This is a genomic window from Polaribacter sp. R2A056_3_33, assembly GCF_019278485.1.
Taxonomy (GTDB): domain Bacteria; phylum Bacteroidota; class Bacteroidia; order Flavobacteriales; family Flavobacteriaceae; genus Polaribacter.
On sequence record NZ_CP058984.1, the window covers coordinates 2,479,875 to 2,595,217 of the forward strand.

Sequence of the window (115,343 nt, forward strand, 5' to 3'; positions counted from 1 at the left end):
CGATGCAGTAATTACGTGCTGTTAAAAATACAAAGCCATTAATATTAGGATGCTTTTCTACTTGTTTACGTTTCTGCCAGAGTTTTAACATTATTTCTTGAATTGCATCTTCTGCATTAGCAGAACCAAGCATACGGGCAACCATAGGAAATAAACGTTCCGATAATGAAAATACTTTATGTTTAAAATCTATCTTGTTCATTCTTTTTATATAACGAGGAAACTTATGATTTTATAACAAAGAATGTTGTTTTTATTTTAAATTTGAAGAAAATTACTGGAAACAAGTACGTAAATATATAATTTCTTTAAAACATTAATATGATTATTCAAGAATTAAAAACCAAATTAAAATCAAACCCAACATCAATTAACTTTGCAGACACCATGCAAGTGATTGAAGATAATTTCAACTTTACGCCAACTACTTTTATAAACGGAGACATTAAAAATAATGCAGGCGAGAATTCTGGTTCTTGTAAATTATTTGCTTTTGCTGTTGCTCAAAAATTAACAAAAGAAGAAACCTTATTTTGTTTTGGAGAACATTATAAAAATGTTTTAGATGATGAAAATGGAGATTCTCATCAGAATATTAGAAACTTCATGAAAACAGGTTTCGATGGTTTGTCTTTTGAAGGTGTCGCTTTAGAATTGAAATAAGCTTTTTTTTAGATTTCGAATGTCATTTCGAAATGAGTTTTTCAACGATTGAGAAATCTCATATTAAAAAGCTATTTATTGTAGTTACTTTGTTTTAAAAAATAAAAACTACTATTTTTAGAGAATGCAAAGCCTTTTATCAGAAATAAAACAATGTACCATTTGTGAACCTAATCTAGATTTGGGAGCAAACCCGGTTGTTAGTGCTCACAAAAATTCTAAAATTGTTATTGTTGGGCAAGCTCCAGGAACAAAGGTTCATAAATCCGGAATTCCTTGGGACGATGCAAGTGGAAAACAATTAAGAAAATGGTTGAATGTTTCTGATGAGGAATTTTATGATGTAGAAAAATTTGCCATTGTACCAATGAGTTTTTGTTATCCGGGAAAAGGAAAAAGTGGAGATAAACCACCACGTAAAGAATGTGCACCAAAATGGCATCAACAATTATTTGAGTTAATGCCAAATCTAGAACTGATTATTTTAATAGGAATGTATGCACAGAACTATTATTTAAAAGACAAAGCTAAACGTACGCTCACAGAAACGGTAGATAATTATCCGGAGTATTTGCCTAAATATTTTACATTGCCACATCCGTCTCCCAGAAATCGGTTTTGGTTGACTAAAAATCCATGGTTTGAGAAAAATGTAATTCCGGAATTAGAAAATAGGGTTCAAAACATCATTAGGAGAAAATGAAAGAGAAAGTCTTGTTTTTCGATTTTCAATCTTTTGATATAAAGTATTAAAAAACTTTTGTCTTTCTACAGAGGCATCACCAGAAAGGTTGTTAGAAAACTCTATTTGCGTTTTAAAATGTTGTTCAATCTGGTTTGTTGTATTTTCATCACTTATTCTAAAATAACTTAAATTAGTATAGGGCACAAAAATCTTTTTTTGAGTTTCAGATTTCATAATTACCGTATTTAATAGTGGAACTAAATTGTTGTGGTATAATTGGTAACTACTTTCACTATGGTTTCTTTTTTGATTTTTTGCTTGTTCTTCAATTACCTTTAATGAATCTACCAAACTATCAGCAATCATTATTGACTCTGGTTTTGTGGTGAGACCTATGTCAAAAAAATATTGAATTTGATTTAAAATATTATCTATCGTAGAATCACTCCATATTTCTGTTAATGATATTTTATTGTATCCTTTTAAAAAAGTCTTGTGTTTTTTCAAAATTTCAGAAGAGGGCGTAAATTCCGAAAAAGGCATTTTTTTAATATTAGAATCTTTAGTAGATATATTAATTAAAGCAAATATTCTAAACATAGAAAAAAAACCACTGCCCGCATGATACAGAGGGTAGTCTTTAAGAGAGTTTATTAATAGTGCTTTTCTCGACTCTTGTAATTTTTGAATTTCATTAGATGATTTATCTAAAAAAGTTTGTAAAAAGTCATCTTCAATTATATGATGAGTTTTCTCTACAATAATCCTTTTACTATTGTTGGTAGATAATAATAAGGTGTTTAAATCTATATTGTAATGATTTGCAAGTTTTAACGTTTCAGCTAAATTTAATGCTGTTTTTCTGTTAACCCTTCTATATGCAGCATCATAACTTAAATCTAAAACCTCTGCAATTTTATCTATAAAAGAAACGTTTTTAGGGAGTTTCTGTTTAATGTAATTAAATAATTCTTCTTCTGAGCTTTTCATTTAGGCCTTTTTTTTCGTACTTAAAAATCACAAAAAAAACATTTATTTTTTGTGAAATACACAATTTTAAAACTAATGTTTTCTTTACTTTTGTGTACTAAATTTGAAAAGGTTGGGGGACCTTAATAATTTATTTGAACCTCCTCACTTTTATAGTGAGGAGTTCTTTTTTTTTGAAAAATAAATGTACTGCTTTTTATTGATGTTTACCAACTTCAAAACCATGTTTTCCTAAATATTGATCTCCGCTATCAATTGCATCTTTTTCTAAGGTTGTTCCCATGGAATCATTCCAACGATTTAAGTATCCAAAAAGGGAAATTACACCTAACATTTCTACAATTTCACCTTCATCCCAATACTTATATAATTCATTTTTAATTTTTGCGTCAACAGCATTAGGTACCATAGAAGCAGCTAAAGAAAAATCTAATGCAGCGCGTTCAGCATCAGAAAAAGCAGGGTGTGTTTTGTATTCCCAAATATTATCTAATTGCTCTTGTTCTGCTCCGTAACGTTCTGCAGCTCTAATGGCGTGGGCTTGGCAATATCTACAACCGGTAGCATTACTAGAAACCCAAGCAACCATTCTTTTTAATGCAGATGTTAACCTGCCTTCATTTGCCATAACGGCTTTATTTAAGTTGATGAAAGCTTTTGAAATTGCAGGTCTTCGCTGCATTGTTAAAACAGAATTTGGGCAAAAACCTAAGGTCTCATTAAAGAATAGGGCTAATTCTTTTGTTTCTATATCGTGTTCTGCAGATAATGGGGTTACTAATGGCATATTTATGATTTTAAATTTATTTATGGAATTCTATTTTTATAACTTTACGATAAATATAACTGTAAAAAAATGGAAATAAAACTGCATTCTTATAATCTTCAATTAAAACACACTTTTACAATCTCTAGAGAGTCTCATGACTTTCAACCAAGTTTAGTTGTAGAGTTAATTTCAGATGGATTTTCTGGTTTTGGTGAAGCAACTTCAAACCCTTATTATAATATTACTGTCGAAAACATGATGGCTACTATTCAACAAAACTTACCTTTTATTAAGTCTTTGTCGGGAGAGGAACCTGCTAATTTTTGGCAAAAACTACAACCGTTATTTGCTGAAAATATGTTTGCTTTATGTGCTTTAGATATTGCTTTTAATGACTTAAATGCACGTAAAAAAGGAAAAAAACTATATGATGTTTGGGGGTTAAATACCGATAAAAACCCAATGACAGATTATACTATTGGTATCGATTCTGTTGAAAAAATGTTAGCGAAGATGAAAGAACTTCCTTGGCCAATTTATAAAATAAAATTAGGGACTAAAAATGATATTGAAATAGTAACTGAATTAAGAAAACATTCTGATGCAATTTTCAGAATTGACGCCAATTGTGGGTGGACTGCAGATCAAGCAATAGAGAATTCTTTTAAATTAAAAGAATTAGGTGTAGAGTTTTTAGAGCAACCTTTAAAAGCAGATGATATTGAAGGCGCTAAAAAATTATTCGAAAATTCTGCTTTGCCAATAATAGCAGATGAAAGTTGTATTGTAGAGAGTGATGTAGAAAAATGTTTTGGTTTATTTCATGGTGTAAACGTAAAGTTAACAAAATGTGGAGGTTTAACACCTGGTAAAAGAATGTTGGAAAAAGCCAAAGAATTAGGTTTAAAAACAATGGTTGGTTGCATGACAGAATCTACCGTAGGTATTTCTGCAATTGCACATTTATTACCTCTTTTAGATTATGTAGATATGGATGGTGGTTTGTTATTGAAAAAAGACATTGCTAATGGAATTACTATAGATAATGGGGTAATTTCTTATGCTGATGAAAATGGAACCGGAGCTTCATTGTTATAAATATGCAATTAGAAAAAGTACCAACTACAACAGCTTTTTTAAGCGGAAAAGAATATTTGTATTTTAGTGGAACTTCTTATTTAGGAGCTGCGGCTTTACCCGAGTTTCAAGAATTACTTTTTAAAGCTATTCAAAAATGGGGAGTTTCTTACGGAAGCTCTAGAAGTGCAAATATAAAATTAGCTATTTATCAAAGAGGTGAAACTTACTTGGCTAATTTTTTGCAAACAGAAGCTGCTGTAACAGTTTCATCAGGAACTTTAGCAGGTCAATTTGCTATAAAAATATTAGACACGTTTGTAGATGCTTTTTATTTTATGCCAAAAACGCATCCGGCAATTTTGCCGGAAAATGCGTTGCCTGTTTTTAATGATTCGGAATTAAATCCATCTTTAAAAATAATCAAAAATAAAAAAATAAGTATTGTTTTAGACGGAATTGCTGCATTTGAAACAACACCGTTTTCTTTTGATTTTTTAAATGAAATAGACATTTCTAACACCATTTATCTACTGATTGATGAATCTCATAGTTTGGGTGTTTTAGGAGAAAATGGAAACGGAATTTCTAATTTAGTGCCAAAAAGAAAAAATATAAAAGTGATTATTAGTTCTTCTTTAGGAAAATCTTTTGGTGTTAATGGAGGTATAATTGCAGGAGATTTAAGTTTTATCAATCTTATCAAAAAAGACAATCTTTTTATTGGTTGCGCGGGTATGAGTCCTGCTTTTTTAGAGGTTTTTGTAAATACTCAACAAATTTATAAAAAGCAATTGGTAAAACTGAAAAGTAATATGGAGTATGTATATCATCAGTTAAAAGATAATAAAGCAATTACTATTGATAAAACGTATCCTGTTTTCTTTCATTCTGATGAACAAATAGAACAAATTCTGTTTGATAAAGACATTCTGATTACCTCTTTTTATTACGCAACAAGTGCTAAAAAGTTTAATAGAATTGTTTTAAATGCGAATCATACTAAAGTGCAATTAGATGTTTTAATCGACTCAATTAATAACTAATATAAATTTTACAAATGAAAAAAATATACCTTTTACTACTATTAATTAGTGCTGTTGCTTGTAAAGAAGACCTAAAAATTATAGATAAACCTATAGATTTTGGAGAGTTAAGGGAACAATTAACGTTAGAATATTTAGAATCTCATTATGGTATTGTTCAAGATTCTCCAATAATTACTCCTAAGATGGTAGTAATACATTGGACTGCGATACCAACATTAGAAAAGTCTTTTGGAGCATTTGTAAATACAAAAATAGGAAGTCACAGAACAAAAATTAATACTGCTAGTCAGTTAAATGTTTCTTCTCAGTTTTTAGTTGATTTAGACGGTACAATTTATAGATTAATGCCAGAAAATTTTATGGCAAGGCATGTAATTGGTTTAAATCATTGTGCTATTGGAATAGAAAATGTTGGTGGTACAGAATCTACACCTTTAACCGAAAAACAATTGGAAGCGAATATCTGGCTTGTTACTTATTTAAAAAATAAATACGAGATAGATTACGTAATTGGTCATTATGAATATACTAATTTTGAAAATCATGATTTATGGTTAGAAAAAGACAATGGCTATAGAACATTAAAAACAGATCCAGGAAAAGACTTTTTAATGAAAATTAAAAGTGCTACTAAAGAATTAGGATTTAAAGAAGTTCCGGTGAAAGAATAATATTTTTTTTAAAAAAATATAGAATAAGAAAAGCATCAGAAATTATTTCTGATGCTTTTCTTTTGATCTAATAAATTATAGTTGATTATTCAGCTACATTCCACCAAAGAGGTGTTGTTAATCTAACATTTGCAGTATTATCTGGCATGTTTTCGTAATTTCTATCTTCTTCATTGTATTCATATACCATTGCCTGAATCCAATCATTTTCTCCAGGGAAAATAGCTAAATTTACATTTATTGGTCTTTCTAAACCAGGATAAATTGTATTGCTATAATCCATTCTTCTCATGTCTACCCAAGTCTCAGGGTCAAAAAGTAATGTAATGTATTTCTGAATCATAATATGAGATAATGTAATACCAGCTTCTCCTACTTCTGCATCCATTTTAGCTAAATAAGCTGCTGTTTCAGTTCCTGTTGCTTCCGCTTTTTCAAAATCTGCCTGAATTCCTGCTTTTAAAGCAGTATAAGCACCAGAGTTATCTCCTTTTCTTAATCTAGCTTCTGCTTCTATGTATTTTACCTCGCTATATGTCATTAAGTAAGTTGGAGCAGTAGGGCTGGTGTAAAAACCACCATTTCCAACAGAATAATTATCACCACCATCTGTATTATTAGGTAAAGGACCTTCTCCTGTTCTAACACCTTGGTATCCGCCATTTACTGCTTCTGGTATAATAATTTTAAGACGAGGATCCTCATAAGGAGTATCTAAGTCTAATGAGTTTTTTAATAATTCTACAAAAAAGTGAGAAAAATAATCTACTCTAGAGCTTCCGTAACCTCCTGTTGCATAAGGTTGGCGATCATTTTCTGCTTCTCCACCACCATAAGATCTAAATGCATTGTCTGCATTAGATTGTAAAGCTTTAGAACATGCTTCTATAATTGCATCTGCATCGTAAGCCATATCACCAGAACTTTTCTTAGATAAATGGTTTAAATAACGAGCCTTTAAAGCATAAGCTAATCTTGTCCATTGTTCTTTATTTCCATTATAAAAAACATCACCTCCGTTAGCATTTAATTCAATGTTACTTGGTTGGTTAATTTGTGCAATTGCTTCATCTAACATTTCTATGATTCCTTGATACACTGCTTTTTGAGTTTCAAATTCCGGAGTTAAGTTTAAAGAAGATACTCCATCATAAGTTTCTGTAAAAACAATGTCACCATATTGATCTGTTGTTGTACCAAAACCATAAGCTCGTAAGATTTTACCAACTGCTATAAAGTTTGGAGAGTTATGTTTTTCTCCTAAAACAATTAAATCTGCAGTGTTAGGTAAGGAATATACGTATGCATTTTGCCATAAAAAATAGCTACCTGTAGTTAAAAAGCTACTCCAAGTTTCTGAATAATAGTTGGCAACATTTTGCGCTCCATGTTGTGTAATTCCCAATACCTCTCTACTACCTCTATAGATAACACCTGTAAACATGTTTTCTATGGCACCTTTTATACGGTATTGAGGTTCTAATGATTGTGTTGTTGGTGCAGTTACAGAACTATTTACATCGAAATAATCTTCTGAACATGATAAAAACACGATACTAACTAATAGTATAAAAGTTGTATATTTTAAATATTTCATTTTTTATATTTTAAAAAGTTAATTTAAGACCAAGATCAAAACCTTTAGTATTTGGGGTACCAAGATTATCTACTCCAACAGAACCTGCTCCAGGAACTCCTCCTCCAAATGCATTTATTTCTGGATCTACACCACTATAATTAGTAATTGTTAAAAGGTTTCTACCTGTTAAAGAAAACTCTAAATTAGAGATTGGCAAACGGTCTAATAATTTTTTACTTAACTTATAATTTAAACTAACATATCTTAAACGTGTATAAGAACCATCTTCAACAAAGTTTTCTGAGTTTAAAGCATAATAATTTTGATAGTATTCTTGGTTCTTTGTTACTGAAATATCATTTGCAGTTCCATCTGCTTTTATACCAGGAATAATTGTTGTAGTACCTCTATCTAAAGTAGATGTTCCTACACCATAATAAGCCAATGCAGATGCAGTAGCATTGTACACAGTATTACCTTCTACAATGTCTAATAAAAATGATAAACCAAAGTTTTTATATCTTAAAGTACTTGAAATACCTAATGTAAAATCTGGTTGTCTATCAACATCAGCATAAGTTTCATCTGTTAATGTTGGGTATCCGTCGGTTCCTATTAAAACTTCTCCATTTTCATTTTTAATAGCTCTTTTACCCCTAAGTGAAAATAATGAAGCATCTAAAACACCTGCTCCTGCAGCAGAGTTTAAAAAAGTCCAAGAATCAGATAAATACACCTCATTTAGTTCTCCTGGTAAGTCAATAACTGTGGTTACATTGCTTCCAAAGTTAAAATTCATATCCCATTGAAATTCAGATGTGTTTGGCATTAATTTAACAGATAATAATGCTTCTATACCTTTGTTTTCTATTTCTCCACCATTTAAGGTTGCGTAAAAAGTACCTGCTGTTGGAGGAACACGTATATCTGATAATATTTGATTATCTGAAATACTCTTATAATACGTTGCATTAAAACTTAACCTATTGTTTAAGAAGCTAGAATCGAAACCAAACTCCCAACTATTGGTAAATTCTGGTTCTAAAGCTGCGTTACCAACATCTACTCCGTTGTATGCATAACCTGTACTACCAAGTCCATTAATTTGAGTTACCAAGTAACTTTCTAATTGACCAATTGGTGCATCTTTACCTACTTGAGCCCAAGTACTTCTTAATTTTAAATAATTTAATCCATTACCTTCAGATTTAATATCAAATAAATCTGTAAGAACAGCAGATCCTCCTACGGAAGGGTAAAAGAAAGATCTACTCTTTGACGGTAGTGTAGAAGACCAGTCATTTCTACCAGTAACATTTAAAAATAATGCATCTTTATATCCTAATTTTATTTCTCCGAAAACACCCACATTTCTTTTTCTAGCAATACGCTCTAATATGGTTTGATTTTCTGTTGAAACATTACTGATATTATAAATACCTGGAGCTAAAAAACCATTACCAGTTAAGTAGTCTGTTTTTACATTACTATCTTCTATAGTATTACCGGCTAATAAGTTCAATTCAAATTTTTCTGATAATTTTTTAGTATAAGTAGCTATAAAATTTGAAGTGTATTTTTTATACAATCTTTCGTATTGAGAGATATAACCTTCATCTCTAGATTCGTTTAAAGAACCATTTGCGGTTATTCTTCTACTATGTTGATCGTAAATATCTGCACCAAACTTATAGGATAGATTTAAATTTTCATTAATAGCATAATCTAATCCAATAGAACCAATAAATCTATTTAATTCATTTGTATTAGGGCTGTTATCTAAACTCCAATATACATTGTCAGTTTGTTGACCTGTATAAAAACCCTTTTGAGCTCCGTCTAGATCTGTATAATCATTAATATTTACATTAGAAGGATAATTTAATAAACTAGTAATACTACCACCAGTTGCATTTCCTTGTAGGGTACTTTTAATATTTGTTCTAACGTAATTACCTAAAACAGATAAAGTAAGTTTTTCTGAAATTTTCGAATTTTGATTAATTCTAAAAGTAGTTTTATTGTAAGAAGTAGATGGTATAATTCCTTGATTATCTAAATTCCCTATAGAAAAATACGTATTTCCTTTAGCATTACCACCTGTATAACTTGCAAAGTAGTTTTGCGAAATTCCCGTTTTATAAAAGTCTTTTATATGGTTATATGTTTTTGTACCAGGCGATATTGCCTCTCCCCAAGAAAGTGGACTTTCTAAATTATAATTAATACTTCCATCGGTCTGAACAATTTGTTCACCTTGACCATACATTTGTTGAATGTCTGGGGTTCCCATAACATTGTCTACAGAAAGAGATGAAGAAAGAAAAACTTTACTCATACCTTCTTTTCCTCTTTTGGTAGTAATAATAACAGCTCCTTCTGCGGCTTGTATACCATATAAAGCAGCAGCGGCAGGCCCTTTAAGAACCGTAATGCTTTCAATATCTTCTGGGTTTAAATCAGATGCTCTATTTGTACTTGCAACTTCAGAACTAGAATCGGTAGAATTGTCTATCGGTAATCCATCAACAATCATTAGTGGTTGGTTATTTCCTGTTATAGAAGTACCTCCACGAATCATAATTACAGCAGAAGACCCAGGTGCACCACCAGAACTAGTAACTGTAACACCAGAAACTTTTCCTTGTAAAGAGTTTACCATATTACTTTGGTTTCCTTCTAAAAGTTCTTCAGATTTTAATGCTTGCGCGGCAAAACCTAAAGATTTTTTTTGTCTTTTAACACCGAAAGAAGTTACTACTACCTCATTTAATATATTAGTGTCTTCTTCTAATACAACGTTTAATGTAGCAGAGTTTACTTGAACTTCTTTTCTTTTAAAACCTAAAGAAGTAAAAACAATTGTTTCTCCTTTTTTTGCTGTAATAGAATACATTCCATTAAAATCGGTACTTGTACCTATTTTAGTGCCTTTAATTAACACACTTACTCCTGGTAATTCTCCCGTGTTATCTGTTACTTTTCCTTTGACATTAATTTCTTGAGATTGAATATTTAATGTAACCATAAAGATAAGTGAAACTGTAAAAAAAAGTTTTTTTATCATAAAAATGTTTTGTTGGTTAATATTTTGATAAAATTAGCTAAAAAAAAGATAATTCTCTTAAAAAAATTAATAAAACAGCAAGAAAAAACAAAAAACAGCATTAAGTGTGCAAAAAATCATAAAAAATTGAGAATCTTCTAAAAAGATACCTAAAATTAAGTGTTATTAAAAATTGCATAAAGACTATACTTATTAAAAGAAACATTCTATTTATTTTAACCATTAACTACTGTGTGTTTTCTTATTTTTGTAAGAATAAGCACAAATTACTATTTCAACTTTTAAAAATCTATACTAAAATTATTTAATATGACTACAAATATTGTAAGAACTACCTGGAAAGAAAACATGCAATTTGAATCTGATAATCCGAGTGGGTTAAATTTAACAATGGATGCTGGCGAAGAAAGTGGAGGAGAGGGAAAAGGGTACAGACCGAAAGCCTTAATGTTAGCCTCTTTAGCTGGTTGTTCTGGTTTAGATGTAGTTTCATTATTAACAAAAATGCGTGCAGAAGTTGCAGAATTTAAAATTGATATAACAGCAGAGTTAACAGATGAGCATCCAAAGTTTTATAATAAAGTAAAAGTAGATTATCATTTTACTGATATAGATTTAAAGCCAGAAAAAATTCAGAAAGCAGTTAACTTATCGGTAACAAAATATTGTGGTGTTATGGAGATGTTTCGTCAATTTGCTGAGGTAGAAATTGAAATTCATTTACATAAAATTGAGAACTAAGCGATAAATTAGCTATGAGATGGACGTTAAAACCAAAAGCGGATAAAGTAAAGGTAGAAAAATTAGCAAAAGAATTGCAGGTAGATAAAACTATAGCTGAAATTCTATGTCAAAGAAATATTGAAACTTTTGAGGATGCTAAAAATTATTTTCGTCCAAGTTTAGATGAAATTCATGATCCTTTTTTAATGAAAGACATGGATCTCGCAGTTACTAGAATTGAAAAAGCAATTGCTAATAATGAAAATATTTTAGTTTTTGGTGATTATGATGTAGACGGAACTACAGCAGTTTCTTTAGTTGCATCTTATTTAAAAACGATTCATCCAAATATTGCCACTTATATACCTGATAGGTATGCCGAAGGTTATGGCGTTTCCTATATGGGAATTGATTTTGCGCATGACAATGATTTTTCTTTAATTATTGCCTTAGATTGCGGAATAAAAGCTATTGATAAAGTTGCCTACGCAACCGAAAAAAATGTAGATTTTATTATTTGCGATCACCATAAACCTGGAGATGAAATTCCGAAAGCAGTAGCTGTTTTAAATGCAAAAAGAGAAGATTGTACCTATCCTTTCGATGAGCTTTGCGGGTGTGGAGTTGGGTTTAAATTGATTCAGGCTTTAGGTAGTTCTAGAGGTCAAACAATAGAAGATTTTATTCCATACTTAGATTTGGTTGCTACGGCAATTGCTGCAGATATTGTACCTATGAATGGCGAAAATAGAGTTTTGGCGTATCATGGTTTACATGTAATTAATCAAAGTCCGAGAAACGGAATAAAGGCAATTATTCATCAAACGAAAAAAACAGAACTTACCATTACCGATGTTGTATTTACTATTGCACCAAGAATAAATGCTGCAGGTAGAATGAAACATGGTAATTATGCAGTAGAATTATTAACGGAAATGGATTTTGACTTGGCAGTGGAGTTTGCTGCTGCTATAGAAATTTTTAATGCTGATAGAAAAGATTTAGATAAGAAAATTACAGATCAAGCTTTAATACAGATTATTGATAATGAGGAAGAAGACCGTTTTACATCGGTAGTTTTTCAAGAAGATTGGCATAAAGGTGTTATTGGTATTGTTGCTTCTCGTTTAATAGAAAAGTATTACAGACCCACCTTAGTTTTTACCAAAAGTGGCGATAAATTAGCGGCTTCCGCACGTTCTGTAAAAGGTTTTGATGTTTATAATGCATTGCATGCTTGTGAAGAGTTTATAGAACAATTTGGGGGACATAAATATGCAGCGGGTTTAACTTTAGCACCAGAAAACTACGAGAATTTTAAAAATAAGTTTGAAGAAGTTGTAAAAGCTACAATTGATAAAGAGTTGTTAACTCCTGAGATTTCTATAGATGCAGAAATAGATTTGTTAGAAATTACACCTAAGTTTTTTAGAATCATTCAGCAAATGGCCCCTTTTGGTCCTATGAATATGCGACCGACTTTTAAAACAAGTTGCGTAAGAGATAATGGTTACGGAAAACAGGTTGGTGCAGATAAAACGCACTTAAAACTCAATGTTTTTCAAGGTGATAATAAAAGAACTTTTAATTCAATTGGTTTTGGTTTGGGTGATAAAATGGAATTTGTTCAGAATGATTTCGATATTGTTTATGGCTTAGATGAAAATGTATGGAATGGTAATAAATCGATACAATTGTTATTGAAGGATTTGAAGTAAGATAAATGGAAGAGATAAAAAAATATTCAACCGAACAGTTTGTAATTTTTTCAACGAATGAATTACAACAGATTAACGATATCCAATTATTAATTTTAAAAGGTCATATTTTAGTTGAATATAGCTTAAATTGTTATTTAGAATCTATTTCTATTAATAAAAATTCTGATTTCTTTAAAAAGGACAAGATGAATTTTTCAACAAAATTAAAAGTCTTAAAACATTTTACAGTTTTTGGAAGAGATGCTGATATAGTTGATGAATTAATAATGCTTAATAGTATAAGAAATGAAATTGCACATAGTTTAAATTATAATGAAAATTTATTAAAAAAATTATTTTCAGAAATAAGAAAAAAATCTCCAGAAGGTATTTTGTCAAATCCTAATTCAAAGATTAAGGAAAAAATTATTGCTTCTATAGCTTTTATAAACGGAGCTCTTTTTGGAGCTTATAAATTTAATACAGACAAAAAAGATATAGAAGAATTTATAAGAATAAAAAAAAGGTAAGCAAACAATTTTAGCCCTGATTGACCGTTTGTTTGAGTTCTTTTTAAGGAACGAAAAAAAGTGAGTAGTGAAAGCAGGAAGTGTAGCTTTTAAATATTCATTTCAATAAAAAACCCACTCCTAAATTAGAAGTGGGAAAATTGCTATGAAAAAGAAAATGATAAGAAAGTATCTTACCATAATCATTAAGACGATTCTTTTTATTAAAACTTACACTTTATTTTAAAATAATTGAAATTAATTTTCCATAGACATCAAAACCATCCTCAATTCCATAAAAGAAAAAGATTTGTCTACTTTTTCTTTTAGGTCTGTTAAGCTTTTAAACTCGGTGTCTTCTATGGCATTAACCATTTTCTTGTATTTCTTAATATCTATCAATTCTAAAATATCAATATCACCAGAGGGAATATAACTCGCCAAATGGCTTTCTACAGTTCCAGAAGTTAGACTTCTTTCTTTAGCAATATCTTTTATTGAAAGCCCAGATTTAAACAACTCAAAAGTAATTTGTTTGGTAGGTTTCTTATCTTCTTTTTTTTGTTCGTTTAATTTATTGATTCCGTTTTTTCTACAATAATCTTCTATGGCTTCTAAAATTTGTTCACCATATTTTTTTACACGAGTTTTTCCCATTCCAACAGTGCTTAGCAAAGCTTTTTCTGTTCTTGGTAAGTCATCGCACATGGCGTATAAAGTTTCTTGTGTAAATATTTGAAAATGTGGAATTCCTAGATCTTTTGAAATTTCATCTCTTAATTCACGTAATTTTAAGGCTAAAATAGGGTCGCGTTTAGAGGCTACTGTTTTCTTTTTAGCGGGTGATGATTTTTGTAAAACGGCATTTGCTCTTACTTTTAAATAGTCTTGTACTTTAAAACCATTATTTATTTTTTGAAGCGCAAACAATTTTTCTAATAGCTTTTCTTGTAAGCTATCAAATTGTTTGGTAAAATCACTTTTTACTGTTTTATTATCTGTTGAAAACTGAATTGCATTTAAAGGTTTTAGAATATTTCCTTTTGTTTGTGTTACAAAATAATCAACGGCTTTGGTAAAGCGTTCTTGAGTTTGAGAACTATTTTCTGGTAGTATATTGTCTTCACAAATTTGCGCTAATTGATTTTTAAATCCGTTAGAAACTTTCATTAAAGCTACAACACCATCATCTTTTATAGTTTGTAAATGATCTATAACATCTCCTTTGATACTTGTATGATTCTTGTAAAAAATATCTATCAATCTAGAAACGGGATATAAAAATGGCTGGTAATCGAATAACTCAGAAATTAAATTCAGCTGAAAGTGTTTTTCAGATTCGTTCAAAACACGTTCATCTGGGTGATTTTCTTCTACACTTTCATTAAAAATACTAACCGTTCTGTCATTAATAATTGCACTGCTGGTAATTGGTGTTTTTAAAACCAAACCCTCTAAAGAAGTACACCTACTTAAGGCAACATACGTTTGTCCGTGTGCAAAAGAAGCTTCTGCATCTATAATGGCTTTTTCGAAGGTTAAACCCTGACTTTTATGAATGGTAATTGCCCAAGCCAATCGCAAAGGAATTTGAGAAAAAGAACCAATTACATCTTCTTTAATTTCTTTAGTTTCGTCGTTTATAGAATAATTTACATTATCCCAAGTTTCTCTTTCCGTAACAATCTCATCAATTTCATTGGGACATTGTACCGTTACATTTTGTAACGAAATATCGGTTATAATTCCTATTTTTCCGTTGTAATACCTTTTTTCTGGTGATGAATCATTTTTGATAAACATTACCTGTGCTCCCATTTTCAATTCTAACTTTTCATCATTAGGGAAAGCATTATCATTGAATTTACCAGAAACATCAGCTTTAAAAAAGTAACTTTTGGTATTGAGTTTATTTAATTCTGAACTATTAATTAAATTGGCTCTGTTATTATGAGTTGTTAAGGTAATGTAACCGTCATCTTTAGTAGGAGAGAAGGTAGGGTCGTAATTTCTATTTAAAATTTCAGCAGATTTTTCTGATAAAGTATCGGTTCTAATTTCATTTAAGATGGTAATAAAATCTTCATTTTTCTGACGATAAATATGTTTCAATTCTATGGAAACAACATCGGCTTCTTGATACGCTTTAGAGCTAAAAAAGTAAACGGTATTGTAATGTTGCTGCAATAAACTCCATTCATTTGGCCTTACAACGGGTGCTAATTGTTGTAAATCTCCAATCATTAAAACTTGTGCACCTCCAAAAACTTTGTTTCTGTTTTTATAACGACGCATTACTTGATCTATTCCGTCTAGCAAATCGGCACGAACCATAGAAATTTCATCAATAATTATTAAATCTAACGATTTGATGATATCTATTTTAGTTTTAGAAAACTTACGTTGCTGGTTTGTATTTGCAATCTGATCTGGTAAGATAGGACCAAAAGGCATTTGAAAAAAAGAATGAATCGTTACTCCTTTTGCATTAATTGCTGCAACACCAGTTGGTGCAACAATAACCATTCTTTTTAAAGATTCCTTTTTAATTTGATGTAAAAAAGTAGTTTTTCCTGTACCTGCTTTTCCGGTGATAAAAAGATTTCTATCTGTTTTATCTATAAATTGTAAGGCAAGTTCTAATTCAGGATTTTTTGACATTTTTACTTTTTTTTGCAAGGTAATAAATAGCCGTTAAAACAAATTAAACGATTTCAATTTATTTGTATGAACTAAGTAGATTTTATATGTTGTTCTTTTTTTAAAGAAGTTTTTTAATAATATTAAAATATTTAAAAGGGATGTATTTTAAAGGTAAATCTATCCATGTTGGGTTAGTAACAACGGCTCTTTTATGGCTAAAAGCAAAAAAACTATTTTGTCCGTGATAATTTCCTAATCCACTATTTCCTACACCTCCAAAAGGTAAATTGTGGTTGCTTACATGCATTAACGTATCATTAATACAAGCTCCACCAGATGAGGTTTTTGCTAAAATATCTTTCGAATTTTTATTTTTTCCAAAATAATAGAAAGCCAAAGGTTTTTCATTTTTATTGATGTAATCTATAGTTTCATCAATATGATTAAAACTCATTACAGGTAATATTGGTCCGAATATTTCTGCTTGCATGATTTTAAAATCAGGTTGAACGTTATCAATAATAGTAGGTGCAATAAACTTCTCTTTCATATCGATTTCTCCACCTGTATGTATCGTTCCTTCGTTTAATAGACCACTCAAACGTTCTACTGCATCTTCATTTACAATACGTGGATAAAAACGACTTTGTTTAATATTATCACCGTACATCAACTTGATGTTTTCTGCAATTTTGTCTAATAATTCAGTTTTAATAGATTCATGGGCAAAAAGATAATCTGGAGCAATACATGTTTGTCCGGCATTAATTAATTTACCCCAAATAATACGCTTTGCAGCAATATCAATATTGGCATCTGCATCTACAATACACGGACTTTTTCCTCCTAATTCTAAAACTACAGGTGTTAGATTTTCTGCGGCAGCTTTCATAACTACTTTACCAACTTTAGGACTTCCTGTAAAGAAAATGATATCGAAACGTTGTGCAAAAAGTATCGTGTTGGTTTCTTTTCCTCCATGAACAACACTTATGTAATTAGAATCAAAGTGTTCTGAAATCATTTCTTCCATTACCTTGGCAACAGTTGGTGTATCTGGAGATGGTTTTAATACGCTACAGCAACCTGCAGAAATTGCGCCAACTAAAGTATTTATAAGTAGTTGAAAAGGATAATTCCAAGGAGCAACAATTAATGCTGTACCTAAAGGTTCGTAAATAATTTTACTAGAAGCAGGAATTAAATGAAGTGGAGAAGTAACTCTTTTGGGAGCTGCCCATTTTTTTATATGTTTAATATGGTTGTCAATTTCACCGATAACAATACTTATTTCTGTTAAATATGCTTCTTCTGGTGATTTGTGTAAATCTTGCCACAAAGCAGTTTCAATCTTTTGTTGATATTGAAGAATGGCTTTTTTTAACGTTTTTAATTGTGTTAATCGAAAGCTAATATTTTTTGTTTTATGTGTGTCAAAAAATGACTTGTGTGCTGCTATGTTTTTTAGAATTATTTCTTTTGATGTTTCTTTCATGGTAATATATCTAATTACTGTTTGTTGAAATATTTAAGAATTGTAAAAGCATTCTTTATCACTAAATTTAATAGAAATTAGTGGATTATAACTTTTAAATGCTACTATTATTTTTGTCGTGATGTAATTTTATTTATTACAGCAAAAATTGAGTTATACTACTTAAACTTTATAAGATGAAAAACTATAGATTCCTTGTTGTTCCTAAATCTCTCTGTGTGTAATATTGTCATTATATAAGAATTTTTTAGTAAGTCTAGCCCTGATTGAGCGGTCTGTTTGAGCTCTTTTTGGAAGAATGACAAAAAAGCGAGTAGCGAAAGCAGGAAATAGCTTCAAATAAAAAACCTTTCTGATTTCTCAAAAAGGTTTTCAATATCTAAAAAGCCAAATTACTCGACTTTATTTTATCTTGTTTCAAAAAGAAACTACATTTCTAATGCTTTTGCTGGATTGTTGTCCATTAATAACTCAACTGGGTTTTCTAAAGCCTCTTTAACAGCCACTAAGAAACCAACAGATTCTCTACCATCTACAATTCTATGATCGTAAGATAAAGCAACGTACATAATTGGCTGAATTACAATTCCGCCATTAACTGCCATTGGTCTGTTTACAATGTTGTGCATTCCTAAAATTCCACTCTGAGGAGGATTTAAAATAGGAGTAGATAGCATAGAACCAAATACACCACCATTGGTAATTGTAAAAGTTCCACCAGTCATTTCATCAATAGTAATTTGACCGTCTCTAGCTCTAATTGCCAAACGTTTTACTTCAGATTCTACACCTCTAAAAGATAAATTTTCTGCATTTCTAATTACTGGAACCATTAAACCTTTTGGTCCAGAAACAGCGATAGAAATATCTTGAAAATCATTTTTAATTTGGTAATCTCCATCAATCATAGAGTTTACATCTGGAAATAATTTTAAAGCTCTAACAACCGCTAAAGTAAAGAAAGACATAAAGCCTAATCCTACGCCGTGTCTCGCTTTAAAAGCTTCTTTATATTCTGTTCGTAAGTCAAAAATTGGTTGCATGTTTACTTCGTTAAAAGTAGTTAACATAGCCGTTTCGCTTTTTACAGCTACTAAACGTTCTGCAACTTTTCTACGTAACATAGACATTTTCTTGCGTTCTGTACCTCTAGAACCACTTGCTGGTTGCGTTCCCATAGAAGGTACTGCTTTTACAGCATCGTCTTTGGTAATTCTACCGTCTTTTCCACTACCTTTTACAGCAGAAGGAGCAATTCCTTTTTCTGCTAAAACTTTTTTAGCTGCAGGAGAAGCTGTTCCGGTTGCGTAAGTAGCAGCTTTAGGAGCTTCTTTTACTTCAACTTTCTTTTCTTCTTTAGGCGCTTCTGTTTTTGCAGGAGCATCACCTTCTGGTTTTGCTGCGCTTGTATCAATTAAACAAACTACTGCACCAACAGCAACTGCATCACCTTCTTCTGCTTTTAAAGTGATAATTCCGCTTTCTTCAGCAGGCAATTCTAAGGTTGCTTTGTCAGAATCTACTTCTGCAATTGGTTGATCTTTTTCAACATAATCACCATCTTCAACTAACCAAGTTGCAATTTCTACTTCTGTAATTGATTCTCCTGGAGAAGGAACTTTCATTTCTAAAACACTCATGCTTTCTTAATTTATTAATACCAAAATTAATACGGTACTCTATTTAATTATTTTATATTTTCTTTTAACTATTTTGGCGTTTTAACAGGCTTTCCATTATATCTTTTTTACTTCTGTTCTCGATACAAATTTGCAAAAGAGCAAATTGACTCGAACTGACAGTAAAAAAGGATGTCATTTCAATCCTTAACGCGACTTACTCTGTATCAAAAACACTGTCTATAACAGCTTTATGACGTTTTTTAAATCTTGTACTAGAACCAGCTGCAGGTACTGCGTAGTATTTACGAGAACGAACTGTTAGTTTAACTAACTCCATGCGTTCTAACATATAACTCCAAGCTCCCATGTTTCTTGGTTCTTCTTGTGCCCAAATGTATTCTTCTACATTAGGGTATCTATCTATTACTTTCTGTATTTTTTCTAAATGTAAAGGGAATAATTGCTCTATTCTTACCAAAGCAATATCATCTCTTTTTAAATTTTCTCTTTCTTCAAGTAAATCATAATAGAATTTACCCATACAGAAAACTATTTTCTTTACTTTTTTAGGAGCTAGTGTGTCGTCTATAACTTCTTGAAATTCACTAGTAGCTAAATCTTGAATCGTATTAACTGCTTTCGGATGACGTAATAAACTTTTAGGTGTAAATACAATTAAAGGTTTTCTATACGTACGTTTCATTTGTCTACGTAACAAATGATAAAAGTTAGAAGGTGTTGTACAATTTGCAACCGTCATATTATCTATGGCACATAATTGTAAGTAACGTTCTATTCTTGCAGATGAATGCTCAGAACCTTGCCCTTCATAACCGTGAGGTAATAATACTACAATTCCGTTTTGTAACTTCCATTTATCTTCTGCTGCAGAAATATACTGGTCAAACATAATTTGTGCACCGTTAGAGAAATCTCCAAACTGTGCCTCCCAAATTGTTAATGTATTTGGGTTTGCCATGGCGTAACCATAATCAAAACCAAGTACACCGTATTCAGACAATAACGAATTGTAGATCGTCATTTGTCCTTTATTATTAGGGTTTGTATTTAGTAAGTTGATACGTTCTTCTGTAACCTCATCACGCAAGATAGCATGTCTGTGAGAAAATGTACCTCTTTCTACATCTTGTCCAGAAATACGAATGTTATATCCTTCTTCCATTAAACTTCCGTAGGCCAACGTTTCTGCCATTCCCCAGTCTAAGTTATTCGTTTCAAAAGTCATTTTAGCTCTACCAGCTAAAATACGTTCTGCTTTTCTAACAAAGTTAGCTCCTTCAGGAACTGTAGAAACTACTTTTGCAATACCTTTTAATTTATCTTCATCATATTTTGTGTCGTTGGTAAGCAACATTGCATCTAAATCTTCACGCTCGTATCCTTCCCAAGTAGATTGCATAAATTCTCTTACAATCGATTTTTCCACTTTTTTGGCTTCATCAAATTCTCTTTCAAGCATTTCTTTGAATTCCGTAGTAATTTCTTTTAAATAAGAACCATCTATAGAACCCTCTGCAAGTAATTGTGCAGCATAAATATCTTTAGGATTTTTATGCTTAGAGATTGCTTTATATAGTGTAGGTTGTGTAAAACGAGGTTCATCACCTTCATTATGCCCATATTTTCTATAGCCTAATAAATCGATGAAAATATCTTGTTTAAACTTCATTCTAAATTCTAACGCCATTTCCATAGCGTGACAAACAGCTTCTGTATCGTCTGCATTTACATGCAATACTGGCGATAAAGTTACTTTTGCTACATCTGTACAGTACGTACTAGAACGTGCATCTAAATAATTAGTTGTAAAACCAATTTGATTATTTACGACAATGTGAATTGTACCACCTGTTTTATAACCATTCAATTTTGCCATCTGAGTTACCTCATATGCAATACCTTGACCTGCAATTGCAGCATCTCCGTGAATTATAATTGGTAATATTTTGCTAGCATCACCATTATATTTTCTATCTATTTTAGCTCTTGTAATTCCTTCTGTTACTGCAGCTACAGTTTCTAAGTGAGAAGGATTTGGAACTAAATTCATTTTTATTTCGTTACCATCTCTAAAAGTTTTACTTAACGTTAAACCTAAATGGTACTTTACATCTCCATCGATGTCTTCATCTTCGAAATCTTTCCCCTCAAATTCACTAAATAAATCTCTAACAGGTTTTTTAAAGATGTTAACCAACGTATTTAAACGCCCTCTGTGAGCCATTCCTAAAACACATTCTTTAACTCCGTATTTTTCTGCGGCATCTCTTAAAATAACGCTCATACCTGGAATTAAGGTTTCTCCACCTTCTAAAGAAAAACGTTTCTGACCAACGTATTTAGTCTGCAAGAAACTCTCAAAAGTTACTGCTTGGTTTAGTTTTCCTAAAATATATTTTTTAGCCTCTATAGAGTAGTTTGGGTGGTTGTCGTTTTTATTAAAACGTTCATGCCACCATTTTAATTTTTCTGGGTTACGCATATACATGTATTCTACACCAATAGAATCACAGTAAATACGTTGTAAGTTTTTTATAATCTCAGAAAGTTTTGCTTTTCCTAAGCCTAAAACTTCACCTGCAGAAAATTCTTTGTCTAAATCGATTTCGGAAAGGCCAAAGTTTTCAAGATCTAAAGTAGGGTAATACTGTCTTCTATCTCTAACCGGGTTTGTTTTTGTAAATAAATGACCACGTGTTCTATAGCCATTAATTAAATCGACAACAAAAAATTCTTTACGAACTTCTTGAGGTATTTCTGATGAAACTTCTTCTTCTTTTAAAGAATAATTTTCATTTGCTAAATCATATCCCTGAAAGAAGCTTCTCCAGCTTGGTTCTACGGCATCTGGGTTTATCAAATACTTATCATATAAATCAGCTATAAAGCCTGTGTGTGCTGCGTTTAAAAACGAAAATTTATCCATATTATAGTTTCTACTTTTTTAAAGTATGTAATGCAGAATCAAAAATACAAATTTTGTAGTAAACCCGTATTATTTATTGATAATAATACAAAATACTTTTTTTTGTATTTTTTTAATCTTTTTTTTAAAATTGTTTGGTGAAGTTAAAAAAGGATGTATATTTGCACTCGCAAAACACATTTATGTGTCGCAAACTCCTTCTTAGCTCAGTTGGTTAGAGCATCTGACTGTTAATCAGAGGGTCCAAGGTTCGAGTCCTTGAGAGGGAGCAAAAAAGTCTTATCTTTATTGATAAGGCTTTTTTTTTTGTTATAAACTTTTTTAGATTTCGTTTCAGTGAATCTAGGGGTAAAGGGATTATGTCTAATAGTTGTAGGGTTTAATAATTCGCTATAATTATTAAGATGGCTACAATTTTTGGTGACTATGCGTTCATTTTAGTATAGCTGAATAAATAGAGGAAGTAGTTAAGTATTGTGTGTAAATATTAGAAAGTTTAAATTATGATGTTGTAGTTTTTTTAGTAGGCAGAAAATACTTTCTTTTTAGTGTAAAAAAATATGAAGAAACATTTGTGCAACTAATAAAAAGATTTATATTTGCACTCGCAAAACACATTTATGTGTCGCAAACTCCTTCTTAGCTCAGTTGGTTAGAGCATCTGACTGTTAATCAGAGGGTCCAAGGTTCGAGTCCTTGAGAGGGAGCAAAAAAAGTCTTATCTTTATTGATAAGGCTTTTTTTTATGCTTATATTTTTATTGATTTTAGACCGTTGTGGAGTGGTTGATTGTGTTAATTAATTTTATTTGAAGTGCAAAATACGCCGTTAAAAATTTATACGCAAACTAAAACAAAAGGGTGAATCTGACAGGTAGTTTTTGGAATTTTGAAAAAGGGGTCGAAAAAGAATAGGTAAACAGTTGATTTGTGTAGTTTATGTTGATGCTTACTTCTGTTTTTTTTTATAATGAATATCGCGTGAAGGATAGTAGTGAAAAGCCCGCAGTGAGGTACGATCGAGGACTTGTAATGGATAGCCTGACCATTTTAAAGCTAAATGTTTGTTGTTATAGATGATGTTCTTTTAAAAATGGGCACGCCCAAAATATTGTTACTATTTTAAAGTAAGAAAAAAACTCATCAATTAAATTATTGATGAGTTTTGATATATACTCGTTACAATTCCGAAAATACGGAATCATTAGAGTTGATAGTTTGGATAAATTACATAGCAACTAAATCGCCAGTAACATCTTTAGAAGGTAATTCTGTTTTACCCATTAAAAATAAATCTACTTGTCTTGCTGCTTCTCTTCCTTCAGAAATTGCCCAAACAATTAAAGACTGTCCGCGACGCATATCTCCTGCTGTAAAGATATTTTTTACATTGGTTTGATATTTACCGTATTCTGCTTTGTAGTTAGAACGAGCATCTGTCTTAAGGCCTAATTTATCTGCTAAAGTGCTTTCTGGGCCTGTAAATCCTAATGCTAGTAAAGCTAAGTCGCAAGGCCATGTTTTTTCTGTACCTGCAATCTCTATTAGCTGAGGTCTTTGACCTGGTACCATTTTCCATTCTACATTAACTGTTTTTAAAGCAGTTAATTTTCCGTCTGAATCTTTAATAAACTCTTTGGTGTTGATCAACCAATTACGCTCTGCACCTTCTTTGTGCGAGGAAGAAGTTTTTAATTGTAAAGGCCAAAAAGGCCAAGGAGTTGTTGGTGAACGGTGTCCTGGGGGTTTTGGCATAATTTCAAAGTTTACCACAGATTTTGCTCCGTGTCTGTTTGAAGTCCCAATACAATCAGATCCTGTATCTCCACCACCAATTACAATTACATCTTTATCTGTAGCTAGTATTTGGTCTTTTACTTCCTTACCAAATACAACTTTTGTTTGTTGTGTTAAGAAATCCATTGCTTGTACTACACCATCGGCATCAATACCAGGAGTTGGTAAGCTACGTCTTTCTGTTGCACCGCCACATAATACAATACTGTCAAAAGCTTTTAAATCTTTTACACTATAGTTAACGCCAACGTTTACATTTGTTTTAAATATAATTCCTTCTGCTTCTAAAATAGCAACTCTTCTATCGATAATTCCTTTTTCTAATTTAAAATTAGGAATTCCGTAACGTAGTAAACCACCAACTTCATCATCTCTTTCAAAAACAGTTACTGTATGACCGGCTCTATTTAATTGTTGTGCTGCTGCTAATCCTGCAGGACCAGAACCAACAATTGCAATTGTTTTTCCTGTTCTGTTTTTGGGAGGTTGAGGTTTTATCCATCCTTCTTTAAAGGCGCGTTCTACAATGTTTTTTTCAATATTTTCAATAGAAACTGGGTCTTCAATAATACCTAGCACACATGATTGTTCGCATGGAGCAGGGCATAAGCGACCTGTGAATTCTGGAAAATTGTTTGTAGAATGTAGTATCCATGATGCTTTTTTCCATTCACCTTGGTGTACCATATGATTGAAATCTGGAATTAGATTTCCTAATGGACAACCACTATGGCAAAAAGGAATACCACAATCCATACAACGTGATCCTTGTTTTGTTATTTCTTCTTCAGAAAGAGGAACTGTAAATTCTTTATAATTTTTTACACGATCTTTTACAGCAGTGTATGTTTCATCCTGTCTTTCAAATTCTTTAAATCCTGTTATTTTTCCCATGACATTATGCTATTGTTAGTTCTTCGAACATTGGTTCTTCTGTTTCTATACGTTTTAAGGCTTTCTTGTATTCAGTTGGCATTACTTTTACAAAGTTTTTTAAACTTGTGTCCCAATCTGCTAACAATTCTGCACCTTTTTTACTGTCTGTATATAAAACATGTTTTTCTATTGTTGCTTTTAATTCGGCAGCAACTTCTTCAGAGATTTCTTCGAACTCAATAGTTTCTGTATTACAAAGTCCGTTTATAAATGTATTGTTAGGGTCATATACATAAGCGATACCACCACTCATACCTGCAGCAAAATTTCTACCTGTTTTACCTAAAACAACTACTTTACCACCGGTCATGTATTCACAACAGTGATCTCCAACTCCTTCTACAACTGCTGTTGCACCAGAGTTACGAACTGCAAAACGTTCTCCTGCAATTCCGTTTATATACGCTTCACCGGCTACGGCCCCAAACATACAAACGTTACCAACAATAATATTGTTTTCTGCTAAAAAGTCTGCTTTTGCTGGTTTCTTAATAATTAATTTGGCTCCAGATAAACCTTTACCTAGATAATCATTAGTGTTACCATCTAAGATAAATGTTAATCCATGAGCACCAAATGCTCCAAAACTTTGACCTGCAGATCCTGTAAAGTTGATGTTTAACGTGTCTTCTGGTAAACCTAAGTGACCATAGATTTTAGAGATTTCATGACTTACAATGGCTCCAACAGTACGATTTGTATTTTTAATTGGATATGCTAAATTCATTTTTTCTTTTCTATATAAAGCTCTGTGAGAATCTTTTAATATAGTAAAGTCTAAAACTCCTTCTAAGTTGTGGTCTTGCTTTTCAGTATTCTTAACAATCATGCTTCTATAAGCAGTTGGTCTGTGTAAAATACTAGATAAATCTAAACCTTTTGCTTTATAGTGATTTATTGCTTTGTTTGCGTTAATTTTATGAGTCTGGCCCACCATTTCATCTAGTGTTCTAAAACCTAGTTGCGCCATAATTGCTCTTAATTCTTCTGCAATATAGAAGAAGAAGTTAATTACGTGTTCTGGTGTTCCTTTAAAGTTTTTACGTAACTCTTTATCTTGAGTAGCAATACCAACCGGACAAGTGTTTAAGTGACATTTACGCATCATGATACAACCTGAAGCAACTAAAGGAGCGGTTGCAAAACCAAACTCTTCAGCACCTAGTAAAGCTGCAATAGCAACATCACGACCTGTTTTTAATTGTCCGTCACATTCTACAACAATTCTACTTCTTAAATCATTAAGAACTAAAGTTTGTTGTGCTTCAGCTAAACCAAGTTCCCAAGGTAAACCAGCGTGTTTTAATGAGGTAAGAGGAGATGCTCCGGTACCACCATCGTAACCAGCAATTAGTACAACATCTGCTTTTGCTTTGGCAACACCTGCAGCAATAGTACCAACACCAACTTCAGAAACTAACTTTACGTTAATTCTAGCGTCTCTGTTTGCGTTCTTTAAATCGTAGATTAATTGTGCTAAATCTTCAATAGAATAAATATCGTGGTGTGGAGGAGGAGAAATCAATCCAACAAAAGGAGTTGAGTTTCTTGCAGCTGCAATCCAAGGTAAAACTTTGGCTCCGGGTAATTGACCACCTTCACCAGGTTTGGCTCCTTGAGCCATTTTAATTTGTATTTCTTTTGCGCTTGATAGGTAATGAGAAGTTACTCCAAATCTACCAGAAGCTACTTGCTTAATGGCAGAGTTTCTGCTGTCTCCATTAATATCCTTTTGAAAACGTTTTCTGTCTTCACCACCTTCACCAGAATTAGATTTCCCTCCAATTCTATTCATGGCAATCGCTAAATTTTCATGTGCTTCTCTAGAGATAGATCCATAAGACATGGCACCCGTTTTAAAACGTTTTACAATGTCTGTCCAAGGTTCTACTTCTTCTAATGGAATAGGGTCTAAGTTATCGAACTGAAACAAACCACGAATTGTCATTAAACTTTCTGACTGTTCGTTGATTGTTTTGGCGTATACATCATAACTCGCTTGATCACTTAAACGTACAGCTTGCTGTAATTTTGCAACTGTTGTTGGATTAAATAAGTGGCGTTCACCATTTCTTCTCCATCTGTAATCTCCACCAACATTTAAGCCTAAGTTTTTGTCAATTTGATTGTCTGGATATGCTTGTTTATAGCGTTGATCAATTTCTTTTTCAACTTCATATAAACCAATACCTTCAATTCTTGAGGCTGTATAAGGGAAGTATTTTTCTACAAATTGCGAGTTAAAACCTACAATTTCGAAAATTTGAGAACCTCTATAAGAATGTAGTGTAGAGATTCCAATTTTGTTCATTACTTTTAAAATTCCTTTACCAATCGCTTGGTTGAAATTATCTACAGCTTTTTGCTCGTCCATACCAGTTATGAAGCCTTCTTTAACTTGCATTCTGATAATTTCATTAACCATATATGGGTTTACAGCACTAGCGCCATAACCAAATAAAGTTGCAAAATGATGTGGTTCACGTGGTTCTGCAGATTCAATAATAATATCGAAATAAGAACGCTTACGTAAACGGTTTAATTGATGATTTACAAAAGAACATGCTAATAAAGCAGGAATAGGAGCAAACTCTTGGTTTACACCACGGTCAGATAATATAATGATGTTATTTTTTTCTTCAATTGCTTTTTCAACCTGAATAACAATTGCGTCTAAAGCATCCTCAAGTCCGTTTAATCCTTGTGCTTTTGGATATAAAATTTCAATAGTTTTTGCTTTGAAACTTTCAATATCTATATTTCTTATTTTTTCTAAATCGGCATTAGAAATAACAGGGTTCTGAATTCTTAATTTTCTACACTGTCTGTTTGTAATGCTGAAAATATTTCTATCTTTTCCTAAATTTAAACTAATATCAGTTACAATTTCTTCACGAATACCATCTAAAGGTGGGTTGGTAACTTGTGCGAAAAGTTGTTTAAAGTAGTTTGAGATTAATTGGGGTCTGTCTGATAAAACGGCTAAAGGTGTATCAATTCCCATTGATCCTAAAGCTTCTTTACCAACAATTGCCATTGGTGTAATTACTTCTTGAATATCTTCAAAAGTATAATTAAATAAACGTTGACGCGTTTTTACATCAATGGTTTCAATTGGGCAAGTTTCACCATTATAAGGAACATCTTTTAAGTGTAAACGAGATTTGTCTAGCCATTCTTGATATGGTCTTTCAGAAACAATTTTACTTTTTATTTCTTCATCCTGAATAATTCTACCTTCATTCATGTCTACCAAGAACATTTTTCCTGGTTCCAATCTTCCGTGTTCTTTTACATCTTCAGGGGCAACATCTACAACGCCAATTTCTGATGACATAATTAAGCTACCACTTTTTGTAACCGTATATCTAGATGGTCTTAAACCATTTCTATCTAATAAGGCTCCAATATAATCTCCATCTGTAAAAGGTACAGAAGCAGGTCCATCCCAAGGCTCCATAATACAGCCGTTGTATTCGTAAAAAGCTTTACGCTCTTTAGACATGGTTTTATGTTTTTCCCAAGCTTCTGGAATCATCATCATCATAATTTCTGGTAATGAACGACCGGTGTGAGTTAATAGCTCAACAACCATATCCATAGAAGCAGAATCTGATTTTCCTGGTAATATAATTGGGAATAATTTGTCTATTTGTGGTCCAAAAACATCACTTTTCATGATTTCTTCTCGAACTCTCATTCTACTAACGTTACCACGTAAAGTGTTAATTTCACCGTTCTGACACATGTGTCTAAATGGTTGTGCTAACTCCCAAGTTGGCATTGTATTGGTAGAAAAACGTTGGTGTACTAATGCCAAACGTGTTACTAAATCTATTTCTTGTAAATCTTTATAGTAAGGTCCAATATCTTCTGGCATAATAATACCTTTGTAGATAATTGTAGTGATAGATAAACTTGGAATATAAAAATATTTGCTTTCAGAAATTTTAGATTTTCTGATGGTGTGTTCTGCTATTTTTCTAGCAGCATATAATTTAGCTTTAAAGGTAGCTTCATCAATTTCATCTGTTTTACCTATAAATAATTGTTCAATATTAGGTTCTGATGCTAAAGCAATTTCTCCTAATTGAGAAGGGTCTACAGGAACTTCTCTCCATCCTAAAATGGCAAGTCCTTGTTGTTTTATTTCTTTTTCAAATGTGGTTTTACAGAAATTATATTGGTTGTCTACTTTTGGAAGAAACACCATTCCAACAGCATATTCGCGTTGTTCGGGTATAGGAAAATTACAGACTCGTTTAAAGTAGTCGTGAGGTATGTCTATTAAAATTCCAGCTCCATCTCCTGTCTTTCCATCTGCACTAACACCTCCTCTATGTTCTAGTTTTACTAGAATTTCTAGGGCGTCATGTATAATTTGATTTGTTTTATCTCCATTCAAATTACAGATAAAACCAGCACCGCAATTTTCGTGTTCAAACTCTGGTAAGTATAATCCTTGTTTCTCCATATTGTGTTCAATTATATATACAAATCTATGTATTTTATTGAAAAGGATTCAGTATTCTCGCTGTTTTAATGTGATTTTTATGATGAAAACAATAAAACCGTGTAAAAAAATTACTTATGACAATCTAAGGGAATTTTATTATCATATTCATAAAATAAGAAAAAAGTCCACAAATTTTTAAATTTGCAGACTTTTAACGTCATTTTAATTAAGTGACTAGTGCTCGTTTAAACGAAAATCAGGGTATGCATCCATACCGTGTTCATGAACATCTAATCCTTCTAATTCTTCTTTTTCACTAACTCTAATTCCCATTGTTTTCTTTAGAGTGTATATAATGATAAACGAAGTTACTAAGCAAAATACTGCATAAGAAGCTACTCCGATTAGTTGGCTAATAAATTGATCTACACCTGCAAGGTTACCAAATAAACCTACTGCTAAGGTTCCCCAAATACCACATATTAAGTGAACAGCAATAGCACCAACTGGGTCATCTAATTTTAATTTATCTATTAGGCTAACCGCAAAAACAATAATTACACCAGCAATAGCGCCAATTAAAATAGCGTCTGTAGGAGACATTTGATCTGCTCCCGCGGTAATACCAACTAATCCTCCTAAAATACCATTTAAGAACATTGTTAAATCTAAATTTTTATACATTATAGTAGAAACGATAGCGGCTACAACTCCACCTGCAGCTGCAGATAAACAGGTAGTTACTAAAGTTAAAGATGTTAATCCAGGATCTGCAGATAAAACAGAACCACCATTAAAACCAAACCATCCTAACCAAAGTATTAAAACACCAGCGGTTGCTAAAGGTATGTTATGACCAGGGATTGCTTGTATTTCTCCTTTTTTGAATTTTCCTATTCTAGCTCCTAATAAGCAAACAGCTACTACAGCTGCCCATCCACCAACGGAGTGTACTAATGTAGATCCTGCAAAATCGTAAAAAGGTGTTGATAATTGATCTAAAAATCCACCACCCCATTTCCAAGAACCTGCAACTGGGTAAACGATACCTACGTATATTACGGCGAATATCATAAATGGAAGTATTTTCATTCTTTCGGCAACAGCACCAGAAACTATGGTTGCAGCAGTTGCAGCAAACATTCCTTGAAATAAGAAATCAGTCCAGTAAGTGTAACCTTCATTGTAAGTAAGGTCTAAAGCGCCTTCTGCTGTTAATGGAGATGATAGTCCAAATCCTGCAAAACCAAAAATTCCAGATGAACCTTCTGCGAAGCCAGGGTACATTAAATTGAAACCTACTAATGCATATAGTAAAAGTCCGGTTGTGATGATGAATATATTTTTAAAAAGAATGTTAAGTGTGTTTTTCTGTCTTGTTAAACCAATTTCTAAAAATGCAAAACCTAAATGCATAAAGAAAACTAGTGCTGTACAGATCATCATCCATACATTGTTAATTGTTAATAATTCCATGTGTTTTTTATTTTGATTTTTTCTTTAAAGTTTCACCACCTTTTTCTCCGGTTCTTATTCTGTATACTTCCGTTACGTCTGATACGAAAATCTTACCATCACCAACATCTCCTGTGGCAGCCGATTTAAGTAAAGCGTCTATGGTTATTTGTTCAAAATCATCATTTACTACTATGGATACGTGTCTACGTTGTATGTCGCTAGTGCTATAGCTTACGCCTCTGTATACGTGTCCTTCTTTTTCGTTTCCTAAACCAGTAACGTCCCAATAAGAAAAGAAATTTACATCTACTGCGTGTAATGCTTCTTTTACAGCGCTGAATTTGGATTTTCTTATAATCGCTTCTATTTTTTTCATGATATAGTTAATTGTTAATTATTTATTTAGTTTATTCTTTTTTGTATGAAAATCACATAACTTACTTTAGCAAGTTATGTGATTTTTTAAGAATAATAATAACTAAACTGTTTTTTTGATATTTTATTTATCGTCAAATTCTCTTTGTCTAACTCCTGGGTATGCGATAGATCCGTGTTCATGAACATCCAATCCTTCGATTTCTACCTCTTTACTTACACGTAATCCCATTGTTGCTTTTAAGATTCCAAGAACAATAAATGATAAACCAATTGCCCAAGCAGCGTATGCTAATACTCCAGTTGCTTGAACTCCTAATTGACCAGCGCCACCACCATTGAATAATCCAATAGCTGTGTCTCCGTCAACTCCCCAAAGACCAATAACTAAAGTTCCCCATGCACCGGCAACACCGTGTACAGAAGCGGCTCCAATAGCATCGTCAATTTTTAATTTCTTTTCTATAAATTCAATTGCAAATACTACAAGAATACCTCCAATTAAACCTGCTAATACAGCACCTCCGGCAGTCATGTTACCACAACCGGCAGTAATGCTAACTAATCCTGCAAGTACACCATTTAAAGTTTGACCTAAGTTTGGTTTACCGTACCAGATCCAAGTAGTTATTAATGCTCCTAATCCACCAGCAGCAGCTGATAAGTTTGTGATTAATACTACGTTTGATGCAGCAATTGAGTCAGCGCCACCCCAAGCTAGTTGAGATCCACCATTAAAACCAAACCATCCAAACCAAAGGATAAATACACCTAAAGTTGCTAATATTTGATTATGACCAGGAATAGGTAATACTTTTCCGTCTACATATTTTCCAATTCTTGGACCTACCATAAAAGCGGCAACTAAAGCAGCCCATCCACCAACAGAGTGTACAATTGAAGAACCTGCAAAATCGATGAATCCCATTTCTGTTAACCATCCGCTACCTTGCCATTGCCATCCTCCAGAAATTGGATAAATAACAGCAGTCATTACAATAGAGAAAATAATGTATGTAGAGTATTTTGTTCTACCTGCAATTGCACCAGAAACTATAGTTGCAGTTGTTGCAGCAAACATAGTTTGGAAAAATAAATCTGCTCCTTCGCCTTGAAATAAACCGCTCCAGAAGAACCATCCGTTAGAAGTGTCTCCGTACATTAAAGAGTATCCTACTAACCAAAATGTTAATGAGCCTACACATATATCTAATAAATTTTTCATTGCAATGTTAACTGCATTCTTAGATCTTGTCATTCCAGATTCTACTAATGTAAATCCTGCTTGCATTAAGAATACTAAGATACCTGCGATAAGCATCCAAAGCATTCCCATGTCTCCATTTATTTGTTCAACAGCTTTTGAAACTTCTGTTGCTGGAGCGTCTTGAAATAATGTTAAAAATAAACTCATATTTATATAGTGTTAGTTAGTGATGTATTTTGATGTTCTTTTCTTAGAAAGAGTATACTGCTGCTAAAGTAGCTCCAGTCATGTTTTTTTCTGATCCTACGAAACCAGGTATAATCATATCGTCTGAAGTGTCATATCTTATTTCTGGAATAATTTTTAAGCTTTCTGTTAAAGATAAGTTTCCTGTTAAAGTAAAAGCAGAAACATTTGTGTCTCCAGCTCCAGAAGTGTAAGTGAAAAATTCAGGTCTTAATCCTAGAGAAAATTTGTCTGAAAATGAGTTTTGTAAATATAGTGCAACACCTTGGTAACCTGCGTCAGCATCACTAGAGTTAGAATATGCAGCATTTAAACCTAAGTAGAATGATTCAGATAAATCAAAACCACCTGTATAGTCTAAGTATAATACGTCTGTAAAACCAAAACCATCAGAACCATAAGCTAAGTTAAAGTATTGACCTTTGTATCCTGTTTGAAATCCTAATTGATATTCGTCAGTTGGGTTAGATCCTGCGACAACTCCATGAGGATTTGTTAAAGCTAGCATAAAAGATAAATCTTCAGAAACAGCGTAATCTGCTTTTATACCTGTGTGAGAAAATGGACCTGCATTAAATAAATAAGATACAGAGTAGTTGAAGTTTCCTGCAGGAGAAATTACTTCGTAACCATAAAAAGTATTAAATTGTCCTAATGTTAGTGTTAATTTATCTGTTGCGTTATAGTAAGCATATAATTGATTGATTGCTCCTTCGTATGCGTTTGCTGCGTTTGCTCTAGGCCCGTAAGCTAAATCAGCAACAACTCCTGCTTTACCTTTTTCATAAGAAAAAATTGTATTTACCATACCTAAACCAAAGCCGTTTGCTGGGACATCAGATAAAACACCGACAGATCCTAAAGAGCCACTTTTAAGATTGCTACTGTGGTATACATCTACTGTACCGCTTAATGTAAAAGTTCCTTTGTCTTCGTTTTCTTGAGCTGTAGTTATTAGGCTAGTAGCTAATAATAATGTGAAAATTACTTTTTTCATAATGTTTGTTCTTTTAGTGTTAAGTGATTTTTATATATTAATTGAACTTGGTCAAAAGTAAATATTAAATTTAAACTGACAAGGGGGTGGTTTTTCAGAATAGGGTGTTTTTGATGTTGTACCCTCAAAAAAATAGGGTTTAAACTGAGATAACTTCATTTTATGGTTTTTGAAGGGTTTGAAATATCGGGTATGTAAAAATGTGTGTCATAATTTTAGGATATCCATAAAAATGTGCCTTTTGTGAAAAAAAATGCAATTATTGTATATTCGCACCTATGAAATATTCATTTTCTTATATAGTTAGGTTACAATTTCTTGGTTTCCGATTTTCAGGATGGCAAAAACAAACAAATGCTAAAACTTTGCACGATATGGTAGATAAAACCTTGTCTTTTGTTTTTGAAGAGATTAATTATAAGACCATTGGGGTAGGTAGGACGGATGCTAAAGTTTCTGCAAATACCTATTATATTCAGATGTTTACAGATAAAATAGTGAAGGAAGATACTTTTATAGCTTCTCTAAATGCTAATTTTTCTCCAGACTTTAGGGCGATTTCTATACAAAAGGTAGCTAGAGGTTTTAATGTAATTAATGCCCCGAAGATTAAAGAGTACCATTATTACTTCTCTTTTGGAGAGAAAAACCATCCTTTTTCTGCGCCTTTTATTGTAAATGTTGATGAAAATCTAGATTTAGAAACGATGCAAGAAGCGGCGAAGTTGTTTGTTGGTGAGCATTATTTTCATAAGTATTGTACAAGGCCTTCAGAAAAAACGATGTTTAAAAGAATAATTGACTCGTGTGAAATTATAGAGAACGATGTTTTAACGGCTAATTTTTTTCCAGAGACGTCTTATATATTTAAGGTGAGAGGTAAAGGTTTTTTGCGTTACCAGATTCGATTAATGATGGCGACGTTGTTTGAGGTTGGAAAAGGAAATTTAGATTTGCAATTTATTGAAGCTTCTTTAAAAGAAGATAATGATAGAAAGTATATGAGAAATAATGCACCTTCCTCTGGTTTGCAATTGTATGATATTGAGTTGGAGTTGTAAAAATGATAGTTTTCTTTTTGTAATTAGCGAAAGTTGTTAAGAGTGAATTTAGAATGACAAGGTTGGTTAACTAAAAAAGACCTGTGAGTGAGGTTTGGGGTTAGTGTAAAATAGTTTTAGATAGGAGGAGGGTTTGATCTGAAGGGTTGAGGCTAAAAGAAAAATCCATCTTAGGAGAAGATGGATTTTTGTACCTTATATATAAGGAGTGATTTAACCTTTGATAATTCCACGAGAAATTACAATTTTCTGAATCTCGGAAGTACCTTCATAAATCTGTGTAATTTTAGCGTCTCGCATTAAACGTTCTACATGGTAGTCTTTTACAAAACCATTTCCTCCGTGTATTTGAACCGCTTCTACGGTGTGTTCCATAGCTACTTTACTGGCGTAGAGTTTTGCCATTGCGCTAGACATGTCGTAGTTATTACCTTGGTCTTTGTCCCAAGCTGCTTTTGTAACCAACATTCTTGCTGCTTCTATTTCTGTGTGCATATCTGCTAATTTAAAAGCAATTGCTTGGTGATTGCAAATTTCAGTACCGAATGCTTTACGTTGTTTAGAGTATTTTAAAGCTAATTCGTACGCGCCAGCTGCAATACCTAAAGCTTGTGCTGCAATACCGATTCTTCCTCCAGAAAGAGTTTTCATAGCAAACTTAAAGCCAAAACCATCTTCTCCAATTCTGTTTTCTTTTGGTACTTTTACATCATTAAATTGTAATGTATGTGTGTCAGAGCCACGGATTCCTAATTTGTCTTCTTTTGGTCCTACGTGAAAACCTTCGGTTCCTTTTTCTACTATAAAAGCATTGATGCCTCTGTGTCCTTTTTCTCTGTCTGTTTGTGCAATTACTAAATACACATCTGCGCGACCACCGCTTGTAATCCAGTTTTTGGTTCCGTTAATGATGTAGTGGTCTCCTTTATCTATTGCAGTTGTTGCTTGAGATGTGGCATCAGATCCTGCTTCTGGTTCGCTTAAGCAAAATGCACCAACAAATTCTCCTGTTGCTAATTTGGTTAAGTATTTTTGTTTTTGCTCTTCATTGGCATATGCTTCTAGTCCGTAACAAACTAAAGAGTTGTTTACAGAAACGATGACAGATGCGGAAGCGTCAATTTTAGAAAGTTCTTCCATAATTAATACGTAAGAAATAGCATCCATGCCGCTTCCTCCGTATTTTGGATCTACCATAATTCCTAGAAAACCAAGATCCCCCATTTTTTTTACCAACTCATTTGGGAATTCTTGTTTATTGTCTCTTTCTATAACGCCTGGTAATAATTCTGTTTGCGCAAAGTCTCTTGCGGCATCTCGAATCATGATGTGTTCTTCTGTTAAGCTAAAATCCATCTGTATGTATATTTGTTATATTCGTAATATTTGATTCCAAAGATATCGATTTCGTAACATATTATCAATATGGTTTTATTATTTTTACAGATATGAATATAGGTGAAGTTTTTATAATAGGATTAATGTCTGGAACGTCTCTAGATGGTATCGATTTGGTGTATGTGAAGTTTGATAAAAATAAGTATCAAGATTTTAGTATTTTATACTCGAAAACTGTTTCGTATTCAGAGAAATGGAAAGCTACTTTACAAGATGCTATTCATTTTTCTTCGGATGATTTAAATATTTTAGATGTCGATTACGGAAAACTACTTGGTAAAGAGATTACTGCTTTTGTTGATGAGTTTCAGATTGAAAAAATCGATTTTATTGCATCTCATGGCCACACGGTTTTGCATCAACCAGAAAATGGAATTACACTTCAGGTGGGAGATGGGCAAACAATTGCAGATGCAACAGGTCAAAAAGTTATTTGTGATTTTAGAACACAAGATGTCAATTTAGGCGGACAAGGAGCGCCTTTGGTGCCAATTGGAGATGAGTTGCTTTTTTCTGATTACGATTATTGTTTAAATCTAGGTGGTTTTTCTAATATTTCCTTTCATGAGAATGGAAAAAGAATTGCGTATGATGTTTGTCCTGTGAATATTGTCCTGAATAAATATGCAAAGGAATTAGGTTTTGAATATGATGATAAAGGGCAAATTGCAGCAAACGGAACTTATTTAATGCAATTAGAGTCTGATTTAAGGTTGTTAGAGTATTATCAGCAAAAACCACCAAAATCTTTGGGTTTAGAATGGGTTCAAAAAGAAATTTTTCCAAGATTAGAATCGGTGAAACGAAAACCAGAAGATTTATTAAGAACATTTACAGATCATGTTGCTTGGGCGTTGGCAGAAGTGTTGCCTAAAAACGCAAGGGTTTTGGTTACTGGTGGCGGTGCTTTTAATGAGTATTTAATAAATAAAGTAAGGGAAGAAAAAGAAATAGATCTTATTGTTCCTGATCAGCAACTTATAAATTTTAAAGAAGCGCTTATTTTTGCTTTTTTAGGTTTGTTAAAAAGTGAAAATAAAGTAAATTGTTTAAGTTCTGTAACGGGTGCAAGCAAAGATCATTCTTCTGGAGAGGTTTTTTATCCGAAGTTATAAAATATGTATTTATAAAAGCGAGTGTTTCAAGTGGTTTTAGAAGTTAATTCTTATTAAAATAAAAAATTTGAGCAATCGTTTTTTTACTGTAAGTTTGTATAGTATCAGTATAATAAGAAATTAATAAAATTTTAAAATGAATCAACTTTAACTTTTCCCCTGAAGGGGATTTTATAGCAAAAATAAAATTGTTTGAAAAAACAAAAAGCAGAGTTCATCTATTTAAAATTTTATAATGAAAGAATTATTAAAAATATACGAAAATAAGCAACCGGAAATCGTTTTTAATTGGAAAGATCCAGAAACGGAAGCAGAAGGTTGGGTGGTTATTAACTCTTTAAGGGGCGGTGCTGCTGGCGGTGGTACAAGAATGCGTAAAGGGTTGAATATGAATGAGGTTTTGTCTCTAGCAAAAACAATGGAGGTAAAATTTACAGTTTCTGGTCCTGCAATTGGGGGAGCGAAATCTGGTATTAATTTTGATCCGAGCGATCCGAGAAAAAGAGGTGTTTTAGAACGTTGGTATAAAGCGGTTACGCCGTTGTTAAAACATTATTACGGAACCGGTGGAGATTTAAATGTTGATGCAGATAAAGATGTGATTCCGATTACAGAAAGTTGTGGTGTTTGGCATCCGCAAGAAGGAATTTTTAACGGACATTTTAAACCAACAGAAGCAGATAAAATAAATAGAATTGGTCAGTTACGTATGGGTGTAATTAAGGTGATTGAAGATAAAGCTTTTTCGCCAGATTTGTCTAGAAAATATACGGTTGCAGATATGTTAACTGGTTATGGAGTAGCAGAAGCAGTGAAACATTATTATGCTATTTATGGAGGAGAAATAGAAGGAAAAAGAGCAATTATTCAAGGGTTTGGAAATGTAGGTGCTGCGGCAGCTTATTATTTAACACAGTTGGGTGCTAAGGTTGTAGGAATTATTGATAGAGATGGAGGGGTTATAAGTGAAGAGGGATTTACGATGCAAGAAATGACTGCTTTGTTTTTGATGAAGAATGGAAATCAGTTAGTTTCTGGTGATATGATTCCTTTTGAAGAGATTAATGAAAAAATATGGAGTTTGCCTGCTGAGATATTTGTGCCAGCTGCAGCTTCGAGATTGGTTTCTCAAGATCAGGTTCAGCGTATGATAGACACAGGGTTAGAAGTGATTTCTCCGGGAGCAAATGTTCCGTTTGCAGACAAAGAAATTTTCTTTGGTCCAATTATGGAGTATACAGATAATCATTTAAGTTTATTGCCAGATTTTATTTCAAATTGTGGTATTGCAAGGGTTTTTGCGTATTTAATGGAAGCAAAAGTGGCTTTACCAATGCAGGATAAAGCAATTTTTAATGATACCTCAAATATTATAAAGAAAGCGTTGCAGAGAACTTTTAAAAGGAGTGCGTCTAAAACAAAAATTTGTTCAACTGCATTTGAAATTGCTTTAAAGCAATTAATTTAAAGTAAATAGTTAGATTTGTATTCTGAAATTCGGTTGTAGATTACAATAAAACGCTGTTGATTGGATGTTTTTATCAAAAGGCATTACAATTAACATGTTAGATGTTAATTGTAGAGTGCGCAGCGGGTTCGTAAATAAAATAATTTAAAGAATGTCATTTTGTATTATGGCATTTTTTTTGATGTAAAATAAAAGCGATTATTTTAAGTTGAAACAATTTAAAAATAGAAAGGTCGTTACTTAAATAGAACTTAAAATAGAATTAAATGTTGTTATTTTTTCAAGAGAATAAAGAAGTTTTAGAAGAGGTTGTTTCAGAAGAAAAAACACTTTCTATCTATAAATTAATTATGGATGGTGGTTTAGGAGGACAAATAATCTTAGCACTACTTTTTGTGTTGTTGGCTATTGCGATGTATATTTATTTTGAAAGATTCTTTGCTATAAAAGCAGCATCAAAAATGGATGAAAATTTTATGAATCAAATTAAGGATTTTGTTTCTAATGGGAAATTAGAGTCTGCAGATGCGCTTTGTAAAAGTAAAAATACACCAACAGCAAGATTAATTGGAAAAGGAATTTCTAGAATAGGAAAGCCTTTAGATGATATTAATACGGCTATTGAAACAGCAGGGAAGTTAGAGGTGTATCAGTTAGAGAAAAATGTAAGTGTTTTGGCAACGATTGCAGGTGCGGCACCAATGATTGGTTTTTTAGGAACTGTAATCGGTATGATTGTTGCGATTCATGAAATTGCAAATGCAGGTGGCCAAATAGATATTAAATTACTTTCCGATGGTTTGTATACTGCAATGACAACTACAGTTGGAGGGTTAATTGTGGGTATTATTGCGTACATAACTTATAATCATTTAGTGGTAAGAACAGATAAGGTAATTTATCAAATGGAAGCAAAATCTGTTGAGTTTTTAGATTTATTAAACGAGCCAGCATAAGTAGTTTTAAATTCAAAGTTTGAAAAATAATATTTTATGAATTTACGCGGAAGAAATAAAGTAGATCCTACATTCAATATGTCATCAATGACAGATATTGTTTTTCTATTGTTGATATTTTTTATGCTTACCTCTACGTTGGTTACTGTAAGTGCCATTGATGTTTTGTTACCAAAGGCAGGAGGGAAGACAGAGAATAATAAATCTGTTGCAGTATCTATCACAAATGAATCGTTGTTTTATATTGATAAAACAAAAGTGAGTTCAGCAAGTTTGGAAAGTGAAATTCTAAAAAGTGTTGGAGCGGATAAAAAGAAGACTATTATTATTAGAGGAGATAAAGATGTGCCTTATAAAAATGTAATGCAGGTAATTGATATTGCGAATAAGAACAAGTTAAAAATGATTTTAGCTGTAAAAGGCAAATAAAATGCAAATACTAAATACAACACATAAACGTAAATCTGCTGTAATTACAGCGGTTATTCTGGTGCTTATTATCTTCGGAATTCTAAATTACGGAATGCGTTATTTAGATCCTCCAGAAGAATATGGTTTGGCTATTAATTTTGGAACTTCAGAAGTTGGAAGTGGAGAACCAGTAGAAGATACAAAGAAAATTTCTGCTCCAGAAGTCGTTGAAGAGGAGGTTGAGGAAAAAGAGGTGGTTGAAGAAGTTGTAAAAGAAACTCCGCAAGAAGTAGTTAAAGAAGATATTATTACAGAAGAGACTTCTAAAGACGTTCCGGTTGTAGAAAAGATAAAAGAAGTAGTAAAAGAGCCTGTAAAAAAGGTTGTAGAAAAAAAGGTAGAAGTTGTAAAGCCGGTAGAAAAGGAAGTCGTAAAAGAAATTCCGAAAGAAAAACCAAAACCATCTAAAGCAACTCAAGATGCGTTAAATAATTTGTTAAATGGAAACTCTTCGGATGGAAAACCACAAGGAGAAGGAGATGATGCAAAGCCAGGTGTAAAAGGAAAAGAAACTGGAGATCCGGCTTCTTCTAAATACTATGGAAATACAGGAAGTGGTGATGGAGGTGATTATAATTTAGCGGGTAGAAGAGCGCTTTCTACACCAAAAGTTCAACCCGATTGTCAGGAAGAAGGGACTGTGGTGGTACAAATTCAAGTTAATAAAAATGGAAAAGTAATTTTTACAAAACCAGGATATAAAGGAAGTACTAATACAGCTCCTTGTCTACTTAAGGCAGCAAAAGAGGCAGCTCTAAGAACTACTTGGAATCCTGATGAAAAAGCACCCGCAAACCAAGTTGGGACAATTATTTATAAGTTTACCTTGTCTAAATAATCACGTATTTTTACAACATGAATTATCAACAAACATTAGATTGGATGTTTGCGCAATTACCTATGTATCAAAAAGAAGGTAAAACGGCATTCAAAAAAGATTTAACCAACACTTTAGCGCTTTCAAAAGAATTGGGTTTTCCAGAAAAAAAGTTTAAATCTATTCATGTTGGTGGTACTAACGGAAAAGGTTCTACAAGTCATATGTTAGCTTCTATTTTACAGGAAGCCGGTTATAAAGTAGGTTTGTATACTTCACCTCACTTAAAAAACTTTACCGAAAGAATTAGAATTAATGGAGTTGAAATTTCAGAAAAGAAAGTTTTATCCTTTATAAAACAACACAAATATTTTTTAGAAACACAAAGATTGTCCTTTTTTGAAATGACGGTAGGTTTGGCTTTTGATTATTTCGCAGAAGAAAAAGTAGACATTGCTATTATAGAAGTTGGTTTAGGAGGGAGATTAGATTCTACAAACATTATTACTCCAGAGGTTTCTGTAATTACGAACATCGGTTTAGATCATACGCAGTTTTTAGGAGAAACATTACCAGAAATTGCTTTTGAAAAAGCAGGTATTATTAAAAATAAGGTTCCGGTTGTAATAGGAGAAGAACAAGAAGCTGTAAAAAGTGTCTTTATCGCGAAAGCGGAAGCGTGCAAAGCGCCTATTTCTTTTGCTTCGGATGATGATAAAAATTACAAGACGGACTTATTGGGCGATTATCAGCAAAAAAATACAAAAACAGCTGTTGCGGCCATTCAAAAATTGACAGGTTTTAAAATATCAACAGAAAATATTGAAAAGGGATTATTGAATGTTGTAAAAAACACCAATTTAAAAGGTAGGTGGCAGATTTTACAAGAGAACCCAAAAGTAATTTGTGATACTGCTCATAATAAAGATGGGTTGCATATTGTGCTCAGTCAATTAAAAAAAGAAACCTTTAATAAGATACATTTTGTTTTAGGAGTAGTTTCAGATAAGAAATTAGAAGAGGTTTTACCACTTTTTCCAGAAGTAGCAGCGTACTATTTTTGTAAGCCAGATATTCCAAGAGGTATGTGTGAAGTTGTTTTGCAAGAACAAGCAAAAGAATTTGGTTTAATTGGAAAAAAATATCCTTCAGTAAAAGTTGCTTTTGAAGATGCGTTACTGAATGCAAATCAGGAAGATATCATTTATGTAGGAGGAAGTACTTTTGTTGTTGCTGAAATTATTTAAATAAAATATCATTTTTTACTTGGTAGAACTAAAATAAGTTTTATATTTGCAACCGCTTAGGGCAATTAGCTCAGTTGGTTCAGAGCATCTCGTTTACACCGAGAGGGTCGGGGGTTCGAATCCCTCATTGCCCACCAAAGCAAAATCCTTCACATTTATGTGAAGGATTTTTTGTTTTTAATAGATTTTTAAATAAAAATAAAATTATTTTTCATTTTGTTTGGTAGATCTAAATAAAGTATTATATTTGCAGCCGCTTAGGGCAATTAGCTCAGTTGGTTCAGAGCATCTCGTTTACACCGAGAGGGTCGGGGGTTCGAATCCCTCATTGCCCACCAAAGCAAAATCCTTCACATTTATGTGAAGGATTTTTTGTTTTTAATGGTTTTTGATAAAGAGTCCAATGATTCTTTTATTATATTTGTTTCTTTATAAAAAATAGCTAAAAGATTTCTTAATGGATATAAAATTGTCAGGAAAAAAGATACTTGTTACAGGAGGTGCTGGTTTTATCGGTTCTAATTTGTGCGAGGCTTTACTTGAAAAGAAGAATACAGTAGTTTGTTTAGATAATTTTTCTACAGGGAAAAGAGAGAATTTAGTTTCGCTTATAGAAAACCCAAATTTCACTTTAGTTGAAGGAGATATTAGAAATTTAGAAGATTGTATGTTGGCAGCTTCTGGTGTAGATTATGTTTTGCATCAAGCAGCTTTAGGTTCAGTTCCTAGATCTATAAAAGATCCTATTACAACAAATGACGTTAATGTTTCTGGTTTTCTAAATATGTTAGTCGCAGCAAGAGATAACAATGTAAAAAGATTTGTGTTTGCAGCAAGTTCTTCTACCTACGGAGATTCAGAATCGTTACCAAAAGTAGAAGATGTTATAGGGAAACCATTATCTCCTTATGCAGTTACCAAATATGTAAATGAATTGTATGCAGATGTTTTTGGTAAAACGTATGGCTTAGAAACAATTGGGTTAAGATATTTTAATGTTTTTGGAAGAAAGCAAGATGCTAACGGAGCGTATGCAGCAGTAATACCTAAGTTTGTAAATCAGTTTATGAGTTTAGAATCTCCTGTTATCAACGGAGATGGTTCTTTTTCTAGAGATTTTACATATATAGACAATGTTATTCAGGCAAACTTATTAAGTTTAGTTGCGGATAAAGAAGCTGCTAATGAAATTTATAATGTTGCCTTTGGAGATAGAAACACTTTAATCGATTTATGTGATTCTTTAAAAGAGTTTTTATCAAATTATAATCCAAAAATTAAGGATGTAGAAGTTGTTTTTGGTCCTAATAGGATTGGAGATATTCCGCATTCTCATGCAGATATATCAAAAGCTAAGAAATTATTAAATTATACCCCAGAGTTCTCTTTAAAAGAAGGATTAAAAGAATCGATAGATTGGTATTGGGAAAACTTAAATAAATGAGTAAAATTAAAATAGGTATTATTGGTTTAGGCTATGTTGGCTTACCATTAGCGAGGCTTTTTGCAACAAAATTTTCTGTTGTTGGTTTTGATATCAATCAAACTAGAATAGAAGAACTTGGGCAAGGAAAAGATGTTACTAGAGAGATTTCTAAAGAACTTTTAGATAAAGTAGTTCTTACCGAAAATAACAATGATGTAGGATTATTTTTTACATCAGAATTAGAAGATTTAAAGGATTGTAATTATTTTGTAGTTACGGTTCCTACGCCAGTAGATAAAAATAACAGACCTGTTTTAACGCCTTTAATAAAAGCGAGTGAAACTGTTGGAAGTGTTATTAAAAAAGGAGATATCGTAATTTATGAATCTACGGTGTATCCTGGTGCAACAGAAGAAGATTGTGTGCCTATTTTAGAAAGAGTTTCTGGTTTAGTGTTTAATAAAGACTTTTTTGTAGGATATTCTCCAGAAAGAATAAATCCGGGTGATAAAAAGCACACAGTAGAAAAAATATTAAAAGTTACTTCTGGCTCTACGAAAGAAGTTGGTGAAAAAGTGAATGATTTATATGCGTCTGTAATTACAGCAGGTACACATTTAGCGCCTTCAATAAAAGTTGCAGAAGCAGCAAAAGTAATCGAAAACTCTCAGAGAGATATTAATATTGCATTTGTAAATGAGTTGGCTAAGATTTTTGGGTTGATGGATATCAATACACAAGATGTTTTAGAAGCTGCAGGAACAAAATGGAACTTTTTACCTTTTAAACCAGGTTTAGTTGGTGGACATTGTATTGGTGTAGATCCTTATTATTTAGCTCAGAAAGCACAAGAATATGGCTATCATCCAGAAATTATTTTAGCAGGTAGAAGGGTCAATGACGGTATGGGTAGATATGTAGCATCGGAAGTTGCTAAGTTGATGATTCAGAGAGATATTGAAGTAAAAGGAGCTGAAGTTTTAGTTTTGGGAATCACTTTTAAAGAGAATTGTCCGGATGTTAGAAACACAAAGGCAGTCGATCTTATTTATGAATTAAAGGATTACGGAGCAAACGTAACTATTTTTGATCCTCATGCAAATTCAACCGAAGTTGAAAGAGAATATCAGTTAGCGTCTAGCATTGTTTTACCAAAAAAGAAATTTGATGCTGTCATTTTAGTTGTGGCACATAAAGAGTTTCTTAGTTTGGATTTTGCAGAACTTAAAAAAGAAAAATCAATTGTATACGATGTAAAGAATTTTTTAGATTCTAAACACGTAGATAAGTCACTATAAAGAAATGAAAAATTTTGCATTAATAGGTGCTGCAGGATATATTGCGCCAAGACATTTAAAAGCGATTAAGGAAACCAATAATCAGCTAATAGCAGCTTTAGATAAGTTTGATAGTGTTGGTGTAATGGATAGTTTTTTTCCGAAAGCAGATTTTTTTGTAGAATTCGAAAGATTTGATCGCCATATAGAAAAGTTAAAAAGAGGTGGTACACATTTAGATTATGTAAGTATTTGTACACCAAATTATTTACATGATTCTCATATTAGAATGGCTTTAAGAAGAGGAGCAGATGCTATTTGTGAAAAACCTTTAGTTTTAAATCCTTGGAATGTTGATGCTTTAAAAGATATCGAAAAAGAGTCTGGGCAAAAAATAAATACAATTTTACAATTAAGATTACATCCAAGTATTATTGCTTTAAAAAACAAAGTAGCGTTAGAAAATAAAGCAGGTAAATACGATGTAGATTTAACATATATTACTTCTAGAGGTAAATGGTATGATATTTCTTGGAAAGGAGATGAAAGTAAATCCGGAGGAATTGCAACAAACATTGGAGTCCATTTTTACGACATGCTTTCATGGATTTTTGGAGAAGTTCAAGAAAATATAGTGCATCTTAGAGAGAAAGATAAATCAGCGGGATATTTAGAGTTTAAAAATGCCAGAGTACGTTGGTTTTTATCAATTAATGAAGAAGATTTACCGCAAGAAATAAAAGAAAAAGGACAAAGAACTTTTAGATCCATCACTATAGATGATCAAGAATTAGAGTTTAGTGCTGGTTTTACAGATTTACATACCAAGAGTTACGAGCAAATATTAAAAGGAAACGGATTTGGATTGAAAGAGTCTGAAGAGTCTATTAAAATTGTTCATAATATTAGAAATACAGCGATTAGTACATTAGGAGAAAAGCACCTGTTTGTTAAGTAAAAAAGGATTTTCTAAATCAAAATCAGTTTATTTACAAGTATATCTAATTAGTCGTTACTAACTGTAAATATGTTTCCTTGAAAATGAAGGGATAACATCAAATTATTTTGAATAAAAATAATGAAAAAAAAGAATCTATTAATTTTCGGAACAAGACCAGAAGCTATTAAAATGGCACCTTTAGTAAATCAGTTTTTAGCTGATAAAAGGTTTGAAACAAAGGTTTGTGTTACAGGTCAACATAGAGAAATGTTAGATCAGGTTTTAAGTTTTTTTGATATTACTCCAGATTTCGATTTGTGTTTAATGAAGCCTAATCAGAATTTATACAACTTAACAGGAGAAGTAATTTCTGGGTTAAAACCAATTTTAGAATCATTTAATCCCGATTATGTTTTTGTGCATGGAGATACTACCACTACGATGGCAGCAAGTATCGCCGGTTTTTATTCCGGAGCAAAGGTTTGTCATGTAGAAGCTGGTTTAAGAACCCATAATATGTTGTCTCCTTTTCCGGAAGAAATGAATCGTCAGGTGGCAAGTAGAGTTGCTACATATCATTTTGCACCTACCATTAAATCAAAAGAAAATCTTTTAGGAGAAAATATATCCGAAGAAAATATTTTAATTACTGGAAACACGGTTATTGATGCTTTGTTAGAAAGTTCTAGTAGAGTAAGTAATTTGGATAATGAGGATGTTAAAGAAATTAAAAGTAAGATTAATTTTGATAAGAAAATCATTTTAGTAACAGGGCATAGAAGAGAAAATCACGGACAAGGATTTATAAATATTTGTGCTGCACTTAAAGAAATCGCACTTAATAATCCAAATGTAGAGGTTGTATATCCGGTTCATTTAAACCCGAATGTATTAAAGCCCGTAAATGAATTGTTAGGCGATGTTAGTAATATTCACTTGGTAAAACCATTATCATATCCATCCTTTGTTTGGTTGATGAATCAATCGTATTTAATAATCACAGATAGTGGAGGTGTTCAAGAAGAAGCACCTAGTTTAGGGAAACCTGTTTTAGTGATGCGAGATACCACAGAAAGACCAGAAGCTGTAGAAGCAGGAACTGTTATTTTAGTGGGTACAGATTGCAATAAGATTGTAAAGGAAACACAAGCGTTGCTAGATGATTCAAAAAAATATCAATCAATGAGTTCTTTACACAATCCGTACGGAGATGGAAAAGCGTGCAAAAGGATTATTGAATTTATTTTAAATTTAGAATAATGAAACAAGTAGAAGTTGTAACAGTAGGTTTAGGTTATATTGGTTTGCCTACATCAGCATTAATAGCACAAAACGGCATTCAAGTTCATGGTGTAGATGTTAATCAGCATGTGGTAGATACAATTAATCAAGGTAAAATACATATCATAGAGCCAAGTTTAGATATTGCTGTAGAAGAAGCTGTAAAAAAAGGTTTTTTAACTGCGGATATAAAACCAGTGGAAGCTGCTACTTATTTAATTGTGGTACCTACTCCTTTTAAAGGAAACCATGAGCCAGATATTTCTTATGTGGAATTGGCAACAAAGAATATTATTCCGTTTTTAAAAGAAGACGATTTATATATTATAGAATCTACTTCGCCAATTGGTACTACAGAAAAAATGAGAAGACTTATTTACGATGTAAGACCAGAGTTAAAAGATAAATTAAACATTGCCTATTGTCCGGAAAGAGTTTTGCCAGGAAATGTAATGCATGAATTGGTTTATAATGATAGAGTTATTGGAGGTGTAGATGAAAAATCTACCCAAAAAGCAATTCGTTTTTACAAACAATTTGTAAAAGGAGCGTTGCATGCTACAAATGCAAGAACGGCAGAAATGTGTAAGTTAACAGAGAATTCCTCTAGAGATGTACAGATTGCATTTGCCAATGAGCTCTCATTAATTTGTGATAAAGCGGATATAAATGTTTGGGAGTTAATTAATTTAGCAAATAAGCATCCAAGAGTTAATATTCTACAACCTGGTTGTGGAGTTGGAGGGCATTGCATTGCTGTAGATCCTTATTTTATTGTCTCAGATTACCCAATGGAATCTAAGATTATAGGTACGGCTCGTGAGGTAAATAATTACAAGTCTTTTTGGTGTGCAGAAAAGATTCAGAATGAGAAATTAAAATTTGAATTAAAGCATGGTAGAAAACCAAGTATTGCCTTAATGGGATTGGCTTTTAAACCAAATATTGATGATTTACGTGAATCTCCAGCAAAATATATTGCCCAAAAAGTTTTACAAAACACAAACAATGAAGAGTACTTTATTGTTGAACCTAATATTACCGAACATAATGTTTATAAAATTACAAATTATAAAGAAGCTTTTAAAAAGGCAGATATTATAGTTTATCTAGTTGCTCATAACGAATTTAAAACATTACCAACAGATAGTGATAAAGTTGTTTTAGATTTTTGTGGAATTATTAAATACTAAGCTCATTAAACTGTGCTAATTATTAAATAATTATTTTGAAGGAGTTTTGTTGGATTTTGTAGAATTTCATTGTTTTTTAAGTCTAAAGAGATTTATGGTTTTTATGATTTTTAAGTAGTATTATTTGCTGTGTTTAGAAAAGGTAAATCTCTTTTTTACTACTAATAAAATATATTTATGTAATTGTTAATTAGGAGTGTAGGTGTTTTTTTGTTTCATTAAAACTAAAGAAACTAAAGAAAAAACTAGTGTATATTAAATTATTAAATAATTAACATATATTTGCTCAAAAAAAAAGAAACTTATGAAAGTTGGGATAACCTTTAGTGCTTTTGATTTATTTCATGCAGGACATGTAAAAATGTTAGAAGATGCAAAAGAACAATGTGATTATTTAATTTGTGGTATACAGACAGATCCTACTTTAGATCGTCCTGAAAAGAATATGCCAGTACAGTCAGTCGTAGAAAGATACATTCAACTAAAAGGGTGTAAATACGTAGATGAGATTGTTCCTTATGCAACAGAACAAGATTTAGAAGATATTTTAAGATCTTTTAAAATAGATGTTAGAGTTATAGGAGATGAGTACGCTAGCAAACAATTTACAGGTAGAAAGTATTGTGAAGAAAAAGGAATCGACTTATACTTCAATAAAAGAGAACACCGTTTTTCTAGTAGTGGACTTCGTAAAGAGGTACAAGAAAAAGAGAATTTAAAAAAGAAAGAGAAATAAGTGTTTTACATATTCTGGTGAAAAGATTTCATTTTTAGAATGATTTAATATTTCGCCAATAATAGCGTGAAAACACCTATTTACCGTGGAATAATTTAATTTATATTTGCAAAATATATGAAAAAACTAATCATAGTATCAGGATATTTTAACCCAATTCATAAAGGACATTTGGAGTATTTTAATAATGCAAAGGCATTGGCAGATGAGTTGTTTGTAATTGTCAATAGTGATCTTCAAAGAGGATTAAAAGGTTCTAAAGAATTTCAAAAAGAAGAAGAGCGTTTATTTATTGTAGAGAACATTAAATCTGTAGATAAAGCGATGATTTCTTTAGATAACGATAGAACTGTTTGTGCTTCTATACGTGCTATTCATGAGAAGTATGGAAAAGAGTATCAAATAGGTTTTGCAAATGGAGGAGATCAAGACAATAACTCTATCCCTGAAGTACCTGTTTGTAAAGAATTAAATATTGACTTGATTGATGGTTTGGGAGATAAAATACAATCATCTTCGTGGTTGTTAAAAAATAATTAGAAAGAAAAACACTTATTTTAAGTGTTTTTTTATGACGATATCTTAAATAAAATTGAATATTAAAAAATAAAAAGAATTATGAATATTGCTGTAGTTGGTTCTGGTTATGTTGGTTTAGTATCTGGTACTTGTTTCGCAGAAATGGGGAACAAAGTTACTTGTGTAGATATAGATCAGAAGAAAATTCAAAAATTAGAGGAAGGAATCATTCCTATTTTTGAACCAGGTTTAGAACAAATGGTTTTAAAGAATGTAAAAAATAAAAATTTATTTTTTACGACGAACCTTGGAGAAGCTATTAGTGATGCAGAAATTGTTTTTATTGCAGTTGGTACGCCAATGGGAGATGATGGTTCTGCAGATTTACAATATGTTTTAGCTGTTGCTAAATCTATTGGTGAAACCATGCAAAAAAGATTAATAGTTGTTGATAAATCTACAGTGCCAATTGGTACAGCAGACAAAGTAAAAGCTACTATTCAGGCAGAGTTAGATAAAAGAGGATCTGATTTAGAGTTTAGCGTAGTATCTAATCCAGAATTTTTAAAAGAAGGAGCAGCTATCGATGATTTTATGAAACCTGATAGAGTAGTTATCGGTGCAGATTCTGACTATGCTTTTGATTTAATGAAGCAATTGTATTCACCTTTCTTTAGAACGCATGATCGTTTTATAACGATGGATATTCGTTCTGCAGAAATGACAAAATATGCTGCAAACACAATGTTGGCTACAAAAATTTCATTTATGAATGAGATTGCTAATATTTGTGAAAGAGTTGGTGCAGACGCAAACATGGTTCGTATAGGTATTGGTTCAGACAAACGTATTGGGTATAGTTTTATATATCCAGGTGCAGGTTATGGTGGTTCTTGTTTTCCTAAAGATGTAAAAGCGTTAAAGAAAATAGCCGAAGAAAACGGATATAAAGCAAACTTAATAGAATCTGTAGAGAATGTAAATGATGCTCAGAAATTAGTAATTGCCAACAAGATTGTAAAACGTTTTGGAGAAGATTTATCAGGTATGACTTTTGGTTTATGGGGATTGGCTTTTAAACCGGGTACAGATGATATGAGGGAAGCACCAGCAATTTATATTGTTAAAGAATTAGAAAAAAGAGGTGCAAAAGTAAAAGCCTATGATCCTAAAGCAATTGAGGAGTCAAAAGAGTTTTACTTAAAAGATGCTAAAAATATAACCTATTGTACTTCTAAATACGAAGTTTTACAAGACTCAGATGCATTAATTTTGTTAACAGAATGGAAAGAATTTCGTTCTCCAGATTTTGTGGAAATTAAGCAACAATTAAAGAATCCGATTATTTTTGATGGTAGAAATCAATACAATGCCTTTAATTTAGAAGAAAAAGGATTTGAGTATTTTCAAATAGGGAAATAAAAAAAGATGAAAAAAGATACTAAAATTTATATTGCAGGCCATAGAGGTATGGTAGGTTCTGCAGTATGGAGAACTTTAGAAAAAAAAGGATACACCAATTTAATAGGAAAATCTAGTAAAGAACTTGATTTAAAAGATCAAGAAGCAGTTCTTGATTTTTATCACACAGAGAAACCAGAAGTTGTGATTGATGCAGCGGCTAAAGTTGGTGGTATTTTAGCGAATAATAATTTTCCATACCAGTTTTTGATGGAGAATATGCAAATTCAAAATAATTTAATTGATAGCGCATTAAAAGTAGGGATTGAAAAATTTATATTTTTAGGTAGTTCTTGTATTTATCCTAAGTTTGCACCGCAACCATTAAAAGAAGAGTATTTGTTAACGGATTCTTTAGAGCCAACAAATGAATGGTATGCAATTGCTAAAATTACTGGTGTAAAAGCATGTCAGGCAATTAGAAAACAATTTCAAAAAGATTATGTAAGCTTAATGCCTACAAATTTATATGGTACACATGATAATTTCGATTTAAAATCTTCTCATGTGTTACCTGCTATGATACGTAAATTTCATGAGGCAAAAATGAATAATAATTCAGATGTTACCTTGTGGGGAAGCGGAACGCCAATGCGTGAGTTTCTGTATGTAGACGATATGGCAGAAGCTGTGGTGTATGCTTTAGAAAATGAATTGCCAGAATACCTATACAATATAGGTACTGGTGAAGATTTGACGATTAAAGAATTGGCAGAAACCATTCAAGAAGTAACAGGGCATGAAGGAACTATTGTTTGGGATGCTGATAAACCAGACGGAACGCCAAGAAAATTGATGGATATTTCTAAAATGCACAACTTAGGTTGGAAGCATCAAATTGATTTAAAACAAGGAATTGAAAAAACCTACACTTGGTTTTTAAAAAATATTGAAAATTTTAAAGAGGTTAAATTGTAAAAGTCGTTTTTCGTCTTTCGTTTGTCGTTTATCGAACAACGAAAATCGAGCAACGAACAACGAACAACGAAAAAAATTATGAATAAAGTAGCATTAATTACAGGAATTACTGGACAAGACGGCTCATATTTAGCTGAGTTATTATTAGAAAAAGGATATATTGTACATGGTATTAAAAGAAGGTCTTCTCTTTTTAATACGAATAGAATTGATCATTTATATCAAGATCCACACGATCCTGATCAAAGGTTAAAATTGCATTATGGAGATTTAACAGACGCAATGAATCTTACGCGTATTATTCAAGAATGTCAACCAGATGAAATTTACAATCTAGGGGCAATGTCTCACGTAGCAGTTTCTTTTGATACTCCAGAATATGTAGGTAATGTTGATGGATTAGGAACTTTAAGAATCTTAGAAGCGGTAAGAATTTTAGGCTTAGAAAAGAAAACAAGAATTTACCAAGCTTCCACTTCAGAATTATATGGAGGTATGCCAGAGAATAAAAATGAAAGAGGTTTCTATGATGAATCTTCTCCATTTTACCCTCGTTCTCCTTATGGAGTAGCAAAAATTTATGGTTTTTGGATTACTAAAAACTATAGAGAAGCCTATAATATGTTTGCTTGTAATGGTATTTTATTTAACCATGAGTCTCCAAGAAGAGGAGAAACTTTTGTAACAAGAAAAATTACCCGTGCGGTTGCAAAAATTGCATTAGGATTACAAGAAAAAGTGTTTTTAGGGAATTTAGAAGCAAAACGTGATTGGGGACATGCAAAAGATTATGTTCGTATGATGTGGATGATTTTACAAGCAGATAAACCAGAAGATTGGGTAATTGCAACAGGTGTTACTACAACTGTAAGAGACTTTGTACGTTTGGCTTTTAGTGAAGTTGGCATAGAAGTAGAATTTAAAGGAGAAGGAGTAGACGAAAAAGCCTATGTTGTAGCTTGTAACCATAAAGATTTTCAAATAGAAATTGGGAAAGAAGTTTTATCTGTAGATCCATCTTACTTCCGTCCAACAGAAGTAGATTTGTTAATTGGTGATCCTTCTAAAGCAAAGAACGAATTAGGTTGGGTACCAGAGCACGATTTAGCCTCTTTAGTAAAAGATATGATGCAAGGTGATGTTGCAATCATGAAAAAAGATGTTGTATTGTTGAAAGCAGGGCATGAAATTTTAAAGCAGGCTGAGTAAAAACAATGAGCTAAACCTCAAATAATCTAACTATAATGTTTTAAAGAAAATTATAGTTAGATTATTTAATTTATTGAATAAGTTATTTTATTTGTCAAAATTAAATATGAATTTTTTTAAAAAAATAGTAAATAAAACATACTTAAAATCTTTAAAATGGGGTACAGGTATTGTTTTATTGACATTTATAAAACAGATATTTCTAATTCCTGTTTTTTTAGTTTTTCTAAGTAAGGAATTATTTGGTTTTTGGTTAGTAGTAAATTCTATAATTCTCGTCATAAGGTCAGTGAGTCTTGGTCAATATAACTATACTTTAAATTTAATAAATATAAAATATCATACGGAGAATAAGGGGTATCTAGATATTCTTTATCAAAAAAGTTTTTCAGCTAATATAATCTTCACTTTTATTCAGGTGCTATTAGGACTGTTCTTTTTTAATGATAATTTGCTTTCTAGTTTGACTCAATTTGATTTAAATTTTATTGAGGTTAATAGTGGAAGTTTAATTTTTATAATGTTAATGTTGGTTAGAATTCCTAATCAGTTTGTTATGTTGTTTTATGTGAGGTTATATGAACCAATAGGAGATATACATAAGTCACTTAAGTATCAAATGTTGAACGTGGGGATAGAAGTGTTTTTTACTCTATTAATTCTGGTATTAACAAGGAATTTATTATATGTTTCTATAGGTTTAGTGATAGTTGTAAATTTATTCAATATTGTTATTATTTCCAAAATCACAAAAGAATTAAACTTGAATTTAAAAATTAGTTTAATCAAGATTAGTGATTTTTTTATAACTATTAAAAATTCATTTCTTTTATCAATTGGATTTGTTATTGAAAAAATATATGAAAATGGATTAAATGCAGTAGTTTCAAAAGCATATTTACCTGAATTTGTTCCATTATTTGGTACTGGTAGAGTTTTATCAAATTCTGCCTTGAAGTTTTCTAATGTAGCTTCTGAACCGTTAATGCCAAATATTCAAAAAAGTTTCGCTTTAAATGATGTAAAGTCGATAAATAACTTTTTTTTTAAGTATTGGAGAATTACAAGTAACTTCTCTATTGTTTTTATTGTCGTATTAATTCCTTTTTTGGAAAAGTTATTTAATATTTGGACCAAAAATAAATTAGAATTTAATTTAATTTTAATAGTATCTCTTTTAGCGTCTATGTTATTACAAAATTATTCTATGATTCTTAATCAATTTATAAGAAGAACTAATAATTCTAAACTGTTAATTTATTATAATTTAATTAAAGTCTCTCTAACCTTATTATGTTTGTTTTTATTTGGAAAAAATTTATTTGTTTGGGGGCTGGGAGTTTCACTTTTAATTGGAGAATTTATATCATGTATTTTTTTAGTACTAAGTTTTAAAAAGAGTTTATTTATTGGAAATATAAAGGAGGTATTTACTTTTTTTTTACTTTTAACAATTATGTCAATAATATTAATAATTTACTCTTTTAATCAAAACTTTTTACTGTTAGTTTTAAGTGCTCTTTTAATTATATTTCTAATGAATTTTAAATTTATAAAAAAAAAATACAATGATTATCTTTAAAGTTGTTTTATTGTTTAATGCCATAGTTAGAAGATGTTTAAATATTTTAACTACTTTTTATTGGAGTTTGTTTTTGAATGAGTTTGGAGCTGGATCTAAAATTTACAAAGGATCATTTTTTAGAATGCCTAAGGATGTTTCAATTGGAAGACAATGCTTAATCCAATTTAATGTTAGATTTGGATCTGAGATACCTAATTCAAAATTAGATATTAAAGATAATGTACAAATTAATTCAGATGTTTTTATTGATTATTCTGGAGGTTTAATAATAGAAAATAACGTTGTGATATCTAAAGGAGGTTATATCTTAACACATTCACATGGTTATGACCCTAAATCTAAACCGGTTAAAAAATCTCTTATTATTAAAAAAGGTGTTTGGATTGGTGCTAACGTTACTATTTGTGAAAATGTTTCAGAAATAGGTGAAAATGCTATTATAGCAACTGGTTCAATATTAACAAAGAATGTACCTAGTAATTCAATTTTTGGAGGTAACCCAGCAAAATTTATAAAGTCTATTTAATACCTTATGTCTGAACTGTTACTTAGTATAATTTGGTTTTCATTTTTATATCTTGGAACCTTTCTTCTTTTTAAGAAGAAAAATTTATTTCACCCAGTTAGGTTTATTTCTTTATTATATATAATTAGAAATGTTTTTTACTTATTAGTTGTATATTTTGATGAAGAAAAGTTTCCTGAAAGAATATTAGTGTTCTTAAAAATGGATTTAAACGCAGCTGTTGTTGAGTATACTTATGTTCAAACTATAGCTTTTATATGTTTAGTAATTGGTATTTCATTTTTTAGAGATAAAAAAACACCCAGTAAGATTAGTAAGTTTTATAATTATTTTGCTGTTGTTAAGACTGCTAATGTTTGTTTTACTCTTGGTCTTTTAGGTTATTTATACTTTTTGATCTCTATTGGAGGTATCAATTTTTTACTTTCAAATTTAACGAATAGAGTCGAGTTACAGAGTGGACAATATTCATTAATTTTTATGAAATTGATGCCTATTGCTGTTATTTTTAGAATTAAAGCTTACTCTTTGAGTCCTAGTAAAAGAAATAGATTGTTTTTTTTAGTGTTTTTTATTATAACAGCATTGGCTTCATCTAGCTTAGGTGGAAGAAAAAATACAATTTTTTTAATATTGATGTGTTTAATTTCTTACCATTTTTTAATTAAAAATTTCACTTTTAAAAACTTAAAACTTACACGGTTATTACCTGTAATCCTTATAGTTAGTTTTTATGTTTTTCTTATCCCCGCTATAAGAGCTCCAGATGGTTTTAACAAGTTGTTAAATGGAGAGATTGATGTGATAGAAGAAGTGGAACTTGGCGATTTAATTAGTAAGTTTTCGTATACATATATAGATATATTTTGTGCGAACCATTATAATAAAGATAATATATGGTATTTTTCAAGCTTGTTAACAATACCTTATAATTTAGATATTTCAAAATCAAATACACTTAGACCCCCTATAGATGAAGGAGTTTATTTTTATAATATTGCTATGCAAAATTCAGAATATGCACCACCTACAACAAGGTCTAAGATGGATTTGGTTTCTTTGCCTATTGAAAACTTTGGTTTTGGTTATGCTAATTTCTTAATTCCAGGTATTATTCTTGCTTTTTTTATGTTAGGTATTGTATATAAATGGGCATATAATTTATTTATAAATTCAGGAAAAAATCCAATAATACTTTTTTTGTATATGGATGTCTTATTTAATTTTAATTTTAGTAGTTTAAGAATTATTAATTTAATTAGTTTATTAATTAATTTATCTGTAGTATTTTTAATTTATAGATTTTTGTTAATAAATAAAAAAGTTTAAAACAAATTATGAAAATCAACCATATTATTTCTTCCATAGATAAATCTTCTGGAGGTCCGGCAAGAAGTGTAACGCATTTGATAGATTCTGTTTTAAGAAATAGTAATGAAATAGAGATTATTTTAAATACATTAGAATCTAATAATCCTATTATTACAAAATTTGATTCAACAAAAGGAAGTTTATATTTTAATAAAAAAGGATTATTAAAGTATTCAAGACCATTGGATGTTAAGTTAATTGATTCAGATTCAGATTTATTCCATGGCCATGGGATTTGGCAGTTACCAGTATATCAAATGGCAAAGATTGCACGTAAATTAAATAAGCCATATATTATAACTCCAAGAGGTATGTTGGAGCCTTGGTCATTAACGCAAGGACAATTAAAAAAGAAAATTGCTTTAAAAACGTTTCAAACTAACGATTTAGAAAAAGCTTCATGTATTCATGCCACTGCTCAGATGGAAGTAGAAAGTATTCGTAATTTAGGTTTTATAAATCCTATTGCTATGATCCCTAACGGAGTTAATATAGATGAGTTTCCTGCTTCTTTTCCTGAAAAATCAAATACTCCAAAGAAGATTCTTTTTCTTTCTAGAATTCATATTAAAAAGGGAATCGAAAATCTAATTGAAGCATGGGGTTTAATAGATAATAATCTAAAAGAAAATTGGAAAATTGAAATAGTTGGTAATGGTGACGAAAACTATATAAAAACATTAAAAGAGAAAATAATCTCTGAAAACTTAACGTTAGAGATTGAAATTAAAAAACCTGTTTTTGGAGCCGATAAAATTAAATTATTTAGAGAAGCAAGTTTATTTGTTTTACCTACTTTTAGTGAGAATTTTGGGATTGTGATTGCAGAAGCCTTAGCGAGTTATACTCCTGTAATAACAACTAAAGGTACTCCTTGGGAAGATTTAAGTAAAAATAACAGTGGTTGGTGGATAGATGTTGGTACAGAGCCGTTAAAAATCGCTTTAGAGGAAGCTTTAAATACAAAGGAAGAAACCTTGTTTAAAATGGGGATAAATGGAAGAGGGTTAATAGAGAATAAGTATTCAATGGATTCTGTAGGTAATCAAATGATAGAATTATATAATTGGATTTTGTTGAAAGAAGATAAACCAAGTTTTGTTGATATAGTTTAAGAATTAAATTTATTATCTAATAAAAAACAATAAAAAATTACTCGTAAATAAACAGTTAATCTAATTTTAGTAAAAGATCAGTATATAAAACAATAAATTATGAAAAAAATAGGTATAATAACAATTTTACATGTTAATAATTATGGAGCAGAGCTTCAAGCTTTTTCTTTACAACACAAGTTGCAAGAAATGGGGTATGATTCAGAAATAATAAATTACCTTTTTTATAAGAACCCTGATTTTAAAGGGACAAAAATGTCTGAACCATTTATTAAACTAAGTCCTAAGCAAAAAGCGAAGGAGTTTTTATATCCTTATTTTAAAAAAATAAATACATTACCTTATAAAAAACAAAAAGATAATAGGGATAAAAAATTTAATGATTTTCATAAAGAGTATACGAAACAAACAAAACCAATAACAACAATAGACGAATTATATGCCTCTAAGTTTGATTATGATATTTATATTGTAGGAAGTGATCAAGTATGGAATCCTGGTACAAATACAAATACCGAACCTTACTTTTTAACTTTTGCGCCTAAAGATAAATTAAAAATAGCATACGCATCTAGTTTTGGTGTAGATCAAATTGCGCCTATTTACCATAATAAATATAAAGATTTATTAAATAATATTGACTGTATTGGTGTTAGAGAACAATCTGGAGTAAATATTGTAGATGATTTAACTGATAAAAAAGGTACATTAGTTTTAGACCCTACTTTTTTATTAAATAAAGAAGAATGGCTAAAATTTTCTGTTGAAACAGAATTAACAAAGCCATATTTATTAATGTATGTTTTAACAGATTCAGATTATATGACTAATTTGGCTAATACAATAGCAAAAGAAAAAGGTCTTCAAATAGTTAGAATTTGTAAAAATGCATTTGTAGAAGATAAAACAGAAGGTGTTATTAATATTATAGATGCGGGCCCTAAAGAATACTTAGGTTTGTTTGCAAAAGCAAGTTTTGTTTTAACAACATCTTTTCATGGTACTTGTTTTTCTCTAAATTTTAATATCCCATTTTATACAATTTTAAAGAAAAATAAAATAAACAATTCAAGACAAATAGATTTATTAAAATATTTAGGTATAGGAGAAAGAATTTTATTTGTTGGAGATGAAATAAATGATTTATCTAAATTAGATATCAATTATATTCCTGTAAATGAAAAATTAGAACTTAAAAAAGAAGTTTCTTTAAAATTTTTAACAGAATCTTTAAAAAAATAAAAAGTGAAATACGAAAAGTATCAAAATAATATAAGTATTAAAAATAAAGTATTAAGGCTAATTTGGAATCTAGTTTGGTGGTTGTTTTTTAGACCATTTTCTCTTCCTTTTTTTAATAGATGGAGAATTTTTTTATTAAGACTTTTTGGAGCAAAAATTGGTAAAGGATGTAAAGTACATGCATCTGTTAAATTCTGGGCACCTTGGAATTTAGAAATGGGAGATTTGGTTGCTTTTGGTTTTGACGCACTATGCTATAATCCAGGGAAAATTATAATTGGTAGTAAAGTTTCTATTTCGCAAAGAGCACATTTATGTAGTGCTTCTCATGATATTACAGATGAAAAAAACCCATTAATTACTGCTCCAATCATTATAGAAGACAGAGCTTGGGTTGCAACGGATACTTTTATAAGTATGGGGGTTACCATAAAAAAAGGAGGGGTTGTTGGAGCAAAAGCGGCAGTGTTTAAAGATGTAGAATCTTGGACTGTTGTTGGAGGTAACCCCGCTAAATTTTTAAAGAAAAGAGAAATAATAAAATGAAACCAGACTTAACTGTAATAATTTTAACTTATAATGAAGAAATGCACCTAAATAGGTGTTTAGAATCTCTAAAAACAGTTTGTAAAGAAATTGTTATTGTTGACTCTTTTTCAAATGACAGAACAGAAGAAATTGCTAAAGAATATGGTGCCAGATTTTATCAAAATAAGTGGATAAATTATGCAACGCAATTTAATTGGGCAATTAAAAATACAGAGATAAATACAGATTGGGTTATAAGAGTAGATGCAGATGAATATATTGATAAAGAATTACAGACTAATCTTTTAAATAAATTACCTCACTTTAATAAAGAAGTAATTGGTCTTAGAATTAAACGCATGATGTGTTTTTTTGACAAACCACTTAAAAAAGGAGGAATGTATCCTATTTGGCATCTAAAGATTTGGCGCAACAAAACTGCAATTTGTGAGCAGAGATGGATGGATGAAAGAATGGTTTCTATTATAGACGGAGAAATTGAAAGTTTAGACGGTAATTTAATTGATAATAATTTAAATAAAATTACTTGGTGGACAGAAAAGCATAATAACTATGCTACAAGAGAAGCAATAGATGTTTTAGATAAAATATATAATTTCACTAATAATAAATTGGCAAGTGCAAGTTTGTTTGGTACTTCCGAAGAAAGAAGAAGATGGTTAAAAATGCGTTATTTAAAAATGCCTTTGTTTATAAGACCTTTTCTCTTTTTTTTTATTAGATATTTTTTACAAGGTGGTATTTTAGAAGGTAAAAGAGGTTTTATTTGGTCTGTTTTACAGTGTTTTTGGTATCGATTTTTAGTTGATGTTAAAATATATGAAGCCTATAAATATGCCGGTAAGGATAAAGAAAAATTGATAGAATATTTTAATGAAGAATATGGATATAATATTACTAAAGTCTCTTAAATCATGAAAATATCTATAATTACAGTCTGTTACAATAGTGCTAAAACAATTGAAAAGACTTTTAAATCTGTACAAAGTCAAACGTATAATAATATAGAATATATTGTTGTAGATGGAGGTTCTAAAGACACTACATTAGATATTGTACAAAAATATAAAGAACTAGTATCGCAATCTGTTTCTGAACCAGACAAAGGTTTGTATGATGCCATGAACAAAGGAATTAAAATGGCTACTGGAGATTTGGTAGGTATTTTAAATTCTGATGATATTTTTACAGATGACCATGTGTTAGAAAATATAGCCAATTTTCATTTACAAAATAAAGAAATAGATGCTTCTGTAGGTAATATTTTACAATTTAATGAAGAAGGAAAAACAGTAAGAAAATATTCTGCTAAAAATTGGAATCCAGAGAAGCTAAAAATTGGTTTTATGCCAGCGCATCCAGCGATATTTTTTAAAAGAGATTTGTTTAAAAAATATGGGCTTTACCATTTAGATTTTACGATTGGTGCAGATTATGAATTAATTACTCGATTTTTCTTACAACATAAGATCACTTGGAAATTTTCTGATATTACCACTACATCTATGTTAATTGGAGGTGTAAGTAGTTCTGGTTTTAGTAGTTATCAATTAATTTCAAAAGAAATTAAAAAAGCATTGACTAGAAACAATATAAAATTTAGTTATTTAAAAGTACAGTTAAGAGGTTTCTGGAAAATAATAGGGTTTTTAAATAAAAAGTAATTGATGAACAGTAACTTACATATCATTACAGGAAATAAAGGTTTTGTTGGGCTTAATTTGATAGACTATTTTAAGAGACAGAAAAAAGAAACTGTTGGTGTATCTAGAACACCAAAGAACGAAGAGCTTAGTTATGAAACTTTAAGTTTAGAGCAACTTAACCAAGCTAAGAGTTTTATTCATTTAGCAGGGAAAGCCCACGATTTAAAAAAAACATCTGAAGACAAAGAATATTTTGAGGTAAACACAGAATTGACTAAAACACTTTTCAATCAATTTTTACAAAGTGATTGTGAGGTATTTATATACATGAGTTCTGTAAAAGCTGCTGCAGACGAAGTAGAAGGTCTTTTAACCGAAGAATTAAAGCCAAACCCAGTTACGGTGTATGGAAAATCTAAATTAGCCGCAGAAACATATATTTTAGCACAAGAAATTCCTTACAACAAAAGAGTGTATATTTTAAGACCTTGTATGATTCATGGTCCTAATAATAAAGGAAATTTAAATTTACTGTACACTTTTGTCTCTAAAGGAATTCCGTATCCTTTTGGTAAATATGAAAATGCAAGATCTTTTGTTTCTGTAGAAAATTTATGTTTTATAATTAATGAATTGATAGAGAATACAAGTGCACCATCTGGTATTTATAATGTGGCTGATGACACTTCTTTATCTACAACAGCTTTGGTTAAAATTATAGGGGATGTCATAGAGAAACCTGCTAAGGTTTTAAATATTCCAAAGTTTTTTGTAGAGGTTTTAGCAAAAGTAGGAGATGTATTGCCATTACCTGTTAACACTGAAAGGCTACAGAAATTGACAGAAAATTACGAAGTATCTAATGTAAAGATCAAAAAAACGCTTCAAAAAGAATTACCTTTATCAGTAGAAGAAGGAATCAAAAAAACAATAGCATCATTTTAAGTTTATGGAGAAGAATTTAATCGTTTTATGTATATTAATTGTAGCCTCTTTTGTGTATTTAAAGTTGGCTAATAAATTTAATATTGTAGACAAACCTAATGAAAGAAGTTCGCATACGAAAGTAACAATACGTGGAGGGGGAATTATTTTTCCGATTGCAATTTTATTATTCTTCTTTTTGAATGATTTTCAATATCCCTTTTTTGTTTTAGGATTGTTTTTAATTTCTTTTGTTAGTTTTTTAGATGACATCTACACGTTAAGTTCAAGAGTTCGGTTTCCTTTTCAAATAATTGCTATATCCTTAATATTATTTCAAGCAGCGTTCCCTGTTTTTCCATTGTATTATTCAGTACTTTGTTTAGTGTTGGGGGTTGCAGTAATTAATATGTTCAATTTTATGGACGGTATTAACGGCATTACAGGCATGTATAGTTTGGCTGTATTATCTGGTATGTATTTTATCAACTTAAAAGAGGCCATCGTTCATACAGATTTAATTGTATTTTCTGGTTTGTCTCTTCTGGTTTTTGGTTTTTATAATTTCAGAAAAAAAGCACTTTTTTTTGCAGGAGATATTGGGAGTATCGCCATAGGGATGTTGCTCTTTTTTATCGGATTTTTATTTGTTTTAAAATTACAATCTCCAATATTTTTATTGTTAATTTTAGTGTATGGAGTAGATACAGCTCTTACAATGCTATATAGAATTGTCTATACGAAGGAAAGTGTTTTAGATCCTCATAGGCACCATGTGTATCAAAAATTGGTTGATGTATCTAAAATATCACATTTAAAAGTTTCTATGGGTTATGCAGTACTTCAGTTAGTTGTAAATTTTACCATCCTTAAAACATATAAATTAGAGTTGTCAACTCAATTAATAGTATTTTTTGGTGTGATTGTACTTTTTATTATACTTTATATTTTCCTTTTTAGATTGCTTGCTAAAAAAGCAAAAATGAACAATGCAACATAAAATTCCTTTATCTGAGTCTCATATAGATATTGATTTAAAAACTTCTTTTTCATCAATAGATATTGATGTTGTTGCAGAATTTGAAAAATCTTTAGAAAAGTATTATGATTATAAGAAAAGTGTTTTAGCAGTAAATTCTGGAACTTCTGCCATTCATTTGGCATTAGTTTTAAGTGGTGTAGAAAAAGGAGATGAGGTTTTATGTCAATCGTTAACTTATGTTGCTACTATAAACCCAATTATTTACCAAAATGCAACTCCTATTTTTATCGATAGTGAGCAGGATACTTGGAATATGTGTCCTATTCAATTAGAGCGGGCTATAAAAGATAGAACTTTAAAAGGGAAAAAGCCAAAGGCAATTGTTTTTGTCCATTTGTATGGTATGCCAGCAAAAATCGATGAAATAGTTGCTATTTCTCGTAAATACAATATCATCTTAATTGAAGATGCTGCCGAAGCTTTGGGAGCAGAGTACAAAGGGAAGAAATGTGGTGCTTTTGGAGATTTTGGAATTCTTTCTTTTAATAATAATAAGATTGTTTCTACTTTAGGAGGCGGAGCATTAATTTGCAATACAGAAATTGAAAAAGAAAAAGCCTTTTTTTATGCCACACAAGCTAAGGAAAATGAAAGGCATTATGAACACAAAGTAATAGGGTATAACTACAGAATGAACTCTTTAGGTGCCCTTATTGGAATTACCCAACTTAAAAAGCTGAAAACATACCTGAAAAAAAGACGTATAATTAATGATTTTTATAAAGAATCTTTTAAGAACTTTTCAGGAGTATTTTTCTTAAAAGAGCCTTCAGCATCAATTGTGTCTAATCATTGGCTGAGCTGTATTCTTTTAGAAGTTGAAGAGGTTGCTGTTACAAAGCATAAGCTGTTGGATGTACTTAAGAAAAACAATATTGAAATTCGCTTTTTATGGAAGCCGATGCACTTACAGCCTGTTTTTAAAGAGTATCCGTACTATGGTGGTGAAATTGCAGAAAATTTATTTCAAAAAGGAATCTGCCTTCCATCTGGATCTACTCTCATAAAAAATGATTTAATCAGAATCTCAGAATGCATTAAGAAATTTTTGTAGATTTGTAAAAAAAAAAACTAGAAAATTAAAAAATGATAAGAACCTTTTTTCTTCGAACCTTAAATAAATATGCATCTAAATGGCTAGTTTTATTGATAGACTTGTCTTTAGTTTTTATCGCTTTTTTTATTGCCTATTTTATACGTTTTAATGTAAGCTTTAATTTTAACATCTCAAATTTATTAAATCAAATACCTTATGTTTTAGGTTTTGCTTTCATCAGTTTTTTAACTGTAGGTTCCTACAAAGGGATTATCAGGCATACAGGAGTTCGAGATGCTTTTAATGTATTTATTGCAAGTTCATTAGTCTGTTTGTTGTTGCTGTTGGCGGTTACCTTTAATGTTTTTTTTAAAGTCATAGATTCTTTTTACATCCCCAAATCCATTATTATTATCCATTATCTTGTAACCACTTTAGTACTTATTTTAAGTAGGTTTATCTTTAAAGCTTTTTATGAAGTCTTATCTACTGAGATAGAAACCATTCATAATGTTTTGATTTATGGAGCAGGTGATTCAGGTATTATAGCCCTAAATGCGTTAAATAGAGATAAAAAAAACAATTATGATGTTATCGGTTTTATAGACGACAATAAAAATAAAATAGGAAAGAAAATTGATCGAGTATTGATCTTTAATTCTAATGTAATTAATAAAAAATTTATAGAAAAGCATTCCGTTGATCAAGTGATTATTTCGATCCAGAATATCAAGCCAAATCGATTATTATCAATTACTGATAAATTTATAAACCTAGATATTGATGTAAAAATAGTACCTCCTTTATCTAAATGGATAGATGGAGACTTAAACGCCAATCAAATTAGACAAATTAAAATCGAGGATTTATTAGATAGAGCACCTATTATTATTGATAATCCGATTGTACAAAGAGAGGTGAATAATAAAGTGGTATTGGTTTCTGGTGCTGCGGGTTCTATAGGAAGTGAGATTTCTAGACAATTAAGTTTATACAATTGTAAATTAATAGTGCTTATAGATCAGGCAGAGTCTCCTTTGTATGATTTGCAACAGGAGTTAATTCAGAAAGGAGTCACTAATTTTGTAGCCATTGTTTCTGATGTAAGAGACCGGTTTAAAGTAGAACGTATCTTTAAAAAATACAAACCTCAAAGGGTTTTTCATGCAGCAGCATATAAACACGTTCCTTTAATGGAAAAATCGCCATATGAAGCCATTAAAGTAAATGTGTTAGGTACTAAAAACTTAGCAGATTTGTCCAATGAATATGGTATAGAAAGGTTTGTAATGGTTTCTACCGATAAAGCGGTAAACCCCACCAATGTAATGGGGGCTTCTAAACGGATTGCAGAATTGTATATTAGTTGTGTAAGTAAGAAATCTAAAAAAACAAAGTTTACCATTACACGATTCGGTAATGTTTTAGGCTCTAATGGGTCGGTAATTCCTTTATTTAAAAGACAAATTGAAAATGGAGGGCCTTTAACCGTAACACATAAGAAAATTACGCGATATTTTATGACCATACCTGAAGCGTGTAGCTTAGTTTTAGAAGCAGGTACGATGGGGAAAGGTGGAGAAATATACATTTTTGATATGGGGAAATCTGTGAAGATTTTTGAAATTGCAAAAAGGATGATTTATTTATCTGGTTTGCGATATCCAGAAGATATTGATATCAAAATTACAGGTTTAAGACCAGGAGAAAAATTATATGAAGAGTTATTAGCAGATGGAGAGAACACTACAAAGACCTACCATGATAAAATAATGATTGCAAAAACGCAAAAGTTAGACAACTCAATTGTTAAAATTAAAATAGACGATTTATCTCTTAATTTTGACAAGTTAAACAATAGTGAATTGGTTGCATTAATGAAGACGTTAGTTCCTGAGTATGTTTCTAACAACTCGGAATTTGAGATATTAGATGTTAAGCTTAAAGAAGTTAAAATAAAATAGTATTTTCGCAAAAAAAAAAGTACAAATGATTAGAATTAGAACGATTCTCTTTTTGTTAGTGATTGTAATGTCATCTTGTGTATCAAATAAGGATATTGCGTATTTTCAATTTGATGAGATTGAACAAGCTAAAGTGAGTAATAATTTTGAAACAATTTTTAAACCGGATGATTTATTACAGATAACTATTTCATCAGTAGATGTTGAGGCAGCTATGCCTTTTAATTTACCAGCAGTATCTTTTGGTACAACAGGTTTAGCTACAGGAACCCCTAAACAACAGACGTACTTAATAGATAGTAAAGGTGAAATAGATTTCCCAATTTTAGGAAAGTTGAAATTAGGAGGGCTTTCAAGGGAATCTGCTTTAGAGTTATTTAAAGAAAAATTATCTCCAGATTATATTACCAACCCAACTATTAACATTAGCATTGCGAATTTTAAAGTAACAGTATATGGAGATGTGAAAAACCCAGGCACTTTTACGATTCCCAATGAAAGAGTAAGCATCTTAGATGCTATAGGTTTGGCAGGGGATTTAAATATCTCAGGAAAAAGAGACAATGTGTTGGTGATTAGAGAAGAAAATAATAAAAAAGAGAAATATAGGGTGAATTTATTATCTAATAAAACCCTAACCTCTCCTGTGTTTTATCTACAACAAAATGATGTAGTTTATGTAGAACATAATAAGGCAAGAATCCAATCTGCTTCCTCCAATTCGAATACAACCTTAATTATTTCCGTTACTAGTTTGATTATTACTTTAGTATCTATTTTAACAAGATAAAAAATGCAAGAACATAAAGAAAATACTGTTTTTAATGGAAACTCTGATATTTTAAATATTAGAGAGGAGCTGGAAAAATATCTGTTTCATTGGAAGTGGTTTGTTTTAAGTCTAATTGTAGCGTTTGTCATTTCTTTTCTGTACTTAAGATATAGTACACCCCAATATACAGCTACTACTTCGATTATGATAAAAGATAACCAAAAGTCTGGAATATCAAAAGAATTAGAAGCTTTTAAAGATATGGGAATTGTTGGTGGCGGTTCATCGAATAATACGGATAATGAAATTGAGATTCTAAAGTCTCGTAAAATTATTGGAGCAGTAGTAGATACATTAAATTTATCAATTCTTTATTTTCAAGAGGGGAGAGTTAAAATAACTGAAATTTATAGTCAAAATCCAATTCAAATAATATTTACTGAAAGTAAAGAATCGTTGATAAAAGTTAAAAAAGATACATCTTTTACAATTAATATCATTTCAGAGAATAAATTTGAATTAAAAGATATTGAAGACAACTTTATTTCAGAACATAACTTTGATGAAATTTTAACTTACGGTGTAGGGAATTATAAAGTTATTAAAACGAACAATTTTGATTTTAGAAATGAAAATAAAATTTATGTTACTATTTTAAAAAGAAGTAAAACAATAGACAGTTATAAGTCTGCTGTTAATATTAATACGGTTAATAAAAATTCAAGTGTTTTATCTTTATCATTAACATACCCAATTAAAGAAAAAGCAGAAGATTTTTTAAATGAATTAGTAACACAATACAACAGGGATGCAATCAAAGATAAAAATGAAGTTTCTCAAAAAACGAAAGCCTTTATTGATGAACGATTATCGGCTATTGGGAAAGATTTAAATTCGATTCAAGATCGCGTAAAGAATTTTAAAACAGATAATAAGATTACAGGCCTTTCCACTGAAGGAGAATTAGCTTTAAAAAATGCTTCTTTAAATAATGAAAAACTGATTGCTATAAAAACTCAATTGACTATTGCTGAAGGGGTTTTGAACAATATTAAAGAGCAGTCGAATCGAGATGAAACCTTACCTCAAAACTTAGGTTTTTCTGAAGGAGGGATTTCTGAAGCAATTAAAGCGTATAATGAATTAGTGGTTTATAAGAATCGTTTAAGTGTTAATGCAGGAGATAAGAGTCCACAAATAATACAATATCAAAAAGAAATCAATTCTTTAAAAATTAATTTAAGAAATAGTATTTCAAATTTAATTGCTTCATTAGAGACACAATATAGTCAACTTAATCGTGAAGCTAATAAAATAAATTCGAAGGTATCTGCAATTCCTATTTTAGAAAGAGGGTATATAAATATTGGTAGAGAACAAGAAATAATCTCTGGGTTGTACTCTTATCTATTAAAGAAAAAGGAAGAAACAGCAATTTCTTTGGCGGTTACGGTGCCAAATGCTAAAATTATTGATGTTGCTTATAGTAATGGGATTCCGGTTTCTCCAAAAAGAAAAGTTATTTTTCTAGTATCGTTGTTGATGGGTGCAATTATACCTTTTATGATTATATATATTCAAAATTTATTAGATACTAAAATTCATACTCGAAAAGATATCGAAGAATTAACTACGGTGCCTTTTATTGGAGACGTACCACATTCTGAAACTAATGAGAAAGTTGTTATTGGAAACGATGCAAGAACAAGTACAGCAGAGGCTTTTCGTTTGATAAGAACCAATTTAGATTTTATGTTGCCTACTAAAGAAGGTAATGAAGGCAAAACAATTTTTATTACTTCCACTACCAGTGGTGAAGGGAAATCTTTTATCTCTATTAATCTTGCAGCGGCACTTTCGCTTTCTAATAAAAAGGTATTATTAATAGGTTTGGACCTTAGAGCTCCTAAAGTTACAGAATATTTAGGGATACCAGAACGCAAAGGAATTACCAATTTTATTACAAATGAAAAAATTGTTTTAGATGATATCAAGTTTTCTATTCCAGAAATTAAAGGATTAGATATTATTGCATCTGGTGTTATTCCGCCAAACCCTGCTGAATTATTATTGCATTCTAAGGTAAAAGATTTATTTGAAGAGGTTAAAAATGACTATGATTATATTATTGTAGATACTGCTCCTGTAAATTTAGTAACAGATACCTTATTGGTCTCTAAGTATGCAGATATGTTCTTATATGTTTCTAGAGCTAATTATTTAGACAAACGCATGTTAAATGTTGCGCAGACGTTGTATAATGAAAAGAAGTTACCAAATATGGCTATTGTTTTAAATGACACAGACATGACAAGAGGTTATGGCTATGGTTACGGATATGGTTACGGTTATGGAAACGCTTATGTAGAAACCGTTAAAAAACCTTGGTATAAAAGAATTTTAAGCTAAAAAAGTTGTCTGATTTTGTCATACTGAATTAAAATTTTAATAATAATCTATATATAGATTCACAAAAAAAGCATCCAATTGGATGCTTTTTTATTATATGAATTTTTTATTGTTACTTAAGAGATGCTTAATTTTTTCTAAATTCTTTTTAGTTCCTATCTTTTTTAGAAGTTCTAAATGGTTCTTATGATGTGTATCGGTACCAACAAAATCATATAAATTTTCTTTTAATATTTTTTCACATACTTTTTGCACTCCTTTTCCATATTGCTCTGTAAGGGATAATAAATTTAACTGAAACAAACAACCTGCTTTTTTTAATTTATAATAATGGGTAAAGTCATTGTGAAGAAAACTATAGCGCTCAGGGTGCGCTAAAACGGGTTTGTATCCTTTAACTTGTATTTCAAAGAGAATTTCATAAAGATTAATTGGCGCACTGAAATAAGACATTTCTACCAAAACATAATTGTCTTTTAATGTAAGAATGTCATTCTTTTCTAATAATTCAGAAAACTGTTCATCCATCATGTATTCTGCAGCTGCTTGTATGTAAACATCTGTAATATTTCTTCTTTGTAACTCTTCTTGTACTTCTCTAAGTTTGTCTTTTATAGTATCCGAAGAGTTTTGATAAAGATCTCCCAACACATGAGGTGTTGTGATGATGTTTTTAATACCATAAGATCGCATCTTATTTATTAATGCTATAGAGGTTTCTATATTTTTTGCTCCATCATCAATTCCTGGCAGTAAATGTGAATGGATATCTATAAAGCCATCTGGAAAAAAATCGATTAAAGGAATTTCTTTCTTTTTAAAAAAGATCATATCATTATTTTAGAACAAATTTACAATAATTTAACGTGTTTCATAAATGTTATACTCAATCAAAATAAAATATTTAATACGAAAACGATTGAATATTGATTTCTTATTGTATATCAATTTTAGTTGTAATATCTTTGAGTAAAACAATATAATTATGATTTTAATTGCAGATGGAGGTTCTACAAAAGCAGACTGGATTGCTATAAATAAAAATAAGGAAGAGGCTTTTAGAACAAGGACACTTGGTTTAAATCCTGCTATAGTTCCAGCAGAAGAACTTTATAACAGAATTATTAACATGTTTCAATTAATTAATGTTAAAGACGATGTAGAAGAGATTCATTTTTATGGAGCGGGTTGTGGTACTCCTAAGCCTATTCAGATTTTAAAAACTATCTTAGAGTCTATCTTTGTGAATGCAAAAATAGTTATTTCAGAAGATATGTTAGCGGCTGTTTACGCGGCAACAGGTAATGAACCAGCTTTAGTTTGTATTTTGGGTACGGGATCTAATAGTTGTTATTATGATGGTAAAAACATGGAAATGTTAGTGCCTTCTCTAGGATATATTTTAATGGATGAAGCAAGTGGTAATTACTTTGGTAAAAAATTGATTATCGATTATTTCTATAACAATATGCCAGTAGAAATTGCTGAGAAATTTAAAGAAGAGTTTGATCTTGATCCAGACTATATTAAGAAAAATTTATATAGAGAACCAAACCCGAATATGTATTTAGCTTCTTTTGCGAAGTTTATGTTCGATTTTAAAGAAGAAAAATATATTAAAGAAATTATTACAGCAGGTTTTCAAGAGTTTTTTAAATATAGAATTTTGCCTTACAACAAAACTGCAGAAACACCAATTTACTTTATTGGTTCTATAGCGCATTACTTTAGAGATATTTTAGAAGAAATGGCTGTAAAAAACAATTTAGTTATTACTGATGTCATACAGAGACCTATTGATAAGTTATTAGAATATCATAGAAATAATATCAAATAATAGTAGTGTCCGATAAAAATATTTTTATCGAGAAATGGCAGGCATTTGATTTTAAATTATAATTATTTAGAATAATGTTGTGGACTCGATTGTTGTTTCCCAAATCGAAGCAATCTTAAGTTTTTTTGGCAATAATATCAACTAATAGCATCTAACAGTCTTTCTAAACGCATTCCTCTTGAACCCTTAATCAGAATTGATTGATGTTTAAGAGGATTGTTTTTTAGATGGCTTAATAAGTCCTCAAACGTTTTAAACAACGAGTTCTTTGTTTTGGTTTGATGAAAATTTGCGCCAACAAAAAAACAATTGTTAAAGTGCAGGCTCTCTACAAAGTTTACTATATTTTGATGTTCTTCTAAGCTCGTTTTTCCCAACTCGAACATATCACCCAAAATAACGGTTTTACTTTCAGCTTTAATATCTTCAAAATTTTCTAAGGCAGCTTTCATGCTTGTAGGATTCGCATTATAAGCATCTAAAATAATGGTATTCGTTCTTTTTTTAATGATTTGCGAGCGATTGTTTTCTGGGGTATAGTTTTCTATTCCAGCTTTTATATCTTGATTAGAAACCTTAAAATGATTTCCAATGGTACAAGCAACAGCGATGTTTGTATAATTGTATTTCCCGATTAGGTTACTTTGTATTTCGTTAGAATTTAAAGCTAATTTTACAAACGGATTTACCTCCATAAATTGCAAATCATCTAGAAACGGAATAGATTCTATGCTCTTTGTCTTGTCCACTTGTATCGGATCTTGTGGGTTTATAAAGACAGTCTTATTATGCTCTTTTAAATAGGCGTATAATTCACTCTTAGCAATTATAACTCCTTCAATTCCGCCAAAACCTTCTAAATGTGCTTTTCCGAAATTGGTGATATAACCAAAATCAGGTTTACAAATAGTACACAGAAATGCAATCTCTTTTTTATGATTTGCGCCCATTTCTACAATGCCTATTTCAGTTTCAGGCGTCATGGAGAGTATGGTAAGAGGTACTCCAATATGGTTGTTTAGATTTCCCTTGGTGGCACTCGTTTTGTATTTTGTAGATAATACGGCGTTTATCAACTCTTTGGTCGTTGTTTTACCATTACTACCTGTAAGACCAATTATAGGAATAGCGAGTTCCTGTCTGTGGTATTGTGCTAATGCTTGTAGTGTTTCTAAAACATCATCAACCAAAATAGTATGAGGATGGTTATTATATTTTTCTTCATCTATTATGGCATAAGATGCGCCTTGCTTTAAAGCTTCTTCTGCAAATGCATTTCCATTAAAATTATCGCCTTTTAGGGCGAAGAAAATAGTGTTTTTTCTAATAGTTCTAGTATCAGTGTCTACAAGAAAATGTTGGGTGTATAATTGGTAAATGTCTTCGATTTTCATCTTTTAAAAATAAAAAAACCTCACTGTAATACATACAGTGAGGTTGTGTTCTTTAATAAATAGTGTATTATCTCGCTGAGTTTCTTGCTTTCTTATTTTTAGATGAAGACATAGGACCTACTTTGTCTGTAACACATCTAAAACCAATAAAGTTTGTTGCCATATATTCTGGCAAATATCTTCTTTGAGCCGGGTCTAACCAGTATTCTCTATCAGACCAAGCACCGCCTTTGTATACTCTTGTTCTATTACTAATTAAAGTAGTTCTTTTTTTGTCATCATTTACTGAAATCTCTTCACCCGTTTCTGGATCTATTTCCTTCGTTGGATTCTTAGGAGAGTTGTACATACTTGGTTTAGAACCAAACTGATCTTGTTCATCTTCATAGAATCTAGAAGAGTTTAAATCACCATCACCTATATCAGTATTGTCTGAAACAGAAAAGTTTCTTCTTAAAGTAGCATCATCTTTAGTAATAGGAATGTATTTAATAGTTCCAGGTAATTGTTTTGGAGTTATTATGCCATTCGGTAAAGTATCATATTCTACTTCTGCATTACTATTGCTATTCACAATAACAACTTTACCATCTTTATCAATCATCTTTTTGGTGAAAATATTACCTCTAAAATAATTAAAATCGTTTGCTTCACTGTCTATAATAGGTCTGTACACATCAGATACCCATTCAGCAACGTTTCCAGACATGTCATACAGTCCGAATGCATTTGGTGGATACGATTTTACTTTAATAGGAATGTCTGATCCATCAGAACTCCAACCGGACAAACCACTATAGTTACCTTTTCCTTGTTTAAAGTTAGCCATTTGGTCTCCTTTATGTCTTTTGCTGGTTTCTCTAGAATATTTACCATCCCAAGCATATTTTTTTCTACCTCTAATATTGTTGTATTCTCTATTTTCTATATTCGCTTTAGCAGCAAATTCCCATTCAGCTTCTGTAGGTAATCTGTACTTCTGACTTAAAACACCGTCTGCTTGTGTAATTTTTCTACCCTGAAAAGCATCTCTACCTCCTTTAGCAGAACCACCTGTTCTAATCCCTCTTCTGTAGATTGTAGAATCTCCATCAAAAAGATTATCAGAATCAGCTAAGAAAACATCGGTATCAAAAAAGTTTCTAATACTATCGTTTTCAAAAATATTTTTAACATATCCTTTATCTATTAACTTCTTTAAGTTAACGGCATTGGTACGCCATTTACAGTATTGGTTAGCTTGTAACCAACTAACACCAACTACAGGATAATCTGAATAGGCAGGGTGTCTTAAGTAATTTTCAGATAAAATATCTGTATTACCTAAACTCTTTCTCCAAACTAAAGTATCTGGTAAAACGGAGTTATAAATATGTTTGTATTTTTCTTCTGAAGGAGGAAAAACGTCTTTTGTATTCTGTACATATAAAAAGTACTCAGAATTAGTTACTTCGGTTTCATCCATATAAAATGAACGAATATGCATTTTTTTAGGAGTTGTATTCCAATCAAACATAACGTCATCTTGTACTTGCCCCATTGTAAATGAACCACCTTCTATAGCAACCATTCCTAAAGGAATTTCTTGTCCGGCAGTTTCACTTCCTCTTATATAGTTACCATACTTAGCATTGTTAAATGGCAATCCTGTAAGTGTCGATTTTCCTGAAGTTGATTTACTGCAACTAGCCAAGCTTAAGGCTGATAGTACAACTAAAGATATTTTTAATACGTTTCTCATTTCCTAATTAAAAATTAGTTTAAGGTTTTTATTATAGCGATGCAATTTACAATAATTCTACATTCATACAAGTAAAAGAGAAAATTTAACGCTGCATTTTTATTGCCACATTTAATTAAACGCTTGCTTTTTAAATTTAGTATAATTTATCTTTGTAAGACTTAAAATATCTCTAAATTATTTGCGTTATTTGAATACTATTATGAAAAAACAATATTTACTCCTTTTTTTTATTTTTTTAGTTCAAGTAATTTCTGCTCAGACCACTAATTCTGTACTTTCTACAGGAGATTGGTTTAAATTTTCTGTGGATACTACTGGCGTTTTTAAAATAGATAGAAGCCTATTACAACAAATAGGAATCTCTACAAATGGCTTAAATCCAAAGAAAATAAGTATTTATGGAAATGGTGGCGCCATGTTACCTGTTTTAAATTCTGATGACAGATTTCAAGATTTACAAGAAAATGCCATTTATGTAGAAGGAGAAGATGATGGTTCTTTTGATGCGAATGATTATATCCTTTTTTATGCACAAGGACCACATGATTGGGAGGTAGATGCAACAAATAGTACCGCTAAACATAGGCAAAATATTTATTCGGATGAAGCATATTACTTTATCACAGTGTCTAATGACGATGGTAAACGGATTCAGGATAAGACACCAATAACAACTACTGCTACCAAACAAATTACCATTTTTGACGATTATACTTTTTATGAAAAGGAGGAAAGAAATTTAATTGCTGCAGGTACTCAATGGTTTTCCAATACAGATTTTAATATAGAAAATACACAGAATTTTAAAATACCTTTTCCCAATGCGGTTTCTGGAGCAAATATATCAGTTGCAGTTAGAGGTGTTTCTACGTCTATCTCTTCTTCTTCAATGGCAGTAAATGTGAACGGACAAGACCTTTATAGTCTTAATTTTTCGCCAGCAAATACTACCGTTAGAGCATACACTTCTGAAAGAACAGGGAATATTGTAAATTCTGCAGATATTTTAGAGGTTTCTATTAGCTATAATAATAACGGAAACCCATCTGCAACTGCTTTTTTAGATTATATAGAAATTGTAGGTAAAAAAGAACTGATTGCAGCTGCAAACCAATTTTCTTTTAGAAGTTTTGAACAAGCAAATTCAGCAGGTGCTGTGGAGTATCGAATTGAAAATAATTCAACTATTTTTCAAGTTTGGGAGGTGTCAGACCATGTATCTCCTAAAATAATTCAGAATAATAGTACTGATACTAGTTTTACTTTTATTGCTGATGGAGGCACGTTAGCGGAATATCAAGTATTGAATCCAAATGATTACTACACACCCAAAGCATTGCAAAACGGACGCATTGCAAATCAGAACCTACATGCTTTAAAAGATCTTAATTATGTTGTAATTACCAATACAGAACTTTCTAGTGAAGCCCAAAGATTGGCAGATTATCATCAAGAAAATTCTGGACTTATAACCAAAGTAATTATTTTAGATGATATTTATAATGAGTTTTCTTCTGGATCAAAAGATATCACCGGAATTAGAGATTTTCTAAAGCACTTATACAATCCTGATGCATCAGAAGAAAATAAACTAAAGTATGTATGCTTTTTTGGGGATGCTTCTTATGATTATAAAGATAGAATTACAGGAAATAATAATATTGTACCTATAAAACTGTCTGATATTAGTTTTAACTTAGCTACTTCTTGGGTAACGGATGATTTTTATGTAATGTTAGATGAGCATGAGGGAACCATGAATCCTACCATATATACTATAGAAACTCCTACACGATTAAACCATACTATCGATGTAGCCTCAAGTAGAATTCCGGTTTCTACTTTAACGCAAGCCAAAGATGTGGTAAATAAAATTTTGTCTTATTATGATAAAAGCTCTTTAGGCGATTGGCGTAATACGATTACCATGTTGGCAGATGATATAGATAACCCTTCTAGTGATGCATCTTTGCAGCCAGGTTTAGATAGAATTGCAGAGTCTATAAAAACGAATAAACCTAGTTTTAACATCAATAAAATTTATGCGGATGCTTTTGTGCAAGAAAACTCATCGGGTGGAGAACGTTACCCAGAAGTAAATGAAGCCATTACCAATGCCATCGAAAAAGGAACCTTAATATTTGATTATTTTGGTCATGGAGGAGAAGATGGTTTTGCAGAAGAAAAGATTTTAGATAAAGCTCAAATACAGGGTTTTAACAATCCTAATACATTACCTCTTTTAATAACAATTACTTGCGATTTTTCTAGATTCGATAATCCGAATAGAATTACTGCAGGTGAGCTTACTTTATGGAATACCAGTGGAGGTGCAGCTAGTATGATTACCACAACTAGAGAGGTTTATATTAGCACCGGACAAACGTTTAATGAAGATTTAATAAAAATCTTATTAGAGTATGAAGATCCAAATATTCCTGAAAATTTATCTATTTCAGAGGTGTTAACGGTAGCTAAGAATAGATCTTCTAGCTCTCAGAAATTCTTTATATTTTCATTTGGAGATCCAGCAATGAAACTTGCCATCCCTAAACCAAGTGTTCGTATAACTAAAATGAATGAAAAAGACATAACAAGTTCTATAGATACTTTAAAGGCATTGTCTAAGGTGAGTTTTGAAGGTGTTGTGGTGGATGAATTAGATGCTGTTTTAACGGATTTTAATGGCTCTTTATCTACTGTTGTGTATGATAAAGTAATAGAGAAAAGTACTTTAGCAAATGATGGAAACGGAAGTAAAGTGCCTTTTGATACGCAAGATAGTAAGTTGTTTAGAGGGAAGTCTACCGTAACAAATGGAACTTTTAAATTCGATTTTGTGGTGCCTAAAGATGTGAAAATCGCTTACGGAAAAGGGAAAATAAGTTTTTATGCGGAAAATGGAGTTTTAGATAAAGCAGGTGCAAATTTCGATGTAATTGTTGGGGGAATTAATGATAATGCACCCGATGATACTGTTGGTCCAGAAATAAAACTTTATATGAATGATGAGTCTTTTATTGATGGAGGAAACACTAATGCATCTCCTAATTTAGTGGCTGTCTTAGTCGATGCAAGCGGAATTAATACTTCTATTACCGCAGTAGATCACGACATTGTAGGAGTTTTAGATGGAGATACTACCAACCCAATTATCTTAAATGACTTTTATGAAACTGAATTAGACGATTTTACAAAAGGAAAAGTTACCTATAAATTAAGGGATTTAGAAGTAGGACCACATACTTTAAAAATAAAAGCTTGGGACACTTATAATAATTCATCTGAATTAACGTTAAACTTTGTGGTTGTTAGTGATGCTGTATTAAATTTAGAAAATGTACTAAACTATCCGAACCCTTTTGTAAATTATACCGAGTTTTGGTTTAATCATAACAAACCAAACGAGAGTTTAGATGTACAAGTACAGATTTTTACGGTTTCTGGTAAATTAGTAAAAACGATTAACCAAAATATACCCAATGCAGAAACGTTAGTAAGAAGTGTTTCTTGGAATGGTTTAGACGATTTTGGAAATAAAATTGGAAAAGGAGTGTATGTTTATAAATTAAAAGTAAAAGCAACCTCAAGTAACCTTATTTCAGAGAAGTATGAAAAATTAGTAATACTTCAATAAAAATTAGATATTTGTCAAATTAAAATAAGAATAAAGAAATCAAATGAAAAAATTAGGAATTTGTATTGCACTTTGTGCTTTAATAAGTGTAAAACTTTCAGCTCAAGAGAATTCTATTACAACAGCTACGCCATTTTTATTAATTGTACCAGATGCAAGAGCAGCAGGTATGGGAGATGTAGGTGTGGCAACTTCTGCAGACGCTTTTTCACTTTTTCATAATCCTGCAAAAATGACGTTTAGTAATAGACAAGTAAAAGCTGGTATTACGTATTCGCCTTGGTTACGTAATTTAACAGATGATATATTTGCAGGAACTGGTTCATATATAAACAGATTTAGTGACAGAGCAGCTTGGGGAGCTTCTGTAAAATACTTTTCTTTAGGTCAGATAGACTTAACGGATATTGATGCTAGAGGTTTTCCTGTATCCAATGGTATTATTAAACCAAATGAATTAGCGCTTACCGGAGCGTATTCTTTAAAGTTGAGCGAGACTTTTTCAATGGGAGTTTCTCTAAAATATATACATTCAGATTTAGGATTTCCAGGTAATGGATTAGAGCCTATAAATTCTTTTGCTGTGGATATTTCTGGTTATTACCAATCTTTTGAAGAAAACTACGGGGATTTTAATGGTCGTTATAGATTAGGTTTTAACATTGCTAATATTGGTCCGAAGGTTTCTTATAGTCCAGGAACAGGTAATGAAAATTTTATACCAACCAACTTAAAATTAGGTGGTGGATTCGATTTTATATTAGATGATTACAATACCATTTCTACCAACGTAGAATTCACAAAATTATTAGTGCCTACTCCACCAATTAGAGATACGGATGGTAATATTGTAGAAGGAGAAGATGATAATGTTGGTTGGGTAAGTGGAATTTTTCAATCTTTTGGAGACGCTCCAGGAGGATTTAGCGAAGAAATCCAAGAATTCACCTATGCTTTTGGTGCAGAATATTTATACAACAATGCTTTTGCTTTAAGAGGTGGTTATTTTCATGAAAGTCAAGATAAAGGAAATAGACAATATTTCACCTTAGGTGGTGGGTTCAAAACCAATGCTTTAAATGTAGATTTGTCTTATTTAATTAACTCTTCAGATGTAAATAATCCACTAGAAAACTCTTTACGATTTTCATTATCATTTGATTTAGGAGAAGTTTTTGATGATTATTAAAAGTCATTTATTTTTAGTAAGTTTATAACAATATTTAAAAGCAGTCAAATAAGGCTGCTTTTTTTGACGAATAGATTTTTATGAGAAAAATTGAAGTTTCAACATCAGCAACAGTCTATAATGATATTTCAGAATTATCTGCAGAAGATACTCTTTTAATGCAGAAAGCTATAGAAGCTAGAAAGAAAGCGTATGCTCCATATTCTAAGTTTCATGTTGGTGCCGCTTTATTATTAGACAATGGCGAAATTGTTTTAGGAAACAATCAAGAAAGTGCTGCATATCCTTCTGGTATGTGTGCAGAAAGAGTTGCCATTTGGAAAGCAGGTTCTGAATATCCAGATATGAAAATTATAAAATTAGCAATTACGGCAAGTTCTACAATAACCAACGTAAACAAGCCAATTGGACCTTGTGGTGCTTGTAGGCAAACATTGTCTGAATACGAAATCAATCAAAAATCACCATTTCAAGTCCTTTTTATGGGAGAAGTAGGTGAGGTTGTCGTTACAGAATCGCTACTTTCATTATTGCCTTTTTCTTTTGATAGCAAGTATTTATAATATCTTTTGGGCGTTTTAACGGGCTTTACATTTTATCTTTTTACTTAAAAAAGTAAAAAGGATGTCATTTCAATCCCTAACGCAAGCAAACAGTAACCTTGTAAACACTTGTAATATTTAAAGAATCTTTTAGGTGCTCTAAAAAATAAAATATGAAACCAGATATTTCATCAAGAAAAGATATAAAAAATATCATCACAAAGTTTTACGACTTGTTATTAGCAGATAAAAAAATGATTCCTTTTTTTGAGGATATTGTTGCGCAAAACCATTTAGAAGAACATTTAGAGGTAATTTCTGACTTTTGGAATGACATTCTTTTTGATACCAATACGTATGCGAATAATGTGATGAAAAAACATGTAGATAAAAATGTTTTTGTTGCTTTTAAAAAAGAGCATTTTACCATTTGGATGTCGTATTTTTTTAAAACTATTGATGACAATTTTGAAGGAGAAAGGGCACATAATATGAAAAACAGAGCGAGGTCTATTGCTACTGTTATGGAGTTAAAAATGGGCGTATACCAATAACATAAGCGTAATTTTTCTCTATTTATATTTTTTCTCAAAAAGTAGTTTTGAATATCATTTTTTGTAAGGTTTTTTAATTCTATTAATAGTGAAATTCGTACTTTAGAGGGCTAATATTTTTTAAGTAAAATAATATTTAATATCAATTATGATTTCATCAAAAATAACAGGAACCGGAGCTTTTATTCCTTCTATAACTAAAGAAAACAAAGATTTTTTAAACGAACACTTTTTAAATGAAGATGGTTCGCCTTTTAATTCTGAGAACGATGTAATTATAGAAAAATTTAAGGCAATTACTGGTATTGAAGAAAGAAGATATGCAAAACCAGAATATACATCGTCTGATTTAGCTTTTTTTGCTGCTCAAAAAGCAATAGAAGATGCTAACATCGATCAAGAAGAGTTAGATTATATTATTATAGCGCATAATTTTGGAGAAGTTAAAGCAGGGGGAAGTCAGAGTGATTTATTACCAAGTTTATCTACAAGAGTAAAACATAAATTAGGTATAAAAAACCCTAATTGTGTCGCCTATGACATTCTTTTTGGTTGCCCAGGTTGGATAGAAGCCACCATACAAGCACACGCATTTATAAAAGCTGGTATGGCTAAAAAATGTTTGGTAATTGGTGCCGAAACATTATCTAGAGTAGTAGATAAGTACGATAGAGATTCTATGATTTTTAGTGATGGAGCTGGAGCTTGTATCTTAGAAGCTACAGAAGAAACTGATGCTGGTATTTTGAGTCATGCAACCCAAACTTTTGCAAACGAAGAAGCTTATTATTTACATTATGGCAGTTCTTTTAACAAAGAAGTAGACCAAGACGTACAATATATAAAAATGCTAGGAAGAAAAATTTATGAATTTGCTTTGGTTCATGTTCCTGTAGCTATGAAATTTGCTTTAGATAAAGCTGGTGTAGAAATAGATGACGTTAAAAAGATTTTCATTCATCAGGCCAATGAAAAAATGGACGAAGCAATTATGAAACGCTTCTTTAGACAGTTTAAAAAGAAAGTTCCAGAAGGTGTAATGCCTTTAAGTATTACTAAATTAGGTAATAGCTCTGTAGCAACTGTACCTACACTTTTAGATTTGGTTTTAAAAGGAGAAATTGAAAATCAAGAAGTAAATAAAGGAGATGTTGTTATTTTTGCTTCTGTTGGTGCAGGAATGAATATAAATGCAATCGTTTATAAGTTTTAAAAAATTAAGGTTACAAGCAAACATATTAAATGATAGTTTGTTTTTACAATAGATAATAAATATTGAAAAATATTTATAAAAGAAAACTCAAGAACATAAATTTCTTGAGTTTTTTATGCTTTATTTTTAATATATAGCAAGATATATTAATAAGTAATTGCAATTATATTTTCTTTGAAATCTTAGCGAAAATTCTTTGCGTCCTTTGCTTTAATTTCAAATCAATATATTATTTTTGCGCATGCAACAACACAACGTACTTATTTTAGATTTCGGATCGCAATACACACAGCTAATTGCGAGAAGAGTAAGAGAATTAAACATTTATTGTGAAATTCATCCTTATAACCATCCACCAAAAAATCAATCAGAGTTTAAAGCAGTTATCTTGTCAGGTAGCCCAAATTCTGTAAGAGGAGAAAATGTTTTACACCCAGATTTATCAGAAATTAGAGGAAAAAAACCTGTTTTAGCAGTTTGTTATGGTGCGCAATATTTAGCGCATTTTGCAGGCGGACAAGTAGCTCCTTCTAATACGAGAGAATATGGTAGAGCAAATTTATCATTTATAAAAAGTGATGAAACTTTTTTTGAGAACATTTCTGCAGGTAGCCAAGTTTGGATGAGTCATTCAGACACTATTAAAGAATTACCAACCAACGGAGAATTATTGGCGAGTACTAAAGACGTAGAAAATGCGGCTTATAAAATTAAAGGAGAAGAAACGTATGCTATACAGTTTCATCCAGAAGTATACCATTCTAAAGATGGTAAACAACTATTAGAAAACTTTTTAGTTAAAATTGCAGGTGTTGCACAAACATGGACACCAGATTCTTTTGTAGAAAGTACAGTAGCAGCAATTAGAGAAAAAGTTGGTAACGATAAAGTAGTTTTAGGCCTTTCTGGAGGTGTAGATTCTTCTGTAGCAGCGGTTTTGTTAAACAAAGCAATTGGTAAAAACGTATACTGTATTTTTGTAAATAACGGACTTTTACGTAAAAATGAGTTCGAAACAGTATTGAAGAGATACGAAGGTATGGGATTAAACGTTAAAGGTGTGGATGCATCGGCACGTTTTTTGAAAGCCCTAGAAGGTTTAACAGATCCAGAGCAAAAACGTAAAGCAATAGGTAATGCTTTTATAGAAGTTTTTGATGATGAAGCACATAAAATTAAAGATGTTACTTGGCTAGCACAAGGAACTATTTATCCAGATGTTATTGAGTCTGTTTCTGTAAATGGAGGTCCATCTGCAACTATTAAAAGTCATCATAATGTGGGAGGTTTACCAGATTTTATGAAATTAAAAATTGTAGAACCTTTAAAAATGATTTTTAAAGACGAAGTAAGAAGAGTAGGTGCTTCTATGGGGATAGATCCAGAATTATTAGGTCGTCATCCATTTCCTGGACCAGGTTTAGGAATTCGTATTTTAGGAGATATTACGGCAGAAAAAGTAAGAATTTTGCAAGAAGTAGATGCTATTTTTATAAACGGTTTAAAAGAAGACGGTTTGTATGATAAAGTTTGGCAAGCAGGTGCTATGTTACTTCCGGTAAATTCTGTAGGAGTTATGGGCGATGAAAGAACTTATGAAAAAGTAGTAGCCTTAAGAGCAGTAGAAAGTACAGATGGAATGACGGCAGATTGGGTAAATTTACCTTATGAATTTTTGCAAAAAACATCTAATAAAATAATAAATCAAGTAAAAGGTGTAAATAGAGTTGTTTATGATATTAGCTCTAAACCACCCGCAACTATAGAATGGGAGTAATGTATATGAAACATGTAAAGTTTATTGTATTTCTATGTATTTTAACGTTTACCGTTTCTTGCGGTCAACAAAATAAATACGTTCAGTATAAAGTAAAAGAAGGGGAAACAATGAGCGGTATTGCTCAGAGGTTTAATATGAACACCAAAGATTTACTGCGATTAAACCCAGATGTGGGAAGCAAGCCAGCAGTAAATTCTGTTATTGTAATCCCTAATAAAAAAATAAAAGCAACAACTTCTACCCAAGATAAAACGGTAGAAGATGTTGCAACCGGTGCTAAAGACAAAGAAGCTGCTTTAAAAGAAAAAAAAGAGGAGCTTATAGACGAACTTAAAAAGAACTTTGTTGTTTATGAAGTTAAAAAAGGAGATACCTTTTATAGTTTAACTCGTTTTTATAATGTGACTCAAGAAGAGTTGACAACACTTAACCCTGTTTTATCAGAGGGTTTAAAAGTGGGGCAGATCATTAAAATAAAAGCCATTGAAGAAGGAGAAGTTGTTCTTGAAAACAATATCTATGAAGATGTAATTGATACTAAAATTCATTTAAAAGCGGCGTTGTTACTACCTTTTAGAGCTGATGAATATAGTTCTTCTACATCAAAAGATATTTTTCAGAAGAGTAAATTGGCAGATATGGTTACAGACTTTTATTTGGGTGCTCAAATTGCCATAGATTCATTAAGGGGTCAAGGAATTAACATCGAATTAAATGTCTTTGATACAGGAAGTAATAGTGCAAAGATTAAAACAATTTTGTCTGAAAACAACCTGAATAAGAATGATGTAGTAATTGGTCCTTTGTATTCGGAAGAGGCAGAATTGGTGGCGAATAGGTTAAATGTACCTGTTGTTTTTCCTTTTTATTCTACCAAGCAATCTAAATTTACTGCTTCAAAATTGATTAAAACATCACCTGAGAAAAAAGTTTTTAGAGATGAATTAACGACCTATATAAAAGATAATTTTACAAGCGGAAATTTAATTTTAGTAGGAGACGGTGGATATGAATCAAATATTTCTAATGCTGCAATAAAAGAGTCGTTACAATCGCATGATTCTATTGCTGTTGTTCATGTTTTAAAACCTTCAAAAGGATATATTGCTAAAAATCGTTTTTTAGAAATATTAAAACCAAATCAGAATAATTGGGTTGTTTTAACTTCTGATAACACTATTTTAGTGGCAGGTGCTATAAATAGTTTAATTAGTTTACCAGATAATACAAACGTTCAATTATTTACCTATAACAAAGGGGATGCTTTTGATAAAATTGCAAATCTAAAATTGGCAAAAGTTAATTTAACGTATGTAAGTGATGAGTATGTAAGTGAAGCTTCAATTTCAACACAACAATTTAATAATCAGTATTCTCGAAAAAACAATGCATTGCCTTCATTTTCTGCAACCAAAGGTTTCGATATTACTTATGATGTTTTAATTCGACTGGCTTCTGGGAATGATTTAAAGGACACGTTTAAAGAAGGTGCTTCTTTTAGAATAGAAAGTAAGTTTGATTATACCGACAAGTCTGGTGGTGTCACAGAAAACAAAGGTTTATTTATTGTAAAGTATAATAATGACTTAAGTTTAACTAGATTAAAGTAGTTAAGGTTTAGCTTGTAGTAGAAGTATTGATTATCTTTTTAAAGATATTTCTTGCTTTCACTATTCGCTTTTTTATCCGATAAAATTGGAATAAAAAGAGCTTAAACAAATCGTTTGTATTGAGCTTGACGAAAGGCTCAAATCTGGGTTAGATAAGTTTTATAGCTTGCTGCTTAAAGTATATCCAAAGCCTTTAAAGTATATATAAGTCATAAAAAATCCGCTAAATAGCGGATTTTTTTATCAGTAAAATGTAAGTGTTAGATTTTTTTTACATTATCTTTTATTATCTTGATTTGGTCTTTTAGCAAACCGTATCTGTTTAATTTTTTAGTTTAAGCAATTAAGTTAGTTGGCTTACGGTTGTATTTTTTGTCATTGCAATACCTTTTTACTGTAATAATTATAAGTCATAAAAAAATCCGCTAAACAGCGGATTTCTTTATATTAGTAAAATGAAAGGATTAGATTTTTTTCATCTGATCTTTCATCATCTTGATTTGGTCTTTTAGCAAACCGCATCTGTTTAATTTTTTAGTTTAAGTAATTAAGTTAGTTGCCTTACGTTTGTATTTTTTTGTCATTGCAATATCTTATAACTGTAATAATTATAAGTCATAAAAAAATCCGCTAAACAGCGGATTTCTTTATATCAGTAAAATGAAAGGATTAGATTTTTTTCATCTGATCTTTCATCATCTTCATTTGGTCTTTTAACATACCGTGTTTGTCTAATTTTTTAGCTTCAGCCATTAAGTTAGTTGCTTCACGTTTGCGTCTTTTTGTCATTGCAATACCTGCTAACTGTAATTTAGCCATTGCTAAATCATGATCCATAGGTAAACCTATTTTTACAGCTTTACGTAAAAATTTCTCTGCTTGTGTAATATTAGTCTGACTTAATATAATACCATGTAAATAATTAAAATAACCTTGTTGCTTAAGAATTAATGCCGCTTCTGGATTTTTAATATACCCTAACCATTTTTTAGTTCCTTCAAAATTTTGCTTACGTAATTGTAAAAAAGCAAGTAAAATAAATTCGTTTTTAAAATAAAATAATACAAAAATTCCTGCCAAAAGTAAGATTGAAATTCCGTTCATTATATTACCTAAGGTAAATTGATACACTGCCCAAGCTGATATTAAACCAGCTAAAATTAATTTTATATTTTTATGAAACATATTGTTTTTTATTGTTATTAAATCAGTTGCAAAAGTACATTTTCTTGATAAATTATCTGTTACTTTTTAAAGTATTTCTTGTATTTAAAGGATGCTAAAACTGTTAGTAAAACTAATGCGCCAATATAAATATAAGCCTCTCTAGGTGTTACAGCTTTGTCTCCACTTGCATAAGAATGCAAACCAGATAAATAGAAGTTTACTCCAAAATAAGTCATCATTATAGCTAAATAAGAAAAAGCAGAAGCAAAATTAAACGCCAACCTACTACGTAAACCTGGTATTAAACGCATGTGTAAAACAAAAGCATATACCATAATAGAAATTAGAGCCCAAGTTTCTTTTGGATCCCAACCCCAATAACGTCCCCAGCTTTCGTTGGCCCACATACCTCCTAAAAAGTTACCAATAGTTAACATAACCAAACCAACACTAATGGCCATTTCGTTAATAATGGTTAACTCTTTAATATTGATATCCATTCTTTTCTTGTTTTTCTCGGTAGTAAATACGATAAGAATTAAAGAAATAATACCCAAAATCATTGCTAAAGAGAAAGGACCATAACTAGCTACAATAATAGACACATGCACCATTAACCACCAAGAATTTAAAACAGGTTGTAAGTTAGCAATTGCAGGATCTAACCAATTTTGATGTGCAAAAAATAGAATAATTGCGGCTAAAAAAGTAGTTGCACCAATGGTTAAAGTAGATTTTTTTCCTAAAAACAAACCAAATAACATGGTTGCCCAAGCAACGTAAATAATTGATTCATAGGCATTACTCCAAGGTGCGTTACCACTTATATACCATCTAGAGGCTAACCCAAACGTATGAAATAGGAAGCTTAAAACGGTTAATACAATCAGTCCTTTAACAATATAACCTAGTACTTTAGATTTATAATAGAATATTTTTAATATCTCAATAAATATTAATAACAATCCTAAAATTAAATAAAATAAAGAAGTCTTTGTAAAGATTTCCCATTTATTATAGGTTATTTCTAGGTCAATTCTATTTTGAGAAGGGTATACTTCAGTTCCAAATTTCTTCTGAAACTTTTTAATACCATCTAAAATTTGATCTGCTTTAGTATAATCATTCGATTTTTTAGCTTCTTGTAAAAGTTGAATATAAACAGGTAACGATTGTCTAACAAATACTGAATCCGTAGCTTTAAAACCTGCAGTGGAAGTTTCTGGTTGAGAAACCCAAGTATTATTATCATCATTTGGTATTGGGTAAATACGTAAAATACCACCTCCAATAGCACTGTATAATAAACCTACACGTTTATCAATTTTAATTAAATCGTTTTCATATTTATTTTTTATATTCTTCTTCTGTGCTTCTGCTACGTCATCTTTTATTTTATAAGCACCAGTTGGGGTAATAAAATCAGATAAACGAGCGTGTGTAGTGGTTACTGGTAAACTTAAAACCTCTCTAATTTTTGAGTTTCCTTTTTCTAAATATACAATAGGCACTTCAAACCAAAGTCTTGGGTTTTCTATAATAGATAGTAAAACCTGACTAGGTTGCATTCCTTTAAAAGTTTCTGACTTGCTTACTTTTCTAACCAATTCAGAAGCAAATGTGTGTGCCGGCTTCATTCTACCTCCAGCATCTTGGATAACTAATTTATTAAAACTTTCAGCATGATGAATATCTACTAAATTAGCTTGTAATATAGAGTCTATTTGTTGGTTTGTAATTTGATTTGGTTCATGCGGTGCGTGTGGTGTCTCTTGAGCAAAACTAAAGCTAGAAAGGAGTAATGTTGCTACAATAGATAAGGTCATTTTTTTCTTCTTAATCTTTTTTAAAGATTCTTTTAGGTGATTGAACCTTGTGTGTTTTGCAAAAAGAATGCAGATTAAACCTGTGTATAAGAAAGAATACCCTAGGTAAGTAATAAATGTTCCTACAAAATCATGATTTACAGAAAGATGTGTCTCTTCTACAGGTCCAGATAAGTCGTAACTAGATTGGAAGAATTTATAGCCTTTATGGTCTAAAATGTGATTCATGAAAATTCTATAATCAAAAGATTCATCACCGTCTATTACGGTTACTTCACTGGCATAAGATGCAGCACTTTCAGATCCTGGGTATTTTTCTAATTGGAAATCATTTAGTTTTACTAAAAAAGGTGTTTCTAAAATCTTTGCACCATATAATAATCTAAAGTTCAATCCTCCAACAGTAACTTCTTTAGAGCCTTGAGAGTTATATTTACCTCCTGTTAATTCTACTCTTTCAGTTTTGCCATTACTTTTAATATCTACAACAACAACATCTAGTTTTTTATCGTCCTTTGGACCACTAGTTGTTTTCATTATACCTTTTTCTGCTGGTTTAGGAATTACAAACTGTAATCCAGATACATTGTGTAATGTTAAATATTGAAAATTTTGAACGGAGTCTTTTACAATATTACCTTTTTTCTGGTCTGCCATTCTAAACCAATCACCATCATCTTTAGAAACCATTTTTAAGTTTCCATTTTCTTCTATAAAGTTTATAGATGGATTATCACTTTCTGCATTGAAACCAACCAGTACTCCGTGAATGTTTTGAATTGTTCCTTTTTGAATCCAGTGTTCATGACGACCTCCTTCCGAAGATTCTACAAAAAACAAATGATCAACGCCATTTTCATCCTCAACTAATTTTCTTTCGGCCCAAGGAATATATTCAACAAGCTCAAAACTAAAATCTTGTTCTGTGTCTTCTGTTTTAAAGTAATCTGAGTAAGACCAAGAGTTTTTACCCCAAGCAGATAACAACATTGGTTTGTTTATTTCTGGCTTTTGCACTTTATTATTATCTACGATTGCATTTAAGTAAGTCGTTTCAGATAAGAATTTATTGGTAGATTCCCCTTCTTTAATTAACATAATGCCTTCAAAACCAATATAGCGAGTTGCTCCCGCACCAATAAGAATTAATAGAAAGGCTAAATGAAACATTAAAACAGCCCATTTTTCTTTTTTATACAATCTGTATCTAAAAATGTTTCCAAAGAAATTAATCACAAAGAACACCATAATTAGTTCAAACCACCAGGTGTTATAAACGAGTGCTTTAGAGGTTTGTGTGCCAAAATCGTTTTCTATAAATGTTGCAACTCCCATTGCAACTGCAAAAAGGATAAATAAAACGGCCATTAAACGAGTCGAGTAGAGAATACTAATAATTTTTTTCATCCTTCTGAAATGCTTTTTTAAAAGAGCTACAAATTTAAGCATAAAAGCACAAATGAACTTCTAGATATGGGTATATTTATGTATTAAAGTTTTAAAAAAATCATAAAGTTTATGCCTAAATATCATGTAATTCCTAAAACCATAAAAGATGAAGTAGAAACTGCGCTAAATTACTATCCGCAGTTAAAAAAGATACACATTGAGTTTAAATTTAAAAAGAATATTAAAAAATCTACCATGCAGGCAAGACCTACTTTTGATAGTTTCTTTAAATTTAAAAAAAACAGAAAATTTTTAATTTTGATTAGTGAAAAATTTAAAATTTCTGATAAGGAATTTTCTACACGAGATATTCCTAAAGATATTTTTATTGGTTGGATTGGTCACGAGTTAGGGCATATTATGGATTATCAAAATAGAAGCAAGTTGAATTTAATTTGGTTCGGACTTAAATACTTGTTTTCAGATAATCATATTGTTGAAGCAGAAAGAGCCGCAGATGGATTTGCTGTAAAGCACAAAATGGAATCGTACATTATAAAAACAAAGAATTTTATTTTAAATCATGCTGATATTTCAGAAGCATATAAAAATCGTATTAAAAGATACTATTTATCTCCAGAAGAAATTATGGTTTTAGTGGATGATCGAAATAAACTAGAAGAAAATTTAGAGAATATAAAATAAGTATTCTTAAGGCAAAAGTAAAAACCATCACTAATTTGTGATGGTTTTTACTATGTTTTAAATTTTTAAAAAACTAATCTATCCAAATAGACTTTGTGTTTACAAATTCTCTAATTCCGTAACTAGAAAGCTCCTTACCATAACCACTATTTTTAATACCACCAAAGGGTAATCTTGGATCCGAAGTAACTAGTTTGTTTACAAAGCTATTTCCTGCTTCTAATTGCAAAGCAATTTTTTCTCCTCTTTTAGAATTAGACGTAAGTACACCAGAACCCAAACCAAAAGTAGAATTATTTGCAAGCTCTATTGCTTCCTCTTCACTTTTTGCTTTTATTACAGAAGCTACAGGTCCAAAAAGTTCTTCATCAAAAGCTGTCATACCAGGTTTTAGATCTGCTAAAATTGTTGCAGGATAATAAGCTCCTTTTTTATCAGGAATTTTTCCTCCTAAAATTAAATTTCCACCTTGTTTAATAGTTTTTTCTACCTGCTCATGAATTTCATTACGTAAATCTATACGTGCCATAGGGCCGTAATAAACATCTTCGTCTGTTGGAATACCCATTTTTGCGGCTTTCATTTTTTTTGTGAATAGTTTTAAGAAATCATCATAAATTTCTTCTAAAACAATAAAACGTTTTGCAGCAATACAAGTTTGTCCGTTATTTTGTAACCGTCCAAATGTTGCTAAATCTGTAGCTTTTTCTAAATCTACGTCTTCCAGAACGATATAAGCATCACTTCCACCTAATTCTAAAACGGTCTTTTTTAAGTTTTCTCCTGCAGTTTTAGCAACAGAACGTCCTGCTGGTTCACTTCCTGTTAAGGTTACAGCAACAATATTATTATCTTCTATGATTGCTTCTATAGCATCTGACACTACATTTAAGTTTGTAAAAACTCCTTCGGGAAAACCTGCTTCTGCAAAGGCTTCTTCTAAAGCAAAGGCACAACCTTGTACGTTAGACGCGTGTTTTAAAACACCTGTATTTCCTGTCATTACTGCTGGTGCGGCAAAACGAATAACTTGGTAAAAAGGAAAATTCCATGGCATTATGGCTAAAGTAACTCCTAAGGGCTGAAACGTTACATAACTTTTACTTGCTTCTGTTTCTACTATTTTATCGGCTAATAATTCCGTGATGTTATCTGCATAATACCTACAGATTAAAGCACATTTTTCTATTTCTTTACGAGATTGTTCAATTACTTTTCCCATTTCTTGGGTAGCTAATTGTGCGTATTTCTCTTTGTTATTATCAAAGATATCAGCCAGTTTGTACATCAACTTAGAGCGTTCTTCTAAACTTGTTTTTTTCCAAGATTTATAAGCATCGTTTGCTTTTGCAACTTTTTCTTTAGTTGTTTTTTTTGAAATTCTGTTATAAGTTGTAATTTCTTCCTCTGTGGCAGGGTTTATAGTGGTGATTGTTTTCATAATTTTATTTTTTAGAATTTTCACTTAGTAATACATTTAATATTTCATGATTTAATGAATAATCTACGGCTAAATCAATTACATGTACTCCTTTTAAATTTAATGTTTTTGTTAAAGTTTCTTCGAACTCTGATGAGGATGTAGGTCTGTGTCCAATAGCTCCAAAACTTTCTGCATATTTTACAAAATCTGGGTTTTTATATTCTAGTCCAAATTTAGGGAATCCTTCTCCTTCTTGTTTCCATTCTATCATTCCGTAAGCGTTATCATTCAAAATAATGATAACCAAATCTAAATCCATTCGAACGGCAGTTTCTAATTCCTGAGAATTCATCATAAAACCACCATCACCGTTAATAGAAATAACTTTTTTATGGGGGTGTAATTCTTTTGCCATCATTGCTGAAGGAAAACCTGCGCCCATTGTTGCCAAAGCGTTGTCTAATAGTAAAGTGTTTTGAGCATAAGCGGGGTAGTTTCTAGCAAACCATATTTTATAAATTCCGTTGTCTAGCGTTACAATTCCGTCTTTTGGTAAAATGTTTCTTGTAATTTCTACCAAACGTTGTGGTAGCATTGGAAAGCGATTGTCATCTTTGTATTTAGAGAGATGACATAATACATTGTCTTTCACTTTTAAGAAAAAGTCAAGATTCCATTTTTTCGCATTCGATTTTAACTCTTTTGTTAATTGATGAATACTTGTTGCAATATCTCCAATTACATTTAACTGTGGAAAATAAACCTCATGAACTTCTGCAGCAAAAAAGTTAATATGAATCACTTTTCTTTTGTCATCAGGATTCATAACAAATGGAGGTTTTTCTATAGTATCATGACCAACATTTATAATTAAATCTGCAGCTTCTATTGCTTCGTGTAAAAAATCGTTTGAAGAAAGTGCAGCAGTTCCTAAATAAAGCGGATTCCTTTCGTCAATAATTCCTTTCCCCATTTGTGTGTTAAAAAAAGGAATTCCTAATTGATCTACGAAATTAGTTAAAGATTCACTGGCTCTTTTTCTATTTGCTCCAGCGCCAATTAATAATAAAGGTTTTTTGGCTGAAAGAATCATCTCTTTTGCTTCTAAGATGGAACTTGTATTTGCTGATGGGATTTTAGCGCTATTTACATTAAAATATTGCGGATTCTCAACGATTTCTTTACATACGTCTTCCGGAATTTCTATATGCACAGCACCTGGTCTTTCTTCTTGAGAAACTCTAAAGGCTTCTCTAATGATTGCACTTGCATTTTTACCATAGGTTATTTGTTTAGAAAACTTTGTAAGTGGTTGCATCATCTCTAAAATGTCTACAATTTGAAATTTACCTTGTTTGCTTTCTTTTATTGGTTTTTGTCCTGTAAGCATTACCATTGGCATTGCGCCCAATTGTGCATAAGCTGCAGGCGTCATTAAATTGGTTGCACCAGGGCCTAATGTAGACATGCAAACTCCAGGTTTTCCTGTAAGTCTGCCATAAGTTGCTGCCATAAAGCCCGCTCCTTGTTCGTGTCTGGTAAGTATTAATTTTATTTTATCAGATTTCCTGATGGATTCTAAAAGATCTAAATTTTCTTCACCAGGTAAGCCAAAAATATATTCTACGCCTTCATTCTCTAAAGATTTTATAATAATATCTGAAGTTTTCATTTTAGTAAGTTTAAAAGTTAATTTTAGTTTTTTATGAATTATGCTTTATGAATAAAATTTTCCCATTCGGCAAACTTTTCTTCTTTCATTACACGTTCCATTTTTACTTGTCCACCTTTTTTCTTGTTATTGTCATTCCAGTCATGAAATGTTTCAACAGGAATTACGGTAACCTTGACACCTTTTAATGCTTTGCTTCTTGCAACTTTATAATTATTATTTGCTTCTTTTAGAAAATCATCTAACGCTGTTGCAATTTTATCATTGTCACCTTTTAAATCGGAACCTAAATACCAAGAATGATAAAATTCACCATCTTCAAATCGCTTTGCACAAATGGTATATTCTGTAATGGTTGTAGAGAATTTTTCTTCTATATGTTTAATAGCATCATCCATTTTATTAACGGATAATTGAGATCCAACAGTATTTAAGAAGAATTTAGTACGTCCTGTAATCTTAATTTCAGCCTTTTCTACATCTGTAAATTTAATGGTATCACCTATTAAATAACGCCAAGCTCCACTCACTGTACTTATAATTAAAATGTAATCGGTGCCTGTTTCAACCTGTTCTAAAGTTAAAGAAGGTGCATTTTGTTTGATAGATCCATCCTCATTTATATAATCTGGATTCATAGGAACAAATTCAAAATAAATACCATTCTCGGTATTTAGCTGCATTGCATCGGTTTCTGGTCTTACTTGTGTAGCAATGTATCCTTCGGAAGCCAAATAAGTGTCTATAACCGTAACGGGTTTTCCTAATAAGGCTTTAAAACTTTTTTCATAAGGACCAAAAGCAACACCACCGGAAGTGTACACTTGAAGATTTGGCCAAATTTCATGTATGTTTTCTAAATGATGAAAATCAATCACTTTTTGCATCATTAATTCTATCCAAGAAGGTATTCCGCTTAAAGCACCAATATCCCATGATTTAGCATTTTCTGCAATATGTTGCACGCGCTCGTCCCAATCTTCAATCTTGGCAATTTCTTCTCCGGGTTTGTAATAACCTTTAAACCAAAAAGGAATATTACTAGCACTAATTCCACTTATTTCTCCTTCAAAGTGATCGTCTTTCTCATCTAAATCTGTAGAGCTTCCTAACATCATAATATCTTTCTCGAAGAAATCTACAGGTAAATCAAAGTTATTTAAAGAAGTAACTTGTTTTATTCCAGAACTTTTTATGGCAGCAATCATTTCATCCGTAACTGGAATTCTTTTACTCTTTTTTCCGGTGGTACCGGAGCTTAAAGCAAAATAAGATGGACTTCCGACCCAAGTTACATTTTCTTCTCCATTATGAATTTTGTACCACCACTTTTCGTTCAGTGAATTATAATCAAAAAAAGGAACTTTATTAGCAAAGGAGGTTTGTAAATCATCACTTAATAGGATGGATTCAAAATTATAAGCTTCACCAAATTGAGTTTCTTTGGCTGTTTCAAGTAAGTTTTGTAAAACTTCTTTTTGAGCTTCGACGTGGTTTTTTTCTGATGAAAGTGTATCAGTTAAATTGATAATTCCTTTTATAATATTTCCTAAGATTGCCATAGTTTATGTTTTTTACAAAGATCAAGATTGTATTACTATTAGATTAACTCGTATCGTGGAAAAAAGAGTCCATTAGAGTTTTTGATTTGAGTTAAAATCTAAATGGTTTGCAGTACTCTTTTCTATGTAATTTCTTTTATTTTGTGATGAACCTAAATTATATATAAAATGAATAACGAAAAAAATGAATTAGAAATAATAAAAAAATACCAAGAAAAAGGGTATACCAATAATTATAGAGTAGTAGATGGAGTGTTAATTGATAATAATACAAAAAGTAAGTACAAGCCTACTGAAATTTTTATTGTAGCAGAACATCGTTTTGAAGGAATGAGTAATCCTGCAGATATGTCTATATTATATATCGTTGTAACAAAAGATGATGCTAAAGGTACTTTTTTAGCTTCTTATGGAGGAGCATCTAGCACCGAAGCAGCAGAATTCTTTAATGAGATTCCGAAAGAAAATGTTTCAAATAAAGAAAACTTATTTATGTAAAAAATGTTTTTTTACTCGTCCGTACTATCAATTAAAATAGTTAGTAAATCAATAGCGGCTTGTGCGATTTTTGTTCCAGGACCAAAAATACCAACAGCACCAGCTTCTAATAAAAAAGGGTAGTCTTGTACAGGTACAACACCGCCAACAATTACCATAATGTCTTCTCGTCCGTATTTTTTTAATTCGGCTATAACTTGTGGTACTAAAGTTTTGTGTCCTGCAGCTAAAGAAGAGATTCCTAAAATATGGACATCATTTTCTATCGCTTGCTTTGTAGCTTCTTGTGGTGTTTGAAATAAAGGACCAATGTCTACATCAAAACCTAAATCTGCGTAGGCAGTTGCTACAACTTTTGCACCTCTATCGTGGCCATCTTGCCCTAATTTAGCAATCATAATTCTTGGGCGTCGCCCATCTAGTTCTGCAAATTTATCAGATAGATCTGCTGCTCTCTTATAGAGTTTGTCGTCTTTTATTTCTTTGCTATATACGCCAGAAATTGTTTTGTGAATTGCTTTGTGTCTCCCGAAAACAAGTTCTAAAGCATCAGAAATCTCACCTAAAGTGGCTCTATTTTTAGCGGCTTTTACAGCTAGGTCGAGTAGGTTTTCTTTTCCGGATTTTGCAGCTTCTGTTAATGCGTCTAAAGATGTTTTAACAGCTGTATTATTTCGTGTACTTTTTAATTGATTTAATCTTTTAATTTGAGAATTTCGTACAGCTTTATTATCAACCTCTAGGATTTGTAAAGGTTCTTCTTTTTTTAGCTGATATTTATTAACTCCTACAATTACGTCTTTTTCACTGTCTATTTTTGCTTGTTTAATAGCTGCAGCTTCTTCAATACGCATTTTAGGAATTCCTTTTTCAATGGCTTTTGTCATGCCACCAAGTTTTTCTACCTCGCTAATTAGCTCCCAAGCTTTATTTGCTAAATCTTCGGTTAACTTTTCTACATGATAACTTCCTGCCCAAGGATCTACCGTTTTGGTTATATATGTTTCTTGTTGTAAGTGTATTTGTGTATTTCTAGCTATTCTTGCAGAAAAATCTGTAGGTAAAGCAATGGCTTCATCCAAAGCATTAGTGTGTAAACTTTGCGTGCCGCCAAAAGCAGCAGCCATAGCTTCTATGGTTGTTCTTGCTACGTTGTTAAAAGGATCTTGTGCTGTTAAAGACCAACCACTTGTTTGACAATGTGTTCTTAAAGCTAAAGATTTTGGGTTCTTAGGGTTAAACTGTTTTACAATTTTTGCCCATAACATTCTTGCAGCTCGTAATTTTGCAATTTCTGTAAAATGATTCATGCCAATTGCCCAAAAGAAAGAAAGTCTTGGAGCAAAAACATCAATTTCCATGCCTGCTTCAATTCCTTTTCGTATATATTCTAAACCGTCTGCTAAAGTATATGCCAATTCAATTTCTGCTGTAGCACCAGCTTCTTGCATGTGGTAACCTGAAATAGATATGGAATTAAATTTCGGTATTTTACTACTTGTAAATTTAAAAATATCAGCAATAATTTTCATGGATGGAGCAGGAGGGTAGATGTATGTATTTCTAACCATAAATTCCTTTAGAATATCATTCTGGATAGTACCAGAAAGTTGCTCTAAAGAAACACCTTGTTCTTCTGCGGCAACAATATAAAAAGCTAAAATGGGTAAAACAGCTCCATTCATAGTCATAGAAACAGACATTTTATCTAACGGAATTTTGTTAAATAAAGTCTTCATATCTTCTACAGAGTCTATAGCAACACCGGCTTTACCAACATCACCTTGTACTCGCTCATGATCGGAGTCATAGCCTCTATGAGTTGCTAAGTCAAAAGCAACAGACAATCCTTTCTGACCTGCTTCTAAGTTTTTTAGATAAAAAGCATTGCTTTCTTCTGCCGTAGAAAATCCAGCATACTGTCTAATTGTCCAAGGTCTTCTAACGTACATAGTCGCATAGGGACCTCGTAAATTAGGAGCAATACCAGCAGCAAAACCTTCTTGATTAAAAGAAGGTTTTATTTTAAGGTCTGTGTTTTTGAGTTTTATATTTTGTAAATTTTTTCTACTCATTTTTAGGGCTGCCCTCGTCTAGTTTCATTAATTTATATAATTCAACTCCAATGTTTTTTACTTTTTTTTGTCTTTTCTTAATTTGAATATAACTCTTTAGTATAAAAGCTAAAGAGAATACGCACAATAGCATAACGGCGCTAAATATAAAGTTAACACTGTTCCCAAACAAATGATAAAACTTGTCTTCTAGAAAATAAAGACTTACTGCAACAAAAAAAATAAATCCGATTATAAGTGTAGGAAGTTTCTTTTTTAATTGTTGAATCTCAAGTTTTAGCTCATTTTGTTTTTTTTGTTTAAGTAGAATTTCTCTGTTTTTATCCATTTTTATTTTGTTCTATACTTTTTTCAGAATGTAACCGATCCTTTTCTAATGATTCTGAAAGCCGTTTTCTAGTTAATGGGGGGACTAGTGTTTTTATGTTTCTTTGCTTAACAAAAGGGTACAACTCTAACTCTTGTTGCATTTTATCTTCTTTATTTTGTTGCAAATTTGTACCTAAAAGTATAATTTCTTTTTGGATGAAACTATTTTCTTCTTTTAAAGCACTTTCTTTAATTTTTTTCTGAATGATGCCGTCCTTTAATTGTTTTAAAAAACCGCCACTTTTTTCTATTTGCTTAAAAATAGTTAATGCATTCTCTGCTAATTGTTGTGTTATTGATTCGATATAATAAGCACCTTCGGCAAAACCCTGAGCTTCTGTTAAGTAGCTTTCTTGTTGTAGTATTAATAATTGATTTCTAGAAATACGATTTCCGAATTCGTTAGATTTATGATAAATGGCATCGTAAGAAACATTAGAAATTGTATTTGATCCACCTAAAATAGCGCTCATACATTCTGATGTTGTTCTTAATAAATTTACATTATAATCATAAATGGTTTTGTTTCTTAAACTTGGTTGCACAAAAATATGAGCTTCTAAATCCCTAATTTCATATTCTTTTATAAGTGCAGACCATAAAATTCTAAAAGCTCTTAATTTTGCAATCTCAAAGAAATAATTGCTTCCTACAGAAAAAGAAAAACTTAACTTTTCTGCAACAGTGTCTCCAAACTTATTTAGATATTCATTTGCATGCGCTAGTGTATATGCTAGTTGTTGTGTAATTGTTGCTCCGCAATTTTGATATAGGTCTCCATAAATAGCAATGCAATTTGTAGTATTTTTCTGAATTCTCTCTAGCTTTATAAAATCTTCTTTTAAATTAAAAAACCAATTACCTGTTTCGGCTAAGTTCCCTATTATATCTGTTTGAAAATATGTTTTTTCAGAATTTATAAATTTAGAAACTTCTAACTGAAAGGTGTCTTCTAAAAAATGAAACTGAAAGTAAATGAAAATAGATTTTACATCAATATTAAGAAGTAGTATTCTATAATCGAAGTTCTTATATGCAATAAATTGAACTGAGTTTGCACCTCTTTTTAAAGCATCTATAGCTAGTGAGTTTGCTATTTTTTCATCATCAACAAAAATAGTTTCACAAATATTAAACCCTTTTTTGGGAGTTTCTATTTTAAGACTAGATCTATCTTCTTGTGTGTAAAATGGCTTTACAACAATACCTTCTTGAGTTTTCCATAACAACGTGTCATTATAATCTGCACCTTTTAAGTCTACTTGAATTTTATTTTTCCAAGCAGCGGGTGTAGTTTTTAGAAAATCATCAAAAAGAGAATTTTTCATTTTTTATTTTATGGTATCAAATTCTATTAAATAAATTTCTTCATTTTCTTTTTTCATTAAATACTTTTCTCTTGCAAAACGTTCTAATTGAATAGAGTCTTGTAATTTTTTTATGGTGGCTTTGTCTTCTGCTATTTTCTTTTGATAAAATGAAATTGTACTTTCTAAGTCTTTAATCTGATTATCGAATTTTCTATGTGCTAAATAAGAATTTTCATCAAAAAAGAACATCCAAATTAAAAATGGAATTAAGATTAAAACAAAAACATTTGTTAGAATCTTTACTGCCTTGTTATTTTTAAATTTGTTAAAAGTCATACTAGATTATAAACGATCGTTAATTACGGTTCTAACAACATCAATTGCTACGGTGTTGTGTTTATTATTAGGAATAATAATATCTGCAAAATTTTTAGTTGGCTCAATAAATTGAAGGTGCATTGGTTTTAAAGTATCTTGATACCTGTTTAAAACTTCGTCAATGTCTCTTCCTCTTTCTGTAATATCTCTTCTAATTCTTCTAATTAAGCGTTCGTCTGTATCTGCATGTACAAATATTTTTATATCAAATAAATCTCTTAATGCTTCATTATTTAATATTAAAATACCTTCTACAATAACCACCTTTCTAGGGTGTGTTTTAATAGTGTCTGTAGTTCTGTTGTGTGTTACGAAAGAATAAACAGGCTGTTCTATTGTTTTTCCTGATCTTAATTTTTTTAGATGCTTAACAATTAAATCAAAATCGATAGCTCTTGGGTGATCAAAATTTATTTTAGATCTTTCTTCATAAGATAAGTTTACGGTTTCGTTATAGTATGAATCTTGAGAAATTACACAAACCTCACCTGTAGGTAGTTGTTTAATTATTTGATTTACAACCGTAGTTTTTCCACTTCCTGTACCTCCGGCAATTCCAATAATGAGCATATAATTATGATTAAGATAATTAATTGTCTAAAATAATAAAGAATTTACAAATACTTAGGATTTATTTAATCTTAAATAGCTTCTATTTTAAAATAATAGAGCTTTTTTTAATTAGCTACAATTATTTAAATAAAAATTAAATTATTATTCAGACTGATTTTTAATGTTTTACATAAAAAAAGTCTCAAAAAATTATTTTTGAGACTTTTTAATAAATTGAGCCGATGGAGGGACTCGAACCCACGACCTGCTGATTACAAATCAGCTGCTCTAGCCAGCTGAGCTACATCGGCTTTTATTTTGAGAGCGCAAATTAAAGGCAATTATTAGTATCTACCAAATAAAATTTCACTTTTTTTTAATAAAAAAGCTTCAATTTACATTGAAGCCCTTAAAACAAGAATAATTTTACATAAAATAAAAGAAAATTGAATGATCATCTTCATATTTTATATTTTAAAAACGCTAATTTATTTTTTTTGTTGCCTTCTTTTTACTTTTAAAATTTACGGCCTGTATATGTATTGTGGGTTAAAAATCTACTAATGCTTTTTTATAGGTGGTTAAGCAACGCTCTCTAGCAGATTTATGCTCTACAATTGGCACTGGATAGGTGAGTTCTTGAAAGTCTGGAACCCATTTTTTAATATAGTTTAAGTCCTTATCGAATTTTTTAATTTGAGTAGTTGGGTTAAATATTCTAAAGTAAGGCGAGGCATCCACTCCGGTACCAGCAACCCATTGCCAGTTACCTATGTTACTGGCCTGTTCGTAATCGTGTAATTTTTCTGCAAAATAGGCTTCTCCCCATCGCCAATCTATCAATAAATGTTTGCAAAGAAAACTACCTACCAACATTCTAATTCTGTTGTGCATAAAACCTGTTTGATTTAATTCTTTCATACCTGCATCTACTAACGGGTAACCTGTTTCGCCTTTGCACCATGCTTTAAATTCATCTTCGTTATTTCTCCACAGAATTCTATCGTATTTTGGTTTAAAACTCTCTTTAACGGTATGTGGGAAATGCCATAAAATCTGCATAAAAAATTCACGCCAAATTAATTCTTTTAAGAAAGTAATGTTGCTGCTTTTAGATGCTTCGTCAACCATTTTACGGATACTCACAGTACCAAAACGTAAATGAGTACCTAATTTAGAAGTACTGTCTTTTGCTGGGAAGTTTCTAGTTTCTTCATACGTACCAATTAATTGAGATGATACTTTATAAGAAGCTACTTTTATAGCAGATTCTATAAAACCAATTGCTTCTAATTTTAAAATAGGTTGGTTTTTATTTTTTATTAAATTATCTAACAGTGTTTCTGAAGGATAAAATTGAATTCCCTTAAAATGAAAAGCTTCTAGCCATTTTTTAGAAAAGGGTGTGTAAACTTTATACGGTGTCGCATCTTTTTTTACAATTTCATTTCTTTCAAAAATTACTTGGTCTTTATACGTTTTTAAATTGATGTTTTTTGATGTTAGAAATTCTTTAATTTCTAAATCTCTTTTTATCGCATAGGGTTCATAATCATGATTTGTGAATACGGTATCGATGATGTGCTTTTCTGATAATGAGTTGTAAATTTCTTTAGGTGTTCCGTGATAAACCTCTAAAACACTCCCTATTTCGACTAATTTTTTATGAATATGGGCTATTTCTTGATAAATAAAGGAAACACGTGCATCATCTTTCTTTAATTTACTTAAAATTTCTTCATCAAAAATAAAAATTGGAAGTACTTTTTTACCTGATTTTAATGCATGGTATAATCCGCAGTTGTCATCTAACCGTAAATCTCTTCTAAACCAAAAAATGTTTATCTCTGTCTTCATTTATTTTCCTTATTTTATTTCTATAAACTAGAAAAATTCTATTTAATTGGTGGGTAGTATTGTCCAAAAAGTTCAATTAATTTTTTTTGTCTGTACTCAAAAATTTCTTCAAGTTTGGGTTTAACTAATATTGGGTGTGCAATTTGACCTAAAATTCCCATAGGAACTTTGTAGTCTATAATGTCTTCCATTTCTACACCGCCTTCAATTTCTTTGATAAAATGTTTGTGATGCCATAATGCATAAGGTCCAAAGCGTTGCTCATCTACAAAGTATTCGTTTTCTTTTACGTGTGTAATTTCGGTTACCCATTTTGTTTTTATCCCAAGAATTGGGGTAACAATATATTGTATAATCTGACCAGCAAACATTGGTTTTTCTGCACCAGAAAGAATATCAAAACTCATATAAGTAGGCGTAATTACTTTTAAGTTTTTGGGACTCGATAAAAATTCCCAAGCTTTTTCTAATGTAATTGGTAATTTCTGTTTTCTGTGGAATGTGTATATTTTCATGTTAATTATGAATTAAAATGTAGAGGTTTAATGAAGTTGCAATACAAAGCCAAATCATATATGGTAATAGTAAATATTTGTATCCGCCTGTTTTATTACTTAATTTAAAGAAATAATAAAATAATGTAGCTGTCAGTAATACAATTGATATCAAACCAATTAAGACTAAATGTTGATTGAAGAAAATGTAGTTCCAGCTAACGTTTAGAATAAATTGAATTATAAAAACGGAAAGTATTTTAGAATTGTAATTGGTTGTAAATTGTTTACCTAAAAAGATAGAAAAACATATCATAATAAAGGTCCAAGCAATTCCAAATACAATACCAGGTGGTGTCCAAGGAGCTTGGTTTAGGTTGGTATACCAATCGGAAAGTGGTCCGTTATCCATTAACCAACTCCCAATGGCTAAAGCACCAAAATTGATTACTAAAAATAAAAGTGTAAGCTTTACTTGTTTCATAGAGTAAATTATTTAGATTTTAAAGACTCAATTTTTTTTAGGATGTTATCGGCTTCTAAATATTTTTTGTCGCTATTTGTTCTATTAATAGCTTGTAGTTTAAAAGCTTCTTCCATTAATTTCTTGTAAGATTCTTGCAACTTTTCTATTTCACTTTTCTTTTTAAATAGACCGAACATGCTTTATGATTTTAAGTGTTTTATTATTTTTGAACTCAAGGGTTTTGTTATTGAAAAATAATAATCAACTAATTCTCCTTCTGGTGAGACTAAATATTTTTGAAAATTCCATTTTACAGTAGAACTTTTTTTATTATTTAACTTTTTAGATGTTAGCCATGTATATAATGGATGTTGATTTTTTCCTTTTACATCAACTTTTTCTGTAATTAGAAATGAAACACCATAATTTACTTCACAAAACGTTTCAATTTCAGAAGAAGACCCTGGCTCTTGTTTTCCAAACTGATTACAAGGAACTCCTATTACAACTATTTTGTCGTTATAGGTTTTATGTAATTCCTCTAAATCTTTGTATTGTGGAGTAAATCCGCATTTAGAAGCTACGTTTACAAATAGAATGTACTTGCCTTTAAAATCTGACAAAAGAATAGGGGTATTCTGGAGACTATTAATCTCTGTATTGTAAATATTCATTTAATTCTGATTTTATTTATATTTTAAAACTGACAATTCCGCAGTCTAATTCAAAAATTTGACCAGATATAGCACTTGCTTTTTCGGATATTAAATAAGAAGCTAGGTCTGCAACTTCTTTTGGTGTTAAATATTTTTTTAGAGGGTGTCGTTCTTTTATGTTTTCGATCATTCTTTCATTGCGCAATAACTTAGAGGCTAACTCTGTATCTGTTACTGTTGGGGCGATTGCGTTTACACGAATTAATGGAGCTAATTCTGCTCCTAAAGATTTTGTTAAACCTTCTACGGCAGATTTTGCTGCAGCTACACTAGCGTGAAAAGGCATCCCTAATTTTGCTGCTACCGTGCTAAATAATAATACGGAAGGTTTGTTACCTTTTTTAAAAGAGGGTAAATAATGTTGAATTGCTTTTACAGCACCAATTACATTAATTTCAAAGTCTTCTCTGAAATCATTTAGTTGTAGTCTAGAAATTGGTTTTAGGTTAATGCTTCCTGGGCAATAGATTAAAGTGTCTATTGTGTCTATTTCAGGTAAATCATCTGTAAGAATATCACAATTAAAGTGATTGAGATTAGTGTGGGAAAGTAAAGGAGCTGTTCTACTGATATTTATAATTGAGTTTTCATCAATTAAGCTATCAATAATTGCTTTTCCAATTCCTTTACTTCCGCCAATAACTAAAATTTTATTCATTTGCTTTTAAGGTCTTCCTTTCAAGCGCTTTTCAATTTTTTGTTTAACTGCTGTAAGGCGCTTCATTTGATCCATTATTTCAAGATCTTTTTCTGCTTTATATACTTCGTTTAGCTCTAGTATTAAGGCTTTTACCTCTCTAGAAGCTACAATTCTATCACTAGTTGTTTTAAATGAGAACTTTCTGTGTTCAAATTCTTCCGCTCTTTCTAATAAATTCATTCTCTGTTTCGCTGTTTTAATCTATAATTTGTGAATATAATTATAAAAGTTAGAAAAACAAGAGAAATCTGTAATTATTATGCAGTTAACGGTTTTCCCTTTAAGCGTCTCTCTATTCTTTGTTTTATAAGGGTCAAACGTTTCATGATATCCATAATTTCAGAATCTTTATTCTTTTTATATACCTCGTTTAAGTCTAAGATTAAAGCTTTTGCTTCTCTAGCTGCTAAAACACGGTCACTTGTAGTTGGAAATCTCATTTTTCTTGTTTCAAACTCTAATGCTTTTTTGATTAACTCCATAATTTAATTTTTCTGTATTGAACATTTAAATCTTCCTTTTTGGAAAGTTCTTAACTTTAAATGTTTTGTTTTTCTTTCCTGAACCCTTTTTCTCCACATTACAAAGCTTTTAGGCTTCATTCCTTTCAGCATTAAATCAATAACTTCTTGTTCTTTTAGGTTAAATTGATCTTTTATTGCTTCAAACGTGGTCTATCTTTTCAGTCCATTTCTATTATATGCTCAATAGCTATGCCGTTTAATTGCTTAATGCATAGATTTATCTTATAGCTGCATAGAATTAATTTTTGATTATTTTAATATGTTTATAGCAATCAAATACTATAAACATATTAAAATAAATTTCTTTTTTCTGTTTTTGAAAAAAAGTAATTAGGGACTATATTTCCTATTAACAGTTATTTATATTTCAAATATAATAAATGTTTAATGATTTGACAAATAAATTAAACAATATTAATGTTTTAAATTTATATGTTTTTTTTTGATAAAAATATTTAAGATCAAATAGTTTTTAGAATAGAAAAGAGATGAATGTGTCTAGTTCTAGATAAACGATACGGATTAATAAGGATTTTAACTTAAAAGTTATTGTAGTATTTTACTTGTTAATATTGTTAATCATACCGTTAAAAACAAACCAATGGAAAGGCATTACAGCGTACCAATAGAGTCTTCCTGCTAAGCCATGAGGTCTAAATGTTGCTGTTTGGTGTAGTTTTCCTTCGTCAATTTTAAATTCTAACCAAGCTTCACCGGGCATTATCATTTCTGCATAGAGTAGGAGTTTTCCTTTTTCTTTATCAGCATAAATTACGCGCCAAAAATCTAGAGCATCACCGATATTTAATTCTGTAGGATGCCTTCTACCTCGTCGTAAACCGGCACCACCAAAAAATTGATCTAAAAATCCACGAATTTTCCATAGAAAAGTACCATAATACCAGCCTGTTTCTCCTCCAATTGCCCAGATCCTGTCTAGTGTTCTTTTTTTATCCCTTATAACTCTTTCTTTATGATCTTTAAAGCAACCATACTCTGGGACGTTTACAAATTCGTGAACAAAGTTTTTTAATTTTCCGCTACTTATATAGGAGTCTTTCCAGCTAGAAATAATGCTATTTTGTTCAATTTTTTTAAAGGCTAATTTCACTGCCTCTTTGTAAGACATTGGGTTTACATCTAAAATGGCATTAATGTTACTTTTGTTTCCAATAACTTCTACTCCCATAGAGTTTACTAAGGAACTTGCTAATTTGTAAGAAGTAGAGGTTACAAAGTAGAGCCAATAAGAAGATAGTTTTGGCGTCATTATGGGTACCGTTAAGATGTGTCTTTTTAGTTTTCTAACTTCTGCGAATTGCAGTAACATTTCTTTGTAGGTTAGAATTTCCTGACCAAAAATATCGTGAGAAGTATTATATAGTTCTTTTTTATCTAATGCTTTGTGTAAAAAAGTTAAAACATCTCTAATGGCTAAGGGTTGTGTTTTTGTATTGAGCCATTTAGGGGCTATCATTGCAGGTAATTTCTCTACTAGGTCTCTTATGATCTCAAAAGAAGAACTCCCAGAGCCAACAATAATTCCTGCTTTAAAAGTGGTTAATGCGTATTTGTCTGACGCAAGTGTAATCTCTACGTTTTTACGAGATAATAAATGTTTAGAGAGTTTAGTGTCATTAGTTATTCCGCTTAAATAAATAACTTGTTTTATGTTTGTTGTTTCTGAAAAACGTTTAAAATTTAGTGCACATTTTTCTTCTAAGTCATGAAATTCTTTGGCAGAATTAGACATGGAATGAATTAGATAATAAGCAGCGTCAATGTCTTTTGTAATGTTAAGGAGGCTGTCTATGTTTAAAAAATCAGCTTCTACTAATTGAATGTTTTTTTGATTTCTGTAATAATTTTCAGCTCTAATTTTATCTCTTACAGGGCAAATTATGGTATGTCCATCATTTAGTAATAACGGAATTAAACGTTTGCCTATATAGCCAGTTGCACCTGTTACAAGAATTTTCATAGATTTTGTCTCTTTTTTTTAGGTTTTTTATAAGCTAATTGTTCCTTTAATTTGGAATAACAGCCTAAACAATTAATTGTAGCAACATTTCCTTTAGGTAAATTGATTACCTTATTTTGTTTCTAACAATTTACCTTTTATATATAACTCTTCTTAATATTTTGTCGATGTAGCATGTGCGTCTTCAATACTATTTTCATAAATATGATTGATAGTAAAGATACCATTTTCTTTTGTGTTTTAATAAGTATCTCTTGGGCGGTTGTAGACTTTAAAATAAAGTGTAAATTATAAAGTATAAAGTTGGCAAATTTAAAACTAGAGCAACTGTTTATAAGTTTATTTTATAAACAGCTGTTGTAGGTCTTGGGTGTTCTTATGATTAAAAATAGCCTTTATAGCGATTTAAAATTATTAATTTTTATGTCTTTTGCTTTTAAATCGTGCATTAAATTGTACAAGCCAAAAAAGGTTCTATTAATATAAATAAAATGCTTAGAGCCTCTGTTTCCGTTCATGTCTTTTAGTTCTGTGCTTTTTGCGTATTTAGCTCCTAAGTCAGAAAGTTTACCGAAGAAAACTTCATCAGAAAAATCGAAAGTTTCTTGGTGAAACGGTTGTGTAAATAAACTTAGCATTTCATGAAACATAGCTCTGAAAAATATGAGCTCTTCGTTGGAATCATCTGTTCTTAATATTTCTAACTGAAATAATTTTTCTTCAAAAAACGTAGGGTTGCCAATATTTTCTTTTTGAGCTAATTCGAAATAAGGTACATAAAAGTCTTCTGGAATGGTTTTCATACAACCAAAATCAATTACAATTAATTCGTTTTCTGGTGATATTAAAAAATTTCCAGGATGCGGATCTGCATGTACTTTTTTTAACTTGTGAATCTGAAACATGTAAAAATCCCATAGTGCTTGTCCTAGTCTATTAGCAACTTCTTGGTTGTCTGTGTAGAATTCAGATAAATGAACACCATGCATCCAATCCATGGTTATAATCCTATCTGATGATAAATCAGCATAATATTCAGGGAAATTAAGATTAGGAATGTGTTTGCAGGCAGCTACTATTTCTTTACTTTGTTCGACTTCTAAAATATAATTGGTTTCTTCGACTAGTTTATTTTCTACTTCTTTAAAATATTTATCAGAGTCTTTTCCTCTAATATTAAACATTTTAATGGCAATAGGTTTTACCAATGCTAAGTCTGAAGCAATACTTTGTGCAACACCAGGGTATTGAATTTTTACAGCTAATTCTTTTCCGTCCTTTTCAGCTTTATGAACCTGACCAATACTTGCTGCATTTATAGAAACAGTATTGAATTTGTCATATATTTCATTAGGATCTTTTCCAAAATACTTTTTAAAGGTTTTGGTTACTAAGGCAGGAGAAAGTGGGGGTACAGAGAACTGAGAGAGAGAAAACTTTTCTACATACGCCTGTGGTAAGATGCTTTTTTCCATACTTAACATCTGAGCAACTTTTAAAGCACTTCCTTTTAAGGTTTTTAAACCGTCATAAATATCTTCAGCATTATTTTCGTTTAAACGTGCTTTTGCTTCGTCTTCTGTTTTGGTTATTTTATCTCCATAATATTTTAGATAATTAACCCCAATTTTTGCGCCAGTAGTAACTAATTTAGAAGCTCTCTGAATTTTAGAAGTTGGTATAGAATCTATTGTTTTCATGGGCTTTTAATTAAAGTTTACTTTTTCTTTTAAAATGAATTTTCCAAAATCGATAATGCTTTGTAAAGGTTTAATGTCCATTAAGTCAAAACGAGCGTTAATCGATTTTTCAATAAAAATATCGGTTTTTTCAAAGGATGGAGAAACATCATCTAGCCAAAACTTCATAGTTACTAATAAATGAAACCAAGAGGATTCTTTAATTGATTTGTCTTGGATTTTTTCTAATTTTTCGTGCTTTAAATCTATTTTTTCTATGCCAATATTCTGAACATAGTTGAGGTAGCTTTCTCTTAAATTTTTTAGCGATTTTAGTTTCTTAAAATCTTTTTTACTGTTTTCTAACGCATACACAACATAGCTTCTATTCGCTGTTAATATTTCGAAAAAAGTAAAATAAAAACTGAGTAATTTGTTTCTTGCATCAAAGTTTTCGTAATCTTCACTTTTAGCTAAAATAGTTATGGTGTGATTAAAAAATTCAGAAAAGATAGCTTCTTCAACAGTTTCAAAAGAACTATAGAATTTATAAAAATCAGCTTCATCAAAATTATTTTCTTTTGCAAAACTATATACAGACTTTGGTTGGTGGTTGTTTTCTAAGACAAATTCCATATACCAAGATATTAAATTGTCTTTTGTAATATTTTTCTTTTTTGCCATAATCTTTTGATATTTATACAAATATACAATTGTTTAACTAATTCTTAGTTTTGTTAAACAATAATTTTATGTTAAATTAAATTGAGAGATTTAGAATTAAAAGAATAAACATCAATAGATTATCTATATTTGCGTGCAATCTTAATTTATTATTGATGAATTTTAATTTGAAAACAGTATTAATTACCGTACTATTATCAACAGCTTTTTTTAGTAGTTGTGATAAAAAACAATCAGAAAAAGATAAAAAAGAAACCGTACAAATTAAAGCTTTAAGCCAAGACGTTAAAGCACCAGAAGGTATGGTGTGGGTTTCAAGCAAAACTTTTTTAATGGGAGCTAAAGAAGGAGATCAGTATGCGATGCCACGAGAAAAACCTGCTCATAAAGTAGCAGTAGACGGATTTTTTATCGATGCAAAGGAAGTAACGAATAAACAATTTAGAGAGTTTGTAGTGGCAACTAAGTATGTTACTGTTGCAGAAAGACCAATAGATTGGGAAGAAATAAAAAAAGACTTACCTGCAGGAACAGAAAAACCTGCAGATTCAATTTTACAACCCGGAAGCTTAATTTTTAATAAACATGCTAAAGGAATCGTTTCTATGGCGAATTACGGACAATGGTGGAAGTGGCAAATTGGCGCAAATTGGAAACAACCAGAAGGTCCAGGTAGTTCTATTGAAGGGCAAGATAATTTCCCTGTTGTACATGTTGCGCAAGAAGATGCTTTGGCGTATTGCAAATGGGCTAATAGAAGGCTGCCTACTGAAGCAGAATGGGAGTCTGCTGCACAAGGTAAGTTTGAAGATAATATCTTTGCTTGGGGAAATAAAGCAGAAGACTTAGATGCGAATGCGAATACATGGCAAGGTAAATTTCCTACAGAAAATATTTCTGAAGATGGGTTTGATTATATTTCTCCAGTAGGATCTTATCCTGCAAATAATATTGGTTTGTATGATATGGCTGGTAATGTTTGGGAAATGACTTCAGACTTATTTAATGTAAAATATTATGAAACTTTAGATCCTTCCGTGGTTTTAACAAACCCTACAGGAGCAGAAAAATCGTATACACCAAGTAATCCGTATCAAATTGAATATGTTATGAAAGGTGGTTCTTTTTTATGTCATGCATCTTATTGTGCAAGTTTTAGAATTTCAGCAAAAATGGGTATGGAGCCTAATTCTGGTTCAGATCATATTGGTTTTAGAACAGTTGCTACAAAAGACATGTTGGCAGAATAATAAAATATTTATAATTTTTAAATTGATTAAAACTCCTTTTTTTGATAAAAAGGAGTTTTTTTTGTTCACAATCATTATAAAATATTATTCCGACTAAGTTTCTATAATAAAGGTTAAAATGGATTATAGATAATGTAATTTTTATCTATATTTACGAAAAATTACTAATGAAAATTTAATAAATTAATTGGTTTGTTGAATAAATTTCCCTTATTGTGTGTTTTTGTTGGTGAAAATGTATATTTATAATTTGATGGGGAATTTTATTACAGATCAATTTTTTTAGAGAAAGTAAAATCTGTTTAACTATTTAAAATTTAATATTAATAAATAATGAAGTTCTTTTTAATTCCCCTAGCCTTTATTTTCTTTAGCTATAATTTTACATTTTCTCAATCTCCTTCAGGGTTCCCTAAAGAATATAAAGTATTAGAAGTTAAGCCTTCTAGTACAGATTCTCTTATTAAAGAAGCAGATTCTCCTCATTTAATTGTTTACAATCCAGATGCAAAACAAGGAAAACTATTGTTTTTTATGCCGGGAACTGGAGGTATAGCTCTAAATGGTCCTAAAAGATTTTTTGCAACAGCTGTATCTCAAGGGTATCATGTTATTAATATATCTTACATTAATAGACCTGCTGTGGCTCAAATATGTAAAGGTGAAAACTTAGCAGACAACTCTAAGTGTACATCAGAATTTAGAAAGCAGCGTATTTATGGTGATAGCAATTTTTCATTAATAGATGATGAGCCTCAAGACGCAATAGTAAATAGGCTTACTAAGTTATTAATTTATCTTTCTAAAACAGATAAAGCTGGTAATTGGGATGCTTATTTAGAAGCTGGTAAACCAAAATGGAGTAAAATAGCTGTTTCGGGTCAATCTCAAGGAGGAGGAATGGCTGCTTTTATAGCAAAAGAACATTTAGTTGCTAGAGTTATCGATTTTTCTGGTGGTTGGGATTATTCTGCTAAAAATAAAATAGCAAATTGGTATGCAGCAAAAAGTGTAACACCTGCTAACCTTTGGTATGGAACTTATCATGCAAAGGAACCTGCGGCAAAAGTAATTAAAGAAAGTTATGAGACTATGAAGATTCCTGAAAATCAGATTTATTCTTTTGATTTAGCTGTTCCTAAAGGAAGAAAAGCACACTCTAATGGTATTAGAAATACTAATTATGCTGATCAATGGATTGAATTGTTAGGAAGGGCAAATTAATAATTTTATTTTTAAAAAAAACACATAATAATAGATGAAAATTTTAAAACTATTTATACCTGTGCTTTTGGTATTTTTTACTTCTTGTTCACAAAAAAGTAATTCCCAAAAAGGTTTAAAAACAGCACAAAAACCAAATATTATTTTTTTATCCATAGACGATTTAAGAACTGATCTTGGTTCTTATGGAAACAAAGAAATAAAAACACCAAATATAGATGCGTTATCTGCAACATCTATGGTAATGCTAAATACACATTCTCAATCAGCAGTTTGTGCATCTTCAAGAGCAAGTGCAATGTTAGGTTATAGACCAGATTCTACAAGAGTTTGGCACTTGGGAGATAAGTTTAGAGAGATAAATCCTGATGCAGTAACAATGCCTCAGTATTTTAATAAAGCAGGATATTATACCGTAAATATTGGTAAAATTTTTCATAATTATATGCCAGATTCTATTTCTTGGGATGAACCAGATTTAAAGCCTTTTCCGTATAATACAAAAGAGTACGCTAAAAGAGATGCAGAAACCTATTATTATACAGAAGATGCATTAGAAGATCAAAGGGTAAAAAGAGCAGCTTTGCTAGAGCAAAGAAAAGGAAGAGCAGTTTATGGAGATGGTTGGAATAGAGGGCCTGCATTAGAAAGTGCAGATTTACCAGATTCTTTGTATTTTGATGCTATGCAAACAAAATTAGCTTTAAAAACAATTGATAGAATTAAGGATAAAAAAGAGCCATTTTTTTTGGGTCTTGGTTTTTATAGACCTCACCTTCCATTTGTAGCTCCAAAAAAATATTGGGATTTATACCCTGCGGGATCTGTTTCTCCTGCTGCAAATCCAAAGTTACCAAAGAATGTTCCTGTTATGTCTGCAAATGCTAATTATGAATTAAGAGCGTATACAAATCCAACTAAAATTGGTCGTCCAGAAGATGCTTCATTGCCAGAAAAGTATGCAGATTCTTTAAAAAGAGGATATTATGCAAGTGTAAGTTATATTGATGCTTGTGTCGGAAAATTGGTAGAAGGTTTAAAGGAAAGAGGTTTGTATCAAAATACCGTAATTGTTTTATGGGGAGATCATGGATGGAAATTAGGAGACCATAACGGTTGGGGTAAAATGACAAATTTTTATATTGATACACATGTTCCTTTGATTATAAAAGGAGTAAATCAGAAAGAAGGTAAACGTATAGAAGCGCTTTCTGAGTTGGTAGATATATTTCCTACTTTATGTGATTTAACAGGTGTTGATAAAGCAGATTATTTTCAAGGAACAAGTTTGGTTCCTGTATTTGATAATCCAGATTTGGAGTGGAAAGATGCTGTTTTTACTCAATTTAGAAGACGTAAACGTATTTCTAAAGATGGTTATGAATATATGGGCTATTCTATGCAAACTAAACAATATCATTATATAGAATGGTATACTTGGGATAATGATAAAAAGGAGAAGGGTGATTTTGCAGCCAATGAATTGTATGATCATTATAAAGATGCTAATGAATCCGTTAATATTGCAGGTTATGATGAAGCAGCAGCCGTAGTAAAAAGTTTATCGGTGCAATTGTCTAAAGGGTGGAAGGGTGCATTGCCTAAGAATAGATTGTAGATATCTTCACTAACGGTTGTGTTCAAAAATATATAGAAATATTAAATACTTTATAAATGGTACTATTCAATACTTGTAAAATTGAAAATCAAAAAAAAATAAATTTAAAATTTAAAAAGTTATTTGTGAAACTTTGTGTTTGTAGTTTATTTTTAATTATGTCTTGTAATAACTCAAAAATGAATACGCAATCTGTGATAAAGGAGCCAGTAGAGGAGGTTGTAACTGGTAAAGCCGAAACTAAAAAATTACCTCACCAAAATATGAAAAAATTAGGGCTAATTGGAGGTACTTCCTGGCATTCAACCGTTGAATATTATGCTACAATTAATCAATCTGTGAATGCTTATTATGGTAATAATACAAATCCGCCTTTAACGGTTTACACAATAAATCAGGCAGAAATTCATAGGTTTCAAAAAGAAAATAAATGGGATTCTATAGCTGATTTATTAACAGAAGGAGCGTTTAGTTTACGTAAAGGAGGGGCTGAATCTGTAATGTTTTGTGCAAATACGCCTCATAAAGTATTTGATATTGTACAAAGTCAATTAGATTTTCCAATTATTCATATTGGTGATGCTACGGCAAAAGCTATTCTTAAAAAAGATGTTAAAAATGTTGGCTTTTTAGGAACAATTTATACAATGGAAGGTGATTTTATAACCAAAAGAATAGCTGATAACGGAATAAATGTTTTAGTGCCGGAAGAAAAGGAAGTACTTATTGAGTTGCAAAGAATTATTGAAGAAGAACTTACGTATGGTGTGGTTAAGCCTGCATCTAAAAGTTATGTGCTTAATGTTATTAAAGGTTTGGAAGATAGAGGTGCAGAAGGAGTTGTTTTAGGTTGTACAGAATTTCCTTTAATGATTTTTGATGAAGATTTAGAAATTCCAACTTTTGATACAACAGAAATTCATTCTATGGCTGCTGTAGATTTTATTTTAGGTAATTAATACCTTTTAAATTGTAATACAATTTTGGTTTCTATAATTTGCCTTATATTATTTCGTGCTTTACGGAAAAATATAGGGCAAAATATTTTATTAAAAACATGTTCTTTTGAAGTAACATATATACAAGCTTTATTCAAATTTCTACGTTCTATCTTAATATTAAACTAAACATTATTAGTTTTAATATTCTATCGATTACTTCTCTTTTTTTTAGTAAAAATAAGCACTATATTTTTTTAAATTATTATTGGTAATACATGTTTTTTAAGCATTACCTATGTAAAAAGGGTTTCTCTAAAGCAATACTGGTTTTAGTGATATCATCTTTTTTATAAACTTAAATTACTGGTTATTTAGAATTTTATGTTAATTGTTGAGTAATTGCAACAATACTACCCTGTTTTTGAGAATTTCTGAATTTAAATAATTAATAGGTTTGAAGTAACCATTCGTTGTAATGGTAAAACCAAATTATAAACTAATTATTAAATCAATGAAATTAAAACTAAGTGCTTTGTTGTTGCTGTTTTGTAGTTTTATGTCTTTAACGGCTCAAACAACAATTACAGGGACAATATCAGACGAGACAAGTTTAACTCTTCCGGGAGTTAATATTTTGGTAAAAGGGACAGATAGAGGTACAAATTCTGATTTTGATGGAAAGTATTCTATTAAAGTTTCTAAAGGTGAAATTTTACAATTCTCATTTGTAGGTTTTGTAAATCAAGAAGTTGTGGTTGCGGATAAAAACGTAATAGATATTGTCTTAAAAGAAGATGCTCAACAATTAAATGAAATAGTAATAATAGGATATGGTTCTACTACAAAGAAAGATCTGGTTTCTTCTGTTTCTTCTGTAAAAGCAGATGTATTAGAAAATCAACCAGTTGCAAGATTAGACCAAGCATTACAAGGTAGAGCAACAGGAGTTTCTGTAACCTCTAATAGTGGAGACCCAGGTTCTGGTTCTACAATTAGAATTAGAGGTAATAGTTCTATTAATGGAAATAATAATCCATTATATGTTATAGACGGATTTATTGTAGGTACAGATTTTAACTTAAATACTTTAAATGTAAATGATATTAAATCTGTGGATGTTTTAAAAGATGCTACTGCATTGTCTATTTATGGAACAAGAGGTGCTTCTGGAGTTATTTTAGTAACGACTAAAAATGGTACAGAAATTTCAAAAGGAAAACCAAGAATTAGTCTGAATCATTATTATAGTGTGCAGCAAGTAGCAAATGAGGTCGATCTTTTAAACGGAGAAGATTATGTAAATTATATTAATGAGGCAGGGCAATTTAACCCGAACTTAAATAATGGTTTTGGAGGGACCGATCCTACTTTGCCTTTGTTGTTTAGTGAGCCTGGTGAAATTGAAACTACAGATTGGTTAGATATTGCAGCTCAAACAGGTTATGTTAG

At 31.0% G+C, this 115,343-nt stretch carries 94 protein-coding genes, 5 tRNA genes and 1 pseudogene (2 of these 100 cut by a window edge); 58 read left to right on the top strand and 42 right to left on the bottom strand.

What is annotated here, in order from left to right; all coding sequences use genetic code 11:
* Positions 1-202: the start of an RNA polymerase sigma factor gene (locus H0I29_RS10325; RefSeq protein ID WP_218752219.1), read on the bottom strand. Its footprint begins 311 nt before the window's first position; only the first 202 of its 513 coding nucleotides appear in the window; the start codon lies at positions 200-202; the stop codon falls past the left edge of the window.
* A gap of 119 nt (positions 203-321) precedes the next feature.
* Between H0I29_RS10325 and H0I29_RS10330 the strand changes: the two genes are divergently transcribed.
* Together H0I29_RS10330 and H0I29_RS10335 are read left to right on the top strand one after the other, a co-directional pair.
* Positions 322-663 (top strand): HopJ type III effector protein, encoded by a 342-nt coding sequence (locus H0I29_RS10330; RefSeq protein ID WP_218752220.1) that lies wholly within the window; start codon positions 322-324, stop codon positions 661-663.
* A gap of 124 nt (positions 664-787) precedes the next feature.
* Complete coding sequence (locus H0I29_RS10335) at positions 788-1,366, top strand: uracil-DNA glycosylase family protein (RefSeq protein WP_218752221.1); 579 nt, start codon at positions 788-790, stop codon at positions 1,364-1,366.
* Here the strand turns inward: H0I29_RS10335 and H0I29_RS10340 are convergent.
* Entirely contained in the window at positions 1,328-2,338 is a 1,011-nt protein-coding gene (locus H0I29_RS10340) for a hypothetical protein (RefSeq protein ID WP_218732687.1), read from the bottom strand. The two genes, H0I29_RS10335 and H0I29_RS10340, sit on opposite strands and share 39 nt — an antisense overlap.
* 196 nt (positions 2,339-2,534) lie before the next feature.
* On the bottom strand, positions 2,535-3,125 hold the full coding sequence (locus tag H0I29_RS10345; protein ID WP_218752222.1) for a carboxymuconolactone decarboxylase family protein: 591 nt from the start codon (positions 3,123-3,125) through the stop codon (positions 2,535-2,537).
* A gap of 69 nt (positions 3,126-3,194) precedes the next feature.
* On the opposite strand from H0I29_RS10345, the gene H0I29_RS10350 reads away from it, so the two are divergent.
* The 3 genes from H0I29_RS10350 to H0I29_RS10360 are packed head-to-tail and all read left to right on the top strand — an operon-like array spanning position 3,195 to position 5,904.
* Positions 3,195-4,205, top strand: a complete 1,011-nt coding sequence (locus H0I29_RS10350) for a dipeptide epimerase (protein ID WP_218752223.1) — start codon at positions 3,195-3,197, stop codon at positions 4,203-4,205.
* A gap of 2 nt (positions 4,206-4,207) precedes the next feature.
* A complete protein-coding gene (locus H0I29_RS10355) occupies positions 4,208-5,230 on the top strand; it encodes an aminotransferase class I/II-fold pyridoxal phosphate-dependent enzyme (protein ID WP_218752224.1) in 1,023 nt (340 codons plus the stop codon).
* A gap of 14 nt (positions 5,231-5,244) precedes the next feature.
* Positions 5,245-5,904 carry a peptidoglycan recognition family protein gene (locus H0I29_RS10360; protein WP_218732691.1) on the top strand — a complete coding sequence of 220 codons (660 nt, stop codon included), beginning with the start codon at positions 5,245-5,247 and terminating at the stop codon, positions 5,902-5,904.
* A gap of 85 nt (positions 5,905-5,989) precedes the next feature.
* Here the strand turns inward: H0I29_RS10360 and H0I29_RS10365 are convergent, their stop codons facing one another.
* Positions 5,990-7,501, bottom strand: a complete 1,512-nt coding sequence (locus H0I29_RS10365) for a SusD/RagB family nutrient-binding outer membrane lipoprotein (RefSeq protein WP_218752225.1) — start codon at positions 7,499-7,501, stop codon at positions 5,990-5,992.
* Positions 7,502-7,511: 10 nt separating this feature from the next.
* Complete coding sequence (locus H0I29_RS10370; protein WP_254712610.1) at positions 7,512-10,550, bottom strand: SusC/RagA family TonB-linked outer membrane protein; 3,039 nt, start codon at positions 10,548-10,550, stop codon at positions 7,512-7,514.
* 309 nt (positions 10,551-10,859) lie between these two features.
* On the opposite strand from H0I29_RS10370, the gene H0I29_RS10375 reads away from it, so the two are divergent.
* From H0I29_RS10375 to H0I29_RS10385, 3 genes are read left to right on the top strand one after another with little or no spacing between them, the layout of a single operon-like run.
* Entirely contained in the window at positions 10,860-11,291 is a 432-nt protein-coding gene (locus tag H0I29_RS10375) for an OsmC family protein (RefSeq protein ID WP_218752226.1), read from the top strand.
* A gap of 14 nt (positions 11,292-11,305) precedes the next feature.
* Positions 11,306-12,991, top strand: coding sequence for a single-stranded-DNA-specific exonuclease RecJ (gene recJ, locus H0I29_RS10380; RefSeq protein ID WP_218752227.1), 1,686 nt, complete (start codon positions 11,306-11,308; stop codon positions 12,989-12,991).
* Positions 12,992-12,996: 5 nt separating this feature from the next.
* Complete coding sequence (locus tag H0I29_RS10385) at positions 12,997-13,503, top strand: hypothetical protein (protein WP_218752228.1); 507 nt, start codon at positions 12,997-12,999, stop codon at positions 13,501-13,503.
* Positions 13,504-13,740: 237 nt separating this feature from the next.
* Here H0I29_RS10385 and H0I29_RS10390 read toward each other — a convergent pair whose 3' ends face one another.
* The 4 genes from H0I29_RS10390 to H0I29_RS10405 form a co-directional block, all read right to left on the bottom strand.
* Positions 13,741-16,143 carry a helix-turn-helix domain-containing protein gene (locus tag H0I29_RS10390; protein WP_218752229.1) on the bottom strand — a complete coding sequence of 801 codons (2,403 nt, stop codon included), beginning with the start codon at positions 16,141-16,143 and terminating at the stop codon, positions 13,741-13,743.
* Between the two features lie 100 nt (positions 16,144-16,243).
* Complete coding sequence (locus tag H0I29_RS10395; protein WP_218752230.1) at positions 16,244-17,620, bottom strand: aldehyde dehydrogenase; 1,377 nt, start codon at positions 17,618-17,620, stop codon at positions 16,244-16,246.
* A 428-nt stretch (positions 17,621-18,048) separates the two neighbouring features.
* Complete coding sequence (gene odhB, locus H0I29_RS10400) at positions 18,049-19,260, bottom strand: 2-oxoglutarate dehydrogenase complex dihydrolipoyllysine-residue succinyltransferase (RefSeq protein ID WP_208891124.1); 1,212 nt, start codon at positions 19,258-19,260, stop codon at positions 18,049-18,051.
* A gap of 196 nt (positions 19,261-19,456) precedes the next feature.
* Positions 19,457-22,189, bottom strand: coding sequence for a 2-oxoglutarate dehydrogenase E1 component (locus H0I29_RS10405; protein WP_218732697.1), 2,733 nt, complete (start codon positions 22,187-22,189; stop codon positions 19,457-19,459).
* Between the two features lie 195 nt (positions 22,190-22,384).
* Between H0I29_RS10405 and H0I29_RS10410 the strand changes: the two genes are divergently transcribed.
* A tRNA-Asn gene (locus H0I29_RS10410) sits at positions 22,385-22,458 on the top strand.
* A 364-nt stretch (positions 22,459-22,822) separates the two neighbouring features.
* A tRNA-Asn gene (locus tag H0I29_RS10415) sits at positions 22,823-22,896 on the top strand.
* Positions 22,897-23,415: 519 nt separating this feature from the next.
* On the opposite strand, the gene H0I29_RS10420 is transcribed toward H0I29_RS10415, so the two are convergent.
* The 6 genes from H0I29_RS10420 to H0I29_RS10445 all read right to left on the bottom strand — a co-directional run bounded on the left by H0I29_RS10420 (position 23,416) and on the right by H0I29_RS10445 (position 33,660).
* A complete protein-coding gene (locus H0I29_RS10420) occupies positions 23,416-24,879 on the bottom strand; it encodes a glutamate synthase subunit beta (protein ID WP_218752231.1) in 1,464 nt (487 codons plus the stop codon).
* A 4-nt stretch (positions 24,880-24,883) separates the two neighbouring features.
* Positions 24,884-29,395, bottom strand: coding sequence for a glutamate synthase large subunit (gene gltB, locus H0I29_RS10425; protein WP_218752232.1), 4,512 nt, complete (start codon positions 29,393-29,395; stop codon positions 24,884-24,886).
* Positions 29,396-29,611: 216 nt separating this feature from the next.
* Positions 29,612-30,853, bottom strand: coding sequence for an ammonium transporter (locus tag H0I29_RS10430; protein ID WP_218752233.1), 1,242 nt, complete (start codon positions 30,851-30,853; stop codon positions 29,612-29,614).
* 7 nt (positions 30,854-30,860) lie between these two features.
* Entirely contained in the window at positions 30,861-31,211 is a 351-nt protein-coding gene (locus H0I29_RS10435; protein WP_218732701.1) for a P-II family nitrogen regulator, read from the bottom strand.
* A gap of 123 nt (positions 31,212-31,334) precedes the next feature.
* Positions 31,335-32,624, bottom strand: coding sequence for an ammonium transporter (locus H0I29_RS10440; protein WP_218752234.1), 1,290 nt, complete (start codon positions 32,622-32,624; stop codon positions 31,335-31,337).
* Between the two features lie 43 nt (positions 32,625-32,667).
* Positions 32,668-33,660 carry an outer membrane beta-barrel protein gene (locus tag H0I29_RS10445; RefSeq protein ID WP_218752235.1) on the bottom strand — a complete coding sequence of 331 codons (993 nt, stop codon included), beginning with the start codon at positions 33,658-33,660 and terminating at the stop codon, positions 32,668-32,670.
* 278 nt (positions 33,661-33,938) lie between these two features.
* On the opposite strand from H0I29_RS10445, the gene H0I29_RS10450 reads away from it, so the two are divergent.
* A complete protein-coding gene (locus tag H0I29_RS10450; protein WP_218752237.1) occupies positions 33,939-34,721 on the top strand; it encodes a tRNA pseudouridine(38-40) synthase TruA in 783 nt (260 codons plus the stop codon).
* Positions 34,722-34,934: 213 nt separating this feature from the next.
* On the opposite strand, the gene H0I29_RS10455 is transcribed toward H0I29_RS10450, so the two are convergent.
* On the bottom strand, positions 34,935-36,077 hold the full coding sequence (locus tag H0I29_RS10455) for an acyl-CoA dehydrogenase (protein ID WP_218752238.1): 1,143 nt from the start codon (positions 36,075-36,077) through the stop codon (positions 34,935-34,937).
* Between the two features lie 92 nt (positions 36,078-36,169).
* Here H0I29_RS10455 and H0I29_RS10460 point away from each other — a divergent pair, with 92 nt between their 5' ends.
* The 32 genes from H0I29_RS10460 to H0I29_RS10615 all read left to right on the top strand — a co-directional run bounded on the left by H0I29_RS10460 (position 36,170) and on the right by H0I29_RS10615 (position 69,334).
* Positions 36,170-37,234, top strand: coding sequence for an anhydro-N-acetylmuramic acid kinase (locus H0I29_RS10460; protein WP_218752239.1), 1,065 nt, complete (start codon positions 36,170-36,172; stop codon positions 37,232-37,234).
* A 235-nt stretch (positions 37,235-37,469) separates the two neighbouring features.
* Complete coding sequence (locus tag H0I29_RS10465) at positions 37,470-38,702, top strand: Glu/Leu/Phe/Val dehydrogenase dimerization domain-containing protein (protein WP_218752240.1); 1,233 nt, start codon at positions 37,470-37,472, stop codon at positions 38,700-38,702.
* Between the two features lie 266 nt (positions 38,703-38,968).
* Positions 38,969-39,658, top strand: a complete 690-nt coding sequence (locus tag H0I29_RS10470; protein ID WP_218732708.1) for a MotA/TolQ/ExbB proton channel family protein — start codon at positions 38,969-38,971, stop codon at positions 39,656-39,658.
* 36 nt (positions 39,659-39,694) lie between these two features.
* Positions 39,695-40,087, top strand: a complete 393-nt coding sequence (locus H0I29_RS10475; RefSeq protein WP_165733012.1) for a biopolymer transporter ExbD — start codon at positions 39,695-39,697, stop codon at positions 40,085-40,087.
* 1 nt (position 40,088) lies between these two features.
* A complete protein-coding gene (locus H0I29_RS10480; RefSeq protein ID WP_218752241.1) occupies positions 40,089-40,967 on the top strand; it encodes an energy transducer TonB in 879 nt (292 codons plus the stop codon).
* A gap of 17 nt (positions 40,968-40,984) precedes the next feature.
* Positions 40,985-42,193: a folylpolyglutamate synthase/dihydrofolate synthase family protein gene (locus H0I29_RS10485; RefSeq protein WP_218752242.1), complete on the top strand. Its 1,209-nt coding sequence runs from the start codon at positions 40,985-40,987 to the stop codon at positions 42,191-42,193.
* Positions 42,194-42,252: 59 nt separating this feature from the next.
* A tRNA-Val gene (locus H0I29_RS10490) sits at positions 42,253-42,330 on the top strand.
* 123 nt (positions 42,331-42,453) lie between these two features.
* Positions 42,454-42,531: transfer RNA gene (locus H0I29_RS10495), tRNA-Val, on the top strand.
* A 119-nt stretch (positions 42,532-42,650) separates the two neighbouring features.
* Positions 42,651-43,637 carry an SDR family oxidoreductase gene (locus H0I29_RS10500; RefSeq protein WP_218732711.1) on the top strand — a complete coding sequence of 329 codons (987 nt, stop codon included), beginning with the start codon at positions 42,651-42,653 and terminating at the stop codon, positions 43,635-43,637.
* Positions 43,634-44,917, top strand: a complete 1,284-nt coding sequence (locus H0I29_RS10505; protein ID WP_218752243.1) for a nucleotide sugar dehydrogenase — start codon at positions 43,634-43,636, stop codon at positions 44,915-44,917. Before H0I29_RS10500 ends, H0I29_RS10505 begins: the two co-directional genes overlap by 4 nt.
* Positions 44,918-44,921: 4 nt before the next feature.
* On the top strand, positions 44,922-45,854 hold the full coding sequence (locus H0I29_RS10510) for a Gfo/Idh/MocA family protein (protein WP_218752244.1): 933 nt from the start codon (positions 44,922-44,924) through the stop codon (positions 45,852-45,854).
* Positions 45,855-45,974: 120 nt separating this feature from the next.
* Positions 45,975-47,096, top strand: a complete 1,122-nt coding sequence (gene wecB, locus H0I29_RS10515; protein WP_218752246.1) for a non-hydrolyzing UDP-N-acetylglucosamine 2-epimerase — start codon at positions 45,975-45,977, stop codon at positions 47,094-47,096.
* Complete coding sequence (wecC, locus tag H0I29_RS10520; protein ID WP_218752247.1) at positions 47,096-48,310, top strand: UDP-N-acetyl-D-mannosamine dehydrogenase; 1,215 nt, start codon at positions 47,096-47,098, stop codon at positions 48,308-48,310. Before wecB ends, wecC begins: the two co-directional genes overlap by 1 nt.
* Before the next feature lie 304 nt (positions 48,311-48,614).
* Complete coding sequence (locus H0I29_RS10525) at positions 48,615-49,046, top strand: adenylyltransferase/cytidyltransferase family protein (RefSeq protein WP_025562360.1); 432 nt, start codon at positions 48,615-48,617, stop codon at positions 49,044-49,046.
* A gap of 117 nt (positions 49,047-49,163) precedes the next feature.
* Positions 49,164-49,586 (top strand): adenylyltransferase/cytidyltransferase family protein, encoded by a 423-nt coding sequence (locus tag H0I29_RS10530; protein ID WP_218752248.1) that lies wholly within the window; start codon positions 49,164-49,166, stop codon positions 49,584-49,586.
* Between the two features lie 78 nt (positions 49,587-49,664).
* Complete coding sequence (locus tag H0I29_RS10535; RefSeq protein ID WP_218752249.1) at positions 49,665-50,987, top strand: UDP-glucose/GDP-mannose dehydrogenase family protein; 1,323 nt, start codon at positions 49,665-49,667, stop codon at positions 50,985-50,987.
* Positions 50,988-50,993: 6 nt separating this feature from the next.
* Positions 50,994-51,944 (top strand): GDP-L-fucose synthase, encoded by a 951-nt coding sequence (locus H0I29_RS10540; protein ID WP_218752250.1) that lies wholly within the window; start codon positions 50,994-50,996, stop codon positions 51,942-51,944.
* A 78-nt stretch (positions 51,945-52,022) separates the two neighbouring features.
* On the top strand, positions 52,023-53,153 hold the full coding sequence (gene gmd / locus H0I29_RS10545) for a GDP-mannose 4,6-dehydratase (RefSeq protein WP_218732719.1): 1,131 nt from the start codon (positions 52,023-52,025) through the stop codon (positions 53,151-53,153).
* Positions 53,154-53,259: 106 nt separating this feature from the next.
* Positions 53,260-54,735, top strand: coding sequence for a hypothetical protein (locus H0I29_RS10550; RefSeq protein ID WP_218752251.1), 1,476 nt, complete (start codon positions 53,260-53,262; stop codon positions 54,733-54,735).
* Positions 54,722-55,264 carry an acyltransferase gene (locus H0I29_RS18440; protein ID WP_218752252.1) on the top strand — a complete coding sequence of 181 codons (543 nt, stop codon included), beginning with the start codon at positions 54,722-54,724 and terminating at the stop codon, positions 55,262-55,264. The genes H0I29_RS10550 and H0I29_RS18440 overlap by 14 nt, the downstream gene beginning before the upstream one ends.
* Positions 55,265-55,465: 201 nt before the next feature.
* Complete coding sequence (locus tag H0I29_RS10560; protein WP_218752253.1) at positions 55,466-56,593, top strand: O-antigen polymerase; 1,128 nt, start codon at positions 55,466-55,468, stop codon at positions 56,591-56,593.
* Between the two features lie 8 nt (positions 56,594-56,601).
* Positions 56,602-57,750 (top strand): glycosyltransferase, encoded by a 1,149-nt coding sequence (locus H0I29_RS10565; RefSeq protein ID WP_218752254.1) that lies wholly within the window; start codon positions 56,602-56,604, stop codon positions 57,748-57,750.
* Between the two features lie 99 nt (positions 57,751-57,849).
* The gene (locus H0I29_RS10570) at positions 57,850-58,992 is read left to right on the top strand and encodes a polysaccharide pyruvyl transferase family protein (protein WP_254712611.1); all 1,143 of its coding nucleotides are present in this window, start codon (positions 57,850-57,852) and stop codon (positions 58,990-58,992) included.
* 3 nt (positions 58,993-58,995) lie between these two features.
* Positions 58,996-59,538 (top strand): putative colanic acid biosynthesis acetyltransferase, encoded by a 543-nt coding sequence (locus H0I29_RS10575; RefSeq protein ID WP_218752255.1) that lies wholly within the window; start codon positions 58,996-58,998, stop codon positions 59,536-59,538.
* Complete coding sequence (locus tag H0I29_RS10580; RefSeq protein ID WP_218752256.1) at positions 59,535-60,452, top strand: glycosyltransferase family 2 protein; 918 nt, start codon at positions 59,535-59,537, stop codon at positions 60,450-60,452. The genes H0I29_RS10575 and H0I29_RS10580 overlap by 4 nt, the downstream gene beginning before the upstream one ends.
* Before the next feature lie 3 nt (positions 60,453-60,455).
* Positions 60,456-61,205, top strand: a complete 750-nt coding sequence (locus H0I29_RS10585; protein WP_218752258.1) for a glycosyltransferase family 2 protein — start codon at positions 60,456-60,458, stop codon at positions 61,203-61,205.
* A 3-nt stretch (positions 61,206-61,208) separates the two neighbouring features.
* Positions 61,209-62,132, top strand: a complete 924-nt coding sequence (locus H0I29_RS10590) for an NAD-dependent epimerase/dehydratase family protein (protein ID WP_218752260.1) — start codon at positions 61,209-61,211, stop codon at positions 62,130-62,132.
* Between the two features lie 4 nt (positions 62,133-62,136).
* Complete coding sequence (locus tag H0I29_RS10595) at positions 62,137-63,111, top strand: glycosyltransferase family 4 protein (RefSeq protein WP_218752261.1); 975 nt, start codon at positions 62,137-62,139, stop codon at positions 63,109-63,111.
* Positions 63,101-64,207: an aminotransferase class I/II-fold pyridoxal phosphate-dependent enzyme gene (locus H0I29_RS10600; RefSeq protein ID WP_218752262.1), complete on the top strand. Its 1,107-nt coding sequence runs from the start codon at positions 63,101-63,103 to the stop codon at positions 64,205-64,207. Before H0I29_RS10595 ends, H0I29_RS10600 begins: the two co-directional genes overlap by 11 nt.
* A 32-nt stretch (positions 64,208-64,239) precedes the next feature.
* The gene (locus H0I29_RS10605; RefSeq protein ID WP_218752263.1) at positions 64,240-66,153 is read left to right on the top strand and encodes a nucleoside-diphosphate sugar epimerase/dehydratase; all 1,914 of its coding nucleotides are present in this window, start codon (positions 64,240-64,242) and stop codon (positions 66,151-66,153) included.
* A gap of 25 nt (positions 66,154-66,178) precedes the next feature.
* Positions 66,179-66,943, top strand: a complete 765-nt coding sequence (locus tag H0I29_RS10610) for a polysaccharide biosynthesis/export family protein (protein WP_218752264.1) — start codon at positions 66,179-66,181, stop codon at positions 66,941-66,943.
* Positions 66,944-66,946: 3 nt separating this feature from the next.
* Complete coding sequence (locus H0I29_RS10615) at positions 66,947-69,334, top strand: polysaccharide biosynthesis tyrosine autokinase (protein WP_218752265.1); 2,388 nt, start codon at positions 66,947-66,949, stop codon at positions 69,332-69,334.
* A 93-nt stretch (positions 69,335-69,427) separates the two neighbouring features.
* On the opposite strand, the gene H0I29_RS10620 is transcribed toward H0I29_RS10615, so the two are convergent.
* Entirely contained in the window at positions 69,428-70,165 is a 738-nt protein-coding gene (locus H0I29_RS10620; RefSeq protein ID WP_218732736.1) for a tyrosine-protein phosphatase, read from the bottom strand.
* Between the two features lie 154 nt (positions 70,166-70,319).
* Between H0I29_RS10620 and H0I29_RS10625 the strand changes: the two genes are divergently transcribed.
* Positions 70,320-71,171 carry an N-acetylglucosamine kinase gene (locus tag H0I29_RS10625; protein WP_218752266.1) on the top strand — a complete coding sequence of 284 codons (852 nt, stop codon included), beginning with the start codon at positions 70,320-70,322 and terminating at the stop codon, positions 71,169-71,171.
* Between the two features lie 137 nt (positions 71,172-71,308).
* Here H0I29_RS10625 and murF read toward each other — a convergent pair whose 3' ends face one another.
* Together murF and gldJ are read right to left on the bottom strand one after the other, a co-directional pair.
* A complete protein-coding gene (murF, locus tag H0I29_RS10630; protein WP_218752267.1) occupies positions 71,309-72,565 on the bottom strand; it encodes a UDP-N-acetylmuramoyl-tripeptide--D-alanyl-D-alanine ligase in 1,257 nt (418 codons plus the stop codon).
* A 67-nt stretch (positions 72,566-72,632) separates the two neighbouring features.
* Entirely contained in the window at positions 72,633-74,306 is a 1,674-nt protein-coding gene (gene gldJ, locus H0I29_RS10635) for a gliding motility lipoprotein GldJ (RefSeq protein ID WP_218752268.1), read from the bottom strand.
* A gap of 202 nt (positions 74,307-74,508) precedes the next feature.
* Between gldJ and porU the strand changes: the two genes are divergently transcribed.
* The 7 genes from porU to H0I29_RS10670 all read left to right on the top strand — a co-directional run bounded on the left by porU (position 74,509) and on the right by H0I29_RS10670 (position 84,834).
* Complete coding sequence (porU, locus tag H0I29_RS10640; protein WP_218752269.1) at positions 74,509-77,946, top strand: type IX secretion system sortase PorU; 3,438 nt, start codon at positions 74,509-74,511, stop codon at positions 77,944-77,946.
* 43 nt (positions 77,947-77,989) lie between these two features.
* The gene (gene porV / locus H0I29_RS10645; protein ID WP_218752270.1) at positions 77,990-79,135 is read left to right on the top strand and encodes a type IX secretion system outer membrane channel protein PorV; all 1,146 of its coding nucleotides are present in this window, start codon (positions 77,990-77,992) and stop codon (positions 79,133-79,135) included.
* A gap of 80 nt (positions 79,136-79,215) precedes the next feature.
* A complete protein-coding gene (locus H0I29_RS10650) occupies positions 79,216-79,698 on the top strand; it encodes a cytidine deaminase (RefSeq protein ID WP_208888576.1) in 483 nt (160 codons plus the stop codon).
* 152 nt (positions 79,699-79,850) lie between these two features.
* On the top strand, positions 79,851-80,231 hold the full coding sequence (locus H0I29_RS10655) for a group III truncated hemoglobin (RefSeq protein WP_218752271.1): 381 nt from the start codon (positions 79,851-79,853) through the stop codon (positions 80,229-80,231).
* A gap of 148 nt (positions 80,232-80,379) precedes the next feature.
* A complete protein-coding gene (locus tag H0I29_RS10660) occupies positions 80,380-81,444 on the top strand; it encodes a 3-oxoacyl-ACP synthase III family protein (RefSeq protein ID WP_218752272.1) in 1,065 nt (354 codons plus the stop codon).
* A 241-nt stretch (positions 81,445-81,685) separates the two neighbouring features.
* Positions 81,686-83,221 carry a glutamine-hydrolyzing GMP synthase gene (gene guaA, locus H0I29_RS10665; RefSeq protein WP_218732744.1) on the top strand — a complete coding sequence of 512 codons (1,536 nt, stop codon included), beginning with the start codon at positions 81,686-81,688 and terminating at the stop codon, positions 83,219-83,221.
* 5 nt (positions 83,222-83,226) lie between these two features.
* Complete coding sequence (locus H0I29_RS10670) at positions 83,227-84,834, top strand: LysM peptidoglycan-binding domain-containing protein (protein ID WP_254712612.1); 1,608 nt, start codon at positions 83,227-83,229, stop codon at positions 84,832-84,834.
* Positions 84,835-85,503: 669 nt separating this feature from the next.
* Here the strand turns inward: H0I29_RS10670 and H0I29_RS10675 are convergent.
* Together H0I29_RS10675 and ccsA are read right to left on the bottom strand one after the other, a co-directional pair.
* Positions 85,504-86,019: a DUF2892 domain-containing protein gene (locus H0I29_RS10675; protein ID WP_218732746.1), complete on the bottom strand. Its 516-nt coding sequence runs from the start codon at positions 86,017-86,019 to the stop codon at positions 85,504-85,506.
* Positions 86,020-86,078: 59 nt separating this feature from the next.
* A complete protein-coding gene (gene ccsA, locus H0I29_RS10680) occupies positions 86,079-89,234 on the bottom strand; it encodes a cytochrome c biogenesis protein CcsA (RefSeq protein ID WP_218752274.1) in 3,156 nt (1,051 codons plus the stop codon).
* 111 nt (positions 89,235-89,345) lie between these two features.
* Between ccsA and H0I29_RS10685 the strand changes: the two genes are divergently transcribed.
* Positions 89,346-89,921, top strand: a complete 576-nt coding sequence (locus H0I29_RS10685; protein ID WP_218752275.1) for a hypothetical protein — start codon at positions 89,346-89,348, stop codon at positions 89,919-89,921.
* Between the two features lie 73 nt (positions 89,922-89,994).
* Here H0I29_RS10685 and H0I29_RS10690 read toward each other — a convergent pair whose 3' ends face one another.
* From H0I29_RS10690 to H0I29_RS10700, 3 genes are read right to left on the bottom strand one after another with little or no spacing between them, the layout of a single operon-like run.
* Positions 89,995-91,362 (bottom strand): NAD-dependent succinate-semialdehyde dehydrogenase, encoded by a 1,368-nt coding sequence (locus H0I29_RS10690; protein WP_218752276.1) that lies wholly within the window; start codon positions 91,360-91,362, stop codon positions 89,995-89,997.
* A gap of 4 nt (positions 91,363-91,366) precedes the next feature.
* Positions 91,367-93,016 (bottom strand): acetolactate synthase large subunit, encoded by a 1,650-nt coding sequence (locus H0I29_RS10695; protein ID WP_218752277.1) that lies wholly within the window; start codon positions 93,014-93,016, stop codon positions 91,367-91,369.
* 38 nt (positions 93,017-93,054) lie between these two features.
* The gene (locus H0I29_RS10700) at positions 93,055-94,578 is read right to left on the bottom strand and encodes a GH3 auxin-responsive promoter family protein (protein WP_218752278.1); all 1,524 of its coding nucleotides are present in this window, start codon (positions 94,576-94,578) and stop codon (positions 93,055-93,057) included.
* Between the two features lie 168 nt (positions 94,579-94,746).
* On the opposite strand from H0I29_RS10700, the gene H0I29_RS10705 reads away from it, so the two are divergent.
* On the top strand, positions 94,747-95,076 hold the full coding sequence (locus H0I29_RS10705; RefSeq protein WP_218732752.1) for a hypothetical protein: 330 nt from the start codon (positions 94,747-94,749) through the stop codon (positions 95,074-95,076).
* An 11-nt stretch (positions 95,077-95,087) separates the two neighbouring features.
* On the opposite strand, the gene scpA is transcribed toward H0I29_RS10705, so the two are convergent.
* The 18 genes and pseudogenes from scpA to H0I29_RS10795 all read right to left on the bottom strand — a co-directional run bounded on the left by scpA (position 95,088) and on the right by H0I29_RS10795 (position 108,861).
* A complete protein-coding gene (scpA, locus tag H0I29_RS10710; protein WP_218752280.1) occupies positions 95,088-97,151 on the bottom strand; it encodes a methylmalonyl-CoA mutase in 2,064 nt (687 codons plus the stop codon).
* Positions 97,144-97,479, bottom strand: coding sequence for a hypothetical protein (locus H0I29_RS10715; protein WP_218732754.1), 336 nt, complete (start codon positions 97,477-97,479; stop codon positions 97,144-97,146). Before H0I29_RS10715 ends, scpA begins: the two co-directional genes overlap by 8 nt.
* Positions 97,472-98,848 (bottom strand): methylmalonyl-CoA mutase subunit beta, encoded by a 1,377-nt coding sequence (locus tag H0I29_RS10720; protein WP_218752282.1) that lies wholly within the window; start codon positions 98,846-98,848, stop codon positions 97,472-97,474. The genes H0I29_RS10715 and H0I29_RS10720 overlap by 8 nt, the downstream gene beginning before the upstream one ends.
* 3 nt (positions 98,849-98,851) lie before the next feature.
* Positions 98,852-99,166: a septum formation initiator family protein gene (locus H0I29_RS10725; RefSeq protein WP_218752284.1), complete on the bottom strand. Its 315-nt coding sequence runs from the start codon at positions 99,164-99,166 to the stop codon at positions 98,852-98,854.
* Positions 99,167-99,172: 6 nt separating this feature from the next.
* Positions 99,173-99,778 (bottom strand): uridine kinase, encoded by a 606-nt coding sequence (gene udk / locus H0I29_RS10730; protein WP_218732757.1) that lies wholly within the window; start codon positions 99,776-99,778, stop codon positions 99,173-99,175.
* Between the two features lie 219 nt (positions 99,779-99,997).
* A tRNA-Thr gene (locus H0I29_RS10735) sits at positions 99,998-100,071 on the bottom strand.
* A 238-nt stretch (positions 100,072-100,309) separates the two neighbouring features.
* The gene (locus H0I29_RS10740) at positions 100,310-101,617 is read right to left on the bottom strand and encodes a deoxyribodipyrimidine photo-lyase (protein WP_218752286.1); all 1,308 of its coding nucleotides are present in this window, start codon (positions 101,615-101,617) and stop codon (positions 100,310-100,312) included.
* Positions 101,618-101,655: 38 nt separating this feature from the next.
* A complete protein-coding gene (locus H0I29_RS10745; RefSeq protein WP_218732759.1) occupies positions 101,656-102,132 on the bottom strand; it encodes an SRPBCC family protein in 477 nt (158 codons plus the stop codon).
* Between the two features lies 1 nt (position 102,133).
* Complete coding sequence (locus tag H0I29_RS10750) at positions 102,134-102,595, bottom strand: TspO/MBR family protein (RefSeq protein WP_218752288.1); 462 nt, start codon at positions 102,593-102,595, stop codon at positions 102,134-102,136.
* Positions 102,596-102,603: 8 nt separating this feature from the next.
* Positions 102,604-102,774, bottom strand: coding sequence for a Lacal_2735 family protein (locus tag H0I29_RS10755; RefSeq protein ID WP_218732761.1), 171 nt, complete (start codon positions 102,772-102,774; stop codon positions 102,604-102,606).
* Between the two features lie 3 nt (positions 102,775-102,777).
* The gene (locus H0I29_RS10760) at positions 102,778-103,251 is read right to left on the bottom strand and encodes a glutathione peroxidase (RefSeq protein WP_218752289.1); all 474 of its coding nucleotides are present in this window, start codon (positions 103,249-103,251) and stop codon (positions 102,778-102,780) included.
* A 16-nt stretch (positions 103,252-103,267) separates the two neighbouring features.
* Complete coding sequence (locus H0I29_RS10765) at positions 103,268-103,951, bottom strand: SDR family NAD(P)-dependent oxidoreductase (protein ID WP_218752290.1); 684 nt, start codon at positions 103,949-103,951, stop codon at positions 103,268-103,270.
* A 6-nt stretch (positions 103,952-103,957) separates the two neighbouring features.
* Positions 103,958-104,173: a hypothetical protein gene (locus H0I29_RS10770; RefSeq protein ID WP_068448590.1), complete on the bottom strand. Its 216-nt coding sequence runs from the start codon at positions 104,171-104,173 to the stop codon at positions 103,958-103,960.
* 77 nt (positions 104,174-104,250) lie between these two features.
* Positions 104,251-104,475, bottom strand: a complete 225-nt coding sequence (locus tag H0I29_RS10775; RefSeq protein ID WP_165732956.1) for a hypothetical protein — start codon at positions 104,473-104,475, stop codon at positions 104,251-104,253.
* Positions 104,476-104,478: 3 nt separating this feature from the next.
* Positions 104,479-104,726: pseudogene (locus H0I29_RS10780) on the bottom strand (TIGR03643 family protein).
* Between the two features lie 350 nt (positions 104,727-105,076).
* On the bottom strand, positions 105,077-106,498 hold the full coding sequence (locus tag H0I29_RS10785) for an SDR family oxidoreductase (RefSeq protein ID WP_218752291.1): 1,422 nt from the start codon (positions 106,496-106,498) through the stop codon (positions 105,077-105,079).
* A gap of 395 nt (positions 106,499-106,893) precedes the next feature.
* On the bottom strand, positions 106,894-108,198 hold the full coding sequence (locus H0I29_RS10790; protein ID WP_218752292.1) for an AarF/ABC1/UbiB kinase family protein: 1,305 nt from the start codon (positions 108,196-108,198) through the stop codon (positions 106,894-106,896).
* 6 nt (positions 108,199-108,204) lie between these two features.
* Entirely contained in the window at positions 108,205-108,861 is a 657-nt protein-coding gene (locus tag H0I29_RS10795) for a TetR family transcriptional regulator C-terminal domain-containing protein (RefSeq protein ID WP_218752293.1), read from the bottom strand.
* Positions 108,862-109,016: 155 nt separating this feature from the next.
* Between H0I29_RS10795 and H0I29_RS10800 the strand changes: the two genes are divergently transcribed.
* From H0I29_RS10800 to H0I29_RS10820, 5 genes are all read left to right on the top strand, one after another.
* Entirely contained in the window at positions 109,017-110,111 is a 1,095-nt protein-coding gene (locus H0I29_RS10800; protein ID WP_218752294.1) for a formylglycine-generating enzyme family protein, read from the top strand.
* 333 nt (positions 110,112-110,444) lie between these two features.
* On the top strand, positions 110,445-111,335 hold the full coding sequence (locus H0I29_RS10805) for a hypothetical protein (protein WP_218752295.1): 891 nt from the start codon (positions 110,445-110,447) through the stop codon (positions 111,333-111,335).
* 34 nt (positions 111,336-111,369) lie between these two features.
* Entirely contained in the window at positions 111,370-112,953 is a 1,584-nt protein-coding gene (locus H0I29_RS10810; protein ID WP_218752296.1) for a sulfatase, read from the top strand.
* Positions 112,954-113,132: 179 nt separating this feature from the next.
* On the top strand, positions 113,133-113,912 hold the full coding sequence (locus tag H0I29_RS10815; protein WP_218752297.1) for an aspartate/glutamate racemase family protein: 780 nt from the start codon (positions 113,133-113,135) through the stop codon (positions 113,910-113,912).
* A gap of 493 nt (positions 113,913-114,405) precedes the next feature.
* Positions 114,406-115,343, top strand: the 5' portion of a protein-coding gene (locus H0I29_RS10820; RefSeq protein ID WP_218752299.1) for a TonB-dependent receptor. Its footprint extends 2,122 nt past the window's final position; only the first 938 of its 3,060 coding nucleotides appear in the window; it begins with the start codon at positions 114,406-114,408; its stop codon lies beyond the right edge, outside the window.

Coding starts and splice junctions, on each gene's coding strand:
- H0I29_RS10570 (WP_254712611.1), top strand. CDS start 57,850: ATGAAAAAAATAGGTATAATAACAATTTTACATGTTAATAATTATGGA.
- H0I29_RS10675 (WP_218732746.1), bottom strand. CDS start 86,019: ATGTTTCATAAAAATATAAAATTAATTTTAGCTGGTTTAATATCAGCT.
- H0I29_RS10745 (WP_218732759.1), bottom strand. CDS start 102,132: ATGAAAATATACACATTCCACAGAAAACAGAAATTACCAATTACATTA.
- H0I29_RS10775 (WP_165732956.1), bottom strand. CDS start 104,475: ATGGAGTTAATCAAAAAAGCATTAGAGTTTGAAACAAGAAAAATGAGA.
- porV (WP_218752270.1), top strand. CDS start 77,990: ATGAAAAAATTAGGAATTTGTATTGCACTTTGTGCTTTAATAAGTGTA.
- ccsA (WP_218752274.1), bottom strand. CDS start 89,234: ATGAAAAAAATTATTAGTATTCTCTACTCGACTCGTTTAATGGCCGTT.
- H0I29_RS10685 (WP_218752275.1), top strand. CDS start 89,346: ATGCCTAAATATCATGTAATTCCTAAAACCATAAAAGATGAAGTAGAA.
- H0I29_RS10475 (WP_165733012.1), top strand. CDS start 39,695: ATGAATTTACGCGGAAGAAATAAAGTAGATCCTACATTCAATATGTCA.
- H0I29_RS10485 (WP_218752242.1), top strand. CDS start 40,985: ATGAATTATCAACAAACATTAGATTGGATGTTTGCGCAATTACCTATG.
- H0I29_RS10705 (WP_218732752.1), top strand. CDS start 94,747: ATGAATAACGAAAAAAATGAATTAGAAATAATAAAAAAATACCAAGAA.
- H0I29_RS10760 (WP_218752289.1), bottom strand. CDS start 103,251: ATGAATATTTACAATACAGAGATTAATAGTCTCCAGAATACCCCTATT.
- H0I29_RS10460 (WP_218752239.1), top strand. CDS start 36,170: ATGAATATAGGTGAAGTTTTTATAATAGGATTAATGTCTGGAACGTCT.
- recJ (WP_218752227.1), top strand. CDS start 11,306: ATGAGATGGACGTTAAAACCAAAAGCGGATAAAGTAAAGGTAGAAAAA.
- H0I29_RS10765 (WP_218752290.1), bottom strand. CDS start 103,951: ATGAATAAAATTTTAGTTATTGGCGGAAGTAAAGGAATTGGAAAAGCA.
- H0I29_RS10625 (WP_218752266.1), top strand. CDS start 70,320: ATGATTTTAATTGCAGATGGAGGTTCTACAAAAGCAGACTGGATTGCT.
- H0I29_RS10815 (WP_218752297.1), top strand. CDS start 113,133: ATGAATACGCAATCTGTGATAAAGGAGCCAGTAGAGGAGGTTGTAACT.
- scpA (WP_218752280.1), bottom strand. CDS start 97,151: ATGAGTAGAAAAAATTTACAAAATATAAAACTCAAAAACACAGACCTT.
- H0I29_RS10560 (WP_218752253.1), top strand. CDS start 55,466: ATGGATTTAAACGCAGCTGTTGTTGAGTATACTTATGTTCAAACTATA.
- H0I29_RS10345 (WP_218752222.1), bottom strand. CDS start 3,125: ATGCCATTAGTAACCCCATTATCTGCAGAACACGATATAGAAACAAAA.
- H0I29_RS10330 (WP_218752220.1), top strand. CDS start 322: ATGATTATTCAAGAATTAAAAACCAAATTAAAATCAAACCCAACATCA.
- H0I29_RS10585 (WP_218752258.1), top strand. CDS start 60,456: ATGAAAATATCTATAATTACAGTCTGTTACAATAGTGCTAAAACAATT.
- H0I29_RS10535 (WP_218752249.1), top strand. CDS start 49,665: ATGAATATTGCTGTAGTTGGTTCTGGTTATGTTGGTTTAGTATCTGGT.
- murF (WP_218752267.1), bottom strand. CDS start 72,565: ATGAAAATCGAAGACATTTACCAATTATACACCCAACATTTTCTTGTA.
- H0I29_RS10335 (WP_218752221.1), top strand. CDS start 788: ATGCAAAGCCTTTTATCAGAAATAAAACAATGTACCATTTGTGAACCT.
- udk (WP_218732757.1), bottom strand. CDS start 99,778: ATGCTCATTATTGGAATTGCCGGAGGTACAGGAAGTGGAAAAACTACG.
- gltB (WP_218752232.1), bottom strand. CDS start 29,395: ATGGAGAAACAAGGATTATACTTACCAGAGTTTGAACACGAAAATTGC.
- H0I29_RS10340 (WP_218732687.1), bottom strand. CDS start 2,338: ATGAAAAGCTCAGAAGAAGAATTATTTAATTACATTAAACAGAAACTC.
- odhB (WP_208891124.1), bottom strand. CDS start 19,260: ATGAGTGTTTTAGAAATGAAAGTTCCTTCTCCAGGAGAATCAATTACA.
- H0I29_RS10365 (WP_218752225.1), bottom strand. CDS start 7,501: ATGAAATATTTAAAATATACAACTTTTATACTATTAGTTAGTATCGTG.
- H0I29_RS10600 (WP_218752262.1), top strand. CDS start 63,101: ATGCAACATAAAATTCCTTTATCTGAGTCTCATATAGATATTGATTTA.
- guaA (WP_218732744.1), top strand. CDS start 81,686: ATGCAACAACACAACGTACTTATTTTAGATTTCGGATCGCAATACACA.
- H0I29_RS10615 (WP_218752265.1), top strand. CDS start 66,947: ATGCAAGAACATAAAGAAAATACTGTTTTTAATGGAAACTCTGATATT.
- H0I29_RS10445 (WP_218752235.1), bottom strand. CDS start 33,660: ATGAAAAAAGTAATTTTCACATTATTATTAGCTACTAGCCTAATAACT.
- H0I29_RS10805 (WP_218752295.1), top strand. CDS start 110,445: ATGAAGTTCTTTTTAATTCCCCTAGCCTTTATTTTCTTTAGCTATAAT.
- H0I29_RS10580 (WP_218752256.1), top strand. CDS start 59,535: ATGAAACCAGACTTAACTGTAATAATTTTAACTTATAATGAAGAAATG.
- H0I29_RS10650 (WP_208888576.1), top strand. CDS start 79,216: ATGAGAAAAATTGAAGTTTCAACATCAGCAACAGTCTATAATGATATT.
- H0I29_RS10350 (WP_218752223.1), top strand. CDS start 3,195: ATGGAAATAAAACTGCATTCTTATAATCTTCAATTAAAACACACTTTT.
- H0I29_RS10725 (WP_218752284.1), bottom strand. CDS start 99,166: ATGACTTTTAACAAATTTAAAAATAACAAGGCAGTAAAGATTCTAACA.
- gmd (WP_218732719.1), top strand. CDS start 52,023: ATGAATAAAGTAGCATTAATTACAGGAATTACTGGACAAGACGGCTCA.
- H0I29_RS10470 (WP_218732708.1), top strand. CDS start 38,969: ATGTTGTTATTTTTTCAAGAGAATAAAGAAGTTTTAGAAGAGGTTGTT.
- H0I29_RS10430 (WP_218752233.1), bottom strand. CDS start 30,853: ATGGAATTATTAACAATTAACAATGTATGGATGATGATCTGTACAGCA.
- H0I29_RS10375 (WP_218752226.1), top strand. CDS start 10,860: ATGACTACAAATATTGTAAGAACTACCTGGAAAGAAAACATGCAATTT.
- H0I29_RS10355 (WP_218752224.1), top strand. CDS start 4,208: ATGCAATTAGAAAAAGTACCAACTACAACAGCTTTTTTAAGCGGAAAA.
- H0I29_RS10550 (WP_218752251.1), top strand. CDS start 53,260: ATGAATTTTTTTAAAAAAATAGTAAATAAAACATACTTAAAATCTTTA.
- H0I29_RS10420 (WP_218752231.1), bottom strand. CDS start 24,879: ATGGGAAAAATAACAGGATTTAAAGAATTTGAAAGACAGGATGAAACA.
- H0I29_RS18440 (WP_218752252.1), top strand. CDS start 54,722: ATGATTATCTTTAAAGTTGTTTTATTGTTTAATGCCATAGTTAGAAGA.
- H0I29_RS10605 (WP_218752263.1), top strand. CDS start 64,240: ATGATAAGAACCTTTTTTCTTCGAACCTTAAATAAATATGCATCTAAA.
- H0I29_RS10500 (WP_218732711.1), top strand. CDS start 42,651: ATGGATATAAAATTGTCAGGAAAAAAGATACTTGTTACAGGAGGTGCT.
- H0I29_RS10810 (WP_218752296.1), top strand. CDS start 111,370: ATGAAAATTTTAAAACTATTTATACCTGTGCTTTTGGTATTTTTTACT.
- H0I29_RS10620 (WP_218732736.1), bottom strand. CDS start 70,165: ATGATCTTTTTTAAAAAGAAAGAAATTCCTTTAATCGATTTTTTTCCA.
- H0I29_RS10395 (WP_218752230.1), bottom strand. CDS start 17,620: ATGAAAGAAACATCAAAAGAAATAATTCTAAAAAACATAGCAGCACAC.
- H0I29_RS10455 (WP_218752238.1), bottom strand. CDS start 36,077: ATGGATTTTAGCTTAACAGAAGAACACATCATGATTCGAGATGCCGCA.
- H0I29_RS10385 (WP_218752228.1), top strand. CDS start 12,997: ATGGAAGAGATAAAAAAATATTCAACCGAACAGTTTGTAATTTTTTCA.
- H0I29_RS10770 (WP_068448590.1), bottom strand. CDS start 104,173: ATGAATTTATTAGAAAGAGCGGAAGAATTTGAACACAGAAAGTTCTCA.
- H0I29_RS10590 (WP_218752260.1), top strand. CDS start 61,209: ATGAACAGTAACTTACATATCATTACAGGAAATAAAGGTTTTGTTGGG.
- H0I29_RS10700 (WP_218752278.1), bottom strand. CDS start 94,578: ATGGCAATCTTAGGAAATATTATAAAAGGAATTATCAATTTAACTGAT.
- H0I29_RS10595 (WP_218752261.1), top strand. CDS start 62,137: ATGGAGAAGAATTTAATCGTTTTATGTATATTAATTGTAGCCTCTTTT.
- H0I29_RS10755 (WP_218732761.1), bottom strand. CDS start 102,774: ATGTTCGGTCTATTTAAAAAGAAAAGTGAAATAGAAAAGTTGCAAGAA.
- H0I29_RS10790 (WP_218752292.1), bottom strand. CDS start 108,198: ATGAAAACAATAGATTCTATACCAACTTCTAAAATTCAGAGAGCTTCT.
- H0I29_RS10505 (WP_218752243.1), top strand. CDS start 43,634: ATGAGTAAAATTAAAATAGGTATTATTGGTTTAGGCTATGTTGGCTTA.
- H0I29_RS10610 (WP_218752264.1), top strand. CDS start 66,179: ATGATTAGAATTAGAACGATTCTCTTTTTGTTAGTGATTGTAATGTCA.
- H0I29_RS10740 (WP_218752286.1), bottom strand. CDS start 101,617: ATGAAGACAGAGATAAACATTTTTTGGTTTAGAAGAGATTTACGGTTA.
- H0I29_RS10690 (WP_218752276.1), bottom strand. CDS start 91,362: ATGAAAACAATCACCACTATAAACCCTGCCACAGAGGAAGAAATTACA.
- H0I29_RS10565 (WP_218752254.1), top strand. CDS start 56,602: ATGAAAATCAACCATATTATTTCTTCCATAGATAAATCTTCTGGAGGT.
- H0I29_RS10720 (WP_218752282.1), bottom strand. CDS start 98,848: ATGAAAAATTCTCTTTTTGATGATTTTCTAAAAACTACACCCGCTGCT.
- H0I29_RS10370 (WP_254712610.1), bottom strand. CDS start 10,550: ATGATAAAAAAACTTTTTTTTACAGTTTCACTTATCTTTATGGTTACA.
- H0I29_RS10800 (WP_218752294.1), top strand. CDS start 109,017: ATGAATTTTAATTTGAAAACAGTATTAATTACCGTACTATTATCAACA.
- H0I29_RS10695 (WP_218752277.1), bottom strand. CDS start 93,016: ATGAAAACTTCAGATATTATTATAAAATCTTTAGAGAATGAAGGCGTA.
- H0I29_RS10525 (WP_025562360.1), top strand. CDS start 48,615: ATGAAAGTTGGGATAACCTTTAGTGCTTTTGATTTATTTCATGCAGGA.
- H0I29_RS10715 (WP_218732754.1), bottom strand. CDS start 97,479: ATGGATAAAAACAGAGAAATTCTACTTAAACAAAAAAAACAAAATGAG.
- H0I29_RS10450 (WP_218752237.1), top strand. CDS start 33,939: ATGAAATATTCATTTTCTTATATAGTTAGGTTACAATTTCTTGGTTTC.
- H0I29_RS10405 (WP_218732697.1), bottom strand. CDS start 22,189: ATGGATAAATTTTCGTTTTTAAACGCAGCACACACAGGCTTTATAGCT.
- H0I29_RS10360 (WP_218732691.1), top strand. CDS start 5,245: ATGAAAAAAATATACCTTTTACTACTATTAATTAGTGCTGTTGCTTGT.
- H0I29_RS10465 (WP_218752240.1), top strand. CDS start 37,470: ATGAAAGAATTATTAAAAATATACGAAAATAAGCAACCGGAAATCGTT.
- gldJ (WP_218752268.1), bottom strand. CDS start 74,306: ATGAGAAACGTATTAAAAATATCTTTAGTTGTACTATCAGCCTTAAGC.
- H0I29_RS10435 (WP_218732701.1), bottom strand. CDS start 31,211: ATGAAAAAAATAGAAGCGATTATAAGAAAATCCAAATTCAGCGCTGTA.
- wecC (WP_218752247.1), top strand. CDS start 47,096: ATGAAACAAGTAGAAGTTGTAACAGTAGGTTTAGGTTATATTGGTTTG.
- H0I29_RS10670 (WP_254712612.1), top strand. CDS start 83,227: ATGAAACATGTAAAGTTTATTGTATTTCTATGTATTTTAACGTTTACC.
- H0I29_RS10750 (WP_218752288.1), bottom strand. CDS start 102,595: ATGAAACAAGTAAAGCTTACACTTTTATTTTTAGTAATCAATTTTGGT.
- wecB (WP_218752246.1), top strand. CDS start 45,975: ATGAAAAAAAAGAATCTATTAATTTTCGGAACAAGACCAGAAGCTATT.
- porU (WP_218752269.1), top strand. CDS start 74,509: ATGAAAAAACAATATTTACTCCTTTTTTTTATTTTTTTAGTTCAAGTA.
- H0I29_RS10510 (WP_218752244.1), top strand. CDS start 44,922: ATGAAAAATTTTGCATTAATAGGTGCTGCAGGATATATTGCGCCAAGA.
- H0I29_RS10480 (WP_218752241.1), top strand. CDS start 40,089: ATGCAAATACTAAATACAACACATAAACGTAAATCTGCTGTAATTACA.
- H0I29_RS10530 (WP_218752248.1), top strand. CDS start 49,164: ATGAAAAAACTAATCATAGTATCAGGATATTTTAACCCAATTCATAAA.
- H0I29_RS10540 (WP_218752250.1), top strand. CDS start 50,994: ATGAAAAAAGATACTAAAATTTATATTGCAGGCCATAGAGGTATGGTA.
- H0I29_RS10785 (WP_218752291.1), bottom strand. CDS start 106,498: ATGAAAATTCTTGTAACAGGTGCAACTGGCTATATAGGCAAACGTTTA.
- H0I29_RS10795 (WP_218752293.1), bottom strand. CDS start 108,861: ATGGCAAAAAAGAAAAATATTACAAAAGACAATTTAATATCTTGGTAT.
- H0I29_RS10440 (WP_218752234.1), bottom strand. CDS start 32,624: ATGAGTTTATTTTTAACATTATTTCAAGACGCTCCAGCAACAGAAGTT.
- H0I29_RS10390 (WP_218752229.1), bottom strand. CDS start 16,143: ATGTCAAAAAATCCTGAATTAGAACTTGCCTTACAATTTATAGATAAA.
- H0I29_RS10655 (WP_218752271.1), top strand. CDS start 79,851: ATGAAACCAGATATTTCATCAAGAAAAGATATAAAAAATATCATCACA.
- H0I29_RS10660 (WP_218752272.1), top strand. CDS start 80,380: ATGATTTCATCAAAAATAACAGGAACCGGAGCTTTTATTCCTTCTATA.